Here is a 114,427-nt window from a genome sequence, read left to right as displayed (position 1 = left end):
GGTCGACGAGTTGCCCACCGGTTCGCCGGAACACGCCGCCGCACTGGCCGAGTACCGGGGCGCCCTGACGTCTCTCCGGAACCGGCCGGGCGGCTTCTGGATCGCCGGCCCCGATCCGCTCGCGGCCGAGCATGCGCTGACCGGCACGGTGCCGCTGGACTCCCTGGCCTCGGTGACACTGCTGAGCGACGGCGCGACGCGGCTGGTGGACCGTTTCGGACTCGCCTCGTGGGACGAGACCTTGGCTCTCCTCGACTCCGCCGGCCCGGATGAACTGATCCGCCAGACCCGTAAGGCGGAGGACGGCGACCCTAACGGTCAGCGCTGGCCGCGGGGTAAGGCGCACGATGACGCCACCGTCCTGCACTGGGTGCTTTCGTAGAGCGCCGGTCGTCTCGCTGACACGACGCTCGTATACCCCCCTAGACAGTTGCTGGAACGTCGCGCTACGGTAACCGTCAACCCCCCTAGACAGTTGAGGCGGGTTCCTCCCTGTGCTGTCTAGGGGGGTATTCAACGGCTCGGTGTCCGTGACGGACGCCCGATCAAGTGAGGTTCACAGAATGCGCGTCATCCCCGTGGACACTTCGTCCGCCACTCTGCTGGTCACGAAGCTGCCCGAGGTCAAGGTGAGGGACCGGCAGACCGGTGAGGTGGCCGTGGACCCGGTCACCAACGACCGGCTCATGGTCCTGGAGCTGGTGTTCATCGCTGCGGGCGGTTCGGACATGCTCAAGGTCACCGTTCCGGAGAAGGGCATCGGCGAGGGCCTGGTCATGGGGGCGCCGGTCTTCCTGTCCGGGCTGGTGGCCCGGCCCTGGGAGAGTGAGTTCGGCGGCCGTGCCCGGCACGGCATCGCCTACCGGGCGGACGCTGTCATGGTCGGTACTCCTGCTGTGGCGCAGGGCTGAGCGTCATGACCGATGCCCTGTGGGTTCTGGTGCCGGCACTGCTGGCGGTGGCTGCGCTGGCCGCGGTGCGCCGTCGGCTGCCGGTCCTCTTCTGGTGGCTGGTCGGGTATCCGGCCGTGACGCTGCGGGTGCTCGCCACATACCGGGCCACCATGGACGCCTGCGGACTGACGGTGCCCGCCTCGGCCATGCGCCGGGCCACCGCCCGGATGGTGGGGCGGCAAGCTGCTCCCGTGCCGCCTCGCCGGTCGCTGCCGCTGCCGACCGGGTCCGGGCTCGTGATGCGGCTGCGCATGGCGGCCGGGCAGGCGCCCGAGGACTTCACCGCCTCGGCCGACCGACTGCGGCACGCCTGGGGCGCGCACGCCGTGCACGTCCGTCCCACCAAGCCGGGGCGGCTGGAGCTGCGGCTGGTCGGCTGGGACGTCCTCGCCGACGTCCGGCCCGCCCGGCGGTGGCTGCGCACCGAACCGCTGTCCCTGCCGCTGGCGCTGCGCGAAGACGGGCACTGGCACGTCCGGGACTTCCGCACCGTGCCGCACGAACTGATCCTCGGCGCCACGCAGTCGGGCAAGTCCGTGTACCTGCGCAACCTGCTGTGCGGGCTGGCCCGGCAACCCGTCGCGCTCGTCGGCATCGACTGCAAGTGGGGCGTCGAACTGGCGCCGTTCGCGCCCCGGTTGTCGGCGCTCGCCGACACGCCGGACTGTGCGAACGACCTCCTGGACGTCCTGGTGGAGGAGATGGAGGCACGGTTCCGCCTGATCGGCATGACGGGCGGGGCCGGTCCGGACGCCGTGCTCACCTCGGAGGTCTGGGGCCTGCCGGAGAAGGCGCGGCCGGTGCCGGTCGTGGTCGTCGTCGACGAGGTCGCCGAACTCTTCCTCGCCGCAAGCAAGGACGACGAGAAGCGGCGGGACGCCATGGTTACCAAGCTGATCCGCCTCGCCCAGCTCGGCCGTGCGGCCGGTATCTACCTGGAGGTGTGCGGGCAGCGCTTCGGCGCCGAACTCGGCAAGGGTGCCACCATGCTCCGCGCCCAGCTCACCGGGCGGGTCTGCCACCGCGTCAACGACGAGACGTCCGCGAACATGGCGCTCGGCGACATCGCGCCGGAAGCGGCGCTGGCCGCAACCTCCATCCCGGCCGAACGGCCCGGCGTCGCGGTCGTCGGCGACTCCTCCGGCGGCTGGTCCCGCGTCCGCTCGCCCCACCTCACCCTCGACGACGCGGCGGCCGTCTGCCGCGACACCTCGGGCCTGGTCCCGGAACTGGCCCGCCTCGACACCTTCCGGCCTGTCATCGCCGCCGAACCGGCCGGGCCGCCCTCGCCCTCCGCCGCGGTGCCCACCGCTCGCCCGGTGACCGAGTAACCGCGCCTCTTCTCCCACGGCCGGCGTGACCGCCTCGCGCCATGTCCCTACCCCTCCCATGCCCGAAACCGGAAGGAAGCCCCATGTCACGTCCCTCCATCGCCGAGATCAGCGCGCTCGTCGCCGACCTGGCCGCGCTCCGGCAGAACCGCACCTCCGCCGAGTACGCCGCACTCATGGGCCGTAAGGCGGACCTGCTGGAGCGCATCGCCGACCACACGCCCGGCGATACCGAGGCCGCCGAGGTAGCCCGCCTCGCCCGCGAGCGCGCCGACTCGCTCAAGTCCACCGACTGATCACGCCGGAAGGAGACCGAGCCGATGCGTGCCCACCTGGCCCGCGTGGACGCCGTGATCGTTCAGGCCGTCATCGCCGGTGCCCTGTCCTTCTCCCATCTGCACGACCTCGCTGCGGCGGCCGGACAGGACGGCTGGAAGGCGTGGGCCTATCCCGTGAGCGTCGACCTGCTCTTGGTCGCCGCCTGGCGTCGGATGCGTCAGCAGCAGCGGGCAGGACTGGTGGCCGGTGGTCCGCGGCTGTGGTTCCTGGTGGCCCTGGCCGCGTCCCTCGGCGCCAACGTCGCCACGGCCGGGCTCCTCGACCTGGATGACGTACCGGCTTGGCTCCGCGTGACGGTCGCGGGCTGGCCCGCCGTCGCCTTCTTCGGCGGCACGCTGCTGGCCCACGCTCCGCACACTCCGGAGACACCGACGGCCCCGAAGCCCTCGGCGGCAGACATCCCTGCGGAGCCGCGCCTCGCTCAGCCTGCCGTCGACCGGCCCGACCGTGACGCGCTGCCGGCGCCCTCCATCGACCCCGGACCGGCTCCGGAGCCCACTGCCGAACCGGTCGCGACTCCGGCCCCGGTGACCGCTTCCGCCGTCGCCCTGCCGCCCGCCCTCGTCGACCGCATCCGGGCCCTGGCCGAGGAACACCGCTCGGCCACCGGCCACCCCGCCGACCCCGACGCCGTACGTGCCCGGCTCGGCCTGCCCCCGTCCATGACCCCGTCCGTCGCCGCACACCTCTGAGAGGAGCACCGCCGTGAACCCGCGTTTCCGCAACGTCCGCCGTATCGGTCCCGTGAACGTCGCCTCGTACGTCGACCGCGGCCGGAACCGTCACCTGGCCGCCTGCACCGCGCCCCGCTGCGACTTCTCCGCCGAGTACGACAGCCGCGCGGCTGCCGAACTCGCCGCCCGTACCCACCGCTGCTCGGCCTGACAGGAGACCACCGAAGTGGACGTTCCGCTCTGGCTCGCCCTGCTCGTCGTCGGCGTGCTCGGCGTCAAGCTCATCCGCCCGCCCTGGTGGCTCATCGCCGTGCTGCTCGTCGGCGGCTACCTCCTCGCCGACAGTCTGCTCGCCCCCTTTATCGACACCTTTCTCAAGTGACCCGCGAAGGGAGAGCGCTCATGTTCCGACCGAAGGTCCCGATCATGCCGCAGCCCAGCGGCCTGGTCGCCCCATCCGCCGTCGTCGAGCCGACCACCATCACGCCGGGCACCTTGGCTCCGTCGCCGGCCTCCGTCGCCCCGGTCCCGCCCCGCCCGGCCGTCCGGCTCACGCCCGGCACCGCGCTCGTCCTCGTCAGCGGCGGCACCGCCGTGGTCCTGGTCGTCGGCGCCGTCCTGGTCTCCATGCTCCTCGCCGTCGCCCTCACCGCCTCGTCCGTGGCCGTCTGCGCCGTTGTCGTCCGCTCCGTCCTCACCCGTCGCTGACCTCATCGCTCCGCCCGCCCGGCTTGCCCATGCTGTCTAGCCCCCTCGACAGGCCGGGCGCTCACACAAGGAGGAACCCGCACATGAGCCCTGCGGCTCCGACCGCAGCCATCCGCCAGCTGGCAGCACTCGCCCGGCACGGCGACCTCAGCGCCTACGCCCGCCAGATCCAGCGCCTCGGCGGCTGCGAGCGGCCAGTCCGGATGGAGGGCCACCGGCTCGACGTCCACGCCGCCACCGGGGAGATCATCCGCGAGATCGCCGACCGTGACCTTCCAGCCGGGCAGCTCCTCATCCGCTGCAACAACCGCCGCGCCACCCGGTGCGCCTCCTGCGCCGAGATCTACCGCAAAGACACCTTCCACCTCGTCACCGCCGGCCTGAGCGGCGGCAAGGGCATCGGCCCAGCCGTCGCCCAACACCCGCGCGTCTTCGCCACCTTCACCGCCCCGTCCTTCGGCCCCGTCCACAACCGCCCCGGCGGCGGCCGATGCCGCTGCGGGCGCACCCACCCGGACGACGACCCCGCCCTCGGCACCCCCCTGGACCCGGACCGCTACGACTACCGCGCGGCCGTCCTGTGGAACGCGCACGCCGGGGCACTGTGGGGCCGCTTCACCACCTACCTGCGCCAGCACCTCGCCTCCCGCGCGGGCATCAGCCGCTCCGCACTGCGCCACTGCCTCAAGGTCTCCTACGCCAAGGTCGCCGAGTACCAGCGGCGCGGCGCCGTCCACTTTCACGCCGTCATCCGCCTCGACGGCCCGGACGGAGCCGAGGACACCCCGCCGGCCTGGGCCACGACCGAACTCCTCACCGACGCGATCCGCTCGGCGGCCCGGCTCGCCGAGACACCCGGCCCCGTCCTCGACGGCCACGCGTACGCCTTCCGCTTCGGCGAACAGCTCGACATCCGCCCCATCCGTTCCGCCGACTTCGCGGGCACCTCGGAACTGTCCAGCCGCGCTGTGGCCGCCTACATCGCCAAGTACGCCACCAAGGGTGCCGAGACCGCGGGCACCCTCGACCGGCCCATCCGCAACCCGATCACGGACCTGATCGGCTCCGGCGTCACCGACCACGCCCGGCGCATGATCCTCACCTGCTGGCGCCTCGGCGCCCTGCCCGAACTCGAAGACCTGCGCCTGCGCAAGTGGGCCCACATGCTCGGCTTCCGCGGCCACTTCTCCACCAAATCCCGCGCCTACTCCGTCACCCTCGGCGCCCTCCGCCAGGAACGCGCCGACCACAACGAAGCCCTGGCCCGCGAACGCGCGGCCGAAGCCGGCCACCCGCTGCCCGACCCGGACACCGTGCTCGTCCTCTCCCACTGGGTCTTCGCCGGGACCGGACTGACCACTGCAGAACACCTCATCGCTCACGGCACCCCTTCGCCCGTAGCCCCGACAGACGACGACACGGAAGGAGAACCGGCGTGGACCACCGACGCGACGAATTGATGACCGTCCCGCAAATCCTCTCGGAGCTGGGTGGGGTGTCCCGTCGTACTTTCTACCGGTGGCGCGAGCTGGGGCAGGGGCCCGCTGCGTTCAAGTTGCCCAACGGGGAGCTCCGGGTTTGGCGGAGCGACTTCACCGCATGGCTGCGGCAGTTGGAGGCGGCGGCGTGAAGTCTCTCGACGTAAAAGTGTGGGGCGTTCGGAAGAGGAAGACCAAGAAATCCTCCTATGACGTCCGGTGGACTGTTGCCGGGAACGTGTTCTCCGAGCAGTTCCGCACCAAGGGGCTTGCGGACCACTACCGCTCCAAGTTGCTCCGCGCCGCCCATGCCGGCGAAGAGTTCGACACAGAGACAGGGTTGCCCGACTCGATGGTCGAAAAGGCAGCCTCGATGACCTGGTACGCCTTCGCTTTGAAGTACCTCGCCATGAAGTGGCCGCACGCAGCGCCGAACACGCGTAACGGGATCAATGAGGCCCTGACCGCCGTGACGATGGCCCTTTTCGACGAGCGTCCGGGGCAGCCGTCCGAGGAACTGATCAGGAGGGCGCTTCGCAACTGGGCCTTCGTCCTTCCCGGACCGGACGAGCGCGAATTGCCGACCGAGATCGCGAACACCTTGCACTGGGTGGCCAAGGCATCGCTTCCGCTCTCGGACCTCGGTGACGCTGCGGTCGGCAGGGCCGTCCTGGACTCGCTCAAGCTGAAGCTCGACGGGACAGCGGCAGCTGCGGAGACTGTTCGGCGCAAGCGTCGGACACTCGTCAACGCGCTGCACTATGCAGTGGACCTCGGGGAGTTCAAAGAGAACCCGATCACGGGCATCCGCTGGAAGAAGCCGAAGGTAGCCGGGGAAGTCGATCCCCGGGTGGTCGCCAATCCGGCGCAGGCTCGTTCCCTGCTGACTGCGGTCTCGTACATCGGTGGGTACGGCAGGGCGCGTGGTCGCCGACTCGTCGGTCTGTTCGCCTGCATGTACTACGGCGCCTTGCGCCCAGCTGAGGCCGTCGGTCTCACCGATGCGGACCTGAAGCTGCCCGAGGTCGGCTGGGGAACGGTGCTGCTGAACCGGACGCGTCCCAGCGCCGGAAAGCAGTGGACGGACTCCGGTGAAACTCATGACGACCGGGGCCTCAAGAACCGGCCGGCGGAGGAGGTCCGGCTCGTGCCGATCCCGCCCCAGCTCGTCGTCATCCTTCGGCGGCACCTTGACACGTTCGGCACTGCCGAGGACGGGCGGCTGTTCGCCAACGAGCGTGGGGGAGTGGTCGGCTCCTCGACGTACTACCGCGTCTGGCAGGAGGCCCGTGCGCTGGCGCTTCCGCCGGCCGCGGTCGCCTCCCCGCTCGCGGCTCGCCCGTATGACCTTCGGCACTCGGCACTGTCGACCTGGCTCAACTCCGGGGTGGACCCGACGGAGGTCGCCGAACGTGCGGGCAACAGCGTGGAGGTCCTGCTGAGCCGCTACGCCAAGTGCATCGATGGACGGCAGGAGATCGTCAACCGCAAGATCGAGGAGTTGTTGAGCGAATACGAGTGATCACGCGCGTAGGCCGTTAGCCCTCCAGCCCGCATGGGCCGGAGGGCTTCGCCGTATCTCGGCCGTGTGCCGTCGGCCGGTGGTTGCCGGCTGCACCTGCCGCATCGTGTTTCGTCTCGCTGACGGACGGCTGCCCCAGGGGTTCCGTCCGGTTCGCGCTCTACGCCTGGACCGCAGGGCTGGCGACCCTCAGGGTATGGGGGTTTTGGAGGAGAAGCCGCGGCAACTGGGTGGTGGGCAGTCCCGCTGCCCGTACTGCGGGCTGCTGCAGGATCGGGTGCCGACGCTTGAGCAGGACTGGGTGCTGCTGGAGCCGTACATGAATCCACTGGCCCATACGGTGCCGGCGGAACATCGGTGGATCGAGCTGTCCGACGGGCGGGTGACGGTCTACGGGGTATGTCCGCCGGATCAGTCCCAGCGGTGCCGTATCGAGCACCGTCTCGCCTGCCCGGCACAGCCTCTGCCGGATCTGTGGCCGTGGCTGACGACCCTGCGAGGGGAGCGCGCGCGGCGAGTGAAGGGACACGATGACCCGGAGCCGCCTCCGCCTCCCGAGGAGTGGCCAGACGCCGGCTGACGGGCACCTCGAAAATGCCGGGGCTGACCAGGGCAGATGCCCCAAGATCCTGTCCACAAATAGTCCACGGACCCCGTCCTAGGGCCGCTCAGCGCTGCATACGCCTGCACATACGCGAAGACCCCGCTCTCAGCGTTTCCGCTGGTGACGGGGTCTTTGGGCACCTCATGCAAGGTGCCCCCGGCAGGATTCGAACCTGCGCACACGGCTCCGGAGGGCATGTCCGGGACGCAGTGGACGGCCTCTCTGAACTGGCGCTTTCCATCCCAGTACCGCCGGACGCCTCTATCTCACTCGCCGCTCACTCGGACAGCCCGCGTCAGGGACCTGTAATCGAATATGCGTCCGATAAAATTCCGTGGCTGGAGCTACTCCGCTTCCTGCTGTTCAGGGACAGGCCGTCTCTCTGTCGGACCTACCGTGGGCGTACACCGCGTCGCCGGCTGGAGGCCGACGCTGATTGCTTGACGAGGCGGTGGCCCGGCTATGGCCAACCCCATGAACGGCTCCAGCCAGCAGAGCAGTCGAAGAGCGCCCTGAACGAGCGAATCCACGATGTCAAGAAATCCCGGCTAGTACTGTTCAGGTGTAGTGGTCGATACGACTGGAAGGTGGGGGGATGCTGGCAGAGGGGCTGGTAGCCGTAGCCGCAGCAGGAGGAACTGCCGTCGTGCAGGCGGTGGGGACAGATCTGTGGGTAGCTGTACGGGGACGCGTCGCAAGGCGGCTGGGTAGGGGAAGCGCGGAGCGGGAGCAGGCTGTACTTGAGCGGCTGGACCGCACCGCAGGAGAGCTCGAGCAAGGCGAGGCTGGCGAATCGCAGCGCGCGCGCCTCGAAGCCTCATGGCAAGCCCGGTTCGAAGATTTCATCGACGAGCTGCCCGCAGAAGAGCAGTCTGAGGCGGCTGAGTGGTTGCGAGGTATCACCTCCCTTGGTTCTCTGGCACAAAGTGGCGCTACCGCGGGTTCCAACGGCCTTGCTGTTGGCGGAGAACTTCATGTGAACGCCGACAACGGCTCGCTAGCGGGCGGTGTCCTGAACATCGACGGCGGGGTGACCCTGGGAAACCCCCACAGGCCGGCGGCGAACACGGACTGACCGCCTCCGGCGTACATCAGGTCCCGCATGTTGCAGCTGAGGCATCCGTAGTGGCTCTTGCTGGGGGTGTTGCTGCTGGTTACATAGGGCAGCTCATAACAGCGCAAGATCCACCGCCGTCGGAGCATCCCACCTTGATCGGAGCGATGCCCCGAGAAGCAGACTGCTTTCAACATAGGGACCAGATCGACGACATCAAACGATCACTGGACGAAAGTCAAGTTGCTGCCCAATTTCAGCTTCTGGTGGGCCCAGGCGGGGTGGGTAAGACTCAGATTGCAGCGCATTCCGTTAGGGAGATTCTCGCCCAGAAGAGTTTCGATGTCGTTGTCTGGGCATCGGCGAATAGCCGTGAATCTGTTCAGTCTGCCTACACGCAGGCCATCTCGACTCTAACCGGCGCTGATTTGGAGGACTCTGAGCAAGCAGCAAAGCGGTTCCTGGCGTGGGCGCAGACCACCAGCAAATCATGGGTCGTCGTGCTCGATGATGTAGACAGCCCCGCCACCCTGCGAGGACTTTGGCCTGACCCACGTGCTAATGGCAGAGTCATTGTTACGACGAGGCGTCGTGATGCGGCCTTGGGGGGAATTGGGCGGAAACTCATATCGGTTGGCCTTTTTGATTCGACCGAAGCTGAGCGCTACCTTAGAGAGAAACTGGCGGCACAAGGCCGCGTGGATAACCCGAACGACATATCTGCCTTGGCCGCAGCGCTCGGCTACCTTCCTCTGGCATTGGCGCAGGCGGCAGCGTATATTGTCGATTTCAACTTGAGTTGTGCTACTTACCGACGTCTATTTTCGGAACGTCGAAAAGCGTTGTCTGAATTGCTGCCTGACGCTGACAGCCTGCCTGACGATCACCAAGCAACGGTCACAGCTACCTGGTCGCTTTCCATCGAGCAAGCCGATCTGTTGCCTCCGTCGAGAATGGCACGCCCGATGCTGTTTATGGCTGCCCTGCTGGATCCTAACGGTATTCCAGAATCGGTGCTGACTAGCCCATCAGCGATTGAGTATCTGGAGGATTTCAGCCTAGGGGGAGATGCGGTCAATTCTTCGGAGCGCGCTGCTGACGCTGTAGATCGAGCCACGGCTACCCTGCGAAACCTGCATCGCCTGAGCCTAGTAGAGGCAGGATCCGGATCACCCAGTGCGACAGTACACATCCATGCTTTGGTGCAGCGCGCGATTGTTGAGAGCTGTAAGGATGATGAATTTCGAGATGCAGCAATTGCGGTGGCTGATGGTCTGCTCGAAGTGTGGCCGGAGGACTCAGTTCACTCTAAACTGGATCAGGTGTTGCGGGCCAACACGGAGGTGCTGTACCAAACTGCGGGGTCGGCTCTCCACGAAGATTTCTGCCATGATGTTCTAATCCGCCTCGGGCAGAGCTACATAGAGGCTGGCTTTTCAACAGCGGCGGTCGCTTATTATGGCGATCTCCGCTCTAAAGTCGAATCCACCATTCCTGGACATTGGGATACGTTCTTTGTGCGCCTTGGCCTGGCTGACGCCTTGGAACAGGGCGGAAATTACACCGAAGCCATTGCCGAGTATAAGTCAATCATCCGTGACGTTGCTAACAATCGTGGACAGGACGACAGTCTTGTCTTTCTTGTGCGTAGTTCCTTGGCGGAAGCAGTGGGCGCCTCGGGTGATACCAAGGGTTCGGTTCAAGTATTCGAAGAATTGCTGCGTGACAGAATCAGGGTCCAAGGCTCCAATCACGAGGAGACAAGGGACACGAGGCGTCGTCTCGTGGCGGCACGCAGTGCGGATGAGGACTACCCTGGTGCTATCGCGACGTGTGAGGAACTCCTGGCTGATGAAGTAGCAATTTACGGACCAGATCACCACCATTCTCGGCACACGCGCATTCATTTGGCGGAGGCCGTCGGCGATTCAGGGGACGTGCACGGTGCGGTCCGAATTCTTGAAGAAATAGCCTCTGACGCGGTTCGCCTGTACGGCCCAAGTGATCCGGAAACTTTTACGTGCCGCGATCACCTTGGAAACTGGTACCTCAAAGATGGGCGTCCATCAAAGGCCGTCAGTGTATTTCGAGAGCTCCTCAACGATGAAACGAAGGCGATGGGCGAATGGCACCCTGATGTCATTGATACTCAATGGAGCCTGATCCGCGCATTGGATCAATGCGGGGCATCAGGTGAAGCTCTCGTGGTTGCTGAGGATGTTTTTCGCAAGCTGGTAAGTATTTACGGTCCCAGGTCCGCGCGGTCTCTGAATGCCCGAGGGCTCCTGGCTCATTGGAAGGGGCGCAACGGTGAAATTTTCACCGCGAGGGAGGAATTTTCGCAGCTTGTGGCGGACTGTGAAGAGTATCTTGGCGCAGACCATCTGATGACCGTTGATATGCTGCAGCACCTTGCCAGATGGATTGACGCCTCGGGAGATCTTGATGCGGCACTTCCGGTGTATCGAAGAGTGCTGACTGACAGATTACGTATCCATGGGCCGGACGATGGGCGCGTCTTGAACGCTCGTCACGCCCTCGCGTTCCATCTTATGGAAATGGGAGATTCCGAAGGCGCCATGGATTTTTTTCGGGTCCTACTCGAGGAGCAATCGCGCGTCCTGGGCGAAGACCATCCCGATGTGCAACACACGCGACAGCATCTCGAAGATCTGGAAAGCGATATCGCATGGTATGGCGAATAGGTCGCCCAACCTCGTTATGCGATCCTTGGATAGCAGTCGGAGAGTCAGACGCAGGAGTTTGAGTGTCGCAGCATGCCAACCCTCGCGGTACGTTCCTCAGGATTGCCGCTTCTGTAAAGGCGGACATTGAGGGCTCACCTCACATGGAGGTACTACCGTCCCTTGCGGACATCATGAGTACTTACGCGGTATCTCGTGGAGTCGCGCTCCGCGCTTTCGATGTTCTTCGGCAGGAGGGGCTTGCTGAGCCTGTGCCTGGAGGACGGTGGAGAGTCGTGAGAACCGGGGAAAGCATCGACCGTAGGCCCTTGCCTGAGCGGATTGCTAACGTGATCACAGCCGACGGGCTTGACGTTGGAGCTTCCTTCCCGAGCACGACAGCCCTCGCGGCCCGGTTCGGTGTTTCGCGCCCAACGGTCTCCAAGGCCCTAGACAAACTTGAAGCAGCAGGGCTCCTATCGCCCGCACGGCAGGGCAAGCAGCGCACTGTATTGGCCCTTCCTGAACCAGAGGAGCGTGCTAAAGCGTGAGCACAATGGGACTGAGCGAGTGGGCTTACCCGCTCGCAGAATCGCTGCTGGCTGAACCACTGCCGCGAAGGTGGCGGCACTCTGTCGGGGTGGCGCAGCGAGCGCGATCCATCGCATCAATCCTCGGTGCTGACGCCGAGCTCTTGGAGGCTGCGGCGGTACTCCATGACATCGGCTATTCGCCGGACCTCGCCAAGACTGGCTTTCACCCGCTCGATGGTGCCAGGTACCTCCGGGACGTGGCTGGCGCAGACGAGCGGGTGATCCGCCTTGTCGCACACCACTCCTGCGCATGGATGGAAGCTGACGCGCGCGGCCTACGAGACGAGCTGGAGGGGGAGTTCCCTCGTGAGCATCCGCATCTCGCCGATGCGCTCTGCTATTGCGACATGAACACCACGCCGGACGGTATGCCCACCAACCCGGTGGACCGAGTCAACGAGATCGCAGGGCGGTACGGGCCTGACAGCCTGATCGGCACGTTCATTCGCCGTGCCGAACCGGAGATCCTTGCCAGTACCGTCCGCGTTCTGGAGCGGCTTGCCGCAGTGAAGCGTCAGCCGATGTAGGGGGCGGTGCGCGTCCGATCCATGGCGTGCTCGATGCGTAGGCGCATCGTGGGGTGGATATCGAGTTCCGCGAGGTCCGCTAGGGCGACCCAGCGGACCTGTGTCGTCTCGTTGCTCGTACGCACGTTGCCGCCGACGGGCTTTGCCCGGAAGCAGATGCTGAACTGCTGCCGTGCCTCGCCATCGTCGTAGAGCATCACGTGTCCGGGGTCGGTGTAGATCCCGGACACGTCGATGACTTCAGCCTTGATGCCGGTCTCTTCCCACACCTCGCGGACCACGGTGTCGCTGATGGACTCCCCGACGTCGTGTCCGCCTCCGGGGAGTGCCCAGCGACCGTTGTCGGACCGCTGGATTACCAGCACCTCGCCTGCGTCGTTCTGGACGAACGCGACGACGGAGGGCACGACGGAGTTGGCCGGCGGGGCGTCGGGGTCGTGAAGGTAGTCAATGCGTCCCATGCTTAAGCTCCTGTGAAGTCGTGGTCCGTCACCTGGCGCGCGCCTCCCCAGGTCTGTTCGATGCTATTCGCGTAGGTGTCGAAGAGTCCGCCGCCTGGCAGCCGTCGGAGGTGCAGGACGGGCGCCATGTATGCGCCGATGCCGTAGACGTGAGTGTTCACGAGCATTTCGTCATCCGCCCGGAACAGTGAGTTGTAGAGCGTCGCGTCATGCAGCCGGAAGCCAATTTCTGGATGACTGGCGAGCAGAGGCCGGTAGTTCATCAGCGCATTGCGAATCTTGCCGTCCATGATCTGGTGACCCTCGTCTATCCCGCGCTGCTTGACCGCAGCACAGCTCGGGTCCCCGAGCAGGATGCGCACTTGAGCGTTCGCCCCCACCTTCGCCTTGAGCAGGTCGTGGAAGAGCGGGTCCTCCGACAGCCACAGTCCGGAGTAGACGAGAACGTCGACGTGGGACTGGGCGCGCCCGTAGATCTCGCGCCACAGGCCGGCGGGCACCATGTGCCGGTGCGGGTAGAGCGTGACGATCTCAGCCTTGCTCAGGTCGGAGGCGCTTTCGACCGTGCGGGAGTCTTCCCACAGCGTCGTCACATCGACCTTGAGCAGGGCCGCCGTCGCGTACTGATGGCGTCGATACGGGACTTTTCCTTGGGTGATCCAGCGTTCGACGGTCTTCGGATTGACCTCGATCGCGTCCGCCAGGCCCTGCACGGTCATGCCTTGCGCCAAGAGGGCCGACCTTAAGCGCTCGTTGGACATCTCAACCCCCGATGGGACGTCTAGGGACTTCTTGACGATAGCGAGATCGCCCCAGGGTGTCCACGCGTGAGGTGAACAACGCCCCCCACCTGCACCGATTCTGATGGTGCGCCAAGAAGTCCTGGCGCGAGAACCAAAGAGTCCGTCAGCAAGCTTGACGGCACTCGATGCAGTACCTGTAATAGAGGTACTGCATCGAGTTCAGCTTGATCGCGGTTCTCAGCAACACCTGAGGGGTCCTGTTCGGGCTGCTCAACAGCAGAGGGCGGGGACGCTGCAATCCCGCTAAAGGCCAGGTGGAACAGGGTTTCGGCCCGTACTGGCGAGGTGGCCCGGCGACCGCGAGCAACGGCCGGAGGGTGGGGACACAGGTCCCCCTTGCAGTGCGACACCCCAGACAACCAGCGAGAAGAGGAGTCCTGATGCGGCAGTTAAGTACCTAGGCGCTGCTCGTGCTGGACCGGCACGGGCGGTAAGGCCCTATGCGTCTCCCTGATCCGTCACTGACGCGCACCGGGACAGCCGGTGACTTGCGGACTCAGGTCATCTGCGCGGCTGATGCCGCGGCCGGTTGCCTCCCCTGCCCGTCCGGAGCTTGCTCCGTACGGGCAGGGCTGAGGGGAGCTGGAACCAGGGCTCTGTTTCCCCGAGTGCTCGTCTCTCGCCAAAGACCCGAGCGCCCGGTCTCTCCGTCCCTCCGACTCAGGAGCACCGCATGCGCACGTACATCGGAAACCACGAGGCCGCGAACGCGGTTGAGTTCGAAGAACTGGCGCTCGGCTTTGACGAGCTGCCCGCAGGTATCGACCGCGATCTGTTCCGCGGCCCCCTCGCGCACGAGACGCCCGAAGAGCGGGAGGCCCGGCTGGACGTGGCCCGCGAGGTCATCGCCGACCTGGTCGCCCAGGGCGAAGGCGGTGACGAGGTCGCCGCGTGGGACGCGCTCTACGCCGACGCGCTGACCCGCACGGTGCCGTTCCTGCGCGCGGCTCGCGCGGCCGGCCGTTTCGCCGGAACGGGGGAAGCAGCATGAGCTACACCCTGACGGCCATCTCTGCCGCGCTGCCGATGGCGGCCGGTTGGTCCCTCCACACCCTGCGCCTGCGCCGAAGGATCGACGCGGCGCGGCGTGACCCGCTGACTGGTCTCGTGACTCGCGATGCGTTCGCCGAGCGCGCCGCGCGGGTCATCGCGAACGGCCAGAGCGCGGTCTACCTGATCGACCTGGACCGCTTCAAGCAGATCAACGACACCCATGGGCATGCCGCCGGAGACGCCGTACTTCGTGCCACGGCGAAGCGGCTCACGTTGTGGGCGCCGACCGGCGACGGCATCGTGGCCCGCTTCGGCGGTGATGAGTTCGCCGCCGTCACCCGGGTCCGCAGCCAGACCGAACTGATCTGGCAGGCGGATGAGCTGGCCGGTGTGCTCACGGCGCCGGTCAGCTTCGAAGGCCGCCAGTTCGTCGTCGGCGCATCCGTCGGCGCGGTTCCTTGTGACTCGAACGGCCCGGATCTGTCCACGCTGCTGCGGCGCGCGGATGAGGCCATGTACGCCGCCAAACAGAACGGCGGGGGCCGCTTCCTCGCGGACGGCCCCACACCGGTTCACCACACGGTCAACGGCCGCCGCGCTGGCCGCCGTGGCACTGCGGGCGGTTCGGAGGTGGCGGCATGAGCCGCACCGCAAAGGGCCTGCTCGTTGCCGCACTAGTCGCCGTTGTCGGCATGGCCTTTCGGGTGTCCTGGAACGCCCTGCGGGACGTCGCCACGGCGACCGGCGCGGACGCTACGGCGGCCACGCTGTACCCGTTCGTGGTCGATGGCCTGATGGCCCTGGCGCTGGTCGCCACGCTCGTACTGACCGGCGACGCTCGCCGGTTCGCGCTGCGGGTGCTGGCTGGGTACACGCTCGCCTCGCTGGTCCTCAACTACGTGCACGGGCTCGTTCCCGAGCTACACGGCCAGTCGGTCGACTGGAGTCGACTGGCCGACTGGGCGCCCGCGAACTGGGCTCTCGTTCTGCTCGCCACGTCGCTGCCGGTCGGGTCGATCTACTTCGGCTCCGACCTCGTGGCGAAGGTGCTGCATCACCGACCGGCACCGGTCGCAGATCAGGATGAAATCCAGCAGGCCACCGCAAATCGGTTGGGGTCTGACCTGCACAAGTCGACCCCGGAGGCTTCCCCTGAGGTGGCCGCGCTGGCTGCTTCCGAGTCGGCCGACCCGCTGCCGGTCATCGAACCGGTCGTGTCGGCTCCGACTCTCGCGGTCGCTGCTGTCGAGTCGGCCCCGCGCCGGGCGACTGGTCGGGTGCCCGAGTCGGCCCGTACCCCCCGACCGACCCGGACCCCGGAGCAACTGCTCGATGAGGCCCGGTCGGTCACGGCCGACTGGGCCGATGCCGAGCTGACGGCAGAGGCGATCCGCAAGGTGGTCCGCACGTCGTCCGCGAACGGCCGCACGCTGCGCGACACGCTCAAGGCAGAGCGCGCCGCCGGTGACGGGCCGGATGAGGCGGCTGCCTGATGTCGCCCACGTTCGGCAAGTGCTACGACCCGAACGGCGCGACGTACGGGGTGCCGACGTTCCCGTGGAAGTTCGCCCCGGACGGCTATGCCACCCGCCGTCAGCTACGGGCCCGCGGCTTACGGCCCGGTGGCCAGCCGGTCGCGGCGCAGGTGATGCGCCGCGCCCGCCGACGTAAGGCCGGGGTGCTGGTCGCCTACCTGTACCGCGTCGACCAGGCCAAGCCCGTACGCCCGATGACGCCGGGCCGCGCTGCCGCGCTCGCCAAGGCGATGCGCGCCCGCCGCACCTGCCCCAAGTGCCGGACGGACGCCGGTTACTGCATCCCGACCTCGCTCGGCATGTGCGTGACCTGCGCCTACCCGCAAGAACAGCACGCCGCCTGATCCTTCCCCACTCGACATGAGGGAGAGCCCCACCGTGTCCGAGATCCACACCATCGACCAGCCGGAAGAGCCGGACCGCACCGCGACCAGCGAGGAAACGGCGGCCGTGCTGCCGTTCCGGAAGAAGACGGAGGGCGAGCCGCCCGCGCCGGGCGAGGTGAAGCCCGGTGAGTGGGAGGCCGAACTCCCCGACGACCAGCCTGACGACGACGGGGATGTGTCGGAGGGCGACCCGGTCGACCCGCCCAGGCACGAGTTCCCGCCCTCGATCGCGGAAGTGATCGAGGCCAAGGACAAGGCCCGCCGCCCGGTGCTGCCGGACTGGCTGACCAGCGCCAAGCAGCGCGCCGCGGTCGCCCGCTGGGCGACCGGTCACTACGGCCAGACCAGCCTGTATCACCTGGTCAGGACGCCGGTGTACTCGGCAAAGCTCATCGCCTACGCGCCGCGCGGCGGCTTCCGCTGGGTCGGCGCCGCAAGCCGCTGGGTCTCGGACGCTGAGGGGCTGCCGGTGCGCCTGGCGGCCGTGCGAGCCGAGGATGCGGGGGAGTACCTGAAGCTGTCGCGTCAGCGCGATGCGCGGGTGAAGCTGCGCGGCATCATCGCCGTGCTGTCCACCGTGTTCGGGCTCGGTGCGGCACTCGCCCTGTGGGTGCTGGCCCCGGCCTGGCTCCTGACGCTGGCCACCCTCGTACTCACCGGGGTGCTCGGGTGGGCGGGGACGCCGGCCGACCGGCCGCTGATCGACGCGGCCAAGGTGAAGTTCCGCCACCGCAAGCTCACCTCCGACATCGTCACCCGCGCGTTCCTCGCGGCCGGGCTGACGAAGGCTGACCAGGGTGTGGCGTTCCCGCAGCCGATCCGGCAGGACGGCGACGGCTGGCGGGTGGTGGTGGACCTGCCGTACGGCAAGACGTTCTCCGACGCGGTCAAGAAGCGCGACGCGCTCGCCTCCGGCATCGACGTGGCAGAGACCCAGGTGTTCCTGGACCGCGATGCCACCAGCTCACGCCGGGTGTCGATGTGGGTGGCCAACCGCGACCCGCTCGCCGTGCCGACCGGCCGCTCCCCGCTGCTGGGCATGGACCGGGTGGACTTCTGGAAGCCGTTCCCGTGGGGCCGTGACGAGCGCGGCAACGAGGTGGAGATCAGCATGCTGTGGGTCTCGCTGCTGGTCGGCGCGGTCCCCCGGCAGGGCAAGACGTTCTCCGCCCGCACGATCGCGCTCGCCGCCGCCCTGGACCCGTACGTGCGGCTGTACGTGTTCGACGGCAAGGCGTCGCCGGACTGGCGCAAGTTCTCCAAGGTCGCCCACCGGGTCGGCTTCGGCACCGTCCCGCAGGTCGGGATCGATCCGGTGATGCACCTGGTCAACTCGTTGCAGGAGCTCAAGGCCGATGTGGAGGACCGCTACCACCGGCTCTCCGAACTGCCGCTGCACATCTGCCCGGAGGGCAAGCTCACCCCGGCGATCTCGCGGGACAAGAAGTACGACATGCCGCTCGTGCTGTTCGTGGTGGACGAGGTGCAGGAGTACCTGATGCACCCCGTGCACGGGAAGACCATCCTTGAGCTGCTGGTCTTCCTCGCCCGCGTCGCCCCGGCGGTCGGTGTCTCGGTGATGACCGCGACGCAGAAGCCGGACGACACGGCCTGCCCGTCCGTGCTGCGTGACCAGCATCAGGCCCGGTTCGCGCTACGGGTCGGTGCCTACCAGGTCTCGGAGACCATCCTCGGTGCCGGATCGTACGGCGAGGGTCTGGATGCATCCCGGCTGCTCAAGTCCCACAAGGGCGTTGGCCTGCTCAAGGGCATGACCGACGATGCCGGGATCGTCCGCACCTACCTCGCCGACGGCCGCGACGCGGAGACGATCCTCACCCGCGCGCAGGCCCTGCGCGAGGCAGAGGGCACGCTCACCGGCGACGCCGCGGGCGAGGCACCGGCCGATGCCGCCATGGCGACGATCCTGGACGACATCGCCGCCGTGCTCGGCAAGGGCGAGGCCAAGCTCTGGTCCGAGACCATCGTCGACCGCCTCGCCGAACTGCGGCCGGACGTCTACGGCCCGTGGGCCGAGATGGAGCCCAAGCCCAAGGCCGAACAGCTCACCAACGCGCTCAAGCCGTACGGCATCGGCACCGAGCAGATCAGCCGCCGCATCGACGGCAAGACCGTCAACAAGCGCGGCATCCTCCGCTCCGACCTCTCCAAGACGATTACGGAGCGCAACAAGAAGCGGGACGCGAGCTAGGCCCCGAAGGTCGCTTGCGCAAGCATCCACCGTCGCTTGCGCAAGCGACCCCGCTAGCGACCCAAACAGCACCTGATCAGGTCGCTAGCAGATAGCAGCCCACCTGCGGAAACCCCGAAAACCCGCCCGGAGGCCCTTCATGACCCTTCCCGCGCTCGCTAGCACCCTGCTGATCGTTCTCACGTTCTGTTACGCCTGCGTGTGCGCCGCCCAGCCGTTCGGCCGCTGCCGCAAGTGCGACGGACTCGGCTTCGCCCTCAAGCACGACCGCAAGGGACGGCCCAAGCGCGGCAAGCACTGCCGTCGCTGCGACGGCCACGGCATCCGCATCCGGCGCGGCCGACACCTCTACAACCTGTGGGCCCGCACCTACCGCCAAGGCACCGCCCCTGCCCCCAAGCACCCCGCCCAGAAGGGATAACCACCCATGGCAGTCACCGTCTCGCTCGTCGCCCTGTTCGGCCTGGTCCTGTTCTTCCTGCTCCGCTCCAAGAGCCTCGGCTACGGCTCCGCGTTCGTCGCCGCCGGGTTCGGGTTCTTCCTCGCCTCCACCGGAGCGTCCGGCCCCATCAACCAGCTCGCCACGGCCGTCATCGACGCCGTCGGCAACCTCTAGGGAGCCAGCGATGAACGAACCGATCGTCGTCCGCAGCACGCTCTCCTACATCGCCCCCAAGGCCGCGCCCGCCGTCGCCACATCGACCGTGCTCATCCTCGGTCGGATCTGGAACGCCAACGGCGCCGAACACTCCGTCGGCAACGCCGCACTGATGGTGGTGCTCGCCACCGGAGCCGCGGCGGCCGGCGCATTCGCCTCCGCCGGTCGATCCGGTGACGGGGTCCTCGCCGGAACGTGCTTCGCCGCATCCGGAGGGCTCGCGCTCGCCGGAGTCGCCGGATACGCCGACGGCTGGTCGCTGCCGCTGCTGCTGTGGGCGCTCGCCACTGCCGTCGCGTACGGGCTCGCCGCCCGCTACTGGCGCACCGACCGCCGCGACACCGTCGCGTACGAGCGGCAGACCATCGCGCGTCGCGAGACGCACGCTCACACCGAACGGGTGGAAGCCCTGCGCGCCGGAGCGCAGATAGAGGTGGCCCGCGAGGGCGCCGCCTACGCCGCCGCGCTCGCCCAGGCCCTTACCGCCCGCGCGGCCCTGCCCGGCTTCGACCCGGTGCAGCTCACCCGCGCCGGGCTGCCCGAACTCCCCGCTGCCATCGACGCCACCAAGGAGAATTGATCATGTTTGAGATCCGCATCATCTGCGACCCGTCCGACACCGACCGCGTCTGCAAGGCCCTCGCCACAGCATTCGCCACCGGCCCTGTGCGCCAGTACGCCACCCGCGAGGGCGGCCGCGCCCGGCTCTACATCACGGCCGACCACGGCGCCGATGGCGACCCGGAGGCGGTGTGGCCGACGCCGGAAGAGGCGTACGCGCTCGCCCCGAGCATCATCAGCGAGATCGGATGGACCGCCCGCACGGCCACCGACAAGCCGTTCGGCCACGACATCGGCCGGGAGTACTGGCTCCGCAAGGCCGCGCTCCTGGACCGCATCGCGCTCGCCGACGGAGACGAGGGCATCCGCAGCGACGCGGCCGTACTCGCCACGGATGCCGCCCGCGGCCTGGTCGACAGGGACGACGCCACAGTCAGCGGCGACCCCCGCGGCTACGTCCGCCAGCAGTACGCCCACTGGGCCCAGACCAAGTAGCTACGCCCGGGGCGGTCGCTCTCTCGCCAAAGACCACGACCGCCCCGGCTCTCCGTCCCTCCGAAAGAAACAGGAGAACCCCCAGCATGACGCAACCGACCCCCGTCCGGCGAGCACCCGGCCACCGGCCGCCGCTGCCGGACCTGCTGCGGTCCGCGCTCCGTCTCGCATCGGCCAGCGTGCCCGTGCTGCCCCTACGCAAGGGCAAGGTGCCGTTCGGAAACTGCCCCGCCTGTGCGGGCAGCGTGTGCGGCGACCGGCCGCACATGAAGGCCGCCGGTCCCTGCCGCTGCCCGCAGGTGTGCCACGGCTGGGCCGCCGCCACCACGGACCCCAGCATCATCACCTCCGACGCCTGGACGCCGATGTGGCGCACGGCCGCTGCCGTCGCCTACCACCCCGCCGGGGCCGGGCTCACCGTCGTGGACCTGGACGACGCTCAGGCCGTCGCCTGGGCCCGCGAGATGCTGCCTGCCACCCGGACCGTGCCGACGACGCGCGGAGAGCACTGGATCTACCGGGGATCGATGCGGTCGGCCAACTCCGTACGGCCGGGCGTGGACATCAAGTCCGCGATGTCCTACGCCCGCTGGCTCGGGCCGGGCACCGGGACCATGACCGCGCTGCCGTCGGCCGTCCGCGCCCTGGTGGACAGGGAAGAGACCACCCCCGCCCGGGGAGGCGTGGTCTCTTCACTTCCCGAGCGCGCGGTGTGGGACCACACCGTGGCCACCGGATGCCGCCACACCGAGCGCTACGTGCGCACCGGCCTGGAGCGAGGCATGGCCAAGGTACGCGCCCGTACGGAGTCCGGCGCCGGATCGCAGGCGTTCGGCGTCGCACAGTTCCTCGGAGCCCAGCACGCGCAGTGCCCCGGCCCGTGCGGACTGGACGCCTTGGGGCAGCACATCGTTGCCGCTGCGGTATCGGTTGGTGTCCCCGAGCCCTACGCCCAACGAGCGGTCGCCAACGGCCTCACCGCTGCGCTTGGGAGGGCGGCATGAGCGTCCGCACCGGGCACTGCCCGCACGCCGCCGACGAGCCGACCCGCCCGGTCATAGAAGGCGCGGAAGTCGCCGCCCGACAGGGCGTCCTTTCTGCCCGTTGCCCTGACCAGCCTGCCGAGGACCGACACCAGGCCACCGCCGGAACGGGGACCGCAGCATGACCGACACGAACAGCACCGACTTGTGGGAGGGCTTCGACCCTCTCGCCGTCGAAGAGATCACCGGCCCCGTCTGGGACGAGCCGGTACCGCTCACCGCCCGCCGGGACCTGCCCGGCTTCCCCGTGCACGCCCTGCCCGACTGGCTCGGGAACATGGTCGCGGCCGTCGCCGAGGAGACTCAGACCCCGGCAGACCTCGCCGGGTGCTTGGCCCTGGCAGTCGTCGCCACGGCGGCCGGCGGCCGTGCCATGGTCTGCATCCGTGGCCGCTGGCGCGAGCCGGTCAACCTCTACACTGCCGTCGCACTCGATCCGGGCAACCGCAAGAGCGCCGTGTTCGCGCTCATGACGGAGCCGCTGATGGCCGTGGAGAAGACCCTCGTGGAACTCTCCGGGCCCGCCCGCGCGGAGGCCGAGACCACCGCACGGCTCGCCAAGGCAGCGGCGGACAAGGCAGCGGCCAAGGCCGCGAACGCGGAAGCCGGGATGCGTGACCAGCTCACCGCCGAAGCCGTCGCGCTCGCGCAGGCCGCTGAGGAGATCAAGGTGCCGTGCAAGCCGCAGCTCGTTGCGGACGACGTGACGCCGGAGAACCTGGCCACGCTGCTCACCGAGCAGGAGGGACGCATCTCGGTGCTGTCGCCGGAGGGCGGCATCTTCGACATCATCGCCGGACGCTACAGCGGCGCCCCGAACATGGAGATCTTCCTCAAGGGCCACGCGGGCGACATGGTGCGGGTCAACCGGCAGGGCCGCGACGCCCAGCACATTGAGCGGCCCGCCGTGACGATGGGGCTCGCGGTGCAGCCCGAAGTGCTCGAATCCATCGGGCAGATCAAGGGAGCTGACGGCCGCGGGTTGCTCGCCCGCTTCCTGTACGCGCAACCCGAATCCCTGGTCGGCCGGCGCAACCTCACCCCGGAGCTCATTCCCGACGACGTCGCGGCCACCTACACGCAGCGTCTGGGGGGACTGGCCATGGCCATGAATGGGTGGACCGACCCCGCGCTGCTCACGCTCACGCCGGAGGCGGACGCGGTGATGCTCGCCTACCAGAAGGTCACCGAATCCCGCATCGGCAAGGGCGGGGCGCTCGCGACCGTCGTGAAGTGGGCCAGCAAACGCGACGGGGCCGTGGCCCGCATCGCCGGACTGCTGCACCTCGCCACCCACCCGGACTCCGGGTGGCAGCGACCGATCGAGGCCGCCACGCTCGCGGCGGCAACCGAGCTGGGCGACTACTTCACCGCCCATGCTCAGCACGTGTTCGACGCCATGGGCGCGGACCCTGCGCAGGAAGCCGCGCACCAGGTGCTCGCTCACCTTCGGGACACGCGGTTCAGCGGCTTCACCAAGCGCGAGTTGTTCCGGCAGCTCTCGCGCGGCGACTTCCCCGCGATGGCCGACCTCGATCCCGCCCTGGTGCTGCTTGAGGAACACGGCTGGCTCCGCCAGCTCCCCCCGCCGCCGCGCACCGGACGCGGGGGCCGACCGCCTTCGCCGCGCTACGAGGTGCACCCGCGCCTCACCCGCAGCGCCTGACAGAACCCCCGCCGGACCGACACAACTGACACAACCCCCGAGATGCGGCGCTGACCTGCGGCGACGGCCGAATCGGCCGCTCTGACAGAACCTCCGGAAACTCTGACAGAACCCACCCCGCCCCCGGGAGGGACGGTCGTGACAGAACCCCGCACCGGGAGGTTCTGTCGGAGTTTTCGCGAGTTCTGTCACGACGGGTTGTGAAGCCGAACACACAGGTCAGCGCCCTGCACGGCAGGTTCTGTCAGTTCTGTCAGCGATTCCGGCCCACGAGCCACAGCAACGTGCGATGCAAGGAGCCCACCCGTGGCCAAGTCCCGTGAAGAAATGCTGACCATCCCCCAAGTGATTGAAGAGATCGGAGTACCGCGAGCGACGTTCTACCGCTGGCGACAGCTCCGCAAGGGGCCCAAGGCCATCAAGCTCCCCAACGGTTCGGTGCGCATCCGGCGGTCGGAACTGGAGCGCTGGATTGAGGCGTTGGAGGAAGCCGCGTGACCTACCGCAACAACTCGAAGGGCGCCCGCGTGAGCGGGCGCCCGCCCGCGGCCGAGGAACCGACCCTGTCCACGGATGTGCGGGTGTGGAAGATCAGCCAAGTGCGGAGCAAGAGAGCCCCGTATCAGCTTCGTTGGCTCGTAGCGGGCAAGGTCAAAACCGCCAGTTTCGCTACGGTCACCCTCGCCGAGAGTCGCCGTTCCGAACTGTGGAAGGCGATGGTCAAGGGCGAGGCGTTCGACGTCGAGTCGGGGTTGCCGGAGTCTGAACTCAGGGCGGCCGCCGCACGGGAGAACGCCAAGCCCGACCCGTCTTGGTGGGACTTCAGCCGGGAGTACATGGCCAGCCGTTGGCGCACGTCTGCGGCCAAGACCCGAGAAGGGGTGGCGGACAGCCTCGCTACAGTCGCGCTCGCGATGATGGACGGGGGGAAGAAGGCGCCGTCACTCGAAGAGGTCCGCTTGGCGATGCGGTGGGCTGTCGTACCGGCGCATCAGGACGAAGAACCTCCCGAAGATCTCGCGGCTGCCTGTACGTGGCTTCAACACCGCTCACTGTCCCTGTCAGCCCTTACCGACCCCAAGGTGGTCCGAGACGTCCAGTACCGGCTCTCGTTCAAGCTGGACGACACCCCGGCGGCAGGGGAGACCTACAAGCGTCGCCGTCGCGGCTTCAACACTGCCATGGAGTACGCGATCGAGTGCGGGTACCTGGATATGAACCCGCTCGCGGGGGTGAAGCGCGCGGGTTCCACCCGCGGTGACGTCGTAGACCCCCGGGTTCTGGTGAACGCGGTGCAGGGAGCCCAGCTCCTCACGGCGGTCTCGTATGTCGGATCGGTGCACCGCAACCGAGGGCGTCGGCTGGTCGCCTTCTTCGCCTGTCAGCTCTATGCGGCGATGCGGCCGGCCGAAGCGGTTGGCCTCAGGGAAAGAGACTGCTACCTGCCCGAGAAGGGCTGGGGCACGCTCACCCTCAAGGAGACCCGTCCGGTCTCCGGCAAGAAGTGGACGGACTCCGGCAAGCGGCACGACAAACGCGGACTCAAGTCCCGCGAGGTCAAGGCCGACCGCCCGGTACCCATCCCACCGCCGTTGGTCGCGATGCTGCGCGAGCACATCAGGGAGTTCGGGACGTCGAAGGATGGCCGGGTCTTCCACAACGAGCGGGGCGAGGTGCTTGGGACTTCGAGCTACTGGCGGGTGTGGCAGGAGGCTCGTCCCATCGCTCTCCCTCCGAACAAGGTGGATTCGCCGCTCGCGCATCGGCCCTACGACCTGCGCCACACCTGCATCACGAACTGGCTGAACGCGGGCGTCCCCGTTGCCGAGGTCGCTCGCCGGGCGGGCAACTCGCCGGAGGTCATCCATCGCCGGTACGAGGGTTGCATCGACGGCCATGAGGAGGTGAACAACAAGAAGATTGAGAAAGCGATGGGGTGGGTGGACTGAGGTGTGGTACTGTCACTCCCGCGCTCAGCGCTGGAGCTGGATTTAGTCCTTTTGGTTCACAACCAAGAGCTCCACAGAAGGATGGAGATCCAGGTATCGAACCCTGGCGACCTTTGGTCGTAGCTCAAGAAAGAGCCCGCCTTTTCAAGAGGGGTCGTCTCCGGGCGACCCCTCTTCATTTAGTAGCCCATCCGTGTCAATCCCTCCTGCAATTCGTCCGGTGTGGCGCGGACCCCAGGGTAGTTATGTCGGGCGTATCCAATTACCTTTCTGGTGCGCTCGTCGATGTTCGCGGGTATTCCTGGACCGAATTCGTTCATGTCTTCCAGGATGATGTCAATCCACGTGTCTCTCGTGAGCTCGCTTATGAGGAGCTCATTGACGGCCCTTGCCAGGAGCTTGGAAACTGCGAATCCGAGGACGAGTTCACCCGTTCCAACCTTCAAGGAATCGCCCGGTTTGAGGACCTGTGGCGAGTTCTTGGCCACCTTGCGCCACCCTGCCAGTGCTCCTTGGGAGCAGGCGGAAGCTACCGCCACTAGACGCTCATCGATCACGCCGCCTCTGTGGATGAGGCAATTCCTCATCTCTCTGAGCACGTGGAACTGCTGTAGGCTGCCCGAGGGAAGTGGAGATCCGACCGCCTGCTCGAAGTCTTCGTGCATCTTGCTTGCGACTGACCGAGAAGCGGATCTAGCTGTAATTAGCCCATCTTTGGTGAGCAGGGCTAGACATGATCCCATGTAATCCTCGTGCAGGGACATGAGGTACGGCAGTGCCATGTTCGCGATGTGTGGTCCCGCATCGTCCAAGATGGCCCGAGCCTTGTCGATCGAGAGATCGAATCTTGAAATCTCTTCGACATCCGGATAGATCAATGGGAGCGGGACCGCGGCTTTCACCATTGGACGCAGGAGGTGGGAGGCAAGCCCAGCTCCGGCGAAGAGTCCCATGACGCTGTCATTGACCGAGCGCCTCATCTGCTCGTACTGGCGGTAGGCGGGGAACTGGGCAAGGGGCATCGGCTGTCCTCTTTGTCATCCGTGGGCGAGCCATGGTTCCACCAGCAGAGTCCCTCTGTCGCCTCGTGGCCTGTAGCGCCGGCAGGGACGGGTCTCACTCGCCACTCACTCGGGATCCGTGAGTACGAACGACAAGGAGCCGGACTCAGTGGGACTGAGTCCGGCTCTCTGTATGTAGCACTTCTGCTGGTCAGCGGCTTGATCGCGCTGGCTCAGCTTCTGTGCCCCCGGCAGGATTCGAACCTGCGCACACGGCTCCGGAGGCCGTTGCTCTATCCCCTGAGCTACGGGGGCGTGTCGGTCGCGGTGATCGCTTCGACGGGTAGAACAGTACCAGTTCTGGCGGGGTGGGTAGGAACCCGTTTCCCGGAGGGCGTCACCCTGGGCGCTCGCGGGGGCACCCTTGGGGGTGGAAGTCGGGAAAACGCGGACGCGGTGGCCGGTCTCGACCTACTCTCGAGTTGTGCCAGGGGCGTCGCGCCGGGTTCTTGTTGTGGACGACAACAAGGTCATCCGGCAGTTGATCAGGGTCAATCTCGAGCTTGAGGGCATCGAGGTCGTGACCGCGGCTGATGGTGCCGAGTGTCTGGAAGTCGTCCATCAGGTGCGGCCCGACCTCGTCACCCTCGATGTCGCCATGCCGCGGCTGGGCGGGCTCAAGACGGCGTCCCGGCTGCGTTCCGATCCCCGTACCCGGGACCTTCCGCTCGCCATCATCAGTGCCTGTACCCAGTACGAGGTCGAGAACGGGCTGGACGTCGGGGTCGACGCCTTCCTCGCCAAGCCCTTCGAACCCAGTGAACTCGTGCGGGTCGTCTGGAAGTTGATCGAGCGGCGGCGGTGCGGGAGCAAGGGCGGCAGGGGTGATGGCCGTGGTGTCGGGGGTGCCGAGCGGGCTGCCGGGCACGCCGGGGGGTAGCCGGGACGGGCGGTCTGTCCGGCGGGGCGTCCACATGGCGGACTCCCGGTAAACCGGTTCGCCCTCTCACCTCCCTCCTCCCATACGCTTGCCCCGTGACCCCCGTCGAGCTCTCCCGCACCGTGCTGCACGCGGTGCGTCGTGCTGTCGACGAAGGGGAGCTGCGGGTGACCGTTCCCGAGCGGGTCGCCGTCGGGCCGCCGGGGCCCGGGGGGTGCGGGGAGTACGCCACCAACGTCGCGCTTCAGCTGGCCGGCCCGGCCGGGCACACACCCCGGCACGTCGCCGAGGTGCTGCGGGCCCGGCTCCTTCAGGCCGGCGGCATCAGCGACGTCGTCGTCACCGGGCCCGGGTTCATCAACATCAGTCTGCGGGGGGCCGCTCCCGTCGCCCTCGTGGAGGAGATCCTGAGGGCGGGAAGCGCCGGTGGCGCTCCCTACGGGCATCTGGACGGGGGGAGGAGCGGGAGCCGGGAGCGGGTGCTGCTGCACGGGGCCGCCGAGGTGCGCGCCCTGGTCCAGGTCGACGCCCTCGCCCGCATCCTGCGGTCCCAGGGTGTGGTGGTGCGGACCAGTTGCGATGCGCCGGCCTCCGCGCCCGAGTGGGGCGCTGCTCCGGCTGTTCTCGGGGTCGTCATCGACGACGCCGACGACGGTGACCCGTACGACGCGCCCCGGGTCGACGTCCGCCCCGTGCCCGCTCCCGGCGACCCACTTCCCCTCGGCCGGGACGCCGCGCGGTGGGCGTTGCTCCGGCCCGCGTCGCACGACCGGCCCCGGATCACCGGCGAGCACCTGGTCCAGCAGGAGGGCAACCCCCTCTTCCGGGTGCGCTACGCCCACGCCCGCACCCGTGCCCTCCTGCGCAACGCCGACGATCTCGGGTTCGCTCCCGAGCCCGGCCCCGTCGGCGTGAGCGGAACCCGGCCCCTGCTCGCCGCCCTCGCCGACCACCCCCGCGTCCTGGCCGCTGCCGCCCGGCACCGTGCCCCCGACCGGCTCGCCCGGCACCTCGTCACCGTCGCCGATGCCACGCAGCCCCTGCTCCCCACCGTGCTGCCCCTCGGTGAGGAGAAACCCTCGGCCGCCCACCGCGCCCGGCTCGCGCTCGCCGAAGCCGCCGGGACGGTGCTGGCCGGCGGCCTGTCCCTGCTCGGCATCGACGCACCCGACCATCTGTGAAAGAGCACGCGAAGAATGAGCCGTTCCGCACACCCCGCCGGACCCCGCTACGCCGACATCCTCCCCGAGGGGCACTACTCCGCACCGCCCGCCGATCTCAACGCCCTCGACCCGAAGGTGTGGGCGCGGACAGTCAGCCGTGACGAGGACGGTGTGGTCACCGTCGGAGGGATTCCCGTCACGCGGCTCGCCGAGGAGTTCGGCACTCCCGCCTACATCCTCGACGAGACCGACTTCCGCGCCCGCGCGCGGGCCTGGCGCAGCGCCTTCGGGAACGACGCCGACGTGTTCTACGCCGGTAAGGCGTTCCTCTCCCGGGCCGTCGTGCGGTGGCTCGACGAGGAGGGGCTGAACCTCGACGTCTGCTCCGGCGGGGAACTGGCCACCGCCCTGTCCGCCGGTATGCCCGCCGACCGGATCGCCTTCCACGGCAACAACAAGTCCGTGGCGGAGATCCGCCGGGCCGTCGAGGCCGGTGTCGGGCGGATCGTGCTCGACTCCTTCCAGGAGATCGTCCGGGTCGCGCACATCGCGCAGTCGCTCGGCACCCGGCAGCGGGTGCAGATCCGGGTCACCGTCGGCGTCGAGGCGCACACGCACGAGTTCATCGCCACCGCCCACGAGGACCAGAAGTTCGGGATCCCGCTCGCCGGCGGGCAGGCCGCCGAGGCCGTGCGGCGGGCGCTCCAGCTGGACGGGCTGGAGGTCATCGGGATCCACTCGCACATCGGGTCGCAGATCTTCGACATGTCGGGGTTCGAGGTCGCCGCGCACCGGGTGGTCGGGCTGCTCAAGGACATCCGCGACGAGCACGGGGTCGAGCTGCCCGAGATCGACCTCGGGGGCGGCCTCGGCATCGCCTACACCAGCGACGACGACCCCCGCGAGCCGCACGAGATCGCCAAGGCGCTGACCGAGATCGTCACCCGGGAGTGCGAGGCCGCCCGCCTCGGCGTCCCGCGCATCTCCGTGGAGCCGGGGCGTGCCATCGTCGGGCCGACGGCCTTCACGGTGTACGAGGTCGGCACCGTCAAGCCGCTGGACGGTCTGCGCACCTACGTCTCCGTCGACGGCGGGATGTCGGACAACATCCGCACCGCGCTGTACGACGCCGAGTACAGCGTCGCCCTCGTCTCCCGCCGCTCCGACGCCGAGCCGATGCTCAGCCGGGTCGTCGGCAAGCACTGCGAGAGCGGGGACATCGTGGTGCGCGACGCCTTCCTGCCGGGGGACCTGGCGCCGGGCGACCTGATCGCCGTACCGGCCACCGGGGCGTACTGCCGGTCGATGGCCAGCAACTACAACCACGTTCTTCGCCCGCCCGTCGTCGCCGTCGCGGACGGCGAGGCGCGGGTGATCGTCCGGCGCGAGACCGAGGAGGACCTCCTCCGCCTCGACGTCGGGTGAGGTGAGAACAGAACGAACAGAACGATGAGAACGGCGAGAATGACGTGAGAACACGCGAGGAGACGCGGGAGAGGGAGGCGGAAGATCTTCGGTTCTCGCGGACTCCGCAACGAAATTGATGTCTCACGATCCGGACAAAGGGCAGAAACTTCCGTCCGGTGAGTGAGACTGGTGCAATCAAGACGGTAATCGGGAAACGAGGTCGGATGATGCGTACGCGTCCGCTGAAGGTGGCGCTGCTGGGCTGTGGAGTGGTCGGCTCAGAGGTGGCGCGCATCATGACGACGCAGGCCGACGACCTCGCCGCCCGCATCGGCGCCCCGGTGGAGCTCGCCGGGGTCGCCGTGCGGCGCCCCGACCGGGTGCGTGAGGGCATCCCGGCCGAGCTGGTCACCACCGACGCCACCGCCCTCGTCAAACGGGGCGACCTCGACGTGGTCGTCGAGGTCATCGGCGGGATCGAGCCCGCGCGGACACTGATCACCACCGCCTTCGCGCACGGCGCGTCCGTGGTCTCCGCGAACAAGGCGCTGCTCGCCCAGGACGGTGCCGCGCTGCACGCCGCCGCCCAGGAGCACGGCAAGGACCTCTACTACGAGGCCGCCGTCGCCGGTGCCATCCCGCTGATCCGGCCGCTGCGCGAGTCACTCGCGGGGGACAAGGTCAACCGGATCCTCGGCATCGTCAACGGGACGACGAACTTCATCCTCGACGCCATGGACACCACCGGCGCCGGCTATCAGGAGGCGCTCGACGAGGCCACCGCCCTCGGGTACGCGGAAGCCGACCCCACCGCCGACGTCGAGGGCTTCGACGCCGCCGCCAAGGCCGCCATCCTCGCGGGAATCGCCTTCCACACGCGCGTACGGCTCGACGACGTCCACCGCGAGGGCATGGCCGAGGTCACCGCCGCCGACATCGCCTCGGCGAAGGAGATGGGCTGCACCATCAAACTCCTCGCCATCTGCGAGCGGGCCGGTGACGGCGCCTCCGTCACCGCGCGCGTGCATCCGGCGATGATCCCGCTCACCCACCCGCTGGCCTCGGTGCGCGGCGCCTACAACGCCGTGTTCGTGGAGTCGGAGGCCGCCGGGCAGCTGATGTTCTACGGGCCCGGCGCCGGCGGGGCGCCCACCGCCTCCGCCGTGCTCGGCGACCTCGTCGCCGTCTGCCGCAACCGGCTGGGCGGGGCCACCGGGCCGGGCGAGTCCGCCTACGCGGCGCTGCCGGTCTCGCCGATGGGCGACGTCGTCACGCGCTACCACATCAGCCTGGACGTGGCCGACAAACCGGGTGTTCTCGCTCAGGTCGCGACCGTGTTCGCGGAGCACGGTGTCTCGATCGACACGGTTCGCCAGCAGGGCAAGGACGGGGAGGCATCCCTCGTCGTCGTCACCCACCGTGCGTCCGACGCGGCCCTCGGCGGCACCGTCGAGGCGTTGCGCAAGCTCGACACCGTGCGCGGTGTCGTCGGCATCATGCGGGTTGAAGGAGAGTAAGCAGCAATGACCCACCAGTGGCGCGGAATCATCGAGGAGTACCGGGACCGGCTGCCGGTCGCCGACACCACGCCGGTTGTGACGCTCCGTGAGGGCGGTACGCCGCTCGTGCCCGCGCAGGTGCTCTCCGAGCGCACGGGCTGCGAGGTCCACCTCAAGGTCGAGGGCGCCAACCCGACCGGGTCCTTCAAGGACCGGGGGATGACCATGGCCATCTCCAAGGCCAAGGAGGAGGGCGCGCAGGCCGTCATCTGCGCCTCCACCGGCAACACCTCCGCCTCCGCCGCCGCCTACGGGGTGCGCGCCGGGATGGTCTCCGCGGTGCTCGTGCCGCAGGGCAAGATCGCGCTCGGCAAGATGGGTCAGGCCCTGGTGCACGGGGCGAAGATCCTCCAGGTCGACGGCAACTTCGACGACTGCCTCACCCTCGCCCGCGCGCTCAGCGACAACTACCCCGTGGCGCTGGTCAATTCGGTCAACCCGGTGCGTATCGAGGGGCAGAAGACGGCCGCCTTCGAGATCGTGGACATGCTTGGCGACGCCCCCGACATCCACGTCCTCCCGGTGGGCAACGCGGGCAACATCACCGCCTATTGGAAGGGCTACCGGGAGTACGCCGCCGACGGCGTGGCCACCCGGACCCCGCGCATGTGGGGCTTCCAGGCTTCCGGCAGCGCCCCGATCGTGCGCGGCGAGGTCGTCAAGGACCCGGCGACCATCGCCACCGCCATCCGGATCGGCAACCCGGCCTCGTGGCAGTACGCGCTTGCCGCGCGGGACGAGTCCGGTGGCCTCATCGACGAGGTGACGGACCGTGAGATCCTGCGCGCCTACCGGCTGTTGGCCTCGCAGGAGGGCGTCTTCGTCGAGCCCGCGTCCGCCGCGTCGGTCGCCGGTCTGCTGAAGGCCGCCGAGCAGGGCAAGGTCGACCCGGGGCAGAAGATCGTGTGCACCGTCACCGGCAACGGTCTGAAGGACCCGGACTGGGCCGTCGCCGGCGCCCCGCAGCCGGTCACCGTCCCGGTGGACGCCGCCACGGCCGCCGAACGGCTCGGGCTGGTCTGACGGGGCCGACGGGGTCGACGGGCCCGCGCGCCCCCGGCCCCCGCGGCGCCCTCCACGCCCCGCAGCCGTCGCATCGGACGGCAGGAAGGGCGTAAGAGGGCGCTTGCCCGAGGAAGTTCCCCACAGGGGGTGCACAGGGGGCTTACGACACGCATCGTGCGCCTCCCGTGCGCCCTATGTCGACACGGAACCGTCCTTCGATAGGCTGTACTCAACCCACCCGCCGCATATGCCGCGGTACCGCGTCGTCCCCGTGGTCCGGAAGCGACCCCCGAGAGGCGCGGAAGGCGGCCGGCCACCCTGGTCGGTGGCGATCTGGGGGTTTCGTACGTCGTCGAATGTCATTCGACAGTCACCAGCTCAATCGACAGTCGCCCAGATCCAACGACAGTCACCAGCTCAAGGAGAGTCAACGAGCGATGGCCGGTCCCGCGTTCCGCGCCGCCGCCGTCCGGGTGCGCGTCCCCGCCACCAGCGCCAACCTCGGTCCGGGCTTCGACGCCCTGGGCCTCGCGCTGGGCCTGTACGACGACGTGGTCGTCCGGGTGGCCGACGCCGGGCTGCACATCGACATCGCCGGTGAGGGCGGCGAGACCCTCCCGCGCGACGAGAGGCATCTGCTCGTACGCTCCCTGCGCACCGCCTTCGACCTGCTGGGCGGACAGCCGCGCGGCCTGGAGATCGTCTGCGCCAACCGCATTCCGCACGGTCGGGGCCTGGGCTCCTCCTCGGCCGCCATCTGCGCCGGCATAGTCGCCGCCCGCGCCGTGACCATAGGCGCCGAGGCCAAGCTCGACGACACCGCGCTGCTCGAACTCGCCACCGAGATCGAGGGCCACCCCGACAACGTCGCGGCCTGCCTGCTGGGCGGCTTCAGCCTCTCCTGGATGGAGGGCGGCGCGGCCCGCGCGATCAGGCTGGAGCCCGCCGAATCCATCGTCCCGGTGGTCTTCGTACCGGGCAAACCCGTCCTCACCGAGACCGCCCGCGGCCTGCTGCCGCGTACCGTGCCGCACGTCGACGCCGCCACCAACGCGGGCCGTGCCGCCCTGCTCGTCGAGGCTCTGACCAGGCGTCCCGAACTGCTGCTGCCCGCCACCGAGGACCGTCTGCACCAGGACTACCGGGCGCCCGCCATGCCCGAGAGCGCTGCGCTGGTGGAGCGGCTGCGCGCGGACGGCGTCCCCGCGGTGATCTCCGGTGCCGGGCCCACCGTCATGGCGTTGGCCGACGTCGACACCGCCGACAAGGTCGAAGCACTGGCCGGTGCCGACTGGGCCGCCAACCGGCTCCGTCTCGATCTGCAGGGAGCGAGCGTGCTTCCGCTTGCCGCCTGACACACGGTTGCCGGACGAGGAGAGGGGGAATGTTTGTTGGATCCGGTAGTGTTAACCTCAAGTCTGCACCCGACCCCACCACGGCGAGGTGCCTCGTGTCCCCGTTCGGGACAGACATTCTTCCGGGAGCTCCCCAAGCCACACCGTGTTCTCTGCGCCGTACGCGGACAGTACGTCGCACGCGGACACTGAACGGCCCGCCGAGCATGCTCCGGAACCGGTGCGACCGCGCCACGTGACACTGGATGTCACGGCTCGGCAAGCGCCATCACCAGAAATTTCTTCCGTCATTCCGGCGGACAACCGCCCCGGCACGGTTCGCCCAGTAAGGACCGAAGCCGGACAGCACAACCGGTCGCCGAGCCAGACAGGCCGACGTCCGCTCCAGGGAAGGACCCTTCGTGAGCGACACCACCGATCTGATGGGCGCACGTGTCGAGGAGACCGCTGCCGCGCCCGCCACGGACGCTTCCGCGCCTGCCAGCGGTGCCGGCTCCCGGCGGCGCCGCGGTACCGGCCTCGAAGGCATGGTGCTGGCCGAGCTTCAGCAGGTCGCATCGGGCCTCGGTATCAGGGGCACCGCGCGTATGCGCAAGAGTCAGCTGATCGAGGTCATCAAGGAGGCGCAGGCGGGAGCAGGGGCCGCCGCGCCGAAGAGCGAGGCCCCGGCCGAGGCGGCGGAGGCCAAGCCCAAGCGCCGCGCCACCTCCCGGACCCGCACGGGTGAGACCGCCGAGAAGAAGCCGGCCGCCGCCGAGGCCGCCGCGGCCCAGCAGCAGATCGACATTCCCGGCCAGACGGCTCCGAAGGCCTCCGCCCCGGCCGAGCAGGCCTCCGCCGCCGAGGCCGCCCCCGTCGAGCGCCGCCGTCGCGTCACCGCCGAGGCGGGCGCTCCGGCCGCCGCGCCGGAGAAGGCCGCCGTCGAGGCGAAGACCGAGCCGAAGGACGAGGCTCCGTCCCAGCAGTCGCCGTCGCAGCAGTCGCAGGGCGACGCCAAGTCCGACCACGACGGCCACGACGGGCGCCGCCGCGACCGCCGCGACCGCGGCCGTGACCGCAATGACCGGGGCGACCGGGGCGACCGGGCAGACCGCGGTGACCGTCGCCACAGGGGCGACGACCAGCAGCAGACCCAGAGCGGTCAGGGCGGTCAGGGTCGTCAGCAGAGCCAGCAGCAGGGTGGCGGCCGTCAGGACGACGGTTACGACGACGACGGCAGCGGCCGTCGCGGCCGGCGCGGCCGCTACCGCGACCGTCGCGGCCGGCGCGGGCGCGACGAGGTGCAGGAGCCGCAGATCGCCGAGGACGACGTCCTGATCCCGGTCGCGGGCATCCTCGACATCCTCGACAACTACGCGTTCATCCGGACCTCCGGCTACCTGCCCGGCCCGAACGACGTGTACGTCTCCCTCGCCCAGGTCCGCAAGAACGGCCTGCGCAAGGGCGACCACCTCACCGGCGCGGTCCGCCAGCCCAAGGAGGGCGAGCGCCGCGAGAAGTTCAACGCGCTGGTCCGCCTGGACTCCGTCAACGGCATGGCGCCCGAACACGGCCGCGGCCGCCCGGAGTTCAACAAGCTCACCCCGCTCTACCCGCAGGACCGCCTCCGCCTGGAGACCGACCCCGGTGTCCTCACCACGCGGATCATCGACCTCGTGTCGCCGATCGGCAAGGGCCAGCGCGGTCTGATCGTGGCCCCGCCGAAGACCGGCAAGACCATGATCATGCAGGCGGTCGCCAACGCGATCACGCACAACAACCCTGAGTGCCACCTGATGGTCGTCCTCGTCGACGAGCGTCCGGAAGAAGTCACCGACATGCAGCGGTCGGTGAAGGGCGAGGTCATCTCCTCGACCTTCGACCGCCCGGCCGAGGACCACACCACGGTCGCCGAGCTCGCCATCGAGCGCGCCAAGCGCCTGGTGGAGCTGGGTCACGACGTCGTCGTGCTGCTCGACTCGATCACCCGTCTGGGCCGTGCGTACAACCTCGCCGCCCCGGCCTCCGGCCGGATCCTGTCCGGTGGTGTCGACTCGACGGCGCTCTACCCGCCGAAGCGCTTCTTCGGTGCGGCCCGCAACATCGAGGACGGCGGCTCGCTGACCATCCTCGCCACCGCGCTGGTGGACACCGGGTCCCGCATGGACGAGGTGATCTTCGAGGAGTTCAAGGGCACCGGCAACATGGAGCTCAAGCTCGACCGGAAGCTCGCCGACAAGCGCATCTTCCCCGCGGTGGACGTCGACGCGTCCGGCACCCGCAAGGAGGAGATCCTGCTCGCCAGCGACGAGCTGGCCATCACCTGGAAGCTGCGCCGGGTGCTGCACGCGCTCGACTCGCAGCAGGCGATCGAACTGCTCCTCGACAAGATGAAGCAGACGAAGTCGAACGCCGAGTTCCTGCTGCAGATCCAGAAGACGACACCGACACCGGGCAACGGCGACTGACACCGGTCCCGCCCACCTCGGTTCCGCCTGGCACAAGGGCCGCTCCCCTCCGAGGGGAGCGGCCCTTTGCATGTACTCGGACAGGTGTACGATCACGCTGTTCCGGGCCGATCTTCGCATCGCGACCCGAACTTCCGATCCCGAGGGGGGACTTGCGTGGGTACTTCCATGTCCGGGGGCGGTCGGCACAGACGCCGGGTCAGAATCGCGCTGCCCGTCGCCGCCGGCGGCGTCGCCGCAGCCGTCACCGCCGCACTGCTGACCTCGTCCGCCGGCGCCGCCACCGCGCTGCCGCAGCCGACCGCCGCCCCGGCGTTCAGCGCGCCGTCACCGGCCGAGCTGAAGAAGCGCGTCGCCGGCGCGCTCGCCGGTGACGACACCGCCGGCCAGGCGAACCGGTCGTCGCTGAGCAAGAGCACCACCACCGGCGCCGGCGGCAGCGGCTCCGTCATCGACGCGAAGATCATCGGTGGCAGCACGACCGCCATCACCTCTGCGCCCTGGATGGCGCAGCTCCACTACTACGACGACCGGGGCACCAGCCGCACGAGCGACGACATCGGCTTCTTCTGCGGTGGTGCCGTCGTGGCCCCGACGAAGATCCTCACCGCCGCGCACTGCGTCAAGGGATACAACTGGAAGGCCAACGGCGCCGTCGTCACGGGGACCGCACAGCTCCCCTCCGCCGACGGAAACCTGAACGGCGGCACCGTCTCCGGTGTCTGGCGCCAGTGGAACCACCCGTCGTACAACGCGACGACCATCGACAACGACATCGCGGTGCTCACCCTGCCCGGCCCCGTCAAGGCCACCCCGATCCGCATGACCACCTCCGGCGACACCGCCTCCTACGCCGCCGGAAAGAGCGCCAAGGTCTACGGCTGGGGCCGCACCAGCTCCACCAGCCAGGACGTCTCCGAGACGCTGAAGGCGGCCACGCTGCCCCTCCAGTCCGACGCCACGTGCGCCCGCACCTACGGCGCCGACTTCGTCAAGGGCCACATGGTCTGCGCCGGCAAGCCCGCCACCGGCACCGACAGCGGCACCACCTCCGCCTGCAACGGCGACTCCGGCGGCCCGCTGGTCGTGAACAACCGGATCGTCGGCGTCGTCTCCTGGGGCGTGAGGGACTGCGTCGAGAAGGGCGCCTACAGCGTCTTCGCCAAGGTGAGCAGCTACGTCGGGGCCGCCTACGCCCGCGTCGACGACACCAACATCAGTGGCGACCACCGCGCCGACCTGTGGGTGCGCAAGTCCTCGACGTCGATCGGCTACTCCATGGACTCCAAGGGCTCCTCCTTCGCCGCCCGTGAGTCCTGGGGCAACTGGAAGGGCGTCAACGTCGTCCTGCAGACCGACCTCGACCGGGACGGGTACCAGGACCTGGTGTACCGGCGCAGCAGCGACGGCGCCGTCTACTGGACCCGGTACGTGATCTCCAGCGGCACCTGGTCCACCAAGCGCATCTTCGAGAACTGGAAGACCCGGACCCGCGTCGTCGCCCCCGGTGACGTCACCGGCGACTACCTGCCCGACCTGCTGTCCGTGGACTCCGCCGGTGTGCTGTGGATCTACCCGGGCAAGGGCAACGGCACCTTCTCCGCCCGCGTGAAGGTCGGCACCGGCTGGAACCAGTACAACTCCGTGCGCGGCCACGGCGACTTCAACGGCGACGGGAAGACCGACCTGATCGCCCGCCACAAGAGCACCGGTGCGGTGTACCTGTACCGGGGCACCGGCAAGGTCGGCACCGGCGCCTTCTCCGGCCGGGTCAAGGTCCGCACCTGGAGCAACAAGACGTACAACGCCTTCGCCGCCGTGGGCGACGTCAGCGGCGACGGCAAGGCCGACTTCCTGGCCCGCACCCCCGGCGGCACCCTGTACCTGTACAAGGGCACCGGGAAGGCCACGAGCGGGATCTTCGCCACCAGGATCTCCGTCGGTACCGGTTTCCAGCAGTACGGCATCTTCGGCTGACGGCGCGGGACACCGCAGGTGAGCGCCGTGCTCACCGCTCCTGAACGCAGCACCCGGGCCCGGCCGTGAGACGGCCGGGCCCGGGTGCCGTGCGGCCACCCGCCGGACTCTTTCTCCGGCCGCCGGGCGGCGGGACGACGGGTACGGCGGGACGATGGTTGCTGTACGGGTCGTCGCCCGGCCGGACCCGGCACCGGACACAGGGGTGACCGACCGGGCAGGAGCTGAGGAGCGCATGTCCGCGGAGAGCACACCCGGGGCCGGCCCACGGGCCTGGAGAAGGCGCCGCACGCCGCAGGACCGGCGGCACGGCGGTCCGAAGGCCATGGCGTGGACCGCCGCGGCCGTCCTCGTCCTGGGCGGCGTCGGCGCCGGATACGTGTACGTCGGACTCAACGGCAACCTCACGAGCGTCGACATCGACCGTCTCCTCGGCACCGACCGGCCCGAGAAGGCCGGCGACGGCTCCGAGAACGTCCTCGTCCTCGGCTCCGACACCCGCTCCGGGGGCAACCGGAAGCTCGGCGGTGGCGCCGACGACGGCGGCGCCCGCGCCGACACCGCGATGATCGTGCACCTCCACGAGGGAGGCGAGAAGGCATCCGTGGTGTCGGTCCCGCGGGACACCGTCGTCGACCGGCCCGAGTGCACCGACACCGAGGGCGGCACCCACCCCGCCGCGAACGGTGTGATGTTCAACTCCGCGTACGCCACCGGCGGGGCCGCCTGCGTCGTGAAGACCGTCGAGTCGATGACCGACCTGCGCATGGACCACTACCTGGAAGTCGACTTCACCGGCTTCCAAAAGCTCGTGGACGAACTGGGCGGCGTCGAGGTCACCACCACCGAGGACATCCACGACCCCGACAGTCACCTCGAGCTGGCGGCAGGCACCCACCGGCTCGACGGCGCACAGGCCCTCGGCCTGGTGCGCACCCGGCACGGCGTCGGCGACGGCTCCGACCTGGGCCGCATCCAGCTCCAGCAGGCCTTCGTCAGGGCCCTGGTCCGGCAGGTGAAGGACCTCGGCCTCCTCACCGACCCCAAGAAGCTCTACGACCTCGCCGACACGGTCACCAGGACCGTCACCACCGACTCCGACCTGGGCTCGGTGAACTCCCTGATGTCCTTCGCCGACGACCTGAAGGGCATCGGCCCCGGCGGCATGCACATGGTGACCATGCCGGTGCGTCACGACCCCGCCGCCCCCAACCGCGTCCTGCCGTGGAAGGAGAAGGCGCAGCTGGTCTGGGACGCCCTGAAGAACGACGAACCGATCCCGCACGCGGCGACGGCGGACACGGCCACGGGTGGGGCCAAGGGCGTGGTCAGCGCCTCTTGAGCACGTCTCGAGCGCCCTCTCGGGCCCCGGCGCCGCGAGCCGGACCCGCCACCGGGAAACTCCGGGAACACCTCGGGAACAAATGATGCCTGCCCCCGGTTTTGGGTGAAGGCCCCAGTCCTGGCAGACTGGTACGTCGGCTCCGGTTCACGCTCCCGCATCCCGTGGTGGCGACCCGGCGCCCTCCACGATCTAGGAGACACCTTGAAGCGCGACATCCACCCCGCGTACGTCGAGACGCAGGTCAGCTGCACCTGCGGCGCGTCGTTCACGACCCGCAGCACCATCGAGTCCGGCACCGTCCGCGCCGAGGTCTGCTCCGAGTGCCACCCGTTCTACACGGGCAAGCAGAAGATCCTCGACACCGGTGGCCGTGTGGCCCGCTTCGAGGCCCGCTTCGGCAAGGCCTCCGGCTCCAAGAAGTAGCGAGCCACCTATCGCCGGTCCACGGCAGCGCCTCCCTCCGGAGGTGCCCGCCGGGACCGGCGTTTTTGGTCGCCCGCCTTCCCCTTCCCACGCAGTAGCAGGAGCCCAAGATGTTCGAGGCCGTCGAGGAACTCGTCACCGAGCACGCCGACCTGGAGACGAAGCTCGCCGACCCGTCGGTCCACGCCGACCAGGCCAACGCGCGCAGGCTGAACAAGCGGTACGCCGAGCTCACCCCGATCGTCGCCACGTACCGCTCCTGGAAGCAGACGGGCGACGACATCGAGACCGCACGCGAACTGGCCGCCGACGACCCGGACTTCGCCGCCGAGGTCAAGGACCTGGAACAGCAGCAGGGGGAGCTGACCGAGAAGCTGCGGCTCCTGCTGGTCCCGCGCGACCCCAGCGACGACAAGGACGTCATCCTCGAGGTCAAGGCGGGCGCGGGCGGCGACGAGTCCGCCCTGTTCGCGGGAGACCTGCTGCGCATGTACCTGCGCTACGCCGAGCGGGTCGGCTGGAAGACCGAGATCATCGACGCCACCGAGTCGGAGCTGGGCGGCTACAAGGACGTCCAGGTCGCCGTGAAGACCAAGGGCGGCCAGGGCGCCACCGAGCCCGGACAGGGCGTGTGGGCCCGGCTGAAGTACGAGGGCGGCGTGCACCGCGTGCAGCGGGTGCCGGCCACCGAGTCGCAGGGCCGTATCCACACCTCCGCGGCGGGCGTCCTGGTGACGCCCGAGGCGGAGGAGATCGACGTCGAGATCAACCCGAACGATCTGCGGATCGACGTCTACCGGTCCTCGGGCCCCGGCGGCCAGTCCGTCAACACCACCGACTCCGCCGTGCGCATCACGCACCTCCCGACCGGAGTCGTCGCCTCCTGCCAGAACGAGAAGAGCCAGCTGCAGAACAAGGAGCAGGCACTGCGTATCCTGCGCTCCAGGCTGCTCGCGATGGCACAGGAGGAGGCGGAACGGGAGGCCTCCGACGCCCGTCGCAGCCAGGTCCGCACCGTCGACCGCTCCGAGAAGATCCGTACCTACAACTTCCCGGAGAACCGCATCTCGGACCACCGCGTCGGGTTCAAGGCGTACAACCTGGACCAGGTCCTGGACGGCGACCTGGATGCGGTGATCCAGGCCTGTGTCGACGCGGACTCGGCTGCCAAGCTCGCCGCAGCGTAACTCTCGTAGACAGCCCGGAGGACCAGCGTGCAGCAACCATTTGGGGGGCGCCCCCCGAACCCCCGCAGCGTGCTGCTCACGGAGGTGGCCCAGGCCACCCAGCGGCTCGCCGACGCCGGCGTGCCCTCGCCGCGCACCGACGCGGAGGAACTCGCCGCGTTCGTGCACGGAGTCAAGCGCGGCGAGCTGCACCAGGTGAAGGACTCCGACTTCGACGCCCGGTACTGGGAGGTGGTCGCCCGCCGCGAGGCGCGCGAACCGCTCCAGCACATCACCGGGCACGCCTACTTCCGCTACCTCGAACTCCAGGTGGGACCCGGGGTGTTCGTGCCGCGCCCGGAGACCGAGTCGGTCGTCGGATGGGCCATAGACGCGGTACGGGCCATGGACGTCGTCGAGCCGTGCGTCGTCGACCTGTGCACCGGCTCGGGCGCGATCGCGCTCGCGCTGGCGCAGGAGGTCCCGCGGTCCCGGGTGTACGCCGTGGAGATGTCCGAGGACGCCCTGGTGTGGACCCGCAAGAACATGGAGGGGTCGAGGGTCGAACTGCGCCAGGGGAACGCCCTGACGGCCTTCCCGGACCTCGACGGCCAGGTCGACCTGGTGATCTCCAACCCGCCGTACATCCCGCTCACCGAATGGGAGTACGTCGCCCCCGAGGCGCGTGACCACGACCCCGAGATGGCGCTGTTCTCCGGCGAGGACGGCCTCGACCTCATCCGCGGCCTGGAACGCACCGCGCACCGGCTGCTGCGCCCCGGCGGGGTGGTCGTCGTCGAGCACGCCGACACCCAGGGCGGCCAGGTGCCGTGGATCTTCGCCGAGGACCGCGGCTGGACCGACGCCGCCGACCACCCCGACCTGAACAACCGGCCCCGGTTCGCCACCGCCCGCAAGGCGGTCCCGTGAGCCCCCCGCAGACCCCACCCACCCCCAGCCGCACGTGTACGAGGAGGCCCGCCAGATGGCTCGGCGATACGACACCAACGACGCGACCGATCGCGCGACCGGTCTGCGTGAAGCCGCGTCCGCCGTCCGCCGCGGCGAGCTCGTGGTGCTGCCGACGGACACGGTCTACGGCATCGGCGCGGACGCGTTCACCGGGGAGGCCGTCGCCGACCTCCTGGAGGCCAAAGGACGCGGCCGCAACATGCCCACGCCGGTGCTCATCGGCTCGCCGAACACCCTGCACGGCCTGGTCACCGACTTCTCCGAACAGGCCTGGGAACTGGTCGACGCCTTCTGGCCGGGTGCGCTGACCCTGGTCGCCCGGCACCAGCCGTCCCTCCAGTGGGACCTCGGGGACACCCGGGGCACGGTCGCCGTGCGGATGCCGCTGCACCCGGTCGCCATCGAACTGCTCACCGAGGTCGGCCCGATGGCCGTCTCCTCGGCCAACCTGACCGGGCACCCCGCGCCGGAGAACTGCGACGCGGCGCAGGACATGCTCGGCGACTCCGTCTCCGTCTACCTCGACGGCGGGCCCACCCCGGGCATCGTCCCCTCGTCGATCGTCGACGTCACGCGCCCCGTGCCCGTACTGCTGCGCGAAGGCGCCGTCTCCCCGGAGGAGCTGCGCAAAGTGGTACCCGACCTCGAGGTGGCGAATTGACGGCGCCCGAGTCGGGGCGTGGCATAGGCAACGGGGAGAGCGGCGCGGAGGAGACGACCACCTTCGGGTTTCCGCGCGACAGCTTCCGCATCCTCCACGTCAGCACCGGAAACGTCTGCCGCTCGCCCATCACCGAGCGGCTGACCCGGCATTTCGTGAACCAGCGGCTGGGCATCCTGGGCTGCGGCCTGATCGTGGAGAGCGCGGGCACCTGGGGGCACGAGGGCGCGCCGATGGAGACGCACGCGGAGACCGTGCTGGCCGAGTTCGGCGCGGACGCCTCCGGCTTCGTCGGCCGTGAGCTGCTGGACGAGCACGTCATCCGCGCCGACCTGGTCCTGACCGCGACCCGGGACCACCGCGCCCAGGTCATCTCCATGGGCCACTCGGCGGGCCTGCGCACCTTCACCCTGAAGGAGTTCACCCGCCTGGTGAACGCGATCGACCCGGCGACGCTGCCCCCGCTGGACGACGGCCTGGTCATGCGCGCCCGCGCCCTGGTCCGCGCCGCCGCCGCGCTGCGCGGCTGGCTGCTGGCCCCGACCGCCGAGGCGGACGAGGTCTTCGACCCGTACGGGGCGCCCCTGCCCCTCTTCCGCTCCATCGGCGACGAGATACACCAGGCCCTGGACCCGGTCGTCACCGCCCTCACCGGCGTCCCGACCCGGGCCTGACCGACGCACCGTCCCGGGCCTGACCGACGCACCGCCCCGGGGCCGGCCGACGTCCGCCCCGGGCCCGGCCGGTCCCTCCGGAGGATGCGGCGCCGGGCGGCCCGGGGGTGGCGGGCCTACATTGGTCGTACGCCGGCGTCGACGTCCGGGAGCCCACCATGACGGTCACCCATGCCCTCGAGGGCGAGTTCGGGGTCCTGCGCCGACAGGACCCCGAACTCGCCGAGATCCTGCTCGGCGAGCGCGAGCGGCAGGCGACCACGCTCCAGCTGATCGCCGCCGAGAACTTCACCTCGCCGGCCGTGCTGGCCGCCCTCGGCTCCCCGCTGGCCAACAAGTACGCCGAGGGGTACCCGGGCGCCCGCCACCACGGCGGCTGCGAGCTCGTCGACGTCGCCGAACGCCTCGCCGTGGAGCGCGCCAAGGCGCTGTTCGGCGCCGACCACGCCAACGTCCAGGCGCACTCCGGCTCGTCGGCCGTACTGGCCGCCTACGCCGCCCTGCTGCGCCCCGGAGACACCGTCCTCGCCCTCGGCCTGCCCCACGGAGGCCACCTCACCCACGGCTCGCCCGCGAACTTCTCCGGCCGCTGGTTCGACTTCATCGGCTACGGGGTGGACGCGGAGACCGGGCTCATCGACCACGACCAGGTCCGCACCCTGGCCCGTACGCACCGGCCCAAGGCGATCGTGTGCGGCTCCATCGCCTACCCGCGCCACATCGACCACGCCTTCTTCCGCGAGGTGGCCGACGAGACCGGCGCCTACCTCATCGCGGACGCCGCGCACCCCATCGGCCTGGTCGCCGGGGGAGCGGCCCCGAACCCGGTCCCGTACGCGGACGTCGTCTGCGCCACCACGCACAAGGTGCTGCGCGGACCGCGCGGCGGCATGATCCTGTGCGGCGCGGAACTGGCCGAGCGCGTCGACCGCGCCGTCTTCCCCTTCACCCAGGGCGGGGCGCAGATGCACACGATCGCCGCCAAGGCGGTCGCGTTCGGGGAGGCGGCGACACCGGCCTTCACCGTGTACGCCCACCGGGTGGTCGCCAACGCGCGGGCGCTCGCCACCGCACTGGCCGACGAGGGACTGGTCGTCACCACCGGCGGCACCGACACCCATCTGATCACCGTCGACCCCGCCCCGCTCGGCGTCGACGGGCGAGAGGCCCGCGGCCTGCTGGCGGGGGCCGGGATCGTCCTGGACTGCTGCGTGCTGCCGCACGCCGACGACCGCGGGCTGCGCCTGGGCACCGCGGCGGTGACCACGCAGGGCATGGGGGAGCCGGAGATGGCGCTGATCGCGGGCCTGCTGGCGAGCGTCCTGCGGGGCGGCACCGAGCCCGCACGGGCCCGCGAGGACGTACGGGAACTGACCGCGGCCTTTCCGCCGTATCCCGGCTGAGACGTGTCACCCGGCTCACCCGGCCGGGTTTTTGCACCCGTATCGGCGCGCATGCGGGGTAGGCGCACCCGCATGCCGGGCCGACCGCACAGTCACTCGTGCAACCATCGTCGCTACCCGGAAGTCCTCACCCGTATGCGTGCCTCGCTAGGGTGTGGGGCTGTGATGGCCAGCGAGACCTGTGGGGAAGCCCGTGCGTGAATACCTGCTGACGCTCTGCATCACGGCCGCGGTGACGTATCTGCTGACAGGGCCGGTACGGAAGTTCGCGATCGTGGCGGGTGCGATGCCGGAGATCCGGGCACGTGACGTGCACCGGGAACCCACTCCGCGGCTCGGCGGTATCGCCATGTTCTTCGGCCTGTGCGCGGGCCTGCTGGTGGCCAGCCACCTGACGAACCTGAACGAGGTCTTCGAGAGGTCCAACGAACCGCGCGCTCTGCTGTCCGGGGCCGCCCTGATCTGGCTGCTCGGGGTCCTGGACGACAAGTTCGAGATCGACGCCCTGCTCAAACTGGGCGCCCAGATGATCGCCGCCGGCGTCATGATCCTTCAGGGCCTGACCATCCTGTGGCTCCCCATCCCCGGTGTCGGCACGGTCTCCGTGACCCCGTGGCAGGGGAACCTGATCACTGTGGCGCTGGTCGTCATCACCATCAACGCGGTCAATTTCGTGGACGGACTGGACGGCCTCGCGGCCGGCATGGTGGGCATCGCGGCCACGGCTTTCTTCCTGTACAGCTACCGGATCTGGTACGGCTACGGTGCCGAGGCGGCGGCCCCCGCCACCCTGTTCTCCGCCGTGCTCATCGGCATGTGCCTCGGCTTCCTGCCGCACAACATGCACCCCGCCCGCATCTTCATGGGGGACTCCGGGTCGATGCTGATCGGTCTGGTCCTCGCGGCGAGCGCCGTGTCCGTCACGGGCCAGCTGGACGTCGAGGCGCTCAACGTCGACCTGGGCGGCACCCGGGAGGCGACCCACGCGATGCTGCCCGTCTTCATCCCGCTGCTCATGCCGCTGACGATCATCGCGGTGCCCGTGGCCGACCTGGTCCTGGCCATCGTGCGGCGCACCTGGCGCGGCCAGTCGCCGTTCGCGGCGGACCGGGGCCATCTGCACCACCGTCTGCTGGAGATCGGCCACTCGCACAGCAGGGCGGTGCTGATCATGTACTTCTGGTCGGCGCTGATCGCCTTCGGCGCGCTCGCCTACTCGGTCAACTCGGCGTCCATGTGGATCGTGCTGGGCGTCGTCATCCTGAGCGCCCTCGGCCTGCTGCTGCTCCTGCTGCCCCGGTTCACCCCGCGCGCCCCGCGCTGGGCGGAGGCGTTCGTCCCGCCGCGCTACCGCCGCCGCAAGGCCCTGGTAGCGGCAAAGGCGCCGGAGGCCTCCGGCGACCCCGCCACGGCGCGGTCACGGGCCGCCGAGGCCCCCGACGGCCCCGAGGAGGCCGCTCCCGGCCACCGCGCCCCGGTCACCGCCGGCGTCTCGGGCGTCAACGGCGCGACGGCCCTCGGCCACCACGCACGTCTGGGCGACCGGGGGAAGGCCGGCAGCTCCCGCTGAGGGGCGCCCCGGCGGGACGGCGGGGCGGAGATCACGGTCAAGGTAAGAATCCGACTAGAGCATTGCCAAGTCGTGGGGCTGTGATGGGGCACTCTTGGGGGTGCGAAGCGCCTCAATATCAGACAAGTCGCCCTCACGCGCGCTCAGGCGTACCGCTTCACTCTCGTGCGTGACGTTCTGCACGCCCGTTAGGTAAAGACTCCATCAAATAGTTTGTGATACCGTTCACGAGTCTCGCCGGAGAGAGCCGACGGACCGTGGTGCGACGGTTCGACGGTGGGGAGGAAAACTCACTCCATCCGGGGGACTACGCTCGTCCCCGACGACATCTCATGTGCCTCATGCCCCCTGTTCAAAGCGGAGTTCCGTCATGCCGTCCAACGACGTCCGGATTCTGATCCAGGCTGCCGTCCCCACCGCTGCCGTCGGTGCGGTCGCGGTCGCGGTCGGTGGTGCCGTCGAAGGCGGCCAGGGGGTGATCGGAGCGGTCATCGGGGCGCTGCTCGTGATCCTGCTCATGGGGACGGGTCTGTACGTCCTGCAGTGGATCGCCAGGTCGATACCTCATCTGTTCCAGGCGATGGGGCTGATGATGTACATGACGCAGATCCTGCTGATCTTCGTCTTCATCGCGCTCTTCAAGGACACGACCCTGTTCCACCCGAAGGTCTTCGCCCTCTCGCTGCTCGTCTCCACCCTCACCTGGGTCGCCGCGCAGGCGCGGGCCACGATGAAGGCCAAGACCTTCTACGTGGACCCCGAGCCGACGACGGCCGGGAACGCGGCGGAGAAGAAGGAATCCGCGGAGCGGTCGTCGTGAGGCGTAGGGCCGGGATAAGGGCGCACGACGGACCCTGCTATCGTCCGGTGCCAACTGCGGCATCGCGGGCGCGGGCATCCGAGCTGACGCCTGTCACATCGCGAGGCGAGATGCCCCACTGCCGCCCCCACATCCGTAACACCAGTCCCGTGCCGAACCGCGGCCCCGTGCCGCGCCGACACCACGAGGTTGCCGAATCCATGCGCCACGCTGAAGGAGCCCGCGGTGAGTGCTGACCCGACACAGGTGCTCGCCTTCGAGACCGACTGCCACATCTTCGACGGCTGTGGCTTCCCGTCTCCCGGGCTGCACTCGTTCCTGTTCGAGCCCCTGTGGGGCGACGGCGACAGCAGCGTGTACTTCAACAAGACGATGCTGCTGGCGCTGCTCGGCTCGATCGTCATCATCGGCTTCTTCTGGGCGGCGTTCCGCCGGCCCCAGGTCGTCCCCGGCAAGCTCCAGATGGTCGCCGAGGCCGGCTACGACTTCGTCCGCCGGGGTGTCGTCTACGAGACGATGGGCAAGCGCGAGGGCGAGAAGTACGTCCCGTTCGTCGTCGCGCTGTTCTTCTTCGTCTGGATGATGAACCTCTGGTCGATCATCCCGTTCGCCCAGATGCCGGTGACGTCGATCTTCGCCTACCCGCTGGGCCTCGCGCTGATCGTCTACATCGTCTGGATCTCGCTGACCTTCAAGCGCCAAGGCTTCGTCGGCGCCCTGAAGAACTTCACCGGCTACGACAAGTCGCTCGGCGCCGCCCTGCCGGTCGTCATGCTGATCGAGGCCTTCTCGAACCTGCTCGTGCGGCCCTTCACCCACGCCGTGCGACTCTTCGCGAACATGTTCGCGGGTCACATCCTGCTGGTGCTGTTCACCATCGCCAGCTGGTACCTGCTGAACGGCATCGGGATCGCCTACGCCAGCGTCTCGTTCCTGATGGTCCTGGTGATGACCGTCTTCGAGCTCTTCATCCAGGCCCTGCAGGCGTACGTCTTCGTCCTGCTGACCGTCACCTACATCCAGGGCGCGCTCGCCGAGCAGCACTGAGCGTCCCGCACCGCCCCCATTCGACCGGTGGCCCACCCCCACCGGCCCGTGAAGAAAAGGAAGAACCGGAATGTCCCAGACCCTTGCTGCCGTCAGCGGTTCGATCGCTTCCATCGGCTACGGCATCGCCGCGTTCGGTCCCGGCATCGGCGTCGGCATCATCTTCGGCAAGGGCACCGAGGCCCTCGCCCGTCAGCCCGAGGCCGCCGGTCTCATCCGCGCCAACCAGATCCTGGGCTTCGCCTTCTGTGAGGCGCTCGCCCTGATCGGTCTGGTCATGCCGTTCGTCTACGGCCTCTGATCGTCTGATCCGCGACCGGCTCACCAGACGAAAGGCACTCTGATATGAGCCCACTGCTTCATATCGCGGCCGAGGAGCTTCAGAACCCCCTCGTCCCGCCGATTCCCGAGCTCGTCATCGGCCTGCTCGCCTTCGTCATCGTCTTCGGCTTCCTCGCCAAGAAGCTCCTCCCGAACATCAACAAGGTTCTGGAGCAGCGTCGCGAGGCCATCGAAGGCGGTATCGAGAAGGCCGAGGCCGCTCAGACCGAGGCCCAGAGCGTTCTCGAGCAGTACAAGGCCCAGCTCGCCGAGGCCCGGCACGAGGCCGCGCGACTGCGCCAGGAGGCGCAGGAGCAGGGCGCCACGCTCATCGCCGAGATGCGCGCGGAAGGCCAGCGGCAGCGTGAGGAGATCATCGCCGCCGGTCACTCGCAGATCGAGGCGGACCGCAAGACCGCCGCGTCGGTGCTGCGCCAGGACGTCGGCAAGCTCGCCACCGACCTGGCCGGCAAGCTCGTCGGCGAGTCCCTCGAGGACCACGCCCGGCAGAGCCGAGTGATCGACCGGTTCCTCGACGACCTCGACCAGAAGGCCGAGGCCGCACGATGAACGGAGCGAGCCGCGAGGCCCTGGCAGCCGCACGTGAGCGTCTCGACGCGCTGACGGACTCCACGTCCGTCGACGCCGGCTCGCTCGCCGAAGAGCTGGCCGCCGTCACCGCGCTGCTCCACCGCGAGGTGTCGTTGCGCCGGGTCCTCACCGACCCGGCGCAGGCCGGCGAGGCCAAGGCGGAACTGGCCCAGCGCCTGCTCGGCACCCAGCTCAGCGGCGACGCCGCCGACCTGGTGGCCGGCATGGTGCGCTCCCGCTGGTCGCAGTCCCGCGACCTGGTGGACGCACTGGAACAGCTGGCCGACCTCGCCGACCTCACTGCCGCGCAGCAGGCGGGCGCGCTCGACGGCGTCGAGGACGAGCTGTTCCGGTTCGGCCGGATCGTCTCCTCGAGCAAGGAGCTGCGCGCCGCGCTGACCGACCGCAAGGCCACCACCTCCGCCAAGAGCGAGCTGCTGCACAGCCTGCTCGGCGGCAAGGCGAACGCGACCACCGAACGCCTGGTGACGCGTCTGGTGACCGCGCCGCGGGGACGTAGCCTGGAATCGGGAATCGAGTCCCTGTCCAAGCTCGCCGCCGAGCGGCGTGACCGCATGGTGGCCGTCGTCACCTCCGCGGTGCCGCTGAGCGACGCGCAGAAGCAGCGCCTCGGCGCCGGCCTCGCGAAGCTCTACGGCCGCCGCATGCACCTCAACCTCGCCGTGGACCCCGAGGTCATCGGCGGAATCCGGGTGCAGGTCGGCGACGAGATCATCAACGGCTCCATCGCGGACCGGCTGGAGGACGCGAGCCGCCGGCTGGCGAGCTAGCGCCGACGCGACAGACGCGACCGACGCAGCAACTGAACACCAAGAACGTACTTGCGGCCCTGGTTGGGCCGTGCAGAGGATTCACCTCTTCCGGGGGGAGTCCCGACTCGTGGAATACCCCCAAAGTGAAACTTCGGGCCCAACAAGGAGAGCAGGGAACTCAGATGGCGGAGCTCACGATCCGGCCGGAGGAGATCCGGGACGCGCTGGAGAACTTCGTCCAGTCGTACAAGCCGGACGCGGCCTCGCGCGAGGAAGTCGGCACGGTCACCCTCGCCGGCGACGGCATCGCCAAGGTCGAGGGTCTGCCCTCGGCCATGGCCAACGAGCTGCTGAAGTTCGAGGACGGCACCCTCGGCCTCGCCCTCAACCTCGAGGAGCGCGAGATCGGTGCCATCGTCCTCGGTGAGTTCAGCGGCATCGAGGAGGGCCAGCCGGTCGCCCGCACCGGCGAGGTCCTGTCCGTCGCCGTGGGCGAGGGCTACCTCGGCCGCGTGGTCGACCCGCTCGGCAACCCGATCGACGGCCTCGGCGAGATCGAGACCGAGGGCCGCCGCGCCCTCGAACTGCAGGCCCCCACGGTCATGCAGCGCAAGTCGGTGCACGAGCCGATGGAGACGGGCTACAAGGCCGTCGACGCCATGACCCCGATCGGCCGCGGCCAGCGTCAGCTGATCATCGGCGACCGCGGCACCGGCAAGACCGCGCTGGCCGTCGACACGATCATCAACCAGCGTGACAACTGGCGCTCCGGCGACGTGAACAAGCAGGTCCGCTGCATCTACGTCGCCGTCGGCCAGAAGGGCTCCACCATCGCGTCGGTCCGCCGCGCGCTGGAGGAGAACGGTGCCCTGGAGTACACGACCATCGTCGCCGCCCCGGCGTCCGACCCGGCCGGCTTCAAGTACCTGGCGCCCTACACCGGCTCGGCCATCGGCCAGCAGTGGATGTACCAGGGCAAGCACGTCCTGATCATCTTCGACGACCTGTCGAAGCAGGCCGACGCCTACCGCGCCGTCTCCCTGCTGCTGCGCCGCCCGCCGGGCCGCGAGGCCTACCCGGGCGACGTCTTCTACCTGCACTCCCGCCTCCTGGAGCGCTGCGCCAAGCTCTCCGACGAGATGGGCAAGGGCTCGATGACCGGTCTGCCGATCGTCGAGACCAAGGCGAACGACGTCTCGGCGTTCATCCCGACCAACGTCATCTCCATCACCGACGGCCAGTGCTTCCTGGAGTCCGACCTGTTCAACGCCGGTCAGCGTCCGGCCCTGAACGTCGGTATCTCGGTCTCCCGAGTCGGTGGCTCCGCCCAGCACAAGGCGATGAAGCAGGTCTCCGGCCGACTGCGCGTGGACCTCGCCCAGTTCCGTGAGCTGGAGGCGTTCGCCGCCTTCGGTTCCGACCTGGACGCCGCGTCGAAGTCGCAGCTGGAGCGCGGTCAGCGCATGGTCGAGCTGCTGAAGCAGGACCAGTACCAGCCGATGGCCACCGAGGACCAGGTCGTCTCCGTCTGGGCCGGCACCACCGGCAAGATGGACGAGGTGCCGGTCGCCGACATCCGCCGCTTCGAGAAGGAGCTGCTGGAGTACCTGCACCGCGGCGAGCAGGGCCTCATGACCTCCATCCGCGAGGGCGGCAAGATGTCGGACGACACCCTCCAGGCCGTGGGCGACGCGATCGCGGCCTTCAAGAAGCAGTTCGAGACGAGCGAAGGCAAGCTGCTCGGCGAGGACGCTCCGGCCGCTGCCGCCAAGTGACGTTCAAGGAAGGGACCTGACTCATGGGAGCCCAGCTCCGGGTCTACAAGCGTCGCATCCGATCCGTCACCGCGACCAAGAAGATCACCAAGGCGATGGAGATGATCGCCGCCTCGCGCGTCGTCAAGGCGCAGCGCAAGGTGCGGTCCTCCACGCCGTACGCCGAGGAACTGACCCGTGCGGTCACGGCCGTCGGCACCGGTTCGGACGCCAAGCACCCGCTGACCACGGAGGCGGAGAACCCGACCCGTGCCGCGGTCCTGCTCCTCACGAGCGACCGCGGCCTGGCCGGCGCCTTCAATGCCAACGCGATCAAGGCGGCGGAGCAGCTGACCGCGCGCCTGGAGGGCGAGGGCGTGGAGGTCGACACGTACATCGTCGGCCGCCGCGGTCTGGCGCACTACAACTTCCGTGAGCGCACGGTCGCGGAGTCGTTCTCGGGCTTCACCGACGAGCCCTCGTACGCGGACGCCAAGACCGTCGCGGCGCCGCTGATCGAGGCCATCGAGAAGGACACGGCGGACGGCGGTGTGGACGAACTCCACATCGTCTACACCGAGTTCGTCTCGATGATGACGCAGACCGCGGTCGACTCCCGGCTGCTTCCGCTGCGCCTCGAGGAGGTCGCGGAGGAGACGGCGTCCACCAAGGACGAGATCCTTCCGCTGTACGACTTCGAGCCCTCGGCGGAGGACGTCCTCGACGCCCTGCTGCCGCGCTACGTGGAGAGCCGCATCTACAACGCGCTGCTCCAGTCGGCCGCTTCGAAGCACGCCGCCACGCGGCGCGCGATGAAGTCGGCCACCGACAACGCGGGTGAGTTGATCAACACGCTCTCCCGTCTTGCCAACGCGGCCCGCCAGGCCGAAATCACCCAGGAAATCAGCGAGATCGTCGGTGGCGCAGGCGCTCTGGCCGACGCAAACGCGGGGAGTGACAATTAATGACCACCACTGTTGAGACCGCGACGGCCACGGGCCGTGTCGCCCGGGTCATCGGCCCGGTCGTCGACGTGGAGTTCCCCGTCGACGCGATGCCGGAGATCTACAACGCCCTGCACGTCGAGGTCGCCGACCCGGCGAACGCGGGTGAGCTGAAGACGCTGACCCTGGAGGTCGCCCAGCACCTGGGCGAGGGCCTGGTCCGCACCATCTCCATGCAGCCCACCGACGGTCTGGTCCGCCAGGCCCCGGTGAGCGACACCGGCTCGGCGATCTCCGTCCCGGTCGGCGACTTCACCAAGGGCAAGGTGTTCAACACCCTCGGTGCGGTGCTGAACAGCGACGAGACCTACGAGGGCGAGCGCTGGCCGATCCACCGCAAGGCGCCCAACTTCGACGAGCTCGAGTCGAAGACCGAGATGTTCGAGACCGGCGTCAAGGTCATCGACCTGCTGACCCCGTACGTCAAGGGCGGCAAGATCGGTCTGTTCGGCGGTGCCGGCGTCGGCAAGACGGTGCTCATCCAGGAGATGATCTACCGCGTCGCCAACAACCACGACGGTGTGTCGGTGTTCGCCGGTGTCGGTGAGCGCACCCGTGAGGGCAACGACCTCATCGACGAGATGAGCGAGTCGGGCGTCATCGACAAGACCGCCCTGGTCTTCGGCCAGATGGACGAGCCCCCGGGCACCCGTCTGCGCGTCGCGCTGGCCGGCCTCACCATGGCCGAGTACTTCCGTGACGTCCAGAAGCAGGACGTGCTGTTCTTCATCGACAACATCTTCCGCTTCACGCAGGCCGGTTCCGAGGTGTCGACCCTGCTCGGCCGCATGCCCTCCGCGGTGGGCTACCAGCCGAACCTGGCCGACGAGATGGGTCTCCTCCAGGAGCGCATCACCTCGACCCGCGGTCACTCGATCACCTCGATGCAGGCGATCTACGTCCCCGCGGACGACCTGACCGACCCGGCCCCGGCCACCACCTTCGCCCACCTCGACGCGACGACGGTGCTCTCCCGTCCGATCTCCGAGAAGGGCATCTACCCGGCCGTGGACCCGCTGGACTCCACGTCCCGCATCCTGGACCCGCGCTACATCGCGCAGGACCACTACGACGCGGCCATGCGGGTGAAGAACATCCTGCAGAAGTACAAGGACCTGCAGGACATCATCGCGATCCTCGGTATCGACGAGCTCGGCGAGGAGGACAAGCTCGCGGTCCACCGCGCCCGTCGCGTGGAGCGCTTCCTGTCCCAGAACACCCACGTCGCCAAGCAGTTCACCGGCGTGGACGGTTCGGACGTGCCGCTGGACGAGTCGATCGCCGCGTTCAACGCGATCTGCGACGGTGAGTACGACCACTTCCCGGAGCAGGCGTTCTTCATGTGCGGTGGCATCGAGGACCTGAAGAAGAACGCGAAGGAGCTGGGCGTCTCCTGAGCCTCGCGCTCGGGTCGGGGGGCGGGCACCGTCCCGCCCCCTGACCCCCGCCCATTAGACTTGTAACCAACACCCGGCGGACCTGCCGGGTGGTGACCCGAGGAGCCATCTTGGCTGCTGAGCTGCACGTCGCGCTGGTCGCGGCCGACCGAGAGGTCTGGTCGGGCGAGGCCACCCTGGTCGTCGCGCGCACCACGTCCGGCGACATCGGCGTCATGCCCGGTCACCAGCCGCTGCTCGGTGTGCTGGAGTCGGGCCCGGTGACCATCCGTACGAACGACGGCGGGACGGTCGTCGCCGCGGTGCACGGCGGTTTCATCTCGTTCGCGGACGACAAGCTGTCGCTGCTGGCCGAGATCGCCGAGCTGTCGGACGAGATCGACGTCAAGCGCGCGGAGCGGGCGCGGGACCGTGCGAAGTCGGAGGCGGACGCCTCGGCGGAGCGGCGCGCGGACGTACGACTGCGCGCGGCGGCGGGGCACTGAACGACCCGAGGAGCCTCCCAGGCCGTCTAGGCTCTGGGGGAGCCGTGCAATGACGTGACTCAGCCGCGGCTGGGACCGGAGCGATCCGGACCCGGTCGCGGCTGAGGCAGATCTGGATGATTTTTCCGTTCCGTTACCTAGGAGACGAGGAGGTCGGTGTCGATGGTCCTCGCTCTGACTGTGTGCGGAAGTGTCGTGGCGCTCGTGGTGGTGGGCCTCTTCGTGTTCGGCCTGCGCCGCCGTTTCCTCCAGCGTTCCGGCGGAACCTTCGACTGCAGCCTGCGCTGGGACGTCCCGGAAGCGGGCGACACCGGCGGCAAGGGCTGGGCGTACGGGGTGGCCCGCTACAACGGCGACCGGGTGGAGTGGTTCCGCGTCTTCTCCTACGCGCTGCGTCCGCGCCGCGTCCTGGAGCGCTCGGCGATCGAGGTGGCGGGCCGCCGGGTGCCCGAGGGCGAGGAGGAGCTGGCGCTGCTGTCGGACGCGGTGATCCTGGCCTGTCTGCACCGGGGCAGGCGGCTGGAGCTGGCGATGAGCGACGACGCGCTGACCGGTTTCCTCGCCTGGCTGGAGGCGGCACCGCCCGGCCAGCGGGTGAATGTGGCGTAGACACGTGTGAACAGGACTGCTCCCCCGGACCTCGTCCGGGGGAGCAGTCCTGTTCACGGTCGGGTGCCTGTGCCTACTTCAGGCCGTTGTGGATGGCGCCGACCAGTTCACCGCCCGCGGTGTCACCGCTGAACTCCCAGAAGAACGCTCCGCCCAGGCCCTGGTTCTTGGCCCAGGCCATCTTGCTGTTGATGGTGGCGGGGGTGTCGTAGGACCACCAGTTGTTGCCGCAGTGGGCGTACGCCGTGCCGCCGACGGTGCCGGTGGCCGGACAGCTGTTCTTGAGGATCTTGTAGTCCTCGATGCCGGCCTCGTAGGTGCCGGCCGCCGGGCCGGTGGCGGTGCCGCCGGGGGCGGCCTGGGTGACGCCCGTCCAGCCGCGGCCGTAGAAGCCGATGCCGAGCAGCAGCTTGCTCGCCGGGACGCCCTTGGCCTTCAGCTTGGCGATGGCGGCGGCGGAGTTGAAGCCGTCCTGCGGGATGCCGTTGTACGCGGTCAGCGGCGAGTGCGGGGCGGTGGGGCCGGCCTTGTCCCAGGCGCCGAAGTAGTCGTACGTCATCACGTTGTACCAGTCGAGGTACTGGGCGGCGCCGCCGTAGTCGGCCGCGTCGATCTTGCCGCCGTTCGAGCCGTCCGCGGTGATGGCGGCGGTGACCAGGTAGTCCTTGCCGAACTCGGTGCGCAGGGCCTGGGAGAGGTTCCTGAAGGCCGCCGGACCACTGGTGTCGCAGGTGAGGCCGCAGGCGTTCGGGTACTCCCAGTCGATGTCGATGCCGTCGAAGACATCGGCCCAGCGCGGGTCCTCCACGACCTGCTTGCAGGATTTGGCGAACGCGGCCGGGTTCTGCGCGGCCTGGCCGAAGCCACCGGAGTAGGTCCAGCCGCCGAACGAGTACAGCACCTTGATGTGCGGGTACTTGGCCTTCAGCTGGCGCAGCTGGTTGAAGTTGCCGCGCAGCGGCTGGTCCCAGGTGTCGGCGGTGCCGCTGACGGACTGGTCGGCGGTGTAGGCCTTGTCGGTGGCTGCGTAGGCGTCGTCGAGCTTGCACTGGCCGCCCACGACGTTGCCGAACGCGTAGTTGATGTGCGTGATCTTGGCGGCGGAGCCGGACGTCACCAGGTTCTTGACGTGGTAGTTGCGGCCGTAGACGCCCCACTCGGTGAAGTAGCCGAGGTTGACCTTGGCGCCGGTGGGCGGCGGTTCCTCGGTGTTGCCGGTGGTGCGCACCCGCACCGCGCCGCTGACCGGGCCGGTCTGGTCGGCGGTGTCACGGGCCTGGACGGTGTACGAGTAGTCGGTGCCCTTGGCCAGGCCGGTGTCCGTGTACGACGTGCCGGTCACGGTGGCGACCCTGGCGCCGTCGCGCAGGACGTCGTAGTTCTTGACGCCCTTGTCGTCGGTGGCGGCGGACCAGGACAGCCGCACGGAGGTGTCGGTGATGTTCGAGGCGGTGGGGGTGCCGGGGGCGGAGGGGGCCGCGTCGCCGGGGACGGAGGTGCCGTCGCAGCTGCCGCCGTTGAGCTTGCAGCCGGACGGGGAGCCGGAGCCGCTGCCGTTGAAGCCGAAGGAGATCGACGCCCCGGGAGCGAGGGTGCCGTTCCAACCGACGTTCTTGGCGGTCCAGTGGTCACCGGAGTTGGTGACCGTGGCGTCCCAGGCGGAGGTGACCTTGGTACCGGAGGGGAAGTCCCACTCGACGGTCCAGGAGTTGATCGTCGTGGTGCCGGTGTTCTTCACCGTCCACTTGCCCTCGAAACCGGAGCCCCAGTCCTGGGTCTTGGCGTAGGTGGCGGTCGCCGATGTCGCGGCCTGGGCGGGGCTCGCGAGGGCGATGAGAGCGGAGAGGGGGAGGAGCAGGGTCGAGAACCCTGCCACGGCTCTGTGTCTGAAGCGCATGGCGCGCCTCCTTCGTGGGGGTGGGGGATACCGCCGTGGACATGACTGAGCCTTCACACCCACGGTGCCGCGAGGATAGAAAGGTCTGGACCACGGGTCAATAGGTCTGGACCACCCACTCGTTCCGGTCAGACCCCCAACTCCTGGGCCAGTACCGCGGCTTGCACACGGCTGCGCAGCCCCAGCTTCCCCAGCAGACGGCTGACGTGGGTCTTCACCGTGGCCTCCGCCATGTCGAGGCGCTCCGCGACGGCGGCGTTGGACAGGCCCTCGCCGAGACAGGACAGCACCTCCCGCTCGCGCCGGGTGAGGGAGTCCAGCACCGCCGGATCGGCCGTGGACCCGCGGGCGGGCTTCGCGGCGAACTCGGCGATCAGCCGCCGGGTCACGGCCGGGGCGACGATCCCCTCCCCGCGCGCCACCGTGCGCACGGCCTCGACGAGGTCCTTCGCCTCCGTGTTCTTCAACAGGAACCCCGAGGCCCCGGCCCGCAGCGCCCCGAAGACGTACTCGTCGAGGTCGAAGGTGGTCAGCACCAGGACGTCGGCGAGCCCCTCCGCGACGACCTGCCGGGTGGCCGACACCCCGTCCAGGCGCGGCATCTGCACATCCATCAGCACCACGTCCGGGCGCAGTTCACGGGCGAGCGCCACCGCCTGCTCGCCGTCCGCCGCCTCACCCGCCACCTCGATGTCGGGCGCGCTGCGCAGGATGAGCACCAGCCCGGCGCGGACGGCCAACTGGTCCTCGGCGACCAGGACGCGGATCATTCGGTCCCTCCTCGGGGAACGTCGGTGACGGGAAGGGTGGCGCGGACGACCCAGAGCTTGCCGCCGGTGCCGTCCGCGGAGTTCTCCGGGCCGGCCTCGAAGGTGCCGTGCAGCAGCGCGGCACGCTCCCGCATCCCGACGAGCCCGGCCCCGGAGCCCGGCGCGCGCGGGGCGTCCCTGCCCCCGCAGGGGCTGGTCACCCGCAGCTCGAGGGCGCCGTTCCGCCCGCGCAGCCACACCGTCACCGCGCCCTGCGCGGCGTGCTTGAGCGCGTTGGTCAGCGACTCCTGCACGATGCGGTACGCGGCCAGCTCGACCGGGGCCGGCACGGAGCCGTGCACGGCGTCGAGGGCGACGTCCAGGCCGTTGGCGCGGGCCCCCTCCACCAGGGCGCCGAGACCGTCGAGGGTCGGGGTGGCGGCGGGCTCTTTGTCGTCGGCGGTGGTGCCGTCCCGCAGGATGCCGATCAGGCGGCGCATCTCGGACAGTCCCTGGACGCTGTTCTCCCGGATCACGGTGAGAGCCTCGCGGGAGGTCTTCTCGTCCTCCAGGGAGAGGGCGGCCGTCGAGTGGATGGCGATCGCGGACAGGTGGTTGGCGACCATGTCGTGCAACTCCCGTGCCATCCGGGCCCGTTCGGCCGCCACCGCCTGGGTGCGGTCCATCTCGGCGAGCAGCGCGGTCTGTTCGGCCCGCAGTCGGGCGGAGTCAGCGGCCTCGCGGTGGTTGCGCACGATCAGACCGGTCGACGCGGGCGCGAACGCGACGAGGCCGGTGAACACACCGACCAGCAGCGCCTCCGGCACCCGCCACACCGCGTAGGGCACCAGGGTCGCCACGATGGTGAGCAGCCCGGTGACCCGCGGGATGTGGCGGGCGGAGGAGGGCGTGCCGTAGAGGACGGCGGTGTACATGAGGTCGGTGTACATCAGGAGCGTGATCAGGCTGCCCTGGGTGAGGGCGTCCCCGATCAGCGCGACCGTGCCGATCAGCAGGGCGGTGCGCGGGGCGGCCCGGCGCAGCAGCTCGCCCCCGGCCATCAGGAAGAGCGGCAGCACGATCGGCCAGGGGCCGTCGAAGAGCACGGTCGGGTCGTGGGCCGGCCGCATGCCCAGGCCGATGCCGCACAGCAGGAGCCCGCCGAGCAGCCCGGCGAGCGCGACCCATGCGTCGAAACGGTGGGGGCGGGGGAGTCGTACGGCCATGGCACCATCCAACACGGTGCGCGCACCCGGTGCCTTGTGCCCGCGAAGGGTCCTGGACTGCATCTTTCGATGTACCGGAGATTCGTCACCGGCGACGACGATCCCGGCCGCCCCGCACGGGAGCCTGAAAGGGTGACCGAGAGGAGCGAACCGTGATCGTCGCCTTGATCGCAGCATGCGAGATCGGCTTCTGGGTGCTGCTGGCCGCCGGACTGGCCTTCCGCTACCTGCTGAAGATGCCGCGCACCGGCCTGGCGCTGCTGCTGTGCGAGCCGCTGCTGGAGGTCGTCCTGCTGGTCGCCACCGCGCTGGACCTGAAGAACGGTGCCGAGCCGGGCTGGGCGCACGGTCTGGCCGCGCTCTACATCGGCTACACCGTCGGACACGGCCACCGCACCGTGAAGTGGCTCGACGGCCACGCCGCCCACCGGTTCGGCGGCGCCCCCAAGCCGGCCGGTCCGCCCCGCTACGGCATGGCCCGCGCCCGGTACGAGGCCGGGGTGTGGCTGGGCACGCTGGCGGGGGCCGCCGTGGCCACCGTGCTGCTCCAGCTCGCCATCCGGTACGTCGGCGACGCGAGCCGGGTGGGCTCCCTGGAGAGCTGGCGCCTCACCGCCTGGCGCGTCACCGGCATCCACGGCCTGATCGCCCTGACCTACTGGCTCTGGCCGAAGAAGGCCCCGGCGGGCGAGGGACGGGCGGACCGGGACGGTCTCGCCGAGTCGGAGAAGAGCGTCCGCCGGTGAGCCCGGCCGGGCCGTCCGGGCAGGCGCCCGGACGGCCCGGCCACGGCCCGCTGCCGTCGCCCCTCAGCGCTCCCCGCCCGGTACCCACAGGATGTCGCCGGTCTCCTTGTTGGCGGTGCGGGCCAGGATGAAGAGGAGGTCGGAGAGGCGGTTGAGGTAGGTGGCGGTGAGGGGGTTCATGGTGTCGCCGTGCGCCTCCAGGGCCGCCCAGGTGGAGCGTTCCGCGCGGCGGACCACGGTGCAGGCCTGGTGGAGGAGGGCGGCGCCCGCCGTGCCTCCCGGGAGGATGAAGGAGCGCAGCTTCTCCAGCCGCTCGTTGAAGCGGTCGCAGTCCGTCTCCAGCCGGTCGACGTAGAACTGCTCGACCCGCAGCGGAGGGAACTCCGGGTTCTCCACGACCGGCGTCGACAGGTCCGCGCCCACGTCGAACAGGTCGTTCTGCACGCGGGTGAGGACCTCGACGACCTCCTCGTCGAGAGATCCCAGCGCGATCGCGGTGCCGATCACCGCGTTCGCCTCGTTGGCGTCGGCGTAGGCGGCGATGCGCAGGTCGGTCTTGGCGACCCGGCTCATGTCACCGAGGTTCGTGGTGCCCTTGTCGCCGGTCTTCGTGTAGATGCGTGTCAGGTTGACCATGCGGTCAGCCTAATGAGGCCCCGGAGGTCCGGACACCGGTGTGCCGACCGTCACGGCCCGCCGTGACGGTCGGTCTCGCGTGGGGTGGAGCGCCGGTCAGATCCCGCAGCTGGGTGCGGACCAGTACGGTGACGGGTCGAAGGCCACGTGGGTGTGGTCGTTGTGGCCGGGGTAGCCGGGGCCGAGGATCTCGGAGAAGCCGTGGACCCTGGACTGGCGGGCGAGGGTGCACAGGCTCGGCGAGCCGACGAGGTCGGCCGCGTCGCCGTAGAGGTGACGGCTGGTCGACGAGCCGCCGACCGCGCTGTTGCAGGCGTAGGAGCGGAAGCCGCTGGAGACGGTGATCGGCACGTCACCGAGCGCGTGCCGCATGGCCTCCAGCTTCCACATGGTCTTCAGGGCGTTCGCCTTGGCGGTGGCTGCCGAGACCGCGCCGCCCGACCAGGTGGAGTTGCACTTGTTGAGTTCGGCATAGCTGAAGTGGACGGGCGTGCAGTCGGCGTCCTGGAGCGCGTAGATCTTGCTGAAGGTCTGCGGACCGGCGACACCGTCGGCGGGCAGTCCGTACGCCGACTGGAACTTCTTGACGGCGGCGGTGGTGCGGGCACCGTACTGGCCGTCGTAGGAGAGCCGCTCGCCCGAGGTCACCCAGCCGGCGACCCGGATCTGCAGCTGCGTCACATCGCTGCCGGAGGAGCCCTGGGACAGGGTGCGGTTCCAGGTGTAGCACTCGTCGGCGTGCGCCGTGCCGGCGGTGGCGCCCACTCCGAGGACCGTACCCGCCATGATCATGACAAATGAGAGAAGGGTGCGTGTCGCGCGTCTCAGCATTCCGGCCTCCCGACCGTCCGTCGCTGGATGGAACGGTGCCGCCCGCCCGGACGGCACCCGTCGACCAGCGTGCGACACGGTGCTACGCGCGTCAACAATCTGTGGATGAATACCTGGAGTTGACGGTGGGGAGGGTTAATGGCCGAACCCGAGGGTCCTCGGAAGCGCCGGGAGTGATGGGCGTCTCACTGCGTGAGACGTGACACGCATTACTAACCCCTCACACATCCGCTCACGAGCGCTAGTGTCCGCGAGTGACGTACAGGAACAGCGTGTGAGTGTTTCGAAGGGGAGTCGCACAGTGGCACGGAAGCTCGCCGTCATCGGGGCCGGCCTCATGGGGTCCGGAATCGCCCAGGTCTCCGCTCAGGCGGGCTGGGACGTCGTCCTGCGCGACGTCACCGACGAGGCGCTCACGCGAGGTACCGACGGAATCAAGTCGTCGTACGACAAGTTCGTGAGCAAGGGCAAGCTCGAGGCCCACGACGCCGACGCGGCCCTCGCCCGGATCACCGCGACCACCGACCTGGACGCCTGCGCGGACGCGGACGTCGTGGTCGAGGCGGTCTTCGAGAAGCTCGAGGTCAAGCACGAGATCTTCCGCGCCCTCGACCGGATCGTGCGCGACGACACCGTGCTCGCCTCCAACACCTCGGCCATCCCGATCACCAAGATCGCGGCTGTGACGGAGCGCCCGGAGCGGGTCGTCGGCGCGCACTTCTTCTCGCCGGTGCCGATGATGCAGCTGTGCGAACTGGTCCGCGGCTACAAGACCAGCGACGAAACCCTCGCTACCGCACGGGAGTTCGCCGAGTCGGTCGGCAAGACCTGCATCGTCGTCAACCGTGATGTGGCCGGCTTCGTGACCACCCGCCTCATCAGCGCCCTCGTCGTCGAGGCCGCGAAGCTCCACGAGTCGGGTGTGGCGAGCGCCGAGGACATCGACCTGGCCTGCAAGCTGGGCTTCGGTCACGCCATGGGGCCGCTGGCCACCGCCGACCTGACCGGCGTCGACATCCTGCTGCACGCCACCGGGAACATCTACACCGAGTCCCAGGACGAGAAGTTCGCCCCGCCCGAGCTGATGCGCCGGATGGTTGACGCCGGTGACATCGGCCGGAAGAGCGGGCAGGGCTTCTACGTGTACTGATCATTCCGGACGCCCCGGTGCTCATCACGCACCGGGGTGAATTCGGTATCGGTTCGCTTACGCGGGGCAACCTCTGCGGGCTCCAGGCAGTCAGAGGTTGCATCACCGTCGTCAAAAACGTGAGAAGCCTGCACACCTTGAAAACCTGAAAACCCTGGAACCTTAAAAAACGGAGCACGGCACGCACGGGAGCGCATATGCATATCAGGGGCGACCACGCCGAACTGGTCGTCGGGGGCCGCCTCGACGTCCGCAGCGCGGCGGACGCCCGTACGGTCCTGCACTCGGCCGTCGACGGCGGGGTCGGCGATCTGCTGCTGGACCTGTCCGAACTGGACTCCTGGGACGCCACCGGACTCGGCGTGATCATGGGGGTCCACCGGCGGGCCGGCCGCTGCGGCCGGCGACTGGTGCTGCGCGACGTACCGCCACAGCTGCAGCGTCTGTTGGTGGCCACCCGGCTGCACCGGATCCTGGCGATCGAAGGGGGCATCGGGGTGGACACGCTGCCCCGTGTGTGAGGTCGGAGCGGGCTGAACCGGATGAACCTGACGACTTGGCAGGCACCGGACGACCTGACGAGAGACCCCGGCGACCCGTGCGACGTGCGCACAATCCTCACGAGACTGTGATGTCCCGGACCCAGCGGTACCCCGGACTGTCGTAGATACTGGGAGAAGGTTTAGGGTTCGGCTGCCCGCTGCCTCACCAACCCTCGAGCGGGACCGGACCAGAAGCGACAGCGCGGTGTGCAGCAAGGCCGGGAGGGGCTTGGACCCAGGCACACGACGCTTTTGGGGGGCTAGGACCTTATGGACCCGAACAACCCGGGACCCGAGGAGTACGGTCGTGACGGTGACGGGCACGCGCCGCGCCAGCGCCCGCCCAGGGAACCCCTCGCATCCGACTTCGGGCAGCCCGCGCCCGTGCTCGCCCGCACGGTGCAGCTCGTCTCCGGCGACTTCCTGCTGACCGTCAATCCCGTCGACGGCAGTGAGATAGAGCCCTGCCCGCCCGCCGAGCGGCCCGCACGCCCCGTGAAGCTGACGGAGGCCGAGCGCGCCGAGACCGGGCGGGCCGCCAGGCCGCCCGTCCCGCCCGGCCCGTCCCAGCCCGAGCTGCCGCTGACGGCCCGCCAGGACGAGCGCGAGAAGCTGGTCCGGCTGCTCGCCCGCGGCCGTTCCGTGCGCCTCACCGGCCCCGCGGGCTCCGGCCGTACCCGGCTGCTCGACGTCGTCGCAGAGGACTGCGCGGACCTCGCCCCCGACGGCGTGGTCCGCCTGGACGGCCACCGCCGCAGCGCCGACGATCTGCTGTACGACCTCTTCTACGCCGTGTACGACGCGCCGCTGTACCGCCCCGGCCGGGACGAACTCGCCGACTGCCTCCGTGAGGTCGGCGCGGTCGTCGTCCTCGACGACCTCGGGTTCGGCGGCGCCGCCCTCGACGAACTGCTCGACGCGACGCCCGAGTGCGCCTTCCTGCTCGGCGCCACCCCGGACGTGCCCGCCCCGTCGGCCGACTCCGCCGTGGAGGAGGTCGTCCTCGACGGACTCGACCGCGCGGCCGGTCTCGACCTGCTGGAGCGCGCCGTCGACCGGGACCTCACCGAGGACGAGTCGAACTGGGCCGGTGACCTCTGGTTCGAGTCCGAGGGCCTGCCGCTGCGCTTCGTCCAGGCCGGTGCCCTGCTGCGGCAGCGCGACCGGCGGCGCGCCGGCACCAGCGCCGTCGACGAGTTCGGCGTCTTCGAGGACATCTGGCCCGGCGACCTGTCCGACGAACTGCCCGCCGACGCCGTCGGCACCGTCGACGGTGACGAGATCCCGCTGCCCTCGCTCGGCGAGGCGGCCGCTCCCGCCCCGCTGCTCGCGGCACGGCTCAGCGCCTCCGCCCGCGCCACCCTGCGGTTCGCCGTCGCGCTCGGCGGCGAACTCCCGCACCAGGCGCATCTGCCCGCGCTGGTCGGCGACACCCACGCCGACGCCGCGCTCGGCGAACTGGCCGCCTGCGGACTGGTCGCCCCGGCCGGTTCCCGCTACCGGCTCGCCGCCGGCGTACCGGCCCAGCTGGAGGCCGCCGGGTACGCCGACGGGGCGCAGGCACAGGCACGCACCGCTGCCCAGCACTACACCTGGTGGGCCGGACACCCCTCGGTCACCCCGGAACGGGTCTGCGCCGAGGCCGACGCGGTGCTCGCCGCGCTCGCCGTGCTGTCGCCGCTCGCCTCGGCCGCCGACGAGGGCGAGGCGGACGTGGCGGTGCAACTGGCCCGCACCGCCGCCCCCGCGTTCGCCGCGGGCCTGCACTGGAGCGCCTGGGAGCGGACCCTGCGGGCCGGTGCGGAGGCCGCCCGGCTCGCCGGGGACGTGGCGGAGGAGGCCTACTTCCACCACGAGCTCGGCATCCACGCCCTGTGCGCGGGGGAGCTGGACCGCGCCCGTGCCGAACTGGAGGCCTCCGTCGGCCTGCGCGGGGCCGCCGCCGACAAGCGCGGCACCGTCGCCGGACGCCGGGCCCTGGCCCTGGTCAGCGACCGCTCCGGCATCCCGGCGGCGCTCGCGCCGACCGCGGGGGAGGAGGTGCCGGACGCCCGGCACGAGGAGTCGGCCTCGCCGCCCCGCGGGGTGCCGACGGCCTTCCCGGAGCTTCAGCCGCCCACCGACACCGGCCTGATCGTCCACCACACCTCGCCCGTGCCGATGCCCGCGCCCACGCCCAAGGCCGGCGTCGGACTGAAGGGCCTGGCCCGGCGCAACCTCGTGGCGGCCGGCGCGGGCGCGCTGCTCGTCGCCGTGCTGGGCACGGTGGTCACCCTCGGAGCCACCTCGGAGAACGACCCCGGTGCCCCGTCGGAGAACGTCGGCGTCAACCCGTCCGCGAGTCAGGGTGCCGACGACGGCAGCCTGGGCGCGGACCGGCGGACCGAGGAGGGCGGTGACACCGGTGACGCCACCAGCCGGCCGGCCGACCCCGGCCCGGACGGCACCCTCGGCACCTCCGACGACCCGACGCCGACGGCCACCGAGTCGGGCGATTCCTCGGCCGATCCGAGCGACACCGGGAAGCCGGACGACTCGACGACCACGCCCTCCACGCCGACGACGTCGTCGTCCTCGCCCGCGAAGCCGTCGACGACGACCAAGCCGAGCGAGCCCACCGACGAGCCGACCGAGTCGCCGGACGAGCCGACGGACGAACCCACGGACGAGCCGACCACCCCGACGACGGGCCCGACGGACGACTACACCCCGCCGCCGGCCACGTCCGACTCGGCGAGCGGCCCCACCTCCTCCACCCCGACCCAGACGGAGTCGGGGGCGAGCAGTCCGGCGAGCGCCCCGCAGAGCAGCGAGGCGGGCACGCCGAGCAGCTCCGGAACGACGCTGATCTGACACCCCGGGCGTCCGCGGACGCCCGGGAACACTTTCGGGCATGTGTGAAGGGCCGGATCCCCGACGGGGGATCCGGCCCTTCACACATGCCGTGACACCGCTCAGAACAGGCGCAGTTTGTCGTCCTCGATGCCCCGCATGGCGTCGTAGTCGAGGACCTGGCAGCCGATGCCCCGGTCGGTGGCGAGCACGCGGGCCTGCGGCTTGATCTCCTGGGCCGCGAACACGCCGCGCACCGGGGCGAGATGCGGATCGCGGTTCAACAGCTCCAGATAGCGCGTGAGTTGCTCCACGCCGTCGATCTCACCGCGTCGCTTGATCTCCACCGCGACGGTCTGTCCCTCGGCGTCGCGGCAGAGGATGTCGACGGGGCCGATGGCGGTCATGTACTCGCGGCGGATGAGGGTGTAGCCCTCGCCGAGGGTCTCGATGCGGTCCGCGAGCAGCTCCTGGAGGTGGGCTTCCACGCCGTCCTTGATCAGGCCGGGGTCGACGCCCAGTTCGTGCGAGGAGTCGTGCAGGACCTCCTCCATCGTGATGATGAGTTTCTCGCCCGCCTTGTTGACGACGGTCCAGATCCCCTCCTCGTCGCCGCTGCCCTCTTTGAGCGTGCAGGGCGGCGACATCCAGTTCAGGGGCTTGTAGGCCCGGTCGTCGGCGTGGACGGAGACGCTTCCGTCCGCCTTGACCAGGATCAGGCGGGGTGCCGACGGCAGGTGCGCGGTGAGCCGCCCGGCGTAGTCCACGGAGCAGCGGGCAATGACGAGACGCATGGTCGGCAACGCTACTCGACAGGCCGCGGTCGATGCGATTCGCCCGGTCCCGTGACCGACTCGGAACCGAGTCACAGGAGTCACTCCAGACCCTCTGGGCGTGTCCTGTATCTCCTGGAAAACGCGTGTTCGGCGATGGCCGATTCCCGGCCCACAGCAAGTCCCGCATCCGGGGATTCTCCTGGTGCGGCCCCGGCCAGTTGCTTACGGTATTGAACGGGAGGTCGCGGCGTGTGCACGCAGCGTGTCGGATTCTGCGAACTCCCGTATCTGTCAGGCAACCCCCGCCCGGCGGGGGTGCGAGAGGAGAACCCATGTCGCTCGACGTCTCACCGGCCCTACTCGAACAGGCCGAGCGAGGCGAGGTCGACGAAGCAGACTTCGTCGACTGCGTCCGGACCTCCCTGCCCTACGCGTGGGAGATGATCAGCTCCCTGGTGGCCCAGTTGAAGGTGGACGGCGGAGAGTTCGCCGACAACCAGACGCCTCCGCCGGACGAGCAGGCTCGCGGTCAGCTGCTGCGTGCGCTCGCGAGTGACGCGATACGCGGCGCGCTGCAGCGGCACTTCGGTGTCCGGCTGGCCTTCCAGAACTGCCACCGGGTGGCCGTGTTCCCGCTCGACTCCTCGGTCGACGAGAGGCTGGCCAAGTTCACCTCGGTCCGTGGGCAGCTGCTGAACCAGTCGCCGGAACTGCGCGACTGCTGACACGCCACCTCGCTTGCCGCTCCGTACGTGGGAGGTGCGCTCTGTACCGGGGCGGCAAGTCTCACCGGAATCCCCCGCTCGTTCAGACGAGTTGGGGGATCACCTCGGCGCCGAGCCGCCGTACGTTCTCCTCGGTCGCCGCGAGGTCGCCGGAACCCTCGACGAGCAGGGCGAACCGGGAGATGCCGGTCCGCTCGCTGGTCGCGGCGAGCCGGTCCGCGCACAGCCGCGGGGTGCCCACCGGGTGCAGCCCGCAGAGCAGTTCGGTGTAGGCCAGCGGGTCGCGCATCCGCCGCTCCCGGTCGTCCACCGTGACATGGGCCTCGAGTCCCTGCCGCAGCCAGCCGGGGAGCGCCTTGAGGAGCGTCTCCGCCGCGTCGGTGCGCCGGTCGGCGATCTGCACGACGCCGGCCGACACATGGGCCGCGCGGTGGACCTCCGCCGCCGGCCGTCCGCACGCACGCGCGTGCCGCTGCCACAGGGCGACCATCTCGGCCTTCTCCTCGTCCCCCACATGCATGCCGAGCAGCATCGGCAGCCCGCGCTCGGCCGCGAGCCGCACGCTCGCCGGGGAGGTGCAGGCGACCACGACCTCGGGGCCCTCCGCCTCGGTGAGGGACTCCGACGGGCGCGGGACGACGGGCACTTCACGGAACCGGAAGCGCTCCCCGGTGGCCGCGACGGAGGGTTCGCGCAGCCAGCGCATCAGGAGGTCGAGTGATTCGGGGAACCCCTTCTCGTACGCCTCGAGGCCGGACCCGAAGACCTCCAGGTCGACCCACGGCCCGCCGCGCCCGACGCCCAGCGAGAACCGCCCGCCGCTGGTGACGTGCAGCAGCGCGGCCTGCTCGCCGAGCGCCACCGGATGGACGGTGGGCAGCACGCTGACCGCCGTACCGACCCGGATGCGGCGGGTGCGGCCCAGCAGTAACGCCGCCAGGGTGACCGCCGACGGACAGGTGCCGTACGGCACGAAGTGGTGCTCGCCCAGCCAGACCGCGTCCAGCCCCGCCTCCTCGGCGACCTCGGCCGAACGGACCGCTCGGTGCAGTGCCTCCCCTTCGCCCTGCCCGGGGAACCGGGCGGCCAACACGAAACTTCCAACGCGCATCGCTTTCCTGCTTCCTTGGCTCCGACACGGAGCTCCCCCACAGGGCATAACCGTCTGACACGTGCCGAGGACACGGCTCGGAGGGGAATTTACGGATTGTCTGCAGAATGGGCGGTTCTGGAGCGAGTATTGCGCCCTTGTGGAGGGAAGCTTGTGATGTTCGGTTCCGTACGCGTACCCCGGTCGGCGCCGCGTAGGCTGGAAACGGTCCCGCATCCTGTATAGCCCCGTGAGGTGTTCTGTGTCCCCGCGTCGTAACCGACCCAAGGGAGCCGGTTCGTCCGGCCGGAGCGCCGAGGACGACCGTTCCGGACGGTACGGCGGCTGGCAGTCCGCCGAGAGCTGGCAGGGCGAGGAGTGGAGCGTGCGGCACGTGGCGGGCTCCAGTGCCCAGGGCAAGGCGTATCGCTGCCCCGGCTGCGACCAGCTGATCCCGGACGGGGTGCCGCACGTGGTGGCCTGGCCGGAGCACGCGGGGGTCGACGACCGTCGGCACTGGCACAAGGCCTGCTGGAACGCGAAGGACCGCCGCACCACGCGGGCGCAGCGGTCCCGTAACGCGCCGAGGTTCTGAGCCCGGCGGGCTCCGTTTCGGCCGGGCTCCTACACGTCCCGCTTCCCCAGCAGGGCGAAGGCGCCGCCGAGCGCCGCGGCCGTGACCCCGAGCATGATCCACAGCGGGTCCCAGCCGGACGGGCCGGACATGCTCAGAGAATTGTCGTAGAAGATGTTCATCTGGTTCGGGATGGAGTACTCGAGCAGGAAGTTGTGCACGCCCTCCAGCGAGGTGGCGAGCATGAACATCGCGATCACCAGCGGGGCGAGCACGGCGCCGACCATGAGGGTGATGGCGCCCGCCGAGTGCCGGATGATCGAGCCGACGGCCAGCGAGAGCGTGCCGAGCAGCGCGAGGTAGAGCGAGATGCCGACGGTGGCCTTCAGCCACTCGCCGCCGGTGGGCTCCCCCGCGTTGTTGCCCCCCAACATCGCCACGTGCAGGAATGCGACGGCCGTCGCGGACAGCAGTGTCACCGTGAAGGCGACCAGGAAGAACACCAGGGCCTTCGCCGCGAGCACCCGCCCGCGCGAGGGGCAGGCCACCATGGTGGTGCGGATCATGCCGGTGCCGTACTCCGTGGCCGTGGTCAGCACGCCCAGCGTGATGATGCACATGCCGCCCAGGAGCAGTCCGAAGAAGCCCAGGGGCAGCGGGTTCTCACCGCTCAGATCCGGGTCGGTGCTCGCCACCGCCGCACCGGTCAGCAGGCCGATGCCGACGACGAGCAGCACGAACACGCCCAGCGTCCACATCGTGGAGCGCACCGACCGCATCTTCGTCCACTCGGAGGCGATCGCGTGCCCCAGGTGCGTGCGCACCACCGGGATCGGCGAGTGGTAACCGGGATCCGTCGCCTGCCATACGGGCGCGGCCTGTTGGGTCGGGGGCTGGGGCGTGCTCATCGGGCGTCCTCGGGCTTGGTCACGTCGGAGCTGGGTGGGGCGGCGGGAGGAGCGGCCGACGGGGCGGCGGGAAGAGCGGCCGACGGGGCGGCGGGAGGCTGCGGGACGGGCTGGGCGTACGGGTTGGCCGTCGGGGCCCCCGGGGCGGCTCCGGGGGCGCCCGGAGTGCCGTACGGGCCCGCGGGAGCCTGCGGTGCGCCCGGGCCCGCGGCGAACTGCCGGCGGCCCTGCTGGGGCGGCGGCGGGGCGTACCAGCCGGGCTGGCCCTGGCCCGGTACCGGCACCGGCGGCTGCACGCCCGGCGGCAGCGGCTGCCGGAGCCCTGCCTTCTGGTCGTCGGTCGAGCGGTAGTCGACCGCTCCCTGTGTCATCCGCATGTACGCCTCCTCCAGCGAGGCCTGGTGCGGTGACAGCTCCCACAGTCGTACGCCGGTGTCGTGGGCGATGTCACTGACGCGCGGCAGCGGCAGTCCCATCACCCGCAGCGCGCCGTCCTGCTCGGGCAGCACCTGGCCGCCGGCCTCGCTGAGCGCGGCGGACAGCTTCTCGCGCTGCTGCGGCTCGGTGTCGGGCGTGCGCACCCGCGCGAAGTCGGCGGAGTTGGCCGAGATGAAATCCTTCACACTCATGTCGGACAGGAGCTGTCCCCGGCCGATCACGATGAGGTGGTCGGCGGTCAGCGCCATCTCGCTCATCAGATGGGACGAGACGAAGACCGTACGGCCCTCGGCGGCGAGCGACTTCATCAGGGTGCGCACCCAGAGGATGCCCTCGGGGTCGAGGCCGTTGACCGGTTCGTCGAACAGCAGCACCTGGGGGTCGCCGAGCAGCGCGGCGGCGATGCCGAGTCGCTGGCCCATGCCCAGGGAGAAGCCCTTGGAGCGCCGCCCGGCCACCTCGTGCAGCCCGACCACACCGAGCACCTCGTCCACCCGCCGGGCCGGGATGCCGGACAGCTGGGCCAGGCTCAGCAGGTGGTTGCGGGCGGACCGGCCGCCGTGCACGGCCTTGGCGTCCAGCAGCGCGCCGACCTGCCGGGCGGCGTTGGGCAGATTGCGGTAGGGGTGACCGTCGATCGTGACGTGGCCCGCGGTGGGGTTGTCCAGGCCGAGGATCATCCGCATCGTCGTGGACTTGCCCGAACCGTTGGGGCCGAGGAAGCCGGTGACGGCGCCGGGACGCACCTGGAAGGAAAGGTTGTACACAGCGGTCTTGTCGCCGTACCGCTTGGTCAGGCCGACTGCCTCGATCATGCTCCGCCCCATCGAGAGGTTCAGGACAACGAGGGCACACGCCCCCCGTAAGGGTTAGGAGGATATCGAGAGGCTGACGGTTCCACCCAAGGGGAGGTAAAGACAGACGGTGGAAAAGCAGCCCCGCCCCGCCTCCCGGACCGGACGGGGCCCCTTCTCCGCCCGGCCCGGGCCCCGCCCCTACGCGTCGCGCCTCCGCAGCACCAGGTATCCGCCGACGAGTGCCGCGAGCACCCACAGCGCCATGATGCCGAGGCCGCCCCAGGGCCCGTACGGGGTGTCGTCGTCGAGCGGCGTGACCACCTGCATGATCCTGCTGCCCGCCTGGTCGGGCAGGAACCGGCCGACCTTCTTCGTCGCGTCGACGTTGGCCAGGATGTTGGAGATCAGGAAGAAGAACGGCATCAGGATGCCCAGTGACAGCATCGGAGAGCGCAGCATGGTGGCGACGCCCATCGAGAACACCGCGATCAGGGTCATGTAGAGACCGCCGCCGATGACGGCCCGCAGCACCCCCTCGTCCCCGATGGCCGCCTTGTGCTCGCCGAGCATCGCCTGCCCGAGGAAGAAGGCGGCGAAGCTGGTGACCATGGAGACGACGAGCGCGAGCGCGGTGGCCACGCCGAGCTTGCCGGCCAGGAAGGCGCCGCGCTGCGGTACGGCGGCCAGCGAGGTGCGGATCATGCCGGTGCTGTACTCGTTCGACACCACCAGCACCCCGAACACGATCATCGCGAGCTGGCCGAGACTCGTCCCGGCGAAGCTGATGAACGTCGGGTCGAAGGAGAGCCGACTCTGCGGGCTCATGTTGTCGAACTCGTGCGCCGACAGCGCCGAGATCAGCATGCCGAGCGCGATGGTGACGACCACCGCCAGGGAGAGCGTCCACACCGTGGACGCCACCGACCGGATCTTGGTCCACTCGGACCGGACGACCTGTGCCGCCGCCATGCTCAGCCCCTCTTCCAGCCGTCGCCCCACTGCTGCGGGGACGCGGGCGTGCCGGAGTGCGCGTGGTACTCCACCGACTCCGCGGTCAGCCGCATGAACGCCTCCTCCAGGGAGGCCTGCTGCGGGCTCAGTTCGTGCAACACCAGTTGGTGGGCGGCCGCCAGCTCCCCGACCTGCTCGGCCTTGGCGCCGTCCACCTCCAGCACCCCGCCGCCGCTCTCGACGACCGTGATCCCGGCCTCGTGCAGCACGTCCAGCAGCCGTTCCCGCTGCGGGCAGCGGATCCGGACGTACGAACGGGAGTTGTGCTCGATGAAGTCGGCCATGGAGGTGTCGGCGAGCAGCCGGCCCTGCCCGATGACGATGAGGTGGTCGGCGGTCAGCGCCATCTCGCTCATCAGATGGGACGAGACGAAGACCGTACGGCCCTCGGCGGCGAGCGACTTCATCAGGGTGCGGATCCAGTGGATGCCCTCGGGGTCGAGGCCGTTGACCGGCTCGTCGAACATCAGGACGCGTGGATCGCCGAGCAGCGCGCCGGCGATGCCGAGCCGCTGGCCCATGCCGAGCGAGAACCCCTTGGTCTTCTTCCTCGCGACGGAGGTCAGCCCCACCGTGTCCAGCACCTCGTGCACCCGCTGCCGGGGGATGCCGTTGCTCTGGGCGAGGCACAGCAGGTGGTTGAAGGCGCTGCGGCCGCCGTGCACGGCCTTGGCGTCGAGCAGCGCGCCGATGTACTTCAGCGGGTCCTTGAGCCGGTCGTAGTGCCGGCCGTCGATGCGGACGTCGCCGGCCGTGGGCCGGTCCAGGCCCAGCATCATCCGCATGGTGGTGGACTTGCCCGCCCCGTTGGGACCGAGGAACCCGGTGACGATGCCCGGTTTGACAGCGAATGTCAGGTTGTTGACCGCCACCTTCTCGCCGTACCGCTTGGTCAGCCCCTCGAGCTCGATCATGCCGCCACGCTAGAACGGGACGAAGCCCTCTGCCAACTCCGTGGCAGAGGGCTTCACCGATGTTCGGCCGCTGTGTCCCGGCCGGTTACCGGAACCGCCGGTTACCGGGTCTGCTGGGCCGGAACCCCGCGGGAGGCGGTCTCGTCGTCGGCCGGCGTGCCGGCCGCGGCCACCGCGGCACCCGTGAGCGTCGCCAGCATTTCGCGGACGTTGGTCAGCTGGGCGTTGATGGAGTCGCGGCGGTTGGTCAGCGCCGCCAGCTCCCGCTCGGATTCCGAACGGATCCGGTCGGCCTTGGCGTTGGCGTCGGCCACGATGTCCTCGGCCTGGCGCTGAGCGGTCTCCACCGTCTGGCGGGCCCGGCGCTCGGCGTCGGTGCGCAGCTTCTCCGCCTCCAGGCGCAGCTGCTCCGCGCGGTGCTCGATCTCGGCGAGCCGCTTCTCGGCCTTGGCCTGACGCGACGCCAGGTCGCGCTCGGACTGCTCGCGCCGCTTGGCCAGGTTCGTCTCGAAGTCGGCGGCGGCCTGCGCGGCCTTCGCGCGGGTCTCCTCGAAGAGGGCGTCCGCCTCCTCGCGCTTGGACTGCGCGTCCTTCTGCGCGTCCGACCGCAGCTGAGCGGCCTCGCCCTGGGCCTTCTCGACGATCCGGACGCCCTCGTCCTCGGCCTTCGCCTTGCGCTCGGCGGAGTACGACTCCGCGTCGTTGCGCACCTGCTGGGCGGCCGACTCGGCGAGCTCACGGTGCTGCTCGGACGCGCGCCGGGCCTCATCGCGGAGGTCCTTCGCCTCCTCCTCGGCCAGGCGCAGGATCTTCTCCACGCGCGCGCCGAGACCCGCGTACGACGGCTCGGCGTCGGTGACCTGGGTCTGGGCGTTCTGGGTCTCGAGGTGGAGCTCCTCGATGCGCTTTTCCAGAGCGGTGATGCGGGCGAGAGCGCTGTCACGGTCGGAGACGAGCTTGGAGATGCGTTCGTCCACCTGAGCGCGGTCGTATCCACGCCGCACAAGCTCGAAGCCGTAGGGGGAAGTGTCGCTCATGGGGTTCCTGTCGAATGGGACCGGTGAGGTGATAGGGGGAATCCTAGGCGCCGAAGCGCTGTGTCATCGAGCGGATGCACGTTTGATACGGAGAATGACACCCCTTTTGAGTGGCCGGCACCCGGAGCGCTTGCCGAGTGCATACTCAAACCCCTTTGCCAGCACGGGATTTGGCGTGCCGACAGGGGGTTTCCCGCACCGTCGAAGAGTTTGACCGGTTCGTTATACGGCGCCCTAACTGTCCGAAGACTTGCCTCGCTGGCCCGGCGGACCGGCCGCCGCGGCGGCCTTCACCCCGTTGTCCTTGCCGCCGCCCGGAGCCTCGAACGACTCCAGCGCCTCCAGGACGTCCTGCACGCGGGAGATCTCGGCGTTGATGTCCTCGCGCCGCCGCATCAGGACCTCCAGCTCGCGCTTGCCCTCCTCGACCGTGGCCCGTGCCTCGCGGATCGCCTCGGCCTTGAGCTCCTCGGCCTCCTTGACGAGCGTGGCCTTCTTCTGCTCGGCCTCCTTCAGCAGTCCCTCGGCCTTCTTCACCGCGGCGATACGCACCTTGCCCGCCTCGGAGTTGGCCTCGGACACGAGCTCCTTGGCCTTCGCCTGGGCCTTGGCGAGCTGCTCCTCGGCCGCCTTGATGAGCGCGTCGCAGCGGTCACCGGTGGACTTCATCGTCTCGGCCGCCTCCCGGCGGGCCCGCTCGTGCAGCTCCTCGATCTCGCCGGTGATGCGGTTCCGCAGCTCCTCGGCGCGCTCCCGGATCCGGGTCGCGTCCTGGCGGGCCTCGACCAGCAGCTCGTCCGCGTCCGTACGGGCCTTCTCCACCCGCGAGTTGCCCTCGACGGTCGCCTCGGAGACGAGCCGGTCGGCCTCGGTGCGGGCCGCGCCCACCATCGAGTCGGCCTGGGCCTCCGCGTCCGCGGTGGCCTTCTGCGCCTGCTGCTGCGCCTCGGTGAGCAGCTTGTCCGCCTCGGCGGTGGTCTCCGTGATGAGCGTGTCCACCTGCTCGGCCGCCTCGGAGCGCCGCTTGTTGGCGTCCTTGCGGGCCTCGTCCAGCGTGCGCTCGGCCTCCTCGCGCGCCGAGGTCACCAGACGCTCGGCCGCCTGCTCCGCGTCGGCCTTGAGCCGCTCCGCCTCGCCCCGGACCTGCTGCGCGTGCTGCTGTGCCGAGCCGACCGCCCGGGACGCCTCGGCCCGCAGCCGCTCCGCGTCGCCCGTCGCGTCCGAGATCAGCTTCTCGGCCTTGGCGACCGACTCCGCACGCTGCCGGTCGGTCTCCGCGATCGTCTCCGCGGTGAGCCGCTCCGCCTCGCTCCGCGCCTCGGTGATGAGGGTGTCCGCCTGGGTCGCCGCCTCCGAACGGATCCGGTTGGCGTCCTGACGGGCCTCGGCCCGGGTGCGCGCGGCGCTCTGCTCGGCCTCGGCGATCGTGTCCGACGCCTCCGTACGCATCCGCTGGGCCTGCTCGGAGACCTCCGAACGAACCCGCTCCGCCTCGGTGATCGCCTCGGACACCGTGCGCTCGGCGAGCGACTTGGCGGCCTCCGTCTCCTCCTGCGTCTCGCGCCGCAGCCGGCTCGCGTCCTCGCTCGCCCGCTCCCGCTCCGCGTAGGCGTCGGCCCGGACCCGGTCCGCCTCCTCCTCGGCCTCGCGCCGGGTACGGTCCGCCGCGTGCTCGGCGGCGCTGCGCAGCCCGGTGATCTCCTCCTGCGCCTGCTCGTGCAGGTCCGCGACCGCATCCCGGACCTGCTGCGCGTGCTGCTCGGCCGCCGACACCATCTCGGTGGCACGACGGTCGGCCTCCTCGACCAGCCGTACGGCCTCGGTCTGCGCCTCCTCCACGCGCGTACGCGCCGCGGCCAGCAGCTCTTCGCTCTGCTCCCGGGCCCGCTCGCGCTCCTGGTCGGCCTCCTGCCGGGCCGCGCCCAGCAGTTCCTCGGCCTCGCGGCGGCGCCGGGCGGCCTCCTCCTGCGCGCCGGCCAGCGCCTGGGACGCCTCCGCGCCGAGCCGCTCGGCGGCGGCCAGCGCCTCGGCCCGCATCCGGTCGGCGCTGTCCTGCGCCTCAGCCTTGAGCCGCTCCGCCTCCGCCGCGGCCTCCGAACGCAGCCGCACGGCGACCGACTCGCCCTCCGCGCGGGACGCCGACGCGTCCGCCGCGGCCTCGGTCCGCAGCCGCTCGGCCTCCGCCTCCGCCTGCTCACGGAGCGTGCGACCTCGCTCCGCCGCCTCGGCGCGCAGCCGCTCGGCCTCGTCCGAGGCCTCCCGGCGGATGCGGCCCGCCTCCTCACGGGCTTCGCTGAGCGCCTGTTCGGCCGAGGCCAGCCGCTCCTCGGCCTCCGTGTGCAGCCGGGTCAGCTCCTCGGCGGCCTCCGCACGGCGTGCGGTGACGGCCCGTTCGGCTTCCTCGTGCAGCTCGCGCGCGGCCCGCTCGGCGTCCTCCTTGAGCGCGTCGGCCTGCTCGCCGGCCTCCGCGCGGTGCCGCTCCGCCTCCTTGCGGGTGCGCTCCAGCGTCTCCTCGGCCTGTCGGCGCAGCGTCGTGGCGCGCTCGATGGCCTCGGTACGGACCTTCTCGCTGTCCGTCTGCGCGGTGGAACGCAGCTCGTCCGCGTCCGCCTTCGCCTTGGCCAGCAGCTCCTCGGCGGACCGGGCCGCCTCCTCGATCTGCGCCACGGCCTCCTTGCGGGCCTCCGCGCGGATCTTCTCGCCCTCGGCGACCGCGTCGGCACGCAGGTGCTCGGCCTCGCCGCGCAGCCGGCGGGCCTCCTCCTGCAGCTCGACCGTCTTGGCGCGGTACTCCTTGGTGTCGTCCTTCGCCGCGCCCTTGAGCTGGGTGGCGATGTCGTGGGCCTCGGCCCGCAGCCGGTCCGCCTCGGCCTCGGCCTCCCCACGGATCCGCTCGGCCTCCTCGGCCGCCGCCCTGGTGGTCCGCTTGGCGTCCTCCGACGCCTTGTTGAGCACGTCCTCGGCGGTCTTGGCCGCCTTGGACAGCTGGGTGGCGCTCTCCTCGGCGGTGATCGTGCGGGCCTTCTCGGAGGCCTCCGCGACGATCTTCTCGGCCTCCGCACGGGCGTCCGCGACGACCTGCTCGGCGTCCGCCTTGGTGGACTCGGCCTCCTTGGTGGCCTCGCTGACCAGCCGGGCGACCTGCTCCTTGGCCGTGCGTGTGCGGGTCTCGTTGGCGGCCTCGGCGGAGGCGAGCGCCTTCGACGCGGCCTCCTTCGCCTCGGCGAGCACCTTGTCCGCCTCGGCACGCGCCTCGCGCAGCGCCGCCTCGGCGTCCGCCATGCGCTGTTCGGCAGCCCTGGCGAGCTCCTGGGCCTCGCGGCGGGCGGACTCCGACTCGCTGGCCGTCGACGTCCGCAGCTGCTCGGCGTGCTCGGTGGCCTCCTGCGCCTGCGCGGAGGCGGCGTTCAGCAGCCGCTCGGCGTCCGCGCGGGCCCGGCGCAGGGTCTGGTCGGCCTCCGTGCGCGCCGCCTCGGCCTCGCCGCGCAGCCGCTGGCGGGCCTCGGCGGTCACCCGTTCGGCCTCCGCGCGGGCGGCGGCCAGGGCCTGTTCGGCCTCCGCGCGGGACTCGTCGAGCAGCCGGCGGGCCTGCTGCTCGGAACGGGCCCGCACCTGCTCCGCCCACGCCACGTTCTCGTTGACGTGCGACTCGACGGTCTGCCGACGCTCCGCCAGCTCCTGGTCGAGCTGCTGGCGCCGGGTCACGGCCTCCTGGTGCAGCTCCGACTGGAGCCGGGCCGCCTGCTCGGCGTGCTCCTGGAGGATCCGCTGGGTCTGCGCCCGCACCTGGCTCAGCTCACGCTCGGCGTCCGCGCGGAGCTGGTCGGCCTGCACCTGCGCGTTACGCAGCAACTGCTCGGCCTGATAGCCGATGTCGCCGCCCTCGTAGGTGGGCCGGGACATGATGGTGCGCCGCGCCTCGTGCAGCTTGGCGCGCAGCACCTCGACCTGGTAGCCGAGGTCGTCGGCGTGCTGGATCGCCTTTTCCCGCTCGGTCTTCAGCCGCTTCATCTCGGCTTCGAACCGAGAGAGGTGGTCGACGTCAGCCGCCGGATCTCGCTCCTGGCTCTCGTAGCCCCGCACTGCGCGGTCCCATCCGTCCCCTGGTCGCAACTCTGGCCGAGCCCCGCCCATCCGCCGGACGGAGCCCCCGGGGAATGGTGTCAGATCGGCGGAGGAGCATGCGCTGCTCCCCCCGCACTCGCCCCCCGAAACCCGGACCCCGGTAAATCCTGCTGTCAAGAAGGACGACGTTCACCCGAACGGAGGCAGTCGTCACCTTTTTGACGGCAGGACCTGATCGCCCTGGATCGAGCGGCGACCGCACCCAACCCTACCGGCCCTTATGTACGTGGGTCAGTGCTCAGGTGACTCAACGGGCGCCGAAGTGACCAGTTCGGTCAGTACGCCGTGGCAGTCCTTGGGGTGCAGGAAGGTGATTCGTGACCCCATGGAGCCGCGCCGGGGCTCTTCGTACAGCACGCGTACGCCCTTGTCCTTGATGTCGGCGGCCTCGGCGTCGACGTCCGCCGTACCGAAGGCGATGTGGTGGACCCCCTCGCCGTTCTTCGCGAGCCACTTCGCGACGGTGGAGTCCTCCCGGGTCGGCTCGAGCAGTTGGAGGTAGGACGCGCCTCCGTCCGAGGTCTCGTTGATCTTGAGCATCGCCTCCCGCACTCCCTGCTCCTCGTTGACCTCGGAGTGGAACACCTCGAAGCCGTACGTGGACCGGTAGAACTCCACGGTCGCGTCGAGGTCGTGGCAGGCGATCCCGATGTGGTCGATTCGCGTCAGCATGGAATCAGTGGAGCGCTACCGGGGCGGTTACGCAACGTGCGCGCGATCACACCGTAAGCCCGATGACGGGGCGGACCGCAGCTCAGTACATTCGAAGTAAACCCTCGTTCACTCCTCGGCTGTGCAGCCGGAAGGGGATCGCAGCTCATGACTTCCGCAGCTTCTGAATCCACCGCATCATCAGCGCCTTCCGCCGCGAACGGCACGACGTCCGTCATCGTCGCGGGCGCCCGGACCCCGATGGGCCGACTGCTCGGCTCGCTGAAGTCCTTCTCCGCGGCCGACCTCGGCGGCTTCGCGATCAAGGCCGCCCTCGACCGCGCGGGGATCGGCGGCGACCAGGTCCAGTACGTGATCATGGGGCAGGTGCTCCAGGCCGGGGCGGGGCAGATCCCGGCACGTCAGGCCGCCGTCAAGGCCGGCATCCCGATGAACGTCCCGGCGCTCACCGTCAACAAGGTGTGCCTGTCCGGTCTCGACGCGATCGCGCTGGCCGACCAGCTGATCCGGGCCGGTGAGTTCGACGTGGTCGTCGCCGGCGGCCAGGAGTCCATGACCAACGCCCCGCACCTGCTGCCGAAGTCCCGTGAGGGCTTCAAGTACGGTGCGGTCCAGATGATCGACGCCATGGCGTACGACGGTCTGACCGACACCTTCGAGGGCATCGCCATGGGCGAGTCCACGGAGAAGCACAACACGCGCCTCGGCATCGGCCGGGCCGAGCAGGACGAGATCGCCGCCCTGTCCCACCAGCGGGCCGCGGCCGCGCAGAAGAACGGCGTCTTCGAGGCGGAGATCACCCCCGTCGAGATCCCCCAGCGCAAGGGCGACCCGGTCCTCTTCAACCAGGACGAGGGCATCCGCGGCGACACCACCGCCGAGTCGCTCGGCAAGCTGCGTCCCGCCTTCACCAAGGACGGCACGATCACCGCCGGCACCTCCTCGCAGATCTCGGACGGTGCGGCGGCCGTGGTCGTGATGAGCAAGGCCAAGGCGCAGGAGCTCGGCCTGGAGTGGATCGCCGAGATCGGTGCCCACGGCAATGTGGCCGGCCCCGACAACTCCCTCCAGTCGCAGCCGTCCAACGCGATCGCCCACGCCCTCAAGAAGGAGGGCCTGGAGGTCTCCGACCTCGACCTGATCGAGATCAACGAGGCCTTCGCCGCGGTGGCCGTGCAGTCGATGAAGGACCTCGGGGTATCCACGGAAAAGGTGAACGTCAACGGCGGTGCCATCGCCCTCGGTCACCCGATCGGGATGTCCGGCGCCCGGCTGGTGCTGCACCTGGCGCTGGAGCTGAAGCGGCGCGGCGGCGGCGTCGGCGCGGCGGCGCTGTGCGGCGGCGGCGGCCAGGGCGACGCCCTGATCGTGCGGGTGGCCAAGGCCTGACCCGGCTCGGACGGCCGGCCGGTTTTTCTCTCGTGAACGGAGCTGTGATGCAGGACGTCTCCACTCTGGTGGCCCAGGCCAGGGACGGCAGGCCGCGGGCCGTGGCCCGGCTGATCTCCTTGGTGGAGGGGGCGTCCCCGCAGTTGCGGGAGGTCATGGCGGCCCTCGCACCGCTGACCGGCAACGCGTACGTGGTCGGGCTGACGGGATCGCCGGGCGTCGGCAAGTCGACGTCCACCTCGGCGCTGGTGACCGCGTACCGCAAGCGGGGCAAGCGGGTCGGTGTCCTGGCCGTCGACCCGTCCTCGCCCTTCTCCGGCGGCGCGCTGCTCGGTGACCGGGTCCGGATGTCGGAGCACGCCTCCGATCCCGGCGTCTACATCCGCTCCATGGCGACCCGCGGCCACCTGGGCGGCCTCGCCTGGGCCGCGCCGCAGGCCATCCGTGTCCTGGACGCGGCGGGCTGCGAGGTGGTCCTGGTGGAGACGGTCGGCGTCGGCCAGTCGGAGGTGGAGATCGCCTCCCAGGCGGACACCTCGGTGGTGCTGTTGGCGCCCGGCATGGGCGACGGGATCCAGGCGGCCAAGGCCGGAATCCTGGAGATCGGCGACGTCTACGTCGTCAACAAGGCCGACCGCGACGGCGCGGACGCCACCGCCCGCGAACTGAACCACATGCTGGGCCTCGGCGAGGCCCGGGCCCCCGGCGACTGGCGCCCGCCGATCGTCAAGACGGTCGCCTCGCGCGCGGAGGGCGTCGACGAGGTCGTCGAGGCCCTGGAGAAGCACCGCGCGTGGATGGAGGAGCACGGGGTCCTGGCGGAGCGCCGGCGGGCCCGCGCCGCCCGCGAGGTCGAGACGATCGCCGTCACGGCCCTGCGGCGACGCATCGGCGACCTGCACGGCGACCGCCGGCTGGGCGCGCTGGCGGACCGGATCGTCGGCGGCGAGCTGGACCCGTACCGCGCGGCGGACGAACTGGTGGCGGGGCTGACGGAGGGCTGACGGGAAGGGGCGGTGCGGGCGGACCCGCCCGCACCGCCCCTTCGCTCACCGGTCCGTTCAGCGGTCGTCGCGGTCGTCGTCACCGCGGTCGTCCCGGTCGTCCCGGTTGTCCCGGTCGTCAGCGTCGTCACCGCGGTCGTCGTCATCGTCCGCCGTGACCTTGCCGCTGTTCAGGTCGACCAGCCATTCCCGGTCGTCGTCGCCGGAGGTGACCGTCTCGACCTCCCAGCCCCGGTCGTCGCGGTCGTCTCCCAGGTCCACCGAGGTCACCGTGCCCTTGGCGGCGGCCGCCTTCGCGGCCTGCTCGGCCGTCACCGACGTGCCCTTCAGCGCCGCCCGCACCTCGTCGGCGTCGTCGTCATCGTCGTGGTCGACCTCCGAACCCAGGACCTTGCCGGTGTTCGGGTCGATCCACACGCTGTACCAGGTGTCGCCCTTGCCGAGGATGTCGACCTCCCAGGCCGCCTTGCCGCGGTGGTCCCGGTCGTCGTCATCGTCGCCGCCGTCGTTGTCGTCATCGTCCATCTCGACGGAGACCGCGGTGCCCGGCCGATGCTCCAGGGCGGCGGCGACGGCGTCGGCCGCGTTCACCTTCGCGGAGAGCGCCAGAGCGTCGTCGTCATCGAGATCGTCGCGGTCGTCCCGGTCGTTGAGGTCGTCACCGTCGTCGTCACGCCGGTCGTCGCGGTCGTCGTCCGATCCCAGCGTCTCCACCGGGTGCGTCGTCGTCGGCGTCTCGTCGTCCCCCGAGATCGCGATGGCCGTCGCGGTGCCTCCCCCGATCAGTGCCGCGGCGGTGACGACGGCGATCACGATGTTTCGCTTCATGGTGGTTCCTCCCCAGTCGCTTCGTTTTCGACGTCTTCAATCTCGCCGATCGATCCTGAGGGGAACCTGAAACCACCTGAAGTGATCTTCAGGTTCGCTCTGCGACCCTTGTGCGCATGCGCCTGCTGATAGTCGAGGACGAAAAACGCCTCGCCCTGTCCCTCGCCAAGGGTCTGACCGCCGAGGGGTACGCCGTGGACGTCGTCCACGACGGCCGGGAGGGCCTGCACCGGGCCACCGAGGGCACCTACGACCTCGTGATCCTCGACATCATGCTGCCGGGCCTCAACGGCTACCGCGTCTGCGCCGCCCTGCGCGCCGCCGGCCACGAGGTGCCGATCCTGATGCTCACCGCCAAGGACGGTGAGTACGACGAGGCCGAGGGGCTGGACACCGGCGCCGACGACTACCTCACCAAGCCGTTCTCCTACGTCGTCCTCGTCGCCCGCGTGAAGGCGCTGCTGCGCCGCCGGGGCCAGGGCGCCGGGGCCTCCCCGGTGCATGTGCACGGGGACCTCAAGGTGGACACCGCGGCCCGCCGGGTCTTCCTCAGCGAGGCCGAAGTGGCGCTCACGGCCAAGGAGTTCTCCGTGCTGGAGCAGCTGGTGCTGCGGGCCGGCGAGGTGGTCTCCAAGGCGGAGATCCTGGAGCACGTCTGGGACTTCGCCTACGAGGGCGACCCGAACATCGTCGAGGTCTACATCAGTGCCCTGCGCCGCAAGCTCCGCGCCAAGCTGATCCGGACGGTGCGCGGCGCCGGTTACCGGCTGGAGACGGCGTCGTGAGCCGGTTGTTCGGCTCGGTCCGCTCCCGGGCGACGCTCGGTGCCACGCTCGTGGTCGTGGTCGCGCTGGTCGTGACCGGCGCCGCGGTCCTGCAGGCGCTGCGCTCCAACCTGACCGCCGAGGCGGGCACCCAGGCGGAGCGCACGGCGCGGTCGGTCGCCTCCGAACTCGCCGGGCGGACCCCGTACGACGAGCTGTCGGGGCTGGACGGGGAGGCAGGGCCGGTGCAGATCGTCGACGAGGACGGGAACCTGGTCGCGGCTGCCGACGGCCTGGAGCGGATCAGCGGCACGGTCACCGACCAGGTGAAACCCCGGCCGTCGTCCCCGCCTTCTCCTTCCGCCTCCGCCACGCCGTCGCCTTCGGCCCGCGACGACGACGGCGACGACGATGACGACGGCGACGGCGACGGCGACGATGATGACGGCGACGACGACTCGGAGGAGGAGTCGGAGGAGGCCACCGACGACGACTCCAGCCTCGCCGCCGGTGAGACCAGTGGGCAGCCCACCTTCAGCAGCGGTGCCGCGACGATCGACGGCGACACCGCGGACTACCGTTTCGCGGCCGTCCAGGTGCGGACCCACGAGCGGGGCCTGCTCACCGTCTACGCCGGTGCTCCGCTGGCCGCCGAGCACAGCGCCGTACGGACCGCGCTGACCGTGATGCTGATCGGTTTCCCGCTGCTGGCGGCGCTCGTCGCCGGCATGACCTGGGTGCTGACCGGGCGTGCCCTGCGTCCGGTCGCCGCGATCCGCGAGGAGATGGCCGCGATCACGGCGTCCGAGGACCTCACGCGCCGCGTCCCGGAACCGGCGACCCACGACGAGATCGCGCGGCTCGCCCGCACCACCAACGAGACCCTCGCCGCCCTGGAGACGTCCGTGGAGCGGCAGCGGAGCTTCGTCGCCGACGCCTCGCACGAGCTGCGCAGCCCGATCGCTTCCCTGCGCACCCAGCTGGAGGTGGCCGCCGCCCACCCCGAACTCCTGGACCTGGACGGCGCCGTCGAGGACACCGTGCGGCTCCAGCACCTCGCCGCCGACCTGCTGCTGCTCGCCCGGCTGGACGCGGGGGAGCGGCCCGTCGACGGCAGGGTGGACCTGGCCGCGCTGGCCCGCGAGGAGGCGGCGGGACGGACGGGCGTGACGGTGGACGCGGAGACGGCGGAGGTGGCCGGGTCGCGGGGGCAACTGGGCCGGGTGCTCGGCAACCTGCTCGACAACGGCCGCAGGCACGCCCGCGAGACCGTCTCGGTGACCGTGCGGCGCGAGGGCGACTGGGCGGTGCTCGGCGTGGCCGACGACGGCGACGGGGTGGCCGAGGCCGACCGGGAGCGGATCTTCCAGCGGTTCGTGCGGCTGGACGACGCCCGCAGCCGCGACGACGGCGGAGCCGGCCTGGGCCTCGCCATCGCGAGGGACGTCGCCGTACGGCACGGCGGGACGCTCACGGCCGGTGCGGCGCCAGCAGGCGGAGCCCTGTTCGAACTCCGCCTGCCGCTCGCCTGAGAGCTGCGGTGGTCAGAGGCGCCCGCGCTGGCCGCGCAGGTGGTCCGCGATGGGCTTGAGGGCCTTGTCCAGCTCACCGAGGGTCTCGGGGGAGAGCAGGTCGATGAAGTGCCGGCGCACCGACGCCACATGATGGGGCGAGACCTTCTGCATGGTCTCCATGCCGTGGTCGGTGAGGACGGCGAAGAGACCGCGCCGGTCGGACTCGCAGTGCTCCCGCCGGACCAGGCCCGCGTTCTCCATCCGGGTGACCTGGTGCGAGAGCCGGCTCTTGGACTGCATGGTGGCGGAGGCGAGGTCGCTCATCCGCATCCGGCGGTCGTCCGACTCGGACAGGTTCACCAGGATCTCGTAGTCGTTCATTGTCAGGCCGAAGGGCTGCAGATCCTTCTCGAGCTGGTACGTCAACAGCCTGTTGACCTCCAGGTGGGTGCGCCAGGCGCACTGCTCCGCATTGGTCAGCCAGCGGGTGGCCGTTTCGGTCTCCATGAATGAAGTCTACCTAAAAAGTTGAAAGGCGAACTAGTGACGGTTTCCGTGACTGTGGCAGCGTGCACGCGTTCGACGTCACACTCCGCAGACTACCGCTCACAGCCCGAAGCGACGCTGGAGGTCTCCCAGCTGTCCGGGAAGACGCGGTGCCCCCGTGGGCTGCCCGGGTGCTCCGGAAGCCCCGCCGCCGGGCACCCCCGGCACCTGCGGGACGGCCCCCGTGGCCTGCTCCGCCATCAGGGTCTCGGAGGACTGCAGCAGCACGGTGCCCGCCCCCACGAACTCGAACTGGTGCTCCTCGCCGGAAGCCCCGCCGAGGCCCGTCATCGCACGTAGACCGCCCATGACACCGGTCATGTAGCCATGGTCGTAGTGGTGGCACGGGGAGGGGCAGTCGGCCCATCCCACCAGCGCCTGCGGGTCCACCCGGAGCGGGGGTTCCATGAACACCACCGGACCGTTCGACACGGCCACGAACTTTCCGGTTCCGATGAGGGTCAGAAAACCCGGCACGATCGACTGCTTCAGCGACAGACTTGGCTGAAAAGCGAGCAAGTTGCCCGAGCGAATGGTCAGATTGCCGTCCTCGAGGTCGTACGAGTTCACATCGAAGGCCCGGTCGGCGAGGAGCATCTTGCCCGAGCCCTCCGCCACGACCCAGTCGCTCGCGTGCAGTGGTGAATGGAACGACGTACGGACAAGTCGGTCGAGTCGGCCGTGCCCGATGCCGTTGAACTCGATGGTGCCGTAGTAGGCGATCATCTTCCCCTTCTGCAGGAACCACTGGCTCCCCCGGAGCTCCACACAGAAGGTGTAGGCGTCGACGTTGTCGTCGGAGGGCAGCGTCATCGGGTCGAAGACCGTGACGGCGGGCCCGGGGCCGCCGCCCTGAAATCCGTAGGGGCTCACAGTTTCTCCTCCGAGGCCTGGACGTACACCGCACCGCTGCCGCTGAGCTCCAGCTGGAACGCCTCACCGGAGCCGCGCCCCACCATGTCCCGCCAGCCGAGCGCGGTGGAGAGCCTGTTGCGGACGTCGCCGTGATGGGCCACGTAGGCCTGTGGGTCGACGTGCACCGGGCGCTGCGGGGTGATCGGGATCTCGATCACGCCCCCGTGCGCCATGACGGCCACGGAACCGTGCCCCTTGAGCGTGGTGGTGAACAGGCCCTGCCCGGAGACCTGACCCCGGACCATGCCCATCACCCCGCCCTGCGAGCCCAGGAACACCGTGCCCTGCTCCAGCGTGCCCTCGAACGCCAGCAGGCGGTCCGCCTCGACGTACAGGGTGTCCCCGGAGAGGTCGATCACCTGGATGTGGTGGCCGCCGTGCCCGAACAGGACCGTGCCGTCGCCCTCGACGCTCATCAGGGGCGTGGCCTCCCCGGCCACCCGCCGGCCGATCATCGACCGCAGCCCGCCCTGACCGCCCGCCATGTCGGGCGTGAAGCCGATCTCCCCCCGGTACGCGAGCATCGCGCCGCGCTGGCTGAACAGCCGCCGGCCGGGCGCCACGGTCGCCTCGACCACCTTCGAGTTGATCTCCCGGAAGCCCACGTCAGACACCCCCCGCGATCGTGTTCCGCTCACTGGGCTGCACATAGACCAGCCCGTCGCCCTCGAACCGCATCTGGAACGCCTCGCCGCCGCCCTCCCCGAGCAGTGTGCGGAACGTCACCCCGGACTGGAGGGACTGCCGCAGATTCCCCTGGTGGGCGACGTAGGCACCGGGGTCGACGGTCAGCGGGTACTGCGGGCCGACCCGGAGCACCACGGCCGGCCCGTCCGACATGATCGCCGCCTGGCCGTGCCCCTCGACGGTGGTCGTGAACAGTCCGTTGCCCTGCGACGCCCCGCGCAGGCCCGTGAAACCGGTCCCGGTGCGCAGGCCGCCGTCGGTCGCCAGCAGGTTGCTCGACTCCACATGGAGCTTGTCCCCCTGAAGGCCGATGAGGTTGATGTCGGCGGCGCGATCGGCGAACCAGCAGGTCCCGCGCCCCTTCACCTCCATCACCGTCATCTGCTCACCGGTCAGCCGCCGGGTCACCATCCCCCGGATGCCCTCCCCGCCGCCCGTGAGCTTCTTGAACGCCATCTCACCGTCGTACGCGACCATCGAGCCGTTCTTCGCCTTCACGGCATCCCCGGTCATGTCGACGACGAGCACCTTGCTGCTCTGAAGTCGGAACATCGCCACATCTGTGACGTTAACCGCCACCCCGCCCCGCCGACAGACCCTGTGGGGCGAGTCGCACCCGGAAGATTCCCCTAGGGACCGCCCCCGCTCCGGTGATCGCGGACGGGGTTTGTCACAATGGACAAACGCTTGTGCGTGCATTCACAAACGTCTCTCCCACCGAAGGTGATCCGTGGACCTCAAGACCGCCAGTGCCCTCCGCCGCCTCCGCCTGGTATCGGCCCCCGAGGCGATCTCGTTCCTGCTGCTGCTCGTCGCCTCGGTCCTGAAGCGGACCACGGAGTTCAACGCCGTCCCGGCGCTGGGCGCGATCCACGGGTTCCTCTTCGTCGTGTACGTGATCTTCTGGGCCGACGCCTGGAACCGCGCCAAGTGGCCGCTGAAGACCGCCGCCTTCTACTTCCTGATGTCGGTGCTGCCCACCGGTGGCTTCTTCGCCGACCGCAGGCTGAAGACCGAGGCCGAGGACGCGGTCATCGCCTCCCGGGCTCGCGCCGAGGGAGTGGTGAAAGCGTGATCGTCGCCTTCTCCGTGACGCCGCTGGGCGTCGGCGAGGACGTGGGGGAGTACGTCGCCGACGCCGTGCGGGTGGTCCGCGAGTCCGGGCTGCCGAACCGCACCGACGCCATGTTCACCTCGATCGAGGGGGACTGGGACGAGGTGATGGACGTCGTGAAGCGCGCCGTGGCCGCGGTCGAGGCACGCGCCCCGCGGGTCTCGCTCGTCCTCAAGGCGGACCTCCGCCCCGGAGTCGAGGACGGCCTCACCGCCAAGGTCGACACCGTCGAGCGGCACCTGGCACAGAGCGCGGAATAGCGGACCGCCCGACCGCCCGATGACCGGACGGCCGCCCCGCGCGTCAGCCGCGGCCGGCCGGCCCTCCGGCACGGGCGGGGACGTACCGGCGCGGACCGAAAGGCGAGACGGGGCTGACCACCATATGACCGGCCGGTAGGGTCGGCTGCGTGCCGAAGCCGCTCAGTCTCTCGTTCGATCCCATCGCCCGCGCCGACGAACTCTGGAAACAGCGCTGGGGAAGCGTGCCGGCCATGGCCGCGATCACCTCGGTCATGCGCGCCCACCAGATCCTGCTGGCCGAGGTCGACGCGGTGGTCAAGCCGTACGGGCTCACCTTCGCCCGGTACGAGGCGCTGGTGCTGCTCACCTTCTCGAAGTCCGGCGAGCTGCCGATGTCCAAGATCGGCGAGCGGCTCATGGTGCACCCCACATCGGTGACGAACACCGTGGACCGGCTGATGCGGTCGGGTCTGGTCGCCAAACGCCCCAACCCCAACGACGGCCGCGGCACCCTCGCGAGCATCACCGACAAGGGGCGCGAGGTCGTCGAGGCGGCCACCCGCGACCTGATGGCGATGGACTTCGGCCTCAGCGCCTACGACGCCGAGGAATGCGCCGAACTCTTCGCCATCCTCCGCCCGCTGCGACTCGCGGCGGGGGATTTCGCAGACGAGTGACGCCGTCAGCACCAGGCAGGGGGTTACCACTTGACAGTGATTTCCTCCCCGTCGGCCCGCAGAAACGTTCGGGCGCTCATCTCCGGCTGGGATCCTGCCGGTCGGCCCTCACTCGGAGGGCTGACGTCCGTTTCCTTCGGGTGGGAGCTCGCGCGTGAGTCTTCGTCGCTTCGTCCGTGGCATGGTGGCCGCCACCGCTGTGCTGGGTTTCACCGCAATCGGCCCCCTGGGCACAGCGGGACCGGCGCACGCCGGCGCCTTGGGGTCCACAGCCATCGGTACTTTCACCTACGAGGTGCGGGGCGCCGCGGTGAAGGTCCCCGTCGGTTGTTTCCTGACCCACAGGATCGACGGCTCCGGGAAGCGGGTCTCCGGCCAGCTCGCGGGCGTCGACTGCGTCGGTGCCGCCGCGACCTTCTCGCGGTTCTGCAACTGGCGGATCGACTTCGCCTACGCCGACACGAACGGCAGGGTGTACCGGACCGCGAGGGGTGCCACGCACGCCGAGTGCGACGGCGCCCCGCTGCGCAGGGCCGGCGTCCGGACGCTGCCGACCTACGGCAAGGTCTGCGCGAAGCTGTTCGTCAACGGCAAGCTGCGAGCCACGCAGTGCCACTACATCACGAAGTGAGGCAGTGCCCCGCGGCAGCGGTCAGGCTGTCGCGGGCGTGGTGTCGGCGTCCTTCGCGATGAGCGGTTCCGCCTCGCGGGTCACCCGGCGTTCGACGAAGAAGGCCGCCGTCGGGACGGTTCCGGCGAGCAGCACCCACAGCTGCCGTCCGACGGGCATCTTCATCTTGCTGCCGAGGTCGAATGCGAAGATCAGGTACAGCACGTAGAGCCAGCCGTGAGCGATGCCGACCACCGAGACGAAGCCGTCGAAGCCGTCCAGGCCCAGTACACGCTTGCCGATCACGCCGACGGTCAGCAGAACCAGGAGGACTGCGGTGACGTATGCCAACACCCGGTACCGGGTCAAGACGCTCTTCTTCATGCCGTCGAGGGTATCCGGTCCGCTGTGACGTCCCGTCCCCCGTCCTGGCCTGCACCACTATCATTTACTAGGACGTCCTAGTAAATTCGAGGGTATGGACGCTGACGCCATCGAGGAAGGCCGCCGTCGCTGGCAGGCTCGGTACGACGCCGCGCGCAAGCGCGACGCAGACTTCACCACGCTCTCCGGCGATCCCGTGGAGCCGGTGTACGGGCCGCGGCCCGGGGACGCCTACGAGGGGTTCGAGCGGATCGGCTGGCCCGGTGAGTACCCCTTCACCCGCGGTCTGTATCCGACCGGCTACCGGGGGCGCACCTGGACGATCCGGCAGTTCGCCGGGTTCGGCAACGCCGAGCAGACCAACGAGCGCTACAAGATGATCCTGGGCAACGGCGGCGGTGGGCTCTCCGTCGCCTTCGACATGCCGACGCTCATGGGCCGCGACTCCGACGACCCGCGCTCCCTGGGCGAGGTGGGGCACTGCGGGGTGGCCATCGACTCGGCCGCCGACATGGAGGTCCTGTTCGACGGCATCCCCCTCGGGGACGTGACGACCTCCATGACGATCAGCGGGCCCGCCGTGCCCGTCTTCTGCATGTACCTCGTCGCCGCCGAGCGCCAGGGCGTGGACCCCGCCGTGCTCAACGGCACGCTGCAGACGGACATCTTCAAGGAGTACATCGCCCAGAAGGAGTGGCTCTTCCAGCCCGAGCCGCATCTGCGCCTCATCGGCGACCTGATGGAGCACTGCGCGGCCGGCATCCCCGCCTACAAGCCGCTCTCCGTCTCCGGCTACCACATCCGCGAGGCCGGCTCGACGGCCGCCCAGGAGCTGGCGTACACGCTGGCGGACGGCTTCGGGTACGTGGAGCTGGGGCTCAGCCGCGGGCTCGACGTGGACGTGTTCGCGCCCGGCCTGTCCTTCTTCTTCGACGCGCACCTCGACTTCTTCGAGGAGATCGCCAAGTTCCGTGCCGCGCGCCGCATCTGGGCCCGCTGGATGCGGGACGTGTACGGCGCGAAGAGCGAGAAGGCGCAGTGGCTGCGGTTCCACACGCAGACCGCGGGCGTCTCGCTGACCGCGCAGCAGCCGTACAACAACGTCGTACGGACGGCCGTGGAGGCGCTCGCCGCCGTCCTCGGCGGGACCAACTCCCTGCACACCAACGCCCTGGACGAGACGCTCGCCCTGCCCAGTGAGCAGGCCGCCGAGATCGCCCTGCGCACCCAGCAGGTGCTCATGGAGGAGACCGGTGTCGCCAACGTGGCCGACCCGCTGGGCGGTTCCTGGTTCGTGGAACAGCTGACGGACCGGATCGAGGCGGACGCGGAGAAGATCTTCGAGCAGATCAAGGAACGGGGACTGCGCGCGCACCCCGACGGGCGGCACCCCATCGGGCCGATCACCTCCGGCATCCTGCGCGGTATCGAGGACGGCTGGTTCACCGGCGAGATCGCCGAGTCGGCGTTCCGCTACCAGCAGGCGCTGGAGAAGGGCGACAAGAAGGTCGTCGGGGTCAACGTCCACACCGGCTCGGTCACCGGTGACCTGGAGATCCTCCGGGTCAGCCACGAGGTGGAACGCGAGCAGGTGCGGACGCTGGGCGAGCGCAAGGCCGCCCGCGACGACGCGGCGGTACGGGCCGCCCTGGGCGCCATGCTCGACGCGGCGCGCTCCGGCGCCAACATGATCGAGCCGATGCTGGACGCCGTGCGCGCCGAGGCGACCCTCGGTGAGATCTGCGACGCGCTGCGGGACGAGTGGGGGGTGTACACCGAGCCCGCGGGCTTCTGACCGCCGTCCCCGCCCCGGCCCCGGACCCGGCTACGGGACGGGGTCGGGGGCGGTGAGGCCGGTGAGGAGGACGCGGGTGAGGTCGTGGACCCACTCCTCGTCCGCCGGGCGTCCGCTGACCAGCGTGCGGTGCACCACCGCGCCGGCGACCATGTCGAAGATCAGGTCCACGGTGCGGGCCGCCTCGGCCGGGTCGGGGTCGGGCGGCAGTTCGCCGCGTGTCTGGGCGCGGGCGCGGCCGGTGTGGACCAGGCGTTTCTGGCGTTGGACGATCGAGGTGCGGATGCGTTCGCGCAGAGCCTCGTCGAGGGTGGACTCCGCGACCGCCGCCATCAGTCCGCACCTGGCCTCCGGTCGGGACAGCAGCGCCGCGAGCTGGAGGACCACGCCCTCGATGTCCGCGGCGAGGCTGCCGCGGTCGGGGAGTTCGAGTTCGTCGAAGAGTTCGGCGACCGCGTCCACGACCAGCTCGTTCTTGCCCGCCCAGCGCCGGTAGAGGGTGGTCTTGGCGACTCCCGCGCGGCTCGCGACGTCCCCCAGGGTGAGCTTGGACCATCCCAGTTCGACCAGGGCCTCCCGCGTCGCGGCCAGGATCGCGGTGTCCGCCGCTGCGCTGCGCGGGCGTCCGGTACGAGTGGCGGGGGGCCGACCGGTACTGCTCTGCATGGGCACGACCCTATCCGCCGGTGCCCGTGTCGCCGCGAGGGGAGCGTGAGGGAGATCACCGGGGTGGCCCGGCCCGTGCGCCGTGCCGGGCGTTACGCTACGACCCGTAGCGGAAGTGTGGGCGGTCCGAACGGAACGGCCGGCCCGCTCGAGCGACGACCACTGGCGCGGGTGGGGACCCGGTGCCGAAGAGTACGCGGGCGCCCGGGTTTCCCGGCGTTTTCACAGACACGCGGGGTACGGGGGAGGATAGACGTATGCAGCCACGGAACATGTCCATGAGCGGAGTCGTCGACCTCGCCGCGGTGAAGGCGGCCCAGGAGGCCAAGACGAAGGCGGAGCAGGCCCGCGCGGAGGCGGCCCGGCAGGGCGGCGGGGGCGCGGTCTCCCCGGCCGACCTCGTCATCGACGTCGACGAGGCCGGCTTCGAGAGCGACGTCCTGCAGCGGTCCACCGAGGTCCCGGTCGTCATCGACTTCTGGGCCGAATGGTGTGAGCCCTGCAAGCAGCTGAGCCCCGTCCTGGAGCGGCTCGCCGTCGAGTACGACGGGCGCTTCCTGCTCGCCAAGATCGACGTCGACGCCAACCAGATGCTGATGCAGCAGTTCGGTATCCAGGGCATTCCCGCGGTGTTCGCGGTGGTGGCCGGGCAGGCGCTGCCGCTCTTCCAGGGGGCCGCGGGCGAGACGCAGATCCGCCAGACCCTGGACCAGCTGGTGCAGGTCGCCGAGGAGCGCTTCGGTCTGACCGGGCTCACCGTCGACCCCGACGCCGTGCCGGGCGGCGGCGGTGCCGCGTCGGGCGCAGAGGCGCCCGTCGGTCCGTACGACGCCCTGCTGGAGGCCGCCGTGCGGGCGCTGGACGCCGGTGACCTGGGCGGCGCGATCCAGGCGTACAAGAACGTGCTCACCGACGACCCGGGCAACCCGGAGGCCCAGCTGGGGCTCGCCCAGGCCGAGTTGCTCCAGCGGGTGGAGGGTCTGGACCCGCAGCGGGTGCGCGCGGACGCCGCCGGGAAGCCGCAGGACGTCGAGGCGCAGATCACCGCCGCCGACCTGGACCTGGTGGGCGGTCATGTCGAGGACGCCTTCGGCCGGCTCATCGAGACGGTGGGGCGCACGGCCGGCGACGACCGCGAGGCCGTGCGGGTGCGCCTGCTCGAGCTGTTCGAGGTGGTCGGGGCCGAGGACCCGCGCGTGATCGCCGCGCGCAGAGCGCTGGCGCGCGCCCTGTTCTGAGCGGGTTGGGGCCTTTTGCCCGGCCGCCCGAGGCGGTTTCCGGGCCGGTGGTGCCCGAGTGAAAGATTGGCCGACCGGAGGCCCGTGCGGCCGCGCTTTGCCGAAACTTGGCAAAGCGCGGCCGCTGTTACTGCGAGTAAGTCGCGTACGTCGATCTGTCGGACTCCGTCCGGGCTTCAAATGTTTTGTCCGCCCCCCGCAGGACACCGAGGGTCGCCGTCCGGTGTCGCCGGGTCGCCCTCCGGTCGTTCAGTCATTACCGGCGAGTAATGAACCCCCTTGTGCGGGCGGCGAGAATGCACCACGATCGGCGACGCTCGGTCCATTGCCCGTACTCCGACAGCCGGTCGGGACGCGGGCGCTCCTGGGTCCCCACCGAGCAGAGCCGGCGGCAGTGGAGCCGGTTCTTGGGCAGGGGGGTCTTCGCTCACCCGGCGAAGCCTGTCCAGCAGGTTGTGCGTGATGCGTGTCAGGCGCGACCAGTGGTTGTCGCTCGGGGGTGATCGCCGGTGATTCGGGCGCTTCGTGCGCTGCCGAGTGCGGCGCTCTTCTTCCCGAGGACGTAGCACTTCTCCCATCCCTGCCCGGCTGCCCGCCTGTTGGCGGTGCGTCAGGGCAGGAGATGTACGTCCGAGAAGGAGGAAATATGGAGTCCCAGGTGCGTGGCGGGACCAGATGGAAGCGGTTCGCCGTGGTGATGGTGCCCTGTGTGGCCGTCACGGCCGGTATGGGCGTCGCGCTCGCGCAGGGCGCTCTCGCCGCGTCGTTCAGTGTCTCCGGCCAGTCGTTCAAGGTGACGGCGGACCGGCTCGACGGTACGGGCTTCTCCCAGTACGGAGCGCTCGACGAGGGTTACACGCTGAAGGGCGAGAAGACGGCTCACCCCGTCGCGGTCTCGGCGTTCAAGTCCGCGAAGATCACGAACATGTGCCAGTCCGTGGTGACCCCGGGCATCCCGGGGCTCGGCTCGGTCAGTCTGACGCTGAAGGCCGGCGGTGGCGACACTCCGGTCAGTGCGCAGAACCTGTACATCGACGTCGCGGACCTCCAGGCCGATGCCACCTTCCACGGCATCGACATCGGTGTGGCCGCCAAGGACGCCAGCAAGGGTCCGGGCATGAAGGGCGGCAACGAGCAGGCGAACCCGTACGGCTTCGCCCAGCAGGCCGACTCGGCCACGCTGACCAAGGTGAAGCAGACGGCGTGGGCGACCACCGCCGGAACCTTCAAGCTCAGCGGGCTGAAGATGTCGCTGTCCGCGGGGGTCAAGGAGTGCTACTGAGCACTCGATGACGGGCGGGGGAGCCGGTGGCGCCCCCGCCCGTCCACCTTCCCGCCGCGTCTTCACACGCGGCGCACATCACCACCACAGCAAAGCCGTACCAGGGAGCTGTTTTCCATGAGCGCCGAGACTCCTGCCGCCTCCGGCCAGTTCACCCACCGCAGGCAGCAGTTCCGTGCCTGGCGAGGCGCACGGCCGTTCTGGGCCGGCCTGTTCGTCGCGCTCGGCGGCTTTCCGATCATGTACTTCCCGTACGCGAATCTCCGGATCGGTCACCTGACGCTGGCGATGGCGACCACCGCGGGCGCGGGGTCTCTGATCATCGGGGTGCTGTTGGTCGTCCTGGGCATCAGCCTGTGGGTCCAGGAGCACATCCGGGTCTTCGCGGGTGTCGCGGCGATCCTGCTGGGGCTCGTCTCCGTTCCGGTGTCCAATTTCGGCGGCTTCATCATCGGTTTCCTGCTTGCGCTGGTCGGTGGGGCGATGGCCGTTTCGTGGGCGCCGGGCGTCCCGCCCGAGCAGGAGCCGCAGGCGGACCTTCCGGGCCGGGGCGGCTTTCCGCAGGGTGCGGAACCCGACACCACGGCCACGGGATCCGTGAAGGACACCACGGCAAGGGGCGATGGGGGTCCCTCCCAGGCTTCTGAGGCACAGGCGGAGAACGATCTGTCAGGAACGAGCCCGACGAACGGGGCGAACGGGAGGCACAGTGCCGGCTGACGAGGTGACCCGCGGGACCGATGTGGAGACGTTCCGTGTGAGAACCGGGCCGCGCCACGCGGCACCCAAGAAGCCGCTGCTCACCAGGTTCCACATGCCTGCCGGAAAAGCGATCGCCCTCGCGGCGATGCCGACCGCCGTCCTCATGGGAATGGGGTTCACACCGACTCTCGCCCAGGCCGAGGACCAGCCGCAGTCGAAGAACCTGACCGCCGACGAGTACAAGGACTGCGTGGCGGCCCTGGAGAACGCCGGGAAGGACGACGCGTCCTCCGCGCCCGGCCCGTCCGTCCCGGCGAGCGACCCGGTGATCCCGGACGAGGCACCCGCCGCGGAGCCGGGTCCCCCGGCCACCGCCGGGGGTGGCCGGACCGTGAACCCCGGCCCGGACCAGGGCGCGGACAACGGCTCGTCCTCTTCACAGGATTCAGGTTCCGACGACAAGGCCGAGCCCGCGCCCGCCCCGTCCGCGCCCCCGGGCGAGCAGGACTCCGGTGACGACCAGGGCGAACCCGCACCGGCACCCTCGGAGACCGCGCGCAACCTTCTCGAGGACATCGGGGGCGCCGTCAAGGACGTCTTGCCCCCCGAGGACAAGAAAGCCGAGGAGAGCCCGAGCCCCACCCCGGCGGCCTCCGCGGACGAGGGCGGAGCCGCTGAGGACGAGGCGGAGGAGACCGCCGGGAAGGCCACCGAAACCGCGAAGGACACTGCCGGGGAAGCCGCCGACACAGCGGCCGGGGTGGCGGAGGCGGCCGAGACCCCGGCGGCCCCGGCGGCCCCGGAGACCCCGGAGTCGGCGGGTCCCGTCACCGCCTCGCCGAGCCCGTCCGCGTCGTCCGCGTCGTCCGAGAGTGCCGCGACCGACCTCGACGGCTGTCCGGTCGCCACCGACGCCGAGGGCGGGGTCGACAACGGGGTCCCGCTGCCCGACGAACCCTGGTTCCTGAACGCCAGTTCGCTGCTGCTGAAAGGTGCCGACTACCAGGGCATCGTCGAGGTCCGGACCGCGAGCGGCAAAGTCAAGAAGGTCCTGAAGTACGTCATCTCCGACGGCACCGACATCGGCGACCTGCACCAGACGGTCGAGGACAAGTCGATCGGCAGGACCTACCACGTGCAGGCGGCCAAGGGCTCGACGTCCACCATCCGCGAGGGCGACACCGTGATGTACACGGAGCGCATCTCCGGCAAGCTGCTCGGGCTGATCCCGGTCACCTTCGACCCCGAGAACCCGCCGCCGCTCAACATCCCCCTGATCTACTTCACCGATGTGACGGTCCAGCAGGCCGGCCAGTTCGGCGGAACCCTGCACGTGCCGGGCCTGCATCAGTACGTCACCTGAGTACGGGCATCAGCCCCTTCCGGGAGCCGCACACCACCGAGGGCGCCCCCTTCTTCAGGGGACGCCCTCGGTGGTGTGCACGCGGACGGGTCAGCCGGTGGGGCCGCCCAGGTGGTGGACGCGGACCATGTTGGTGGTGCCGGGGACGCCGGGCGGCGAGCCGGCGGTGATCACCACGATGTCGCCCTCGTCGAAGCGGTGGAGCCGGACCAGCTCCTGCTGGACCAGGTCGACCATCTCGTCGGTGCTGTTCACGAACGGCACGACGTGCGACTCCACACCCCAGCTGAGCGCGAGCTGGTTGCGGGTGGCCTCGTCCGTGGTGAACGCCAGGATCGGCTGGACGGCGCGATAGCGGGACAGCCGCCGGGCCGTGTCGCCGGACTGGGTGAAGGCCACCAGGCCCTTGCCGCCGAGGAAGTCGGCGATCTCGCAGGCCGCGCGGGCCACCGAACCGCCCTGAGTGCGCGGCTTCTTGCCGGGCACCAGCGGCTGCAGGCCCTTGGAGAGCAGCTCCTGCTCGGCCGCCTGGACGATCTTCGACATCGTCCGCACGGTCTCGATCGGGTACGCGCCCACGCTCGACTCGGCCGACAGCATGACCGCGTCGGCGCCGTCCAGGATCGCGTTGGCCACGTCGGAGGCCTCGGCGCGGGTCGGACGGGAGTTGGTGATCATCGACTCCATCATCTGGGTCGCCACGATCACCGGCTTCGCGTTGCGCCGGCACAGCTCGATCAGGCGCTTCTGCACCATGGGGACCTTCTCGAGCGGGTACTCGACGGCCAGGTCGCCGCGGGCGACCATCACACCGTCGAACGCCATCACGACGTCCTCCATGTTCGCCACCGCCTGCGGCTTCTCCACCTTGGCGATGACGGGCACCCGGCGGCCCTCCTCGTCCATCACGCGGTGGACGTCGGCCACGTCCTTGGCGTCCCGGACGAAGGACAGGGCGACCAGGTCGCAGCCCATGCGCAGCGCGAACCGCAGGTCCTCGATGTCCTTCTCGGACAGCGCGGGCACGTTCACGGCCGCACCGGGCAGGTTGATGCCCTTGTGGTCGGAGATGACACCGCCCTCGATGACGATCGTCCGCACCCGGGTGCCCTCGACGTCCAGCACCTTCAGCTCGACGTTGCCGTCGTTGATCAGCACCTGGTCGCCGCGGGAGACGTCACCCGGCAGGCCCTTGTAGGTCGTTCCGCAGATGGTCCGGTCGCCGGGGACGTCCTCGGTGGTGATGGTGAACTCGTCACCGCGCACCAGCTCGACGGGGCCCTCGGCGAAGGTCTCCAGGCGGATCTTCGGACCCTGGAGGTCGGCGAGGACACCGATGGCCCTGCCGGTCTCCTTGGCGGCGGCACGGACCCTGTCGTACCTGCCCTGGTGCTCGGCGTGCGAGCCGTGGCTGAAGTTGAAGCGGGCCACGTTCATGCCGGCTTCGATCAGGGCGACGAGCTGCTCGTGGGAGTCGACCGCGGGGCCGAGAGTACAGACGATTTTGGAACGGCGCATGGGGCGATCCTATCGGTTTGTTTCGCTCCGGAATATTCCGTCTGGCGGAAGATACATATGAGAAAGTCGCTGCTCAATTGCGCTTTCCGGCCAGTGCGTAGGTCTGTGTGGCGATCTCCATTTCCTCATCCGTCGGTACCACGGCGACCGCGACCCGCGCACCCGCGGGCGAGATCAGCCGCGGCCCGTCACCGCGCGCGCCGTTGCGCTCGGCGTCGACCGCCAGACCCAGTTCCGTCAGGCCCGCCACGGCCGCCTCCCGCACCGGAGCGGCGTTCTCGCCGACCCCGGCGGTGAACGCCACCGCGTCCACCCGTCCGAGAACGGCGTAATAGGCGCCGATGTACTTCTTCAGACGGTGAATGTAGATGTCGAACGCGAGCTTCGCCTGTTCGTCGCCCGCGTCGACCCGGCGGCGGATCTCCCGCATGTCGTTGTCACCGCACAGACCGACCAGTCCGCTCTTCTTGTTGAGAAGAGTGTCGATCTCGTCGGCGGACATTTCGCCAACGCGCATCAAATGGAAGATGACGGCCGGGTCCATGTCTCCGGACCGGGTACCCATCACCAGTCCTTCCAAGGGCGTCAGCCCCATGGAGGTGTCCACGCACCTCCCGCCCCGCACCGCCGAGGCGGACGCCCCGTTGCCCAGGTGCAGCACGATGACGTTCACGTCCTCGGGTGCCTTCCCGAGCAGCCGGGCCGTCTCCCGGGACACATACGCGTGCGAGGTGCCGTGGAAGCCGTAGCGGCGGACGCGGTGCTCGTCGGCGGTCTGCACGTCGATCGCGTAGCGGGCGGCCGACTCCGGCATCGTGGTGTGGAAGGCGGTGTCGAAGACGGCGACCTGCGGCAGGTCCGGGCGCAGCGCCGTGGCGGTACGGATGCCCGTCAGGTTGGCAGGATTGTGCAGCGGGGCGACCGGGATGAGCCGCTCGATCTCGGCGAGCACCGCGTCGTCCACGACGGTCGGCTCGGTGAAGTGCATCCCGCCGTGCACCACCCGGTGCCCGATCGCGGCCAGTTCGGGGGAGTCGAGCCCCAGCCCGTCGAAGGCCAGTTCCTCGGCCATCGCCTTCAGGGCGGCGTCGTGGTCGGTGACCGGACCGGTCCGCTCCCGTGTTTTCCCGCCCGACACCAGCGGCGTGTGCCGGACCAGCGAGGTCCGCTCGCCGATCCGCTCGACCAGACCGGACGCGAGCCGGCTGCGGTCCCTCATGTCCAGCAGCTGGTACTTCACCGATGAGGAGCCGGAGTTGAGGACGAGGACGCGGGTACTCACTGGATGGCTGCCTTCTCGATCGGGGAGGACGTGGCGGACTGGGCCTGGATCGCCGTGATGGCGACGGTGTTGACGATGTCCTGGACGAGGGCACCCCGGGACAGGTCGTTGACCGGCTTGCGCAGACCCTGCAGCACCGGGCCGACCGCGATCGCGCCGGCCGAGCGCTGCACGGCCTTGTAGGTGTTGTTGCCGGTGTTCAGGTCGGGGAAGATCAGCACGGTCGCCTGTCCGGCGACCTCGGAGCCCGGCAGCTTGGTCGCCGCGACCGACGGCTCCACGGCCGCGTCGTACTGGATCGGCCCCTCGATCTTGAGGTCGGGGCGGCGGGCCCGCACCAGCTCGGTCGCCTCGCGCACCTTGTCGACGTCGGCGCCGGAGCCGGACGTACCCGTCGAGTACGACAGCATCGCGATCCGCGGCTCCACCCCGAACCGCGCGGCCGTGGCCGCCGACTGCACGGCGATGTCGGCGAGCTGCTCGGCGTCCGGGTCGGGGTTGACCGCGCAGTCGCCATAGACCAGAACCCGGTCGGCCAGGCACATGAAGAAGACGGAGGACACGATCGAGGAGTCCTGCCGGGTCTTGATGATCTCGAAGGCCGGCCGGATGGTCGCGGCCGTGGAATGCACCGAGCCGGACACCATGCCGTCGGCGAAACCTTCCTCCACCATCAGCGTGCCGAAGTAGTTCGGGTCCGAGACGACGTCGTAGGCCAGCTCGACGCTGACCCCGCGGTGGGCGCGGAGGGCGGCGTACTTCTCGGCGAAGGCGTTGCGCAGCTCGGAGGTGGCCGGGTCGATCAGCTGGGTGTCGCCGAGGGCGATGCCGAGGTCGGCGGCCTTCTTGCGGATGTGGTCGACCGGTCCCAGCAGGGTGAGCTCGCACACGCCCCGGCGCAGCAGCACCTCGGCCGCGTGCAGCACCCGCTCCTCGCCGCCCTCGGGCAGGACGACCCGCCTGAGGTCGGAGCGGGCCTGTTCGAGCAGCTTGTGCTCGAACATCATCGGCGTGACGCGGTCGCTGCTGGGTGCGGAGACCCGCCGGGTGAGGTCGGCGGTGTCGGCGTACCGCTCGAAGAGACCGAGCGCGGTCTCCGCCTTGCGCGGGGTGGCCGCGTTCAGCTTCCCCTCCAGGGAGAACAGCTGCTCGGCGGTGGGGAAGCTGTTGCCGGGCACCGACAGCACCGGGGTGCCGGGGGCGAGACGGGCGGCGAGGGTGAGGATGCGGTCGTCGGGCACCTCGTCCAGGGTCAGCAGCACCCCGGCTATCGGCGGCGTGTTGGTGCTGTGCGCGGCCAGCGTGCCGACGACCAGGTCGGCGCGGTCGCCCGGGGCGATGACCAGGCAGCCCGGGGTCAGGGCGGCGAGGAGGTTGGGCAGCATGGCGCCGCCGAAGACGAAGTCCAGGGCGTCGCGGGCCAGCCCGGAGTCGTCGCCGAGCACCACCTTCGCGCCCAGGGTGTGGGCGATCTGGGCCACGGTGGGGGCGGCCAGCGCGGGTTCGTCGGGCAGGACGTAGCAGGGCACCGGCAGCCGGGAGGCGAGCCGCTCGGCGATCTCGTCCCGGTCCTCGACGGCCACCCGGTTGACCACCATGGCGAGCACGTCGCAGCCCAGCGTCTCGTAGGCGCGGAAGGCGTTGCGGGTCTCGTCGCGCACCGACTCGGAGCTCTGCCTGCGGCCGCCGACGACCGGGATCACCGAGGCGCCGAACTCGTTGGCGAGGCGGGCGTTGAGGAACAACTCGTCCGGGAACTGGGTGTCGGCGTAGTCGGTGCCGAGGACGAGGACGACGTCGTAGTCGCGGGCGACGGCGTGGAACCGGTCGACCAGCGTCGACACCAGTGCGTCGGAGCCGCGTTCGGCCTGGAGGGCGGACGCCTCCTGGTAGTCCATGCCGTAGACGGTCGCCGGGTCCTGGGTGAGCCGGTAGCGGGCGCGCAGCAGCTCGAAGAGGCGGTCGGGGCCTTCGTGCACCAGGGGACGGAAGACGCCCACCCGGTCGACCTGCCGGGTCAGGAGTTCCATGACCCCCAGTTCGACGACCTGGCGGCCGTCGCCTCGTTCGATGCTGGTCACGTACACACTGCGGGTCACGCGTGCTCCGTTTCGTCGGGGGGTCTCGCGGTGCTTGTCGGCCCTGCGGGATCCGGCCCGTACGCCGCGCTCGCCGAGGCGAGCCGATCCCCTTCGACAGTACCTCCGGCGCTGGTGGGGGGCGTCCGCCCGTGGGTGCGGCCCCCAGAGCCCGGGGCACGGGGGCCGGGGCGGGGAACCGGTGGGCGGCCGGGACGGCGGGCCCGGCGTGCCGGGCGGCATGGAACAATCGAAGTTGGCTCACCGGTATACACAGCGACCAGGAGACGACAACACGATGCGTATCGGAGTTCTCACCGCAGGCGGCGACTGCCCCGGCCTGAACGCCGTGATCCGGTCGGTTGTGCACCGAGCGGTCGACAACTACGGCGACGAGGTCATCGGCTTCGAGGACGGCTACGCGGGTCTGCTCGACGGCCACTACCGGACCCTCGACCTCAACGCGGTCAGCGGCATCCTGGCCCGCGGCGGCACCATCCTCGGTTCCTCCCGGCTGGAGCGCGACCGGCTCCGCGAGGCCTGCGAGAACGCCTCCGACATGATCCGCGACTTCGGCATCGACGTGCTCATCCCGATCGGCGGCGAGGGCACGCTCACCGCCGCCCGCATGCTGTCGGACGCGGGACTGCCGGTGGTCGGCGTCCCGAAGACGATCGACAACGACATTTCCTCCACCGACCGCACCTTCGGCTTCGACACCGCCGTCGGCGTCGCCACCGAGGCGATGGACCGGCTGAAGACCACCGCCGAGTCCCACCAGCGGGTGATGGTCGTCGAGGTCATGGGCCGGCACGCGGGCTGGATCGCCCTGGAGTCCGGCATGGCCGCCGGCGCCCACGGCATCTGCCTGCCCGAGCGGGCCTTCGATCCGGCCCAGCTGGTCAAGATGGTCGAGGCGCGCTTCGCCCGCGGCAAGAAGTTCGCGGTGATCTGCGTCGCCGAGGGCGCCCACCCCGCCGAGGGCACCATGGACTACGGCAAGGGCGAGATCGACAAGTTCGGCCACGAGCGCTTCCAGGGCATCGGCACGGCGCTCGCCGGTGAACTGGAGCGCCGCCTCGGCAAGGAGGCCAGGCCGGTCATCCTCGGCCACACCCAGCGCGGTGGCACGCCGACCGCGTACGACAGGGTGCTCGCCACCCGCTTCGGCTGGCACGCGGTGGAGGCCGCGCACCAGGGGCGGTTCGGCCGAATGACCGCGCTGCGCGGCACCGACATCGTGATGGTCCCGCTCGCGGAAGCCGTCACCGAACTGAAGACGGTCCCGCAGGACCGCATGGACGAGGCCGAGTCGGTCTTCTGACCGGCGCCGGCCGCCCCGCCCGGCGCCGAAACCGGGACCGTGATCGCGGTGGTCGGCGGACCCGGTACGAAGAGGATCGTCAGCGGGAACGGCCGGTCGAGCCGGTCGAGCCGGTCGAGGCGGAGCGGAAGCTGGGGAGCGGACAGGCCGCGAGCGCCCGCACCACCCGGGCCTGCGGGACGCGCGGTGCGGGGCGTGGGCAGGGCACCCGTACCCGGTGAAGGCTCCGGTGCCTCAGCACCTCACCGCCCCGTCACCCACCGGTACTGCAACTCCGGCCGCCCCACGGTCCCGTACTGCGGGCGCCGGGCGGCGCGGCCCGCGTCCACCAGGTGTTCCAGGTAGCGGCGGGCGGTGATGCGGGAGATGCCCACCGCCTCCGCCACCCCGCTCGCGGTCAGGCCCTCACCTGCGTCACGCAGGGCCACCGTCACCCGCTCCAGGGTCGGTGCGCTCAGGCCCTTGGGCAGGGCGGCCGGTCCGGGGGCGCGCAGGGTGGCCAGCGCGCGGTCCACCTCGGCCTGGCCGCTGGCCTCGCCCACGGCCGCGCGGAACTCGGCGTACCGCACCAGGCGGTCCCGCAGCGTCGCGAAGGTGAACGGTTTCAGCACGTACTGGACGACGCCCAGCGACACCCCCTCGCGCACCACCGCGAGGTCCCGTGCCGACGTCACCGCGACGACGTCCGCGTGGTGTCCGGCCGTCCGCAGGGAGCGGGCCAGCTGCAGTCCGTGCACATCGGGCAGATGCAGGTCGAGGAGGAGCAGGTCGACGGGGGTGCGCTCCAGTGCCCGGCGGGCCTCGGCGCCCGTCGTCGCCTTGCCGACCACGACGAACCCGGGCACCCGGCCGACGTACATCACATGGGCGTCGGCGGCGACCGGGTCGTCCTCCACCACCAGGACGCGGATGGGTCTGTCGGTCATGCCCCGCCTCCCGTGCCGGAGCCGACGCTCTTCGCGTCCGTGCCGCTGCCGGCCGTGGCCACGCAGGCGGGACGCAGCGGGAGCCGCACCTCGAAGCAGGCGCCGCCCTCCTCCGCCGAGGTCACCGTCAGTGCGCCGCCGTGCCGGTGCACCGCCTGCCGTACCAGCGCCAGCCCCAGCCCCCGGCCGTCCGGCCCCGACGGCTTGGTCGTGAAGCCCTGCTGGAAGACCGCCTCGGTGTGGTCCGGGGCCACGCCCGGACCGGTGTCGGACACCTGCAGCATCAGCTCCGTGCCGGCGTCGGTGAGGGCCGTGACCGTCACCCGGGCACTGATGCCGCCCTGCGCCGCGTCCACCGCGTTGTCGATCAGGTTGCCCAGGATGGTGACCAGGTCGCGGGCGGGCAGGCTGTCCGGCAGCAGCCCGTCGTCCAGCCGGCTGGCCGGCGAGACCACCAGCTCCACACCCCGCTCGTGGGCCTGGGCCGTCTTGCCCAGCAGCAGTGCGGCCAGCACCGGCTCGCCCACCGCCGCCACCACCTGGTCGGTGAGCGCCTGGGCGAGTTCCAGCTCGGCGGTCGCGAAGTCCACCGCCTCCTCGGCCCGGCCCAGCTCGATCAGCGAGACGACGGTATGCAGCCGGTTCGCCGCCTCGTGCGCCTGCGAGCGCAGTGCCTGCGTGAAGCCCCGCTCCGAGTCCAGCTCGCCCATCATCGACTGGAGCTCGGTCACGTCGCGCAGCGTCACCACCGAACCGCGCCGCTCACCGCCCGACACCGGTGAGGTGTTCACCACCAGCACCCGGTCCGCGGTGAGATGCACCTCGTCCACCCGGGGCTCCGAGGCGAGCAGCGCGCCCGTCAGCGGCGTCGGGAGGCTGAGCTCCGCGACCGACCTGCCCACCACGTCCTCCTCCGGAGCCACCCCCAGCAGCTCCCTGCCACCGTCGTTGATCAGCGCCACCCTGTACTGCCCGTCCAGCATCAGCAGCCCCTCACGCACGGCGTGCAGCGCGGCCTGATGGTAGTCGTGCATGTGGCTGAGTTCCCTCGCGTTCATTCCGTGGGTGTGCCGGCGCAGGCGGGCGTTGATGACGTACGTGCCGATCGCGCCCAGTCCGAGCGCACCGGACGCGACCGCCAGCAGGGCCGTCAGCTGGGCCTGCGCGCGCTGGCTGATCTCCTCGACCCGGATGCCCGCGCTGACCAGGCCGACGATCCGGTCGCCGTCCCGGACCGGGGTGACCGCGCGGACGGACGGGCCGAGGGTGCCGGTGTAGGTCTCGGTGAACGTCCGGCCCGCCAGGGCGGGCGCGGTGTGGCCGCGGAAGGGCAGGCCGAGCTGGTGCGGGTCGGGGTGGGTCCAGCGGATGCCCTGCGGGTTCATGATCGTGACGAAGTCGACGTCGGTGTCGCGCACCACCGCCAGCGCGTACGGCTGGAGCGTGGCCGAGGGATCGGAGGTACGGATCGACTCGCGTACCGAGGGGGAGTCGGCCACCGAGAGGGCCACGGCCCGTGCCTGGTGGCTCGCCGCCTCCTCCGCCTGGCCGCGGTCGCTGAAGTAGCTGAACAGCGCGTATCCCACCACGAGGACCGCTATCAGCACCGCCTGCATGGCGAAGAGCTGGCCCGCGAGACTGCGGGGCCTGGGGAGGGCGATGCGCATCCCGACAGTGTGCCTGCCGTGCAGGCGTGAACTAAATGAACGGAAGGGTGACCACGCTCACAAGACGGGACATAGTCACGGCGTTCCCCGAAATCCCATCCCCCGGACGTGAGCCGCACGCCGGTCGATGCCGACGACGTCATCAAGGAGGCCGCCGTGACCAGCACCACCGATACGGCACCTGCCGCTCCCAAAGTGAAGCGGGACCGCACGCACTATCTCTACATCGCGGTGATCATCGCGGTCGCCCTCGGTATCGCCGTCGGTCTGATAGCCCCCGACTTCGCGGTCGAGCTGAAGCCGATCGGCACCGGCTTCGTGAGCCTGATCAAGATGATGATCTCGCCGATCATCTTCTGCACCATCGTGCTGGGCATCGGCTCCGTGCGGAAGGCCGCCAAGGTCGGTGCCGTCGGCGGTATCGCCATGGTCTACTTCCTGATCATGTCGCTGGTCGCGCTCGGCATCGGCCTGGTCGTCGGCAACATCCTGGACCCGGGTACGGGTCTCGCGGTCACCGACGCGGTCAAGGAGACCGGTCAGGCCCAGGTCGACGCGGAGGCCAAGGACACCACCGAGTTCCTGCTCGGCATCATCCCGACCACGATCGTGTCCGCCTTCACCCAGGGCGAGGTCCTGCAGACCCTGCTGGTCGCCCTGCTGTGCGGCTTCGCGCTGCAGGCCATGGGCAACGCCGGCCAGCCGGTCCTGCGGGGTATCGAGCACATCCAGCGGCTGGTCTTCCGGGTCCTCGCCATGATCATGTGGGCCGCCCCGATCGGTGCGTTCGGCGCCATGGCCGCGGTCACCGGCTCGGCGGGCCTGGACGCGCTGAAGAGCCTCGCGGTGCTGATGCTCGGCTTCTACATCACCTGTGCGCTGTTCATCTTCGTGGTGCTCGGCGCGCTGCTGCGGATCGTCGCGGGTCTGAACGTCTGGAGCCTGTTCAAGTACCTGGGCCGTGAGTTCCTGCTGATCCTGTCCACCTCCTCGTCCGAGTCGGCGCTGCCGCGGCTCATCGCGAAGATGGAGCACGTGGGCGTCAGCAAGCCGGTGGTCGGCATCACCGTCCCGACCGGTTACTCCTTCAACCTCGACGGCACCATGATCTACATGACCATGGCCTCGCTGTTCATCGCCGACGCCCTGGGCACGCCGATGGCGATCGGCGAGCAGATCACGCTGCTGCTCTTCCTGCTGATCGCCTCCAAGGGCGCCGCCGGTGTCTCCGGTGCCGGCCTGGCGACGCTGGCCGGTGGTCTGCAGTCGCACAAGCCGGCTCTGGTGGACGGCATCGGCCTGATCGTCGGCATCGACCGCCTGATGAGCGAGGCCCGCGCCCTGACCAACTTCGCGGGCAACGCGGTCGCCACGGTGCTGATCGGCACCTGGACCAAGGAGATCGACAAGGAGCGGGTGAACCAGGTCCTCTCCGGGGCCATCCCCTTCGACGAGACCACCCTGCTGGACGACCACGACGGCACCGGCCCCGCCGACCGCGCCGAGGCCCCCGCCGCAGCGGGCGGCGAGAAGGAACTCGCCAAGGCCTGAAGCGCACAGCCCTCCCGGGCTTCCCCCGCCGCCGAGCGGCCGGACTCCTTCCCCCGTGAGCCCGGCCGCTCGGCTCTTTCGCCGCCCCGCCCGGTCTTGCCCTGACGCCGACGTCAAGGCGTACGTTCACCGGTATGCGAATCGGCGAGCTGGCCGCACGCGCCGGAACCACCACACGGACGCTGCGGTACTACGAGTCACGGGGACTGCTGCCCGCGCGGCGTACGGGCAACAACCACCGGACGTACGACGAGAACGACCTGAAACTGCTGCGGCAGATCCGGACGCTCCAGGACTTCGGGTTCGAGCTGGAGGAGACCCGGCCGTTCGTGGAGTGTCTGCGGGCCGGGCACCCCGAGGGCGACTCGTGCCCCGCGTCGCTCGCGGTCTACCGGCGCAAGCTGGACGAACTCGACACGCTCATCGGCGAGCTGCAGACCGTACGGGCGAGCGTCGGGGAGCAGCTGGCCCGGGCGGAGAGGGCGCGGGACGAGTTGGCCGTCGACGCTGCGGTTCCGGGAGGTCCGGAACCGGTGTGCGAACTCGGAGGGCGGCACGGATGAGCAGGGCGGAAGGCGTGATGGAAGTGACTGACGCGGACTTCGCGACGGAGGTGATCGGAGCCGAGCTGCCGGTGCTGGTGGAGTTCACCGCCGACTGGTGTCCGCCGTGCCGGCAGATGGTGCCGGTGCTGAGCGCGCTCGCCGCCGAGCAGGGCGAGCGGCTGAAGGTCGTGCAGCTGAACGTGGACGCCAACCCGGCGACCACCAACGCGTACAAGGTGCTGTCGATGCCGACGTTCATGGTGTTCCGGGACGGGGAGCCGCTGCGGTCGATGGTGGGCGCCAGGCCCAAGCGGCGGCTGCTGGAGGAACTGGCCGAGGTGATCTGAGCCGCCGTCCCGCGCCGGTACCGGACACGGGAAAACCCCCGGGTAATTGCGCCCGGGGGTTTTCGGTGCGTATATTCATTGACTTGCGACTTCAATTGCGGCAAGTCACAGTGAAGTTCAGTAGGCACAGTGTATCCGGGCGGGAGCGGAATTGTCAAACAGCGAATTTCCGGACCATGAATTCCGACAGGAACAGGAATTCATCGACGGACTGTACGCACGGGTGGACGCCCTGCGCGGCGACACCGAGGTGTCCGTCACGGACGCGCTCGGCCAGGGCGACACGCCCATGCAGGCCAGGCTGGAGCGGGACATCCTCGTCGCCGAGCGGTCCGGGCTGCTCGCCGCGCTGAACGCGGTGGACGGCTCCCTCTGCTTCGGCCGGATCGACCTCTCCTCGGGCGACACCCACCACATCGGCCGGATCGGTCTGCGCGCCGACGACGCCGAGCGCACCCCCGTCCTGATCGACTGGCGCGCCGACGTCGCCCGCCCCTTCTACCTGGCCACCGGCCACACCCCGATGGGCCTCAGGCGCCGTCGGCACATCACCAGCGAGGGACGCCGGGTCACCGCCCTGCACGACGAGATCCTCGACCTCGGCGACGAGACCCGCACCGGCCACGAGGACCCGACCGGCGACGCCGTGCTGCTCGCCGCGCTCAGCTCCGCGCGCACCGGCCGCATGGGCGACATCGTGCGCACCATCCAGGCCGACCAGGACCGCATCATCCGCGCCCCGCACCGGGGTGTGCTGGTGGTCGAGGGCGGCCCCGGCACCGGCAAGACCGCGGTCGCCCTGCACCGCGCCGCCTACCTCCTCTACGAGTACCGCGAACTGCTGGCCCGCCGCGCCGTCCTGATCGTCGGACCCAACCCGGCGTTCCTCGGCTACATCGGCGAGGTGCTGCCCAGCCTCGGCGAGACCGGGGTGCTCCTCTCGACCGTCGGCGAGCTGTTCCCCGGTGTGCGGGCCACCCGGGCGGACACCCCCGAGGCCGCCGCCGTGAAGGGCCGGGCGGACATGGCGGACGTCCTCGCCGAGGTCGTCCGCACCCGGCAGGCACTGCCCGACCCGGTGGTCACCATCGAGCACGATCGCGAGATCCTGATGCTCGACGACGGCCTGGTCCGGGTCGCCCGGGAACGCACCCGCGCCGCCGGGCTGCCGCACAACGCGTCCCGCGAGTACTTCGAGGGCCACATCCTCAACGCGCTCACCGACATGGTCGCCGAACGCATCGGCACCGACCCCTACGACGGCTCCAATCTGCTCGACCCCAGCGACATCACCCAGATCCGCGACGAACTCGCAGAGAACCCCGAAGTGTGGTCCGCCCTCGACCGGTTGTGGCCCCTGCTCACCCCGCAGCGGCTGGTCGCCGACTTCCTCGCCGAGCCCGAGGGCTTCCTGCCCGCCGAGGACGCCGCCGCGATCCGCCGCCCGGTGACCAGGCACTGGACCGTAGCCGACGTGCCGCTGCTCGACGAGGCCGCCGAACTCCTCGGCGAGGACGACCGGCCGGCGCGCGAACGGGCCGACCGCGAGCGGCGCACGCAGATCGCCTACGCGCAGGGCGTACTGGACGTGTCGTACGCCTCCCGGACCTTCGAGTTCGAGGACAAGGAGGAGGGCGACCCCGAGTCCTCCGAGGTGCTGTCCGCGCACGACATCATCGACGCCGAGCGCTTCGCCGAACGGCACGAGGAGGACGACCACCGCAGCGCCGCCGAACGGGCCGCGGCGGACCGCACCTGGGCGTTCGGGCACATCATCGTCGACGAGGCGCAGGAGCTGTCGCCGATGGCCTGGCGGCTGCTGATGCGGCGCAGCCCGACCCGCTCGATGACCCTGGTCGGCGACCCCGCGCAGACGTCGGAGGCGGGCGGTGTCGGCTCCTGGAAGGACATCCTCGCCCCGTACGTCGAGGACCGCTGGGAGCACACCCGGCTGGGCGTCAACTACCGCACCCCGGCCGAGATCATGGACGTCGCGGCGGCCGTGGTCCGCGCCGAACACCCCGGCTTCGAGCCGCCCGGCTCGGTCCGCGCCACCGGCGTGCGCCCCTGGGCCCGCGCCACCGACGACCTGTCCGGCGCCGTCGCCGAGGCCGTCGCGGAACTCGGCGGACCGCAGGACGGCCGGCTCGCCGTCGTCGCCCCGCGCGATCTGCACCGCGCGCTGGCCGCCCGGCTGGACGGGGTGACGGCCGGCGCCGAACCCGATCTGACACAGGGCGTCGTGCTGCTCGACCCGCGGCAGGCCAAGGGGCTGGAGTTCGACGCCGTCCTCGTGGTCGAGCCGGGGCGCTACGGCACCAGCGACCTGTACGTGGCACTGACCCGCGCCACCCAGCGGCTCGGCGTCCTGCACACCGGGCCGCTGCCGAAGCCGCTGGCCGACGCCCTGGCGTAGCGCACCCGTCAGGGCTCAGGCCGGGCGCAGCCACACCGTCGCCAGGGGCGGCAGGGTCAGCCGGATGCTCGCCGGGAGGCCGTGCCACCCCTGCGGCTCCGGCTTGACCGGGTCCGGCCGGCCCACGTCGCTGCCGCCGTAGCGGGCCGCGTCGGTGTTCAGGACCTCGTGCCAGGCGGGCACGTCGTCGGGGACACCGACGCGGTACTCGTGCCGGACGACGGGGGCGAAGTGGGACACCGCGAGCAGCGGGGAGCCGTCGGAGTCGTACCGCAGGAAGGCGACCACGTTGTCCTCGGCGGCGTCCCCGGTCACCCACCGGAAGCCGGACGGCTCGGTGTCGCACCGCCACAGCGCGGGGGTGCGCCCGTACTCGGTGTTGAGGTCGCGCACCAGATCGCGCACCCCGCGGTGGTCGGCCTCCGCGCCGTAGGCCGGATCCAGCAGCCACCAGTCCGGGCCGTGCGCCTCCGACCACTCGGCGCCCTGCGCGAACTCCTGCCCCATGAACAGTAGTTGCTTGCCCGGGTGGGCCCACATGAAGCCGAGGTAGGCGCGCAGGTCGGCACGCTGCTGCCACCAGTCGCCGGGCATCTTCGACACCAGGGACCGCTTGCCGTGCACCACCTCGTCGTGCGAGATCGGCAGGACGTAGTTCTCGCTGTAGGCGTACACCATCGAGAACGTCATCTCACCGTGGTGGTACTTGCGGTGGACCGGTTCGTGGCTCATGTACCGGAGTGAGTCGTGCATCCAGCCCATGTTCCACTTCAGCCCGAAACCGAGCCCGCCGAAACCGCTCGGGCCCCCGTGATGGGTGGCCCGGGTGACCCCGTCCCAGGCCGTGGACTCCTCCGCGATCGTCACCACCCCCGGCACCCTGCGGTACACCGTCGCGTTCATCTCCTGGAGGAACGCCACCGCGTCCAGGTTCTCCCGGCCGCCGTGCTCGTTCGGAGTCCACCGGCCGGGCTCGCGCGAGTAGTCGAGGTACAGCATCGAGGCGACGGCGTCCACGCGCAGCCCGTCGATGTGGAACTCCTCGCACCAGTACACGGCGTTGGCGACCAGGAAGTTGCGCACCTCACGCCGCCCGAAGTCGAACTCCAGGGTCCCCCAGTCGGGATGGGCGGCCCGCAGCGGATCCTCGTGCTCGTACAGCGGCCGGCCGTCGAACTCGGCCAGCGCCCACTCGTCGCGCGGGAAGTGTGCCGGCACCCAGTCCATCAGCACCCCGATGCCCGCCCGGTGCAGCGCGTCCACCAGGTACCTGAAGTCGTCCGGGGTGCCGAGCCGGGCCGTGGGCGCGTAGAACCCGGTGACCTGGTAGCCCCAGGACGGACCGTAGGGATGCTCGGCGACCGGCATCAGCTCGACATGGGTGAACCCGAGGTCCTTCACGTACGCGGGGAGTTGATCAGCCAGTTGACGGTACGTCAGGCCAGGTCGCCAGGACGGCAGATGCACCTCGTACACCGAGAACGGCGCCTCGTGCACGGGCACGCCGGCCCGCCGCTCCAGCCACTGTGCGTCACCCCACTCGTACCGCGAGGACGTGACGACGGACGAGGTGGCCGGCGGGACCTCCGTGCGGCGCGCCATCGGGTCGGCGCGCAGGGTCCGCGAACCGTCGGGGCGGGTGATCTCGAACTTGTACAGCTCGCCCTCGCCGACCTCCGGCACGAACAACTCCCACACCCCGGACGAGCCCAGCGACCGCATCGGGTGCCCGGTGCCGTCCCAGAAGTTGAACCCGCCCGCCACCCGCACCCCGCGCGCGTTCGGCGCCCACACGGTGAAGCGGGTGCCGCTCACGCCCTGGTGGGTCATGGGGTGCGCGCCGAGCGCGGTCCACAGCTCCTCGTGCCGTCCCTCGCCGATCAGATGCAGGTCGAACTCGCCCAGCGCGGGCAGCAGACGGTACGCGTCCTCGACCTCCCGCACCGTCTCCTCGTACGTCACGAGCAGCCGGTACGCCGGGACCTCCCGGAACGGCAGCAGCGTCGAGAAGAACCCGCCCCCGTCGTCGTGCAGGTCGGCGGTGAGGCCCCCGGAGACCACGGACACGGCCCGGGCGTACGGCTTGAACGTCCGGAACACGACCCCGCCGGGCACCGGGTGCGCGCCGAGCACGGAGTGCGGGGCGTGATGCGTGCCGTTCAGCAGCCGCTCCCGGTCGTCGGTGCCCACGGCGGGGGAGACCGCGACCTCCGCCTCGGGCGGCGCGGGCCGCCCGGCGGCCGGGGGCCCGCCGACGGCCTTCCGCGCCGCGGCCTTCTTCGCTCCTGCCCTCTTCGTTCCGGCGTTCCTCGTCCCGGGTTTCTTCCCGGCGGCCTGCGCCGCCCCGGCTTTCCCGGCTCCGGTCTTCTTCCCGGCGGCCCGCTTCACCGCCGCGTCCTTCTGCACGGCGGCCTTCCTCACCGTGGCCTTCCGGGACATCTGCTCGGCCGGCTGCTCCGGATGCGAACCGCTGGACTCGGGACGGGGGGTCACGGACGGAGCCTCCTGGTCGACGTGCGGGGCGGACGGAAGTGAATCGTGTGGATCACCGGATCACCCTGGTCCGGGGTCGGCGAGGCGGCGTACGGCGGCCATCGGGACCGGCAGCCACTCGGGGCGGTGCCGAGCCTCGTACAGCACCTCGTAGACGGCCTTGTCCGTCTCGTACGCGCGCAGCAGCACCGGATCGGTGCGCGGGTCCCGGCCCGCGGTCTGCGCGTAGCCGGAGCAGTACGCCGCCCTGCACCGCACGGCCCAGTCCGGCTGCGGCGGATCCGCGGAACGTGCCGCGTAGTCGAAGGACCGCAGCATCCCGGCCACGTCCCGTACCACGGGCTGCGGCATCCGCCGCTCGGCCAGCGGCCGTGCCGGTTCGCCCTCGAAGTCGATCAGCGACCACTCTCCGGCCGGGGACCGCAGGCACTGGCCGAGATGGAGATCGCCGTGCACGCGCTGGGCGGTCCAGGTCTGCCCCTCGGCGGCCAGGTCGCCCAGCGCCGTGTACGCCGAGCCCAGCCCGTCCGCGTACGGCCGCAGCGCGGGCACCGCCTGCGCCGCCGCCCCCAGCCGCTCGGCCATTCCGGCGACCATGTGCCGCAGTCGGCTCCGGCCCAGGGTGACCGTCGGCAGCGCGCGGGCCAGCGCGGTGTGCACCTCGGCGGTGGCCCGCCCCAGCGCCCGCGCCTCGGCGACGAAGTCCTCGCCCTTGGCCAGCTCCCGCAGCGCCAGCTCCCAGCCGTCCGTCGCGCCCCGCACGAAGGGCTGGAGCACGCCCAGCACATACGGCTCGGATGCGGCCGGCGCCCCGGCGGCACCACGACCGCCGGTGGCGCCGGTCTCGTCAGGCTCTGCCAGCAGCCAGGCCGTGGGCGGGGGCACCCGGGGACAGCCCTCGCGGGCCAGCGCCAGCGGCAGCTCCAGGTCGGGGTTGATCCCGGGCACGATCCGGCGCAACAGCTTCAGAATGAACGTATCTCCGTAGACGACGGACGAGTTCGACTGCTCGACGGTCATCAGTCGCGGCACCAGACCGGACGCGATCTCCTGCCCCGGGTCCCGCTCGAAGCGCAGCCCGCCGATCCGGGCCCGGGAGCGCAGGGCCTCCAGGAGCAGTTCGGCGGGCCGGGTGTCGTACAGGGCCTCGTAGACCGTCCGCCCGGTCAGTGGGCCCTGACTCAGGTGTCCGATCAGCGCGGGCGCGAGCCTGGGCGGCAGCGCCTCGCGCACCCCCAGCAGCAGCTGGTAGCAGTCGCCGGGGCGGTCGGCCCCGCCCCGGGCGGACAGGGCGGGCTGGTGGGTGCGGACGAGCAGGTGGTACAGGCCCAGCCTGGCGCTGGGCGGACGTAACTCGGTGGCCGCGACCAGGGTGAACCCGGTGACCGGGCGCCCCTTGCCCGCGAACCAGCGCTGTCGCGGCAGCCACTCGCGCAGCAGCGGATCCAGTGACGCAAGGAGGCCGGGCGGGGGTGCGACCGTACGTATGACGGCTTCCGACATTTCAGTCGCGTCCTTTCCCCGGATCGTCGGGGTGTTACTGATGCGTGCCCCGGGCGGCGCGGGGGAAACCGCCCCACCCGGGGTCGGTGGGTGCTACGCGGCGTCCCCGCGCAGCCGGAACCAGTAGAAGCCGTGGCCCCCCAGGGTCAGCAGATACGGCAGTTCGCCGATGGCGGGGAAGCGCACCCCACCGAACAGCTCGACCGGGTGCCGGCCCTGGAAGGCGCTCAGGTCGAGCTCGGTGGGCTGGGCGAAGCGGGAGAAGTTGTTCACGCAGAGCACC

111 protein-coding genes and 1 tRNA gene (1 of these 112 cut by a window edge) are annotated in these 114,427 nt (G+C 70.2%); 79 read left to right on the top strand and 33 right to left on the bottom strand.

Features of this window, described 5'->3' with window-relative positions:
- The 16 genes from JL475_RS11580 to JL475_RS11510 all read left to right on the top strand — a co-directional run.
- Nucleotides 1–382 carry the end of a protein phosphatase 2C domain-containing protein gene (locus JL475_RS11580; protein ID WP_202277463.1) on the top strand. It extends 440 nt beyond the left edge of the window, so 382 of the gene's 822 nt are visible here — the last part of the coding sequence; the start codon falls outside the window, past its left edge; the stop codon is at nt 380–382.
- A 181-nt stretch (nt 383–563) separates the two neighbouring features.
- Nucleotides 564–911 (top strand): hypothetical protein, encoded by a 348-nt coding sequence (locus tag JL475_RS11575; RefSeq protein WP_202277462.1) that lies wholly within the window; start codon nt 564–566, stop codon nt 909–911.
- A 5-nt stretch (nt 912–916) separates the two neighbouring features.
- A complete protein-coding gene (locus JL475_RS11570; RefSeq protein ID WP_202277461.1) occupies nt 917–2,284 on the top strand; it encodes an FtsK/SpoIIIE domain-containing protein in 1,368 nt (455 codons plus the stop codon).
- An 83-nt stretch (nt 2,285–2,367) separates the two neighbouring features.
- A complete protein-coding gene (locus tag JL475_RS11565; protein ID WP_202277460.1) occupies nt 2,368–2,580 on the top strand; it encodes a hypothetical protein in 213 nt (70 codons plus the stop codon).
- A 24-nt stretch (nt 2,581–2,604) separates the two neighbouring features.
- Nucleotides 2,605–3,315: a DUF2637 domain-containing protein gene (locus JL475_RS11560; RefSeq protein ID WP_202277459.1), complete on the top strand. Its 711-nt coding sequence runs from the start codon at nt 2,605–2,607 to the stop codon at nt 3,313–3,315.
- 13 nt (nt 3,316–3,328) lie between these two features.
- Nucleotides 3,329–3,508, top strand: coding sequence for a mobile element transfer protein (locus tag JL475_RS11555; protein WP_073932476.1), 180 nt, complete (start codon nt 3,329–3,331; stop codon nt 3,506–3,508).
- Nucleotides 3,509–3,523: 15 nt separating this feature from the next.
- Complete coding sequence (locus JL475_RS11550) at nt 3,524–3,679, top strand: hypothetical protein (RefSeq protein ID WP_202277458.1); 156 nt, start codon at nt 3,524–3,526, stop codon at nt 3,677–3,679.
- 20 nt (nt 3,680–3,699) lie between these two features.
- On the top strand, nt 3,700–4,005 hold the full coding sequence (locus JL475_RS11545) for a SpdD-like protein (RefSeq protein ID WP_202277457.1): 306 nt from the start codon (nt 3,700–3,702) through the stop codon (nt 4,003–4,005).
- Nucleotides 4,006–4,088: 83 nt separating this feature from the next.
- Nucleotides 4,089–5,465: a replication initiator gene (locus JL475_RS11540; RefSeq protein ID WP_202277456.1), complete on the top strand. Its 1,377-nt coding sequence runs from the start codon at nt 4,089–4,091 to the stop codon at nt 5,463–5,465.
- Nucleotides 5,465–5,635, top strand: coding sequence for an AlpA family transcriptional regulator (locus JL475_RS39925; RefSeq protein WP_237406877.1), 171 nt, complete (start codon nt 5,465–5,467; stop codon nt 5,633–5,635). Before JL475_RS11540 ends, JL475_RS39925 begins: the two co-directional genes overlap by 1 nt.
- Complete coding sequence (locus JL475_RS11535; protein ID WP_202277455.1) at nt 5,632–7,005, top strand: tyrosine-type recombinase/integrase; 1,374 nt, start codon at nt 5,632–5,634, stop codon at nt 7,003–7,005. Before JL475_RS39925 ends, JL475_RS11535 begins: the two co-directional genes overlap by 4 nt.
- 196 nt (nt 7,006–7,201) lie before the next feature.
- Nucleotides 7,202–7,585, top strand: a complete 384-nt coding sequence (locus tag JL475_RS11530) for a DUF6083 domain-containing protein (RefSeq protein ID WP_202277454.1) — start codon at nt 7,202–7,204, stop codon at nt 7,583–7,585.
- A 619-nt stretch (nt 7,586–8,204) separates the two neighbouring features.
- Entirely contained in the window at nt 8,205–8,684 is a 480-nt protein-coding gene (locus JL475_RS11525) for a hypothetical protein (RefSeq protein ID WP_202277453.1), read from the top strand.
- Nucleotides 8,685–8,818: 134 nt separating this feature from the next.
- Complete coding sequence (locus JL475_RS11520) at nt 8,819–11,368, top strand: tetratricopeptide repeat protein (protein WP_202277452.1); 2,550 nt, start codon at nt 8,819–8,821, stop codon at nt 11,366–11,368.
- Between the two features lie 143 nt (nt 11,369–11,511).
- On the top strand, nt 11,512–11,898 hold the full coding sequence (locus JL475_RS11515; RefSeq protein WP_307825023.1) for a GntR family transcriptional regulator: 387 nt from the start codon (nt 11,512–11,514) through the stop codon (nt 11,896–11,898).
- Nucleotides 11,899–11,903: 5 nt separating this feature from the next.
- Entirely contained in the window at nt 11,904–12,467 is a 564-nt protein-coding gene (locus JL475_RS11510) for an HD domain-containing protein (RefSeq protein ID WP_202277512.1), read from the top strand.
- Here JL475_RS11510 and JL475_RS11505 read toward each other — a convergent pair.
- Together JL475_RS11505 and JL475_RS11500 are read right to left on the bottom strand one after the other, a co-directional pair.
- Nucleotides 12,455–12,928, bottom strand: a complete 474-nt coding sequence (locus JL475_RS11505; protein ID WP_202277450.1) for an NUDIX hydrolase — start codon at nt 12,926–12,928, stop codon at nt 12,455–12,457. The two genes, JL475_RS11510 and JL475_RS11505, sit on opposite strands and share 13 nt — an antisense overlap.
- A gap of 2 nt (nt 12,929–12,930) precedes the next feature.
- Nucleotides 12,931–13,689, bottom strand: coding sequence for an XRE family transcriptional regulator (locus JL475_RS11500; RefSeq protein ID WP_202277449.1), 759 nt, complete (start codon nt 13,687–13,689; stop codon nt 12,931–12,933).
- A gap of 715 nt (nt 13,690–14,404) precedes the next feature.
- Between JL475_RS11500 and JL475_RS11495 the strand changes: the two genes are divergently transcribed.
- The 13 genes from JL475_RS11495 to JL475_RS11435 all read left to right on the top strand — a co-directional run bounded on the left by JL475_RS11495 (nt 14,405) and on the right by JL475_RS11435 (nt 25,229).
- On the top strand, nt 14,405–14,722 hold the full coding sequence (locus JL475_RS11495) for a hypothetical protein (RefSeq protein WP_202277448.1): 318 nt from the start codon (nt 14,405–14,407) through the stop codon (nt 14,720–14,722).
- The gene (locus tag JL475_RS11490; protein WP_202277447.1) at nt 14,719–15,366 is read left to right on the top strand and encodes a GGDEF domain-containing protein; all 648 of its coding nucleotides are present in this window, start codon (nt 14,719–14,721) and stop codon (nt 15,364–15,366) included. Before JL475_RS11495 ends, JL475_RS11490 begins: the two co-directional genes overlap by 4 nt.
- Nucleotides 15,363–16,217 (top strand): DUF2637 domain-containing protein, encoded by an 855-nt coding sequence (locus JL475_RS11485; protein WP_202277446.1) that lies wholly within the window; start codon nt 15,363–15,365, stop codon nt 16,215–16,217. The genes JL475_RS11490 and JL475_RS11485 overlap by 4 nt, the downstream gene beginning before the upstream one ends.
- Complete coding sequence (locus JL475_RS11480; RefSeq protein WP_202277445.1) at nt 16,217–16,603, top strand: RRQRL motif-containing zinc-binding protein; 387 nt, start codon at nt 16,217–16,219, stop codon at nt 16,601–16,603. The genes JL475_RS11485 and JL475_RS11480 overlap by 1 nt, the downstream gene beginning before the upstream one ends.
- Before the next feature lie 34 nt (nt 16,604–16,637).
- Nucleotides 16,638–18,857, top strand: a complete 2,220-nt coding sequence (locus JL475_RS11475; RefSeq protein WP_237406833.1) for a cell division protein FtsK — start codon at nt 16,638–16,640, stop codon at nt 18,855–18,857.
- A 139-nt stretch (nt 18,858–18,996) separates the two neighbouring features.
- Complete coding sequence (locus JL475_RS11470; protein ID WP_202277443.1) at nt 18,997–19,278, top strand: hypothetical protein; 282 nt, start codon at nt 18,997–18,999, stop codon at nt 19,276–19,278.
- 6 nt (nt 19,279–19,284) lie between these two features.
- The gene (locus JL475_RS11465) at nt 19,285–19,473 is read left to right on the top strand and encodes a hypothetical protein (RefSeq protein WP_202277442.1); all 189 of its coding nucleotides are present in this window, start codon (nt 19,285–19,287) and stop codon (nt 19,471–19,473) included.
- A 10-nt stretch (nt 19,474–19,483) separates the two neighbouring features.
- On the top strand, nt 19,484–20,095 hold the full coding sequence (locus tag JL475_RS11460; protein ID WP_202277441.1) for a hypothetical protein: 612 nt from the start codon (nt 19,484–19,486) through the stop codon (nt 20,093–20,095).
- A 2-nt stretch (nt 20,096–20,097) separates the two neighbouring features.
- Nucleotides 20,098–20,571, top strand: a complete 474-nt coding sequence (locus JL475_RS11455; protein ID WP_202277440.1) for a hypothetical protein — start codon at nt 20,098–20,100, stop codon at nt 20,569–20,571.
- An 86-nt stretch (nt 20,572–20,657) separates the two neighbouring features.
- Complete coding sequence (locus JL475_RS11450; protein ID WP_202277439.1) at nt 20,658–21,575, top strand: DNA primase; 918 nt, start codon at nt 20,658–20,660, stop codon at nt 21,573–21,575.
- Nucleotides 21,576–21,735: 160 nt separating this feature from the next.
- A complete protein-coding gene (locus JL475_RS11445) occupies nt 21,736–23,280 on the top strand; it encodes a YfjI family protein (protein ID WP_202277438.1) in 1,545 nt (514 codons plus the stop codon).
- 306 nt (nt 23,281–23,586) lie between these two features.
- Complete coding sequence (locus tag JL475_RS11440; RefSeq protein WP_202277437.1) at nt 23,587–23,778, top strand: AlpA family transcriptional regulator; 192 nt, start codon at nt 23,587–23,589, stop codon at nt 23,776–23,778.
- Nucleotides 23,775–25,229, top strand: coding sequence for a site-specific integrase (locus JL475_RS11435; protein ID WP_202277436.1), 1,455 nt, complete (start codon nt 23,775–23,777; stop codon nt 25,227–25,229). The genes JL475_RS11440 and JL475_RS11435 overlap by 4 nt, the downstream gene beginning before the upstream one ends.
- Before the next feature lie 179 nt (nt 25,230–25,408).
- Here the strand turns inward: JL475_RS11435 and JL475_RS11430 are convergent, their stop codons facing one another.
- Nucleotides 25,409–26,251: a hypothetical protein gene (locus tag JL475_RS11430; RefSeq protein ID WP_202277435.1), complete on the bottom strand. Its 843-nt coding sequence runs from the start codon at nt 26,249–26,251 to the stop codon at nt 25,409–25,411.
- A 222-nt stretch (nt 26,252–26,473) separates the two neighbouring features.
- Nucleotides 26,474–26,545 (bottom strand) — tRNA-Arg (locus JL475_RS11425).
- 115 nt (nt 26,546–26,660) lie between these two features.
- On the opposite strand from JL475_RS11425, the gene JL475_RS11420 reads away from it, so the two are divergent.
- The 26 genes from JL475_RS11420 to JL475_RS11295 all read left to right on the top strand — a co-directional run bounded on the left by JL475_RS11420 (nt 26,661) and on the right by JL475_RS11295 (nt 55,098).
- A complete protein-coding gene (locus JL475_RS11420) occupies nt 26,661–27,170 on the top strand; it encodes a response regulator (protein ID WP_202277434.1) in 510 nt (169 codons plus the stop codon).
- Between the two features lie 95 nt (nt 27,171–27,265).
- A complete protein-coding gene (nrtL, locus tag JL475_RS11415; RefSeq protein WP_202277433.1) occupies nt 27,266–28,351 on the top strand; it encodes an ArgS-related anticodon-binding protein NrtL in 1,086 nt (361 codons plus the stop codon).
- 15 nt (nt 28,352–28,366) lie between these two features.
- Nucleotides 28,367–29,758 carry a diaminopimelate decarboxylase gene (gene lysA / locus JL475_RS11410; protein ID WP_202277432.1) on the top strand — a complete coding sequence of 464 codons (1,392 nt, stop codon included), beginning with the start codon at nt 28,367–28,369 and terminating at the stop codon, nt 29,756–29,758.
- A 206-nt stretch (nt 29,759–29,964) separates the two neighbouring features.
- The gene (locus tag JL475_RS11405) at nt 29,965–31,257 is read left to right on the top strand and encodes a homoserine dehydrogenase (protein ID WP_202277431.1); all 1,293 of its coding nucleotides are present in this window, start codon (nt 29,965–29,967) and stop codon (nt 31,255–31,257) included.
- A 6-nt stretch (nt 31,258–31,263) separates the two neighbouring features.
- On the top strand, nt 31,264–32,322 hold the full coding sequence (gene thrC, locus JL475_RS11400) for a threonine synthase (protein ID WP_202277430.1): 1,059 nt from the start codon (nt 31,264–31,266) through the stop codon (nt 32,320–32,322).
- Nucleotides 32,323–32,741: 419 nt separating this feature from the next.
- Entirely contained in the window at nt 32,742–33,659 is a 918-nt protein-coding gene (gene thrB, locus JL475_RS11395) for a homoserine kinase (RefSeq protein ID WP_202277429.1), read from the top strand.
- A gap of 401 nt (nt 33,660–34,060) precedes the next feature.
- Nucleotides 34,061–36,106 (top strand): transcription termination factor Rho, encoded by a 2,046-nt coding sequence (gene rho / locus JL475_RS11390; protein WP_202277428.1) that lies wholly within the window; start codon nt 34,061–34,063, stop codon nt 36,104–36,106.
- A gap of 168 nt (nt 36,107–36,274) precedes the next feature.
- The gene (locus JL475_RS11385; RefSeq protein WP_202277511.1) at nt 36,275–38,083 is read left to right on the top strand and encodes a trypsin-like serine protease; all 1,809 of its coding nucleotides are present in this window, start codon (nt 36,275–36,277) and stop codon (nt 38,081–38,083) included.
- A 235-nt stretch (nt 38,084–38,318) separates the two neighbouring features.
- Complete coding sequence (locus JL475_RS11380) at nt 38,319–39,425, top strand: LCP family protein (protein ID WP_202277510.1); 1,107 nt, start codon at nt 38,319–38,321, stop codon at nt 39,423–39,425.
- Nucleotides 39,426–39,629: 204 nt separating this feature from the next.
- Entirely contained in the window at nt 39,630–39,851 is a 222-nt protein-coding gene (gene rpmE / locus JL475_RS11375; RefSeq protein ID WP_202277427.1) for a 50S ribosomal protein L31, read from the top strand.
- A 110-nt stretch (nt 39,852–39,961) separates the two neighbouring features.
- Complete coding sequence (gene prfA, locus JL475_RS11370) at nt 39,962–41,038, top strand: peptide chain release factor 1 (protein WP_202277426.1); 1,077 nt, start codon at nt 39,962–39,964, stop codon at nt 41,036–41,038.
- Nucleotides 41,039–41,107: 69 nt separating this feature from the next.
- Entirely contained in the window at nt 41,108–41,947 is an 840-nt protein-coding gene (gene prmC, locus JL475_RS11365) for a peptide chain release factor N(5)-glutamine methyltransferase (protein WP_109378027.1), read from the top strand.
- Nucleotides 41,948–42,002: 55 nt separating this feature from the next.
- Nucleotides 42,003–42,650: an L-threonylcarbamoyladenylate synthase gene (locus JL475_RS11360; protein ID WP_202277425.1), complete on the top strand. Its 648-nt coding sequence runs from the start codon at nt 42,003–42,005 to the stop codon at nt 42,648–42,650.
- Entirely contained in the window at nt 42,647–43,324 is a 678-nt protein-coding gene (locus JL475_RS11355; RefSeq protein WP_202277424.1) for a protein-tyrosine-phosphatase, read from the top strand. The genes JL475_RS11360 and JL475_RS11355 overlap by 4 nt, the downstream gene beginning before the upstream one ends.
- A gap of 158 nt (nt 43,325–43,482) precedes the next feature.
- Nucleotides 43,483–44,727: a serine hydroxymethyltransferase gene (gene glyA, locus JL475_RS11350; RefSeq protein ID WP_202277423.1), complete on the top strand. Its 1,245-nt coding sequence runs from the start codon at nt 43,483–43,485 to the stop codon at nt 44,725–44,727.
- 193 nt (nt 44,728–44,920) lie between these two features.
- Nucleotides 44,921–46,297 (top strand): MraY family glycosyltransferase, encoded by a 1,377-nt coding sequence (locus JL475_RS11345; RefSeq protein WP_202277422.1) that lies wholly within the window; start codon nt 44,921–44,923, stop codon nt 46,295–46,297.
- Between the two features lie 370 nt (nt 46,298–46,667).
- Entirely contained in the window at nt 46,668–47,117 is a 450-nt protein-coding gene (locus JL475_RS11340; protein ID WP_202277421.1) for a hypothetical protein, read from the top strand.
- A 225-nt stretch (nt 47,118–47,342) separates the two neighbouring features.
- On the top strand, nt 47,343–48,164 hold the full coding sequence (atpB, locus tag JL475_RS11335) for a F0F1 ATP synthase subunit A (RefSeq protein WP_307825019.1): 822 nt from the start codon (nt 47,343–47,345) through the stop codon (nt 48,162–48,164).
- A 70-nt stretch (nt 48,165–48,234) separates the two neighbouring features.
- Entirely contained in the window at nt 48,235–48,465 is a 231-nt protein-coding gene (gene atpE / locus JL475_RS11330) for an ATP synthase F0 subunit C (protein WP_055607474.1), read from the top strand.
- 44 nt (nt 48,466–48,509) lie between these two features.
- The gene (locus JL475_RS11325; protein WP_202277420.1) at nt 48,510–49,055 is read left to right on the top strand and encodes a F0F1 ATP synthase subunit B; all 546 of its coding nucleotides are present in this window, start codon (nt 48,510–48,512) and stop codon (nt 49,053–49,055) included.
- A complete protein-coding gene (locus JL475_RS11320; protein ID WP_202277419.1) occupies nt 49,052–49,867 on the top strand; it encodes a F0F1 ATP synthase subunit delta in 816 nt (271 codons plus the stop codon). The genes JL475_RS11325 and JL475_RS11320 overlap by 4 nt, the downstream gene beginning before the upstream one ends.
- A gap of 164 nt (nt 49,868–50,031) precedes the next feature.
- On the top strand, nt 50,032–51,624 hold the full coding sequence (gene atpA, locus JL475_RS11315; protein WP_202277418.1) for a F0F1 ATP synthase subunit alpha: 1,593 nt from the start codon (nt 50,032–50,034) through the stop codon (nt 51,622–51,624).
- A gap of 23 nt (nt 51,625–51,647) precedes the next feature.
- On the top strand, nt 51,648–52,568 hold the full coding sequence (locus JL475_RS11310; protein WP_202277417.1) for a F0F1 ATP synthase subunit gamma: 921 nt from the start codon (nt 51,648–51,650) through the stop codon (nt 52,566–52,568).
- On the top strand, nt 52,568–54,004 hold the full coding sequence (gene atpD / locus JL475_RS11305; protein ID WP_202277416.1) for a F0F1 ATP synthase subunit beta: 1,437 nt from the start codon (nt 52,568–52,570) through the stop codon (nt 54,002–54,004). Before JL475_RS11310 ends, atpD begins: the two co-directional genes overlap by 1 nt.
- A gap of 110 nt (nt 54,005–54,114) precedes the next feature.
- On the top strand, nt 54,115–54,489 hold the full coding sequence (locus JL475_RS11300; RefSeq protein WP_202277415.1) for a F0F1 ATP synthase subunit epsilon: 375 nt from the start codon (nt 54,115–54,117) through the stop codon (nt 54,487–54,489).
- Nucleotides 54,490–54,651: 162 nt separating this feature from the next.
- Nucleotides 54,652–55,098, top strand: coding sequence for a DUF2550 domain-containing protein (locus tag JL475_RS11295; RefSeq protein WP_202277414.1), 447 nt, complete (start codon nt 54,652–54,654; stop codon nt 55,096–55,098).
- Between the two features lie 73 nt (nt 55,099–55,171).
- On the opposite strand, the gene JL475_RS11290 is transcribed toward JL475_RS11295, so the two are convergent.
- The 3 genes from JL475_RS11290 to JL475_RS11280 all read right to left on the bottom strand — a co-directional run bounded on the left by JL475_RS11290 (nt 55,172) and on the right by JL475_RS11280 (nt 58,970).
- Entirely contained in the window at nt 55,172–56,995 is a 1,824-nt protein-coding gene (locus tag JL475_RS11290; protein ID WP_202277413.1) for a glycoside hydrolase family 18 chitinase, read from the bottom strand.
- Nucleotides 56,996–57,123: 128 nt separating this feature from the next.
- Nucleotides 57,124–57,765 (bottom strand): response regulator transcription factor, encoded by a 642-nt coding sequence (locus JL475_RS11285; RefSeq protein WP_202277412.1) that lies wholly within the window; start codon nt 57,763–57,765, stop codon nt 57,124–57,126.
- Complete coding sequence (locus JL475_RS11280) at nt 57,762–58,970, bottom strand: sensor histidine kinase (protein WP_202277411.1); 1,209 nt, start codon at nt 58,968–58,970, stop codon at nt 57,762–57,764. The genes JL475_RS11285 and JL475_RS11280 overlap by 4 nt, the downstream gene beginning before the upstream one ends.
- A gap of 152 nt (nt 58,971–59,122) precedes the next feature.
- Between JL475_RS11280 and JL475_RS11275 the strand changes: the two genes are divergently transcribed.
- Nucleotides 59,123–59,716, top strand: a complete 594-nt coding sequence (locus JL475_RS11275) for a hypothetical protein (protein WP_202277410.1) — start codon at nt 59,123–59,125, stop codon at nt 59,714–59,716.
- Between the two features lie 63 nt (nt 59,717–59,779).
- Here the strand turns inward: JL475_RS11275 and JL475_RS11270 are convergent, their stop codons facing one another.
- Together JL475_RS11270 and JL475_RS11265 are read right to left on the bottom strand one after the other, a co-directional pair.
- Nucleotides 59,780–60,352 (bottom strand): cob(I)yrinic acid a,c-diamide adenosyltransferase, encoded by a 573-nt coding sequence (locus tag JL475_RS11270; RefSeq protein ID WP_202277409.1) that lies wholly within the window; start codon nt 60,350–60,352, stop codon nt 59,780–59,782.
- Between the two features lie 96 nt (nt 60,353–60,448).
- Complete coding sequence (locus tag JL475_RS11265; protein ID WP_202277408.1) at nt 60,449–61,183, bottom strand: D-Ala-D-Ala carboxypeptidase family metallohydrolase; 735 nt, start codon at nt 61,181–61,183, stop codon at nt 60,449–60,451.
- Between the two features lie 301 nt (nt 61,184–61,484).
- On the opposite strand from JL475_RS11265, the gene JL475_RS11260 reads away from it, so the two are divergent.
- The 3 genes from JL475_RS11260 (at nt 61,485) to JL475_RS11250 (ending at nt 65,728) form a co-directional block, all read left to right on the top strand.
- Nucleotides 61,485–62,333: a 3-hydroxyacyl-CoA dehydrogenase family protein gene (locus tag JL475_RS11260; RefSeq protein ID WP_202277407.1), complete on the top strand. Its 849-nt coding sequence runs from the start codon at nt 61,485–61,487 to the stop codon at nt 62,331–62,333.
- A gap of 197 nt (nt 62,334–62,530) precedes the next feature.
- Nucleotides 62,531–62,854, top strand: coding sequence for an STAS domain-containing protein (locus JL475_RS11255; protein ID WP_202277406.1), 324 nt, complete (start codon nt 62,531–62,533; stop codon nt 62,852–62,854).
- Nucleotides 62,855–63,145: 291 nt separating this feature from the next.
- Nucleotides 63,146–65,728, top strand: coding sequence for an ATP-binding protein (locus tag JL475_RS11250; protein ID WP_202277405.1), 2,583 nt, complete (start codon nt 63,146–63,148; stop codon nt 65,726–65,728).
- 101 nt (nt 65,729–65,829) lie between these two features.
- Here the strand turns inward: JL475_RS11250 and nucS are convergent, their stop codons facing one another.
- The gene (gene nucS / locus JL475_RS11245; protein WP_202277404.1) at nt 65,830–66,501 is read right to left on the bottom strand and encodes an endonuclease NucS; all 672 of its coding nucleotides are present in this window, start codon (nt 66,499–66,501) and stop codon (nt 65,830–65,832) included.
- 314 nt (nt 66,502–66,815) lie between these two features.
- On the opposite strand from nucS, the gene JL475_RS11240 reads away from it, so the two are divergent.
- The gene (locus JL475_RS11240) at nt 66,816–67,208 is read left to right on the top strand and encodes an SCO5389 family protein (protein WP_042167610.1); all 393 of its coding nucleotides are present in this window, start codon (nt 66,816–66,818) and stop codon (nt 67,206–67,208) included.
- Nucleotides 67,209–67,290: 82 nt separating this feature from the next.
- Here the strand turns inward: JL475_RS11240 and JL475_RS11235 are convergent, their stop codons facing one another.
- A complete protein-coding gene (locus JL475_RS11235) occupies nt 67,291–68,319 on the bottom strand; it encodes an LLM class flavin-dependent oxidoreductase (RefSeq protein ID WP_202277403.1) in 1,029 nt (342 codons plus the stop codon).
- A 241-nt stretch (nt 68,320–68,560) separates the two neighbouring features.
- Between JL475_RS11235 and JL475_RS11230 the strand changes: the two genes are divergently transcribed.
- Nucleotides 68,561–68,893: an ATP/GTP-binding protein gene (locus tag JL475_RS11230; RefSeq protein ID WP_202277402.1), complete on the top strand. Its 333-nt coding sequence runs from the start codon at nt 68,561–68,563 to the stop codon at nt 68,891–68,893.
- 29 nt (nt 68,894–68,922) lie between these two features.
- Here the strand turns inward: JL475_RS11230 and JL475_RS11225 are convergent, their stop codons facing one another.
- The 7 genes from JL475_RS11225 to mce form a co-directional block, all read right to left on the bottom strand.
- Nucleotides 68,923–69,780, bottom strand: coding sequence for an ABC transporter permease subunit (locus tag JL475_RS11225; protein ID WP_202277401.1), 858 nt, complete (start codon nt 69,778–69,780; stop codon nt 68,923–68,925).
- Nucleotides 69,777–71,033, bottom strand: coding sequence for an ABC transporter ATP-binding protein (locus JL475_RS11220; protein ID WP_202277400.1), 1,257 nt, complete (start codon nt 71,031–71,033; stop codon nt 69,777–69,779). Before JL475_RS11220 ends, JL475_RS11225 begins: the two co-directional genes overlap by 4 nt.
- A gap of 180 nt (nt 71,034–71,213) precedes the next feature.
- On the bottom strand, nt 71,214–71,984 hold the full coding sequence (locus tag JL475_RS11215) for an ABC transporter permease (RefSeq protein WP_202277399.1): 771 nt from the start codon (nt 71,982–71,984) through the stop codon (nt 71,214–71,216).
- Nucleotides 71,985–71,986: 2 nt separating this feature from the next.
- Nucleotides 71,987–72,940: an ABC transporter ATP-binding protein gene (locus tag JL475_RS11210; RefSeq protein ID WP_202277398.1), complete on the bottom strand. Its 954-nt coding sequence runs from the start codon at nt 72,938–72,940 to the stop codon at nt 71,987–71,989.
- A 101-nt stretch (nt 72,941–73,041) separates the two neighbouring features.
- Nucleotides 73,042–73,977 (bottom strand): cellulose-binding protein, encoded by a 936-nt coding sequence (locus JL475_RS11205; protein ID WP_202277397.1) that lies wholly within the window; start codon nt 73,975–73,977, stop codon nt 73,042–73,044.
- Between the two features lie 234 nt (nt 73,978–74,211).
- On the bottom strand, nt 74,212–78,060 hold the full coding sequence (gene scy / locus JL475_RS11200) for a polarized growth protein Scy (RefSeq protein WP_202277396.1): 3,849 nt from the start codon (nt 78,058–78,060) through the stop codon (nt 74,212–74,214).
- 273 nt (nt 78,061–78,333) lie between these two features.
- A complete protein-coding gene (mce, locus tag JL475_RS11195) occupies nt 78,334–78,774 on the bottom strand; it encodes a methylmalonyl-CoA epimerase (protein ID WP_202277395.1) in 441 nt (146 codons plus the stop codon).
- 147 nt (nt 78,775–78,921) lie between these two features.
- Here mce and JL475_RS11190 point away from each other — a divergent pair, with 147 nt between their 5' ends.
- Together JL475_RS11190 and meaB are read left to right on the top strand one after the other, a co-directional pair.
- Nucleotides 78,922–80,163, top strand: a complete 1,242-nt coding sequence (locus tag JL475_RS11190; protein ID WP_202277394.1) for an acetyl-CoA C-acetyltransferase — start codon at nt 78,922–78,924, stop codon at nt 80,161–80,163.
- Between the two features lie 47 nt (nt 80,164–80,210).
- Nucleotides 80,211–81,167, top strand: coding sequence for a methylmalonyl Co-A mutase-associated GTPase MeaB (meaB, locus tag JL475_RS11185; protein ID WP_202277393.1), 957 nt, complete (start codon nt 80,211–80,213; stop codon nt 81,165–81,167).
- 57 nt (nt 81,168–81,224) lie between these two features.
- Here the strand turns inward: meaB and JL475_RS11180 are convergent, their stop codons facing one another.
- Nucleotides 81,225–81,995: a PepSY domain-containing protein gene (locus JL475_RS11180; RefSeq protein ID WP_202277392.1), complete on the bottom strand. Its 771-nt coding sequence runs from the start codon at nt 81,993–81,995 to the stop codon at nt 81,225–81,227.
- 116 nt (nt 81,996–82,111) lie between these two features.
- Between JL475_RS11180 and JL475_RS11175 the strand changes: the two genes are divergently transcribed.
- Nucleotides 82,112–82,780, top strand: coding sequence for a response regulator transcription factor (locus tag JL475_RS11175; RefSeq protein WP_202277391.1), 669 nt, complete (start codon nt 82,112–82,114; stop codon nt 82,778–82,780).
- The gene (locus JL475_RS11170) at nt 82,777–84,291 is read left to right on the top strand and encodes a cell wall metabolism sensor histidine kinase WalK (protein WP_202277390.1); all 1,515 of its coding nucleotides are present in this window, start codon (nt 82,777–82,779) and stop codon (nt 84,289–84,291) included. The genes JL475_RS11175 and JL475_RS11170 overlap by 4 nt, the downstream gene beginning before the upstream one ends.
- Before the next feature lie 12 nt (nt 84,292–84,303).
- On the opposite strand, the gene JL475_RS11165 is transcribed toward JL475_RS11170, so the two are convergent.
- The 4 genes from JL475_RS11165 to JL475_RS11150 form a co-directional block, all read right to left on the bottom strand.
- Nucleotides 84,304–84,780, bottom strand: a complete 477-nt coding sequence (locus JL475_RS11165; RefSeq protein WP_202277389.1) for a MarR family winged helix-turn-helix transcriptional regulator — start codon at nt 84,778–84,780, stop codon at nt 84,304–84,306.
- A 99-nt stretch (nt 84,781–84,879) separates the two neighbouring features.
- Entirely contained in the window at nt 84,880–85,632 is a 753-nt protein-coding gene (locus JL475_RS11160) for an AIM24 family protein (RefSeq protein WP_202277508.1), read from the bottom strand.
- Between the two features lie 56 nt (nt 85,633–85,688).
- A complete protein-coding gene (locus JL475_RS11155) occupies nt 85,689–86,339 on the bottom strand; it encodes an AIM24 family protein (RefSeq protein ID WP_202277507.1) in 651 nt (216 codons plus the stop codon).
- 1 nt (nt 86,340) lies between these two features.
- Nucleotides 86,341–86,973, bottom strand: coding sequence for an AIM24 family protein (locus tag JL475_RS11150; RefSeq protein WP_202277388.1), 633 nt, complete (start codon nt 86,971–86,973; stop codon nt 86,341–86,343).
- 178 nt (nt 86,974–87,151) lie between these two features.
- Between JL475_RS11150 and JL475_RS11145 the strand changes: the two genes are divergently transcribed.
- From JL475_RS11145 to JL475_RS11130, 4 genes are all read left to right on the top strand, one after another.
- A complete protein-coding gene (locus tag JL475_RS11145) occupies nt 87,152–87,496 on the top strand; it encodes a DUF3817 domain-containing protein (protein WP_202277387.1) in 345 nt (114 codons plus the stop codon).
- Complete coding sequence (locus tag JL475_RS11140; RefSeq protein WP_202277386.1) at nt 87,493–87,795, top strand: MTH1187 family thiamine-binding protein; 303 nt, start codon at nt 87,493–87,495, stop codon at nt 87,793–87,795. Before JL475_RS11145 ends, JL475_RS11140 begins: the two co-directional genes overlap by 4 nt.
- Nucleotides 87,796–87,944: 149 nt before the next feature.
- Entirely contained in the window at nt 87,945–88,454 is a 510-nt protein-coding gene (locus JL475_RS11135; RefSeq protein ID WP_202277385.1) for a MarR family winged helix-turn-helix transcriptional regulator, read from the top strand.
- 154 nt (nt 88,455–88,608) lie between these two features.
- The gene (locus JL475_RS11130) at nt 88,609–89,085 is read left to right on the top strand and encodes a hypothetical protein (RefSeq protein ID WP_307825018.1); all 477 of its coding nucleotides are present in this window, start codon (nt 88,609–88,611) and stop codon (nt 89,083–89,085) included.
- A 21-nt stretch (nt 89,086–89,106) separates the two neighbouring features.
- Here the strand turns inward: JL475_RS11130 and JL475_RS11125 are convergent, their stop codons facing one another.
- Nucleotides 89,107–89,448 (bottom strand): DUF3817 domain-containing protein, encoded by a 342-nt coding sequence (locus JL475_RS11125; protein WP_202277384.1) that lies wholly within the window; start codon nt 89,446–89,448, stop codon nt 89,107–89,109.
- Between the two features lie 94 nt (nt 89,449–89,542).
- On the opposite strand from JL475_RS11125, the gene JL475_RS11120 reads away from it, so the two are divergent.
- Nucleotides 89,543–91,243, top strand: a complete 1,701-nt coding sequence (locus JL475_RS11120) for a methylmalonyl-CoA mutase (RefSeq protein WP_202277383.1) — start codon at nt 89,543–89,545, stop codon at nt 91,241–91,243.
- Nucleotides 91,244–91,273: 30 nt separating this feature from the next.
- Here the strand turns inward: JL475_RS11120 and JL475_RS11115 are convergent, their stop codons facing one another.
- Nucleotides 91,274–91,909: a TetR/AcrR family transcriptional regulator gene (locus tag JL475_RS11115; RefSeq protein WP_202277382.1), complete on the bottom strand. Its 636-nt coding sequence runs from the start codon at nt 91,907–91,909 to the stop codon at nt 91,274–91,276.
- 257 nt (nt 91,910–92,166) lie between these two features.
- On the opposite strand from JL475_RS11115, the gene JL475_RS11110 reads away from it, so the two are divergent.
- The 4 genes from JL475_RS11110 to JL475_RS11095 all read left to right on the top strand — a co-directional run bounded on the left by JL475_RS11110 (nt 92,167) and on the right by JL475_RS11095 (nt 96,494).
- Nucleotides 92,167–93,147 (top strand): tetratricopeptide repeat protein, encoded by a 981-nt coding sequence (locus JL475_RS11110; RefSeq protein WP_202277381.1) that lies wholly within the window; start codon nt 92,167–92,169, stop codon nt 93,145–93,147.
- Between the two features lie 646 nt (nt 93,148–93,793).
- Nucleotides 93,794–94,429: a DUF6230 family protein gene (locus tag JL475_RS11105; RefSeq protein ID WP_202277380.1), complete on the top strand. Its 636-nt coding sequence runs from the start codon at nt 93,794–93,796 to the stop codon at nt 94,427–94,429.
- Nucleotides 94,430–94,546: 117 nt separating this feature from the next.
- Complete coding sequence (locus JL475_RS11100; RefSeq protein ID WP_202277379.1) at nt 94,547–95,149, top strand: DUF6114 domain-containing protein; 603 nt, start codon at nt 94,547–94,549, stop codon at nt 95,147–95,149.
- A complete protein-coding gene (locus tag JL475_RS11095; protein ID WP_202277378.1) occupies nt 95,139–96,494 on the top strand; it encodes a hypothetical protein in 1,356 nt (451 codons plus the stop codon). Before JL475_RS11100 ends, JL475_RS11095 begins: the two co-directional genes overlap by 11 nt.
- 90 nt (nt 96,495–96,584) lie before the next feature.
- On the opposite strand, the gene pyk is transcribed toward JL475_RS11095, so the two are convergent.
- The 3 genes from pyk to pta form a co-directional block, all read right to left on the bottom strand.
- The gene (pyk, locus tag JL475_RS11090; protein WP_202277377.1) at nt 96,585–98,012 is read right to left on the bottom strand and encodes a pyruvate kinase; all 1,428 of its coding nucleotides are present in this window, start codon (nt 98,010–98,012) and stop codon (nt 96,585–96,587) included.
- Between the two features lie 73 nt (nt 98,013–98,085).
- A complete protein-coding gene (locus JL475_RS11085; RefSeq protein ID WP_202277376.1) occupies nt 98,086–99,294 on the bottom strand; it encodes an acetate kinase in 1,209 nt (402 codons plus the stop codon).
- Nucleotides 99,291–101,393, bottom strand: coding sequence for a phosphate acetyltransferase (gene pta / locus JL475_RS11080; RefSeq protein WP_202277375.1), 2,103 nt, complete (start codon nt 101,391–101,393; stop codon nt 99,291–99,293). Before pta ends, JL475_RS11085 begins: the two co-directional genes overlap by 4 nt.
- Before the next feature lie 277 nt (nt 101,394–101,670).
- Between pta and JL475_RS11075 the strand changes: the two genes are divergently transcribed.
- Nucleotides 101,671–102,696, top strand: coding sequence for an ATP-dependent 6-phosphofructokinase (locus tag JL475_RS11075; protein WP_202277374.1), 1,026 nt, complete (start codon nt 101,671–101,673; stop codon nt 102,694–102,696).
- A gap of 242 nt (nt 102,697–102,938) precedes the next feature.
- Here the strand turns inward: JL475_RS11075 and JL475_RS11070 are convergent, their stop codons facing one another.
- Both JL475_RS11070 and JL475_RS11065 read right to left on the bottom strand, forming a co-directional pair.
- The gene (locus JL475_RS11070; protein ID WP_202277373.1) at nt 102,939–103,622 is read right to left on the bottom strand and encodes a response regulator; all 684 of its coding nucleotides are present in this window, start codon (nt 103,620–103,622) and stop codon (nt 102,939–102,941) included.
- Nucleotides 103,619–105,289, bottom strand: a complete 1,671-nt coding sequence (locus tag JL475_RS11065; protein WP_202277372.1) for a sensor histidine kinase — start codon at nt 105,287–105,289, stop codon at nt 103,619–103,621. The genes JL475_RS11070 and JL475_RS11065 overlap by 4 nt, the downstream gene beginning before the upstream one ends.
- 156 nt (nt 105,290–105,445) lie before the next feature.
- Between JL475_RS11065 and JL475_RS11060 the strand changes: the two genes are divergently transcribed.
- The 4 genes from JL475_RS11060 (at nt 105,446) to JL475_RS11045 (ending at nt 110,148) form a co-directional block, all read left to right on the top strand.
- Nucleotides 105,446–106,840 (top strand): cation:dicarboxylase symporter family transporter, encoded by a 1,395-nt coding sequence (locus tag JL475_RS11060; protein ID WP_202277505.1) that lies wholly within the window; start codon nt 105,446–105,448, stop codon nt 106,838–106,840.
- Nucleotides 106,841–106,974: 134 nt separating this feature from the next.
- Nucleotides 106,975–107,403 carry a MerR family transcriptional regulator gene (locus JL475_RS11055; RefSeq protein ID WP_202277371.1) on the top strand — a complete coding sequence of 143 codons (429 nt, stop codon included), beginning with the start codon at nt 106,975–106,977 and terminating at the stop codon, nt 107,401–107,403.
- A gap of 14 nt (nt 107,404–107,417) precedes the next feature.
- The gene (locus tag JL475_RS11050; RefSeq protein WP_202277370.1) at nt 107,418–107,732 is read left to right on the top strand and encodes a co-chaperone YbbN; all 315 of its coding nucleotides are present in this window, start codon (nt 107,418–107,420) and stop codon (nt 107,730–107,732) included.
- A 133-nt stretch (nt 107,733–107,865) separates the two neighbouring features.
- A complete protein-coding gene (locus tag JL475_RS11045; RefSeq protein ID WP_202277504.1) occupies nt 107,866–110,148 on the top strand; it encodes an AAA family ATPase in 2,283 nt (760 codons plus the stop codon).
- Between the two features lie 15 nt (nt 110,149–110,163).
- Here the strand turns inward: JL475_RS11045 and glgB are convergent, their stop codons facing one another.
- The 3 genes from glgB to JL475_RS11030 all read right to left on the bottom strand — a co-directional run.
- Nucleotides 110,164–112,587, bottom strand: coding sequence for a 1,4-alpha-glucan branching enzyme (gene glgB, locus JL475_RS11040; RefSeq protein ID WP_237406841.1), 2,424 nt, complete (start codon nt 112,585–112,587; stop codon nt 110,164–110,166).
- Between the two features lie 114 nt (nt 112,588–112,701).
- On the bottom strand, nt 112,702–114,144 hold the full coding sequence (locus JL475_RS11035; RefSeq protein WP_202277368.1) for a maltokinase: 1,443 nt from the start codon (nt 114,142–114,144) through the stop codon (nt 112,702–112,704).
- 93 nt (nt 114,145–114,237) lie between these two features.
- On the bottom strand, nt 114,238–114,427 hold a 190-nt coding region (locus tag JL475_RS11030), incomplete at its 5' end, for an alpha-glucosidase C-terminal domain-containing protein (RefSeq protein WP_202277367.1).

Source organism: Streptomyces sp. M2CJ-2, from assembly GCF_016757295.1.
In the GTDB taxonomy this organism is placed as follows: Bacteria; Actinomycetota; Actinomycetes; order Streptomycetales; family Streptomycetaceae; genus Streptomyces.
This window is presented reverse-complemented; position numbering and strand designations above follow the sequence as displayed.

Bases quoted from the DNA above. Each gene is read 5' to 3' on its own strand.
- JL475_RS11575 (WP_202277462.1), top strand. From the start codon at position 564: ATGCGCGTCATCCCCGTGGACACTTCGTCCGCCACTCTGCTGGTCACG.
- JL475_RS11570 (WP_202277461.1), top strand. From the start codon at position 917: ATGACCGATGCCCTGTGGGTTCTGGTGCCGGCACTGCTGGCGGTGGCT.
- JL475_RS11565 (WP_202277460.1), top strand. From the start codon at position 2,368: ATGTCACGTCCCTCCATCGCCGAGATCAGCGCGCTCGTCGCCGACCTG.
- JL475_RS11560 (WP_202277459.1), top strand. From the start codon at position 2,605: ATGCGTGCCCACCTGGCCCGCGTGGACGCCGTGATCGTTCAGGCCGTC.
- JL475_RS11545 (WP_202277457.1), top strand. From the start codon at position 3,700: ATGTTCCGACCGAAGGTCCCGATCATGCCGCAGCCCAGCGGCCTGGTC.
- JL475_RS11540 (WP_202277456.1), top strand. From the start codon at position 4,089: ATGAGCCCTGCGGCTCCGACCGCAGCCATCCGCCAGCTGGCAGCACTC.
- JL475_RS39925 (WP_237406877.1), top strand. From the start codon at position 5,465: ATGACCGTCCCGCAAATCCTCTCGGAGCTGGGTGGGGTGTCCCGTCGT.
- JL475_RS11530 (WP_202277454.1), top strand. From the start codon at position 7,202: ATGGGGGTTTTGGAGGAGAAGCCGCGGCAACTGGGTGGTGGGCAGTCC.
- JL475_RS11525 (WP_202277453.1), top strand. From the start codon at position 8,205: ATGCTGGCAGAGGGGCTGGTAGCCGTAGCCGCAGCAGGAGGAACTGCC.
- JL475_RS11515 (WP_307825023.1), top strand. From the start codon at position 11,512: ATGGAGGTACTACCGTCCCTTGCGGACATCATGAGTACTTACGCGGTA.
- JL475_RS11510 (WP_202277512.1), top strand. From the start codon at position 11,904: ATGGGACTGAGCGAGTGGGCTTACCCGCTCGCAGAATCGCTGCTGGCT.
- JL475_RS11505 (WP_202277450.1), bottom strand. From the start codon at position 12,928: ATGGGACGCATTGACTACCTTCACGACCCCGACGCCCCGCCGGCCAAC.
- JL475_RS11500 (WP_202277449.1), bottom strand. From the start codon at position 13,689: ATGTCCAACGAGCGCTTAAGGTCGGCCCTCTTGGCGCAAGGCATGACC.
- JL475_RS11495 (WP_202277448.1), top strand. From the start codon at position 14,405: ATGCGCACGTACATCGGAAACCACGAGGCCGCGAACGCGGTTGAGTTC.
- JL475_RS11490 (WP_202277447.1), top strand. From the start codon at position 14,719: ATGAGCTACACCCTGACGGCCATCTCTGCCGCGCTGCCGATGGCGGCC.
- JL475_RS11485 (WP_202277446.1), top strand. From the start codon at position 15,363: ATGAGCCGCACCGCAAAGGGCCTGCTCGTTGCCGCACTAGTCGCCGTT.
- JL475_RS11480 (WP_202277445.1), top strand. From the start codon at position 16,217: ATGTCGCCCACGTTCGGCAAGTGCTACGACCCGAACGGCGCGACGTAC.
- JL475_RS11470 (WP_202277443.1), top strand. From the start codon at position 18,997: ATGACCCTTCCCGCGCTCGCTAGCACCCTGCTGATCGTTCTCACGTTC.
- JL475_RS11465 (WP_202277442.1), top strand. From the start codon at position 19,285: ATGGCAGTCACCGTCTCGCTCGTCGCCCTGTTCGGCCTGGTCCTGTTC.
- JL475_RS11460 (WP_202277441.1), top strand. From the start codon at position 19,484: ATGAACGAACCGATCGTCGTCCGCAGCACGCTCTCCTACATCGCCCCC.
- JL475_RS11455 (WP_202277440.1), top strand. From the start codon at position 20,098: ATGTTTGAGATCCGCATCATCTGCGACCCGTCCGACACCGACCGCGTC.
- JL475_RS11450 (WP_202277439.1), top strand. From the start codon at position 20,658: ATGACGCAACCGACCCCCGTCCGGCGAGCACCCGGCCACCGGCCGCCG.
- JL475_RS11445 (WP_202277438.1), top strand. From the start codon at position 21,736: ATGACCGACACGAACAGCACCGACTTGTGGGAGGGCTTCGACCCTCTC.
- JL475_RS11430 (WP_202277435.1), bottom strand. From the start codon at position 26,251: ATGCCCCTTGCCCAGTTCCCCGCCTACCGCCAGTACGAGCAGATGAGG.
- lysA (WP_202277432.1), top strand. From the start codon at position 28,367: ATGAGCCGTTCCGCACACCCCGCCGGACCCCGCTACGCCGACATCCTC.
- JL475_RS11405 (WP_202277431.1), top strand. From the start codon at position 29,965: ATGATGCGTACGCGTCCGCTGAAGGTGGCGCTGCTGGGCTGTGGAGTG.
- thrC (WP_202277430.1), top strand. From the start codon at position 31,264: ATGACCCACCAGTGGCGCGGAATCATCGAGGAGTACCGGGACCGGCTG.
- thrB (WP_202277429.1), top strand. From the start codon at position 32,742: ATGGCCGGTCCCGCGTTCCGCGCCGCCGCCGTCCGGGTGCGCGTCCCC.
- JL475_RS11385 (WP_202277511.1), top strand. From the start codon at position 36,275: ATGTCCGGGGGCGGTCGGCACAGACGCCGGGTCAGAATCGCGCTGCCC.
- JL475_RS11380 (WP_202277510.1), top strand. From the start codon at position 38,319: ATGTCCGCGGAGAGCACACCCGGGGCCGGCCCACGGGCCTGGAGAAGG.
- prfA (WP_202277426.1), top strand. From the start codon at position 39,962: ATGTTCGAGGCCGTCGAGGAACTCGTCACCGAGCACGCCGACCTGGAG.
- JL475_RS11360 (WP_202277425.1), top strand. From the start codon at position 42,003: ATGGCTCGGCGATACGACACCAACGACGCGACCGATCGCGCGACCGGT.
- glyA (WP_202277423.1), top strand. From the start codon at position 43,483: ATGACGGTCACCCATGCCCTCGAGGGCGAGTTCGGGGTCCTGCGCCGA.
- JL475_RS11340 (WP_202277421.1), top strand. From the start codon at position 46,668: ATGCCGTCCAACGACGTCCGGATTCTGATCCAGGCTGCCGTCCCCACC.
- atpE (WP_055607474.1), top strand. From the start codon at position 48,235: ATGTCCCAGACCCTTGCTGCCGTCAGCGGTTCGATCGCTTCCATCGGC.
- JL475_RS11325 (WP_202277420.1), top strand. From the start codon at position 48,510: ATGAGCCCACTGCTTCATATCGCGGCCGAGGAGCTTCAGAACCCCCTC.
- JL475_RS11320 (WP_202277419.1), top strand. From the start codon at position 49,052: ATGAACGGAGCGAGCCGCGAGGCCCTGGCAGCCGCACGTGAGCGTCTC.
- atpA (WP_202277418.1), top strand. From the start codon at position 50,032: ATGGCGGAGCTCACGATCCGGCCGGAGGAGATCCGGGACGCGCTGGAG.
- JL475_RS11310 (WP_202277417.1), top strand. From the start codon at position 51,648: ATGGGAGCCCAGCTCCGGGTCTACAAGCGTCGCATCCGATCCGTCACC.
- atpD (WP_202277416.1), top strand. From the start codon at position 52,568: ATGACCACCACTGTTGAGACCGCGACGGCCACGGGCCGTGTCGCCCGG.
- JL475_RS11295 (WP_202277414.1), top strand. From the start codon at position 54,652: ATGGTCCTCGCTCTGACTGTGTGCGGAAGTGTCGTGGCGCTCGTGGTG.
- JL475_RS11290 (WP_202277413.1), bottom strand. From the start codon at position 56,995: ATGCGCTTCAGACACAGAGCCGTGGCAGGGTTCTCGACCCTGCTCCTC.
- JL475_RS11285 (WP_202277412.1), bottom strand. From the start codon at position 57,765: ATGATCCGCGTCCTGGTCGCCGAGGACCAGTTGGCCGTCCGCGCCGGG.
- JL475_RS11280 (WP_202277411.1), bottom strand. From the start codon at position 58,970: ATGGCCGTACGACTCCCCCGCCCCCACCGTTTCGACGCATGGGTCGCG.
- JL475_RS11270 (WP_202277409.1), bottom strand. From the start codon at position 60,352: ATGGTCAACCTGACACGCATCTACACGAAGACCGGCGACAAGGGCACC.
- JL475_RS11265 (WP_202277408.1), bottom strand. From the start codon at position 61,183: ATGCTGAGACGCGCGACACGCACCCTTCTCTCATTTGTCATGATCATG.
- JL475_RS11255 (WP_202277406.1), top strand. From the start codon at position 62,531: ATGCATATCAGGGGCGACCACGCCGAACTGGTCGTCGGGGGCCGCCTC.
- JL475_RS11250 (WP_202277405.1), top strand. From the start codon at position 63,146: ATGGACCCGAACAACCCGGGACCCGAGGAGTACGGTCGTGACGGTGAC.
- nucS (WP_202277404.1), bottom strand. From the start codon at position 66,501: ATGCGTCTCGTCATTGCCCGCTGCTCCGTGGACTACGCCGGGCGGCTC.
- JL475_RS11240 (WP_042167610.1), top strand. From the start codon at position 66,816: ATGTCGCTCGACGTCTCACCGGCCCTACTCGAACAGGCCGAGCGAGGC.
- JL475_RS11235 (WP_202277403.1), bottom strand. From the start codon at position 68,319: ATGCGCGTTGGAAGTTTCGTGTTGGCCGCCCGGTTCCCCGGGCAGGGC.
- JL475_RS11225 (WP_202277401.1), bottom strand. From the start codon at position 69,780: ATGAGCACGCCCCAGCCCCCGACCCAACAGGCCGCGCCCGTATGGCAG.
- JL475_RS11220 (WP_202277400.1), bottom strand. From the start codon at position 71,033: ATGATCGAGGCAGTCGGCCTGACCAAGCGGTACGGCGACAAGACCGCT.
- JL475_RS11215 (WP_202277399.1), bottom strand. From the start codon at position 71,984: ATGGCGGCGGCACAGGTCGTCCGGTCCGAGTGGACCAAGATCCGGTCG.
- JL475_RS11210 (WP_202277398.1), bottom strand. From the start codon at position 72,940: ATGATCGAGCTCGAGGGGCTGACCAAGCGGTACGGCGAGAAGGTGGCG.
- JL475_RS11205 (WP_202277397.1), bottom strand. From the start codon at position 73,977: ATGAGCGACACTTCCCCCTACGGCTTCGAGCTTGTGCGGCGTGGATAC.
- mce (WP_202277395.1), bottom strand. From the start codon at position 78,774: ATGCTGACGCGAATCGACCACATCGGGATCGCCTGCCACGACCTCGAC.
- JL475_RS11190 (WP_202277394.1), top strand. From the start codon at position 78,922: ATGACTTCCGCAGCTTCTGAATCCACCGCATCATCAGCGCCTTCCGCC.
- meaB (WP_202277393.1), top strand. From the start codon at position 80,211: ATGCAGGACGTCTCCACTCTGGTGGCCCAGGCCAGGGACGGCAGGCCG.
- JL475_RS11180 (WP_202277392.1), bottom strand. From the start codon at position 81,995: ATGAAGCGAAACATCGTGATCGCCGTCGTCACCGCCGCGGCACTGATC.
- JL475_RS11175 (WP_202277391.1), top strand. From the start codon at position 82,112: ATGCGCCTGCTGATAGTCGAGGACGAAAAACGCCTCGCCCTGTCCCTC.
- JL475_RS11165 (WP_202277389.1), bottom strand. From the start codon at position 84,780: ATGGAGACCGAAACGGCCACCCGCTGGCTGACCAATGCGGAGCAGTGC.
- JL475_RS11160 (WP_202277508.1), bottom strand. From the start codon at position 85,632: ATGACGCTGCCCTCCGACGACAACGTCGACGCCTACACCTTCTGTGTG.
- JL475_RS11150 (WP_202277388.1), bottom strand. From the start codon at position 86,973: ATGTTCCGACTTCAGAGCAGCAAGGTGCTCGTCGTCGACATGACCGGG.
- JL475_RS11125 (WP_202277384.1), bottom strand. From the start codon at position 89,448: ATGAAGAAGAGCGTCTTGACCCGGTACCGGGTGTTGGCATACGTCACC.
- JL475_RS11120 (WP_202277383.1), top strand. From the start codon at position 89,543: ATGGACGCTGACGCCATCGAGGAAGGCCGCCGTCGCTGGCAGGCTCGG.
- JL475_RS11115 (WP_202277382.1), bottom strand. From the start codon at position 91,909: ATGCAGAGCAGTACCGGTCGGCCCCCCGCCACTCGTACCGGACGCCCG.
- JL475_RS11110 (WP_202277381.1), top strand. From the start codon at position 92,167: ATGCAGCCACGGAACATGTCCATGAGCGGAGTCGTCGACCTCGCCGCG.
- JL475_RS11105 (WP_202277380.1), top strand. From the start codon at position 93,794: ATGGAGTCCCAGGTGCGTGGCGGGACCAGATGGAAGCGGTTCGCCGTG.
- JL475_RS11100 (WP_202277379.1), top strand. From the start codon at position 94,547: ATGAGCGCCGAGACTCCTGCCGCCTCCGGCCAGTTCACCCACCGCAGG.
- pyk (WP_202277377.1), bottom strand. From the start codon at position 98,012: ATGCGCCGTTCCAAAATCGTCTGTACTCTCGGCCCCGCGGTCGACTCC.
- JL475_RS11075 (WP_202277374.1), top strand. From the start codon at position 101,671: ATGCGTATCGGAGTTCTCACCGCAGGCGGCGACTGCCCCGGCCTGAAC.
- JL475_RS11070 (WP_202277373.1), bottom strand. From the start codon at position 103,622: ATGACCGACAGACCCATCCGCGTCCTGGTGGTGGAGGACGACCCGGTC.
- JL475_RS11065 (WP_202277372.1), bottom strand. From the start codon at position 105,289: ATGCGCATCGCCCTCCCCAGGCCCCGCAGTCTCGCGGGCCAGCTCTTC.
- JL475_RS11055 (WP_202277371.1), top strand. From the start codon at position 106,975: ATGCGAATCGGCGAGCTGGCCGCACGCGCCGGAACCACCACACGGACG.
- glgB (WP_237406841.1), bottom strand. From the start codon at position 112,587: ATGTCCCGGAAGGCCACGGTGAGGAAGGCCGCCGTGCAGAAGGACGCG.
- JL475_RS11035 (WP_202277368.1), bottom strand. From the start codon at position 114,144: ATGTCGGAAGCCGTCATACGTACGGTCGCACCCCCGCCCGGCCTCCTT.